Here is a 90,877-nt window from a genome sequence, read left to right on the forward strand (position 1 = left end):
TCGTGACGGGCAGATCATCGGGGATTTCGCTACCAAAATCGAAGTTGCTCATAGTGCTTCTCCTTCTGCTGATGATGTTGGCGAACACAGCGTAGGAGGCAAACAGGTTACGAGGGGTGCCGACGCGCCTTCCGTGACCGACGCCCGGGACGGCTGCGGCTCGTGACCCGCCTCCCGACGGCCCTCACCGCCTGGGTGCTCATCATCGCCATCGCAGCACTCAGCCTCGCCGCCATTTGAACCCCGGCCCGCACCGACTACTCCCGGTGCGGGCCGGAACCATCCCCACCCACCGCGAGAAAGGCCCCAGCGCATGCCCGCCGCCTACACCAACCTCGACCAGGCCAACGCCCGCATCGACGCACTCGAAGCCGAACTCGCCGCCACCGCCGAAGCCGCCCGCTTCGCCAGCAAGGCCGCCGAGAAAGCCCGCGCCGAAGTCATGGAACTCAAAATGACCGCCAACGCACCCTCCGGCACCGACTACCCACCCGCCGTCGCCGAAACAGTCGCCAAGAACCTAACTCCCGAAGTCCGCGACGCACTCCGCGACATCCTCAACCGGGCCGACGCATGAACGGATACCTCACCCGCGCCGAGATCGCCAAGCTCGACGCCATTCTCCGCACCGTCCCTTGGCTCGCACGCCAACTCAACATCACCACGCTGCGGCAGGATCGCATCAGCGGCGCACCCATCCCCACCATCGTCGCTGGCCCCCCTGGAGTACAACCGCTCCCATACAACGCGCACGCCCGTTCTGTCGCTGACCACCTTCACGCCACCCTGGTCGTCTGGGTGCGACACGTGCTTGAGCAGCGCGGCATGGACTACCACGGCGACTCGACCACGGCCGGCATCGCCCGCTGGCTTCGCACCCACATTGATGCCCTCGCGCTGACCGAGGACTCCGCGCGCGCCCTCACTGACATCCACGGGGCCACCCAGTCGGCCTGGGATGCGATCGACCGGCCCGACGAGAATATCCGTCCAGTTGACCCTGATGCCCTTGAGCGCGCGCGGAACCGGGAACTTCATGCCTCAGCCATCGAGAAGCTCGCCAGAGAACTAGGTGATGAATACCGCGGTCTGACGTACCGGCGTGTGATAACCCTCCGCAACGCCGGGCACTTTCATGCACAGCGCTGCGTAGTACTGACACGCGCCGAGGTCTATCGAGTCGGTGATGTGCTGGATGCGCACCTGGCGCACCCACAGCGTCGGCGTCGTGCTCGGGTTAGTACTCCTTACCGCTGACGACAGCGCCCTCGTGGATTGTAGTGTCGGCTGAATCATCCTCGTGCAAGGCGCCATTAATGATGCCGTGGACGTCCAATTGGCCACCCTTGTTGACTACGTCGCGGTTGCAGATTCCCCGCAGAACGACTCGTCCGCCGGGTGCAATCTCAATACCATCGGCAATGCCGCCGAGGAGAAGAGTTCCGCCGTCTTCAACACGGACAGTCCCGGCGAGGATCCCGGCCAGCGTGTATGTACCCCCAGCGGCGACCACTACATCGCCTTTCGCGACGCCGGACTCTGTCTGATGATCTGAAATCACGCTCATGCGGTGCACACTACTAGGTAGACCGCGTTTGATACGCTCAGCGCGTTGGCGCGAGATGACCCCACCGACAGGGTCACTCGCGCTTCGTCGTTTCCAGACGTCCATCCTCGAAGCGCCACCCCTCGCGAGTGCTCGGATGGACCGCCCACGCCCCGGAATCTCACGCCGGACGAGCGTGGGCGTCAACTTCCCGAGGAGGGCCGAATGAACCACAGGATGGAACGTTCCACCCGCCTCCCATGCGCGCGCGTAGTGGCCCATGGCCGCGTGGACCGATGAGGAGAGCCGGCGCCTTCGCGAACTGCATGAGCAGGGGATGTCGCTGCGGGCGATCGCAGAGGAGATGGGCCGGCCGCAGAGCACGGTGTCTCGGTGGGCGGATCGGCTGGACCTGAGTTTCGACCGGTCGAAGACGAAGAAGGCCACGGAAGCCCGTGTCATCGACACCAAGGCTGCCCGCGTCGAGCTCGAGCAACGGTTGATCGCAGAGGCGAACAAGGTGCTGGACCAGATGTGGGAACCCACGCTGGTGTTCAGCTTCGGCGGTAAGGACAACACATACGAGGAGCACCTGCTTGATCGGCCGACATTCGGCGATCAGAAGGCAATCGTGCAGACCGCGGCCACCGCGCTGAACGCGGCGAACAAGCTCCATGAGATGAACGCCGGCGCCGACGCGGAAGGCGTTGTCAGCGTTCTCGCCGAGGTGCACGCCGCGATCACCGCCATGGCCGACGAAAACCCGGACGAGCCACCCACACCCACAGACGAGGAGCTCGACGCCGAAGAAGAGGGACAGTGACCACCAAGCTCGCCCGACTCGGCCGTCTCACCCCGAAACAGGCATGGTCGATCGGTCGAGCCACCGCAAAGATCTGCATCTGGAATGGCGCAGTCTCAGCCGGCAAGACCATCACCTCACTGTTCAAGTGGATGATGCTCATCCCGACCGCGCCGCAAACCGGCGAGATCGTGATGATCGGCCGGACACGAGACACCGTGTACCGCAACCTGATGACCCAGTTGCAGAACCGGGAGATCTTCGGGGACCTCGCCGACCACGTGCACTACAACCGTGGCGCCCCCACAGCGACGATCCTCGGCCGCACCGTGCACATCCTCGGATCCTCCGACGTGCGCGCCGAAGCCACGATCCGAGGCATGACCATCTCCCTGGCCTACCTCGACGAGGCCACGCTGGTCACCAAGGAATTCTTCGCGATGCTGGTCTCCCGCCTGCGCGTGAAGGGCTTCCGCTGCCAGCTGCTGTGCACCACGAACCCGGATGCACCGAAGCACTGGCTCAAGACCGACTACATGGACCGGGCCCACGATCCCGAGCTGAGCATCGTGGTGTTCAACTTCCGGTTACGGGACAACGCACGCAACCTTGAACGCCCGTACATCCATGGTCTCGAGGCGCAGTACACGGGGCTATGGAAGGCCCGCTTCATCGACGGCGAATGGACGATGGCGGACGGTGTCATCTACGAGATGTTCGACCCGGCCGTGCATGTCGTCGACCAGCTCCCGACGATGCAGCAGCTCCTCGCGATCGGCATCGACGACGGCGTCAACCACCCCGCCGCCGGCATCCTCCTCGGCCTCGGCGCAGACAACCGCCTCTACGCCATGGCCGAGTTCGCGCCACCGGCCGGCACACCCGCCGACCGCGCACGACTGCTACGGCGCTTCGAGAACGAGCACGGCACACCCGACTTCCACTTTGTGGACCCATCGGCGGCCGCGCTGAAGCTGCAGATGAACCGCGAAGGGTTCGTCAACGTCGCGAACGCCGCGAACAGCCACAAGCTGGGCATCGGTGTCGTCGCGTCACTGTTGTCCACGCAGCAGCTCATGATCCACAGCAGCTGCACGAACCTGCTCAACGAGATCCCCGGCTACGTGTGGGATTCGAAGGCTGTCGAGCGTGGCGAGGACGCGCCCGTCAAGGAAAACGACGACTTCTGCGACGCACTGCGCTACGCGGTCGCCACCTCCCAGTTCCAGTGGCGCCACGCCGTGCCGCTACCCGACGACCACCGATTCGACACCGAGGAGACCGCAGCATGACCAGCATCCGCGCGAACATGGCCTGGCCGCCGCCCGAACTGGGCAAGGTCACCGCCCGTGTCGCCGAATGCCGCGTCTGGTGGGGAGGCGACCCCGCCAAGCTCGACGACTTCTACGGAGCCGGCGGCCGCACCTCACCCACCGGCGCCACCCTCAAACGCCGCGCACAAGACGCGTGGGACGCATTCTGGGGCCGCACCCAGCACAACCCCAGCCAGTCCGGGAAACGCCTCCACGCCCCGATCGGCAAGGATATCGCGCAACTCTCGGCCACCTCACTGTTCTCGAAGCCGCCGGTGATCCTCGCCGCCGACGACGAACTCGACACGGTGCAGGCCCGCGTCGACGACCTGTTCAACACCCCCCGATTCCACTCCAGCCTGTACACCGCGGGGGAAACCTCGTCTGCGCTCACTGGTGTGTTCGGCAGGGTGGTGTGGGACGACCAGGTGCAGCAAGGCACGTGGATCGAATGGGTCGACCCCGATCATGCAATCCCCGAATGGTCCAGGGGCCGGCTCAAGTCCGTCACGTTCTTCACCGAACTCGAATCCGATGACCCTCGGGACGTGTGGCGGCACCTCGAACGGTACGAGCGCGGCCGGATCGTGCACGAGCTGTACAAGGGCACCCCACACAACCTCGGCACGCTGCAGGAGCTTGGCGCGCACGAAGCGACCGCGGACATCCGCGTGGAACTTGCTGGGGACGGATACTCGATCGTCGACCTCGGCGTGGACGAGCTTGCTGTCGAGTACGTGCCGAATCAGCTTCCGAACCCTGAGTGGGCGGAGGATCCGCAGCTGCGGAACCTCGGCGCCTCCGACGTCGGCGCGGTCGATCTCGTGCCGCTCTATCACCAGATCGACCGCACCTACAGCTCGCTCATGCGGGACGTGCGCGTCGCTCAGGCACGCATGTTCGCCTCCTCCGAGGTGCTGCAGCACCGCGGCGCCGGCCAGGGCATGTTCTTGCCCGAGGATCAGGAACTGTTCACGCAGGTCGGTACTGGCATCGGTAAAGAGGGCGGCGCTGAGTCCATCTTCCAGTTCCATCAGCCCGCCATCCGGGTGCTCGAGCACGACCAGGTGGGGGAGATGCTGCTGCGTGAGGTGCTGCGCCGCACCGGGTATTCGCCGGTGTCGTTCGGCATGTCCGATGAGGTCGCGCAGACGGCGACCGAGGCCGCGGGCAAGAAGGAATCCACGGTCACCACGACCGAGGGGAAGGCCCGCTACTTCGGTGTCGCCATCCAGCATTTGACCACGGTTGCGCTGCGGATCGACCAGAAGAAGTTCCCGCACCTCGGCGTGGATTTGCACGAGCCGCTCGATGTCGATTGGCCGCCGTTCGCGCAGGAATCCGACCTGTCCCGTGCTCAGACGGTGCAGGCGTGGTCGGTCGCTTCGGCTGCGTCGACGCGCACCAAGGTCCGCTACCTGCATCAGGACTGGACCGAGGAGCAGATCGACGACGAGGTGCAGCTGATCGACGAGGCGAACGTGGTGGAGACGCCGGCGTTCTTCGGCTCGGACACCGGCTTCGGTGGCGACCAGGGCGGCGACGCACAGCCCGAAGGCGAGCAAGCACCCGAGGAGACCGGCGAGGAGGAGTAGCCGATGGCTGAGGCGCACGTCGACCAGGACATGCGAGAGCACGGAACCATCCGATGGTTCAAAGGCGAAGGCCCCATACCCAACCCGCAGCCCTACCTCGGCGACTGTCTGCACATGGGGCAGGGTGTCGTCGGTTGGGGGCCAGACGAACAGCACTACGAGCTGGTGGAGTGCTCCGATTGCGGCGCTCGATCGTGGACGACAACCGAGCGCCAACGCGGCGGCGCTACACCGTGGCTGGTGCCTGGCGAGTAACCCGAGGAGGTAGGCGGTGGCACTCGACCCCGAGGATGCACGCAACATCCCCGCTCACCTCATCGCCCTCTACACCGACGCCGAACTCGCCCTCCTGCGCCTGCTCGCCGAAGCCATCGCCGACGGCATCGACACTGACAACTGGCAACAGGTCCAAGCCTCACGGCAGGTCGAGTTCCGGCAGGCCGCCGAAGCACTCGCCCGGCACCTCCAAGCCGCCATGCCCCAGCTCCTGCAGGACGCCGTGCAGGCCGCAGCCGACCTCGGCGAGCAGGCAGCCGACGAGGACGCCGACCCACAAACACCCGCAGCGGTTAGCGCAGCCGCCGTGGGAACGGCTGCGGCAGTGCCCGGGCGCGCACCGCGTCGCGACCGCGTCCCGGTTCCCCGCACTGTCGCAGCCACACAATCCGCCTGGTCCACCCTCGCCCACGCCACACAGCAGCTCCCCGGAAACGCGGACCGTCTGTACGGGCAGGTGCTCGCACAGATACAGGTCAGATCCCACGAGGCCCCGAAGCTCACCCCGCACACCGGTGGCATCCTCGGCGCACCACGCGCGACCGGCACCCGGCTGGACGCAGCCCAGCAGGCCCTCGACATCCTCACCAAGCGAGGCATCACCGGATTCCGGGACCGCGGCGGCCGAAACTGGTCACTGACCTCGTACGTCGAGATGCTGTCGCGCACAGTGGTGAACGAGGAGCTGCGCGAAGCCCACATCGCCCGGGCCCTCGAGCATGGCCACACGCTGATGGTGGTGTCATCGCATTCGAAGCCGGCACCGCAGTGCCAGCCGTACGAAGGCCAGGTGCTCAGCCTGGACGGCAGCACAGGCACGGTCGAGCTGAAGTCGGCGACGACCGGCCGCCCGGTGCAGGTGCGGATCAAGGCCACGATGCGCGAGGCCATCTCGAAGGGCTTCCGGCATCCGAACTGTGGACATGCCCTCAGCAGGTTTGTGCCGGGTGCGTCACGCACGTTCACGACGAAGCCGGACCCCGAAGGCTATGCGGCGACGCAACAGCAGCGGGCCATGGAACGCGCCATCCGTGACACCCGCCGCCGGCAGGCTGTTGCGGTCACTCCGCAGGCGAAGCGCGAGGCCGCGGCCCGGCTCCGGGCGCAGCGGGAAGCGATCGCCCGGCACGTCGACGAGCATGGCCTGACGCGTCGGCCGCGACGCGAGCAGATCAATCAAGCTCGCTGAGGTTATTCCGGAGCGTCAGGCGGAACGACGTTCCCCATGCAGTTGTGCGATGAGCGGCACTTGTAGAGGCCAGGGCTCTCAGATCTGACCCCACCGTAGTTGTCGGACACCACGTATTCGCGCCACAACAGCTCACCGCACTGGGCACAGGGAACGTTGGTCCGCCGGACTTCCGTTCGAGTAGCCATATCCGCAGCTTACGTGCACTTATGTGCCGCAACACAGACTTCCGCCCTGGGCGGATACCCGACACCGCGACGGTGCGGGGCGACACCGCAGCGCGACGCTGCACACACAAAGGAGCACCATGCGCACCACCACGACACTCACCCTGATCGTCGGCGCCGGATACGGCCTCGACCCGTTCGCCACCTCCGGCCGCTGGCCGAACCGCATGCACCCCCGCCGCGACGATGAGGGACACAGCAACGGCGACGGCGGCCAGACCGGTCATGGCGGCCAGGGCGACGGCACCGGTGGCGACGCAGGTGCCGGCAAGACCAACACCGACGACACCGGCAAGCCCGGCGGCGGTGACGACGAGCAGCTCGGCGAAGGCGGCAAGAAGGCCCTCGACGCCGAACGGGCAGCGCGCAAGGCCGCGGAACAAGAAGTCGCCAAGTACAAGGCGGCAGCCGAGAAGGACCGCCTCGCCAAGCTCGACGACCAGCAACGCGCCGAGGCCGAACGCGACGCCGAGAAGAGCCGCGCCGAGAAGCTCGAAGCCGAGCTCGCCGTCGAACGAGCGGCGCGGAAGCACGGCATCACCGACGACAAGGACCTCGAGCTGTTGGCCGGCGTCCCCGCCGACAAGGTCGAGGCCCTCGCCAAGCGTCTCGCCGCGACCAACGCCAGCGCCAACTCCGCCGGGCGATCCGGCAACGGCGTCGGCGGAAGTAAGTCCACAGCAAGCCCGCTCGACGACCCGAAGAAGTTCGCCGAGAGCCTCGGCAACCGGAAGTCCGGCGTCACCATCTACTAATCCAGGAGAAATTCCGTGACCAACACCATTCTCAAGGCTGCGCAGATCGTGCAGGCCGGGCTCGTCGTGCTCGAACGCGATGTCGTCCTGCCTGGGATCGTCGAGTCCAGCGCCTCGCAGCACTTCTCGGGCCGCAGTCCCGCAAACGACACCGTGTCCATCCGCATCAACGGACGTACGGTCGCCAAGGACTACGCGTGGCGTGACCACACCGCGGCGATCGAGAACTCGGATCTGAACGAGTTCAAGGTCGACGTGAAGCTCGACACCCACCCGTACAACGCGATCGGACTGTCGGACGAGGAACTGTCTCTCGACATCTACGACTTCACCGAGCAGGTCGTTACCCCGCAGACCCGAGCTGTTGCCGAACGTATCGAGGACAAGATCTCCGCGAAGATCAAGGGTGCGACATACCCGTCCGGGTCGAACATCTCCATCTCGACGGACGGGGCGAGCGGACTGGACTTCCACGCCGGAGCGGTCGACGCGCGCAAGGTCCTGAACGACTACCACGTGCCGCAGCAGGGCCGCGTGTTCCTCGTCGGTACCGGTATCGAGGCAATGATCCTCAAGTCCGACCAGTTCCGGAAGTTCGACCAGTCCGGAGACTCGAACGCTCTGCGCAGCGCCACCATCGGAAACATCGCTGGAATGCCGGTCATCGTGTCGCATTCCATCGGTGCATACGAGTCGTACGTGTTCCATCGGTCCGCATTCCAGACGGTGTACCGGGTTCCGGCGTCCCCGCTCGGTGGCGTCGACAGTGCATCCGGGTCGTACGCCGGTATCGCGCTGCGCTGGCTGCGGGACTACGACTCGAGCCACCTGGTGAACCGGTCGATCTTCGACACGTTCTTCGGCATCAGTGTCGTGGAGGACCCGGACGACTACACCGATCCGGATTCGACGTTCTCGCTCAAGCGTGCAGTGAAGATCGTCCTGGGCACCAACGCGTTCACCGTGGACGTCGGCGGCGCGACCGGTGGCACCTTCACACTCACTTTTAACGGCCGCACCACCGGTGCGCTGAACTACAACGCGACCGCAGCGACCATCAAGACCGCGCTGGTTGGCCTCGACGACGGTTTCGGCGCCGACGACATCACCGTCACCGGATCGGCGGGCGAATACACGATCGCGGTCCCGGGCGCACTTTCGGGTAGCGGTGCTTCCCTGACTGGCGGAACCGGCCTCACCGTCACCGCAGTCTGACTGAGCTTGGTGGTTGGTGCGTCAACCGCGTGCCCCGGCAACTCTCGGCACTCACCGCGCGCGAAGGACGACTGGGGGCTTCCACGCCGGGTTCCTTTCGGCCCTTGCAGCGGCGTACCTGCGCACCAACCACCAACCCCCGAGGAGGCTCCATGGCACCCGTCTACGCCACCACCGGTGACCTCGAAACCTGGACCGGCAACCCAGCACCCGACAACGCCGCGGCGCTCCTGCGCGAGGCATCAACGCTCGTCGCGTCCGCGATCATCGCCGATGTCTACCCGACGACAGCGACAGGCCTGCCATCCGAAACGGGCAAGCGCACCGCGGTACGCGAAGCGACCTGCCAACAGGCTGGCTACTGGGCACGGCACAACATCGACCCGACGGCCGGCACTGCCGGGCTCGACGAGGTTGTCACCGCCTCGAGCATCGACGGCGCCTCCGTCTCCACGAACGCTGGAGAGCTCGCCGCGGAGAAGGCGGCCAGCGTCGAGGGTCTCACCTCGTCGGCGCTGCGGATTCTCCGCCTGGCCGGGCTCGGTTCGTCGTGGGTGGACTCGTGGTGACCGACCCGCTGGCGTCGTGGTGGACGTGGCCTGTGCTCGTCGCACGCAAGATCGGCGACGGCCCGTACGGTCCCGCACACGCCGCCCCGGTGGAGGTGCGCGGGAAGGTCACAGCGAAGCGGAAAAAGGTGCTGGCACCGGACGGTTCGGAGGTCATCTCCGAGGCCCGTGTCTCGATGCCCGCCACCACGCCGCTGATCCCGCCCGGGTCGTTGGTGACCCTGCCTCCCGAGTTCGGGGGCCGGACTGCCGAGGTGTTGGCGGAGCAGCTGCACCACGACGGGGCCAGCCGAACCCCGAACTTCTACAGCGTCGACCTCACCTGAGGAGGTGCCGTGAGTCTGAACTTCGATATGGCCCCGATCCGGGCCGCCGCGCAACGCGGCCTCGACGATGCCGCCGAAGTCGTCAAGCAGGAGTCGATCGAGCGCACACCGAAGGAAACCGGCGAGCTGCGCAACGACTGCAAGACAGCGTCGGGGGATCTCGAGGCGGCCGTGTACTACGACCTCGAATACGCGCCCCGCCAGCACGAGGAAGTGGGCTGGCATCACGAGCACGGTGAGGCGAAGTTCCTCGAGAACGCCGTGATCGCGAAGCGGCAGGAGGTGGGGCAGGTCATCGCCCAGGCCATCAGGAGCGCACTGTGAGCGACACGTGGCACCGGCCAGCGCCGGGACCTGACTACTGGAGCTTCCGATGCCTGCGATGCGGGCAACCGGTAGACGCTCACCCGAGTTGGTGGTCCCGACTGTGGCGGAGGTCCCGATGACGACCGCGCGCGCACCCGACACCACCGCCGTAGAAGACGCGCTCGCGGAGCACCTCGCCGCCCTCGGGCTCGTGCGATACGAACCCAACGGCATCTACGGCGCCGGCACGCTCCCCGCGGTGTTCTTCGGCGCGATGCCAGACACCCCGAACGACGCCATCGTCATCAACACCTACAACGACGACCGATCCCGCGACGACGACAACCCGGACTACTACCTGCAGATCCGGGGACGCCGCGCCGGCCGAGATCCTCGCGCCGTCGACCAGCTCATGGACGCCATCTACCGGGCGATCCACGACACCTCCCACCAGATGTGGGGGAGTGTCCGGGTCCTGCTCTGCCGCCGCGTCGTGCGTGCACCACGCGACCCCGACGCGAACGGGCGTTGGACCCGCCCTGATTCGTACTGCATCACTGCCAACCCGTCCTAGGAGGACGACCCCATGACTGCACCCACCCAGGCCCTCGCGTCGACCCTCGCACGCGACTGGATTCTCGAAGCCGAAACCGCTCCCGATGTTTGGACGCGTGTCCGCGGCCTCTCCTCGGTCGCCCCCATCTTCGAGGGCGCCGAGCAGGACGACTCCGACATCGACTCGGAGGGCTTCGCGTCCCAGATCGTCACCGGCCTCGCGTTCCGCATCGAAGGTGGCGGCAAGCGCAAGGGCGAGAACACGTCCGGATTCGTCGACGACCCGGGCCAGAACTTCCTGCGCCAGAAGGGCCGCAAGACTGGCTACGACAACGTCGTGACGGTCCGCATCTACCGGCGCGACGCGCTGCCCGACGCCTACGAAGCCGAGACCACGGTGAAGTGGACCGACTCGCCGGCGTCCGACCCGAACGCGCTGCAGGAGTTCAGCTTCACGCTGTCGGGCCGCGGCAAGCCCCGCGACATCGTCAAGCCGCTCGTTCCGTCCGGTGACCAGAACTTCACCGTCACGATCGGCGGAGCCACTGCGGGCACCTTCACCCTGACGTGGAACACCAAGACCACCGCGCCGATCGCCTTCGATGCAACGTCCGCGGCGATCAAGTCGGCGCTGGCTGCGCTCGACGACGGCTATGTCGCCAGCGATTTCACGGTCACCGGATCGGCGGGTGGCCCGTTCGCCGTCACCGTCCCCGGCGGCGTGCTGACCGGTGACGGCTCCGGCCTGACCGGCGGAGCATTCGCCGTCGCCGCGGCCTGACCGCCCCATGACCACCCGCTGGGAGTGGAGCTGCGCTGCTCCCGGCGGGTGTTTCACCCAACGGAAGGAGTCCGGTGGAGGACCTCGCCACCTTCATGGACCCCGCGCTGCACCTACCGATCGCCGGCCGCGACTACGCGATCCACTGCACTGCCTGGCAGGGGCTACGCGCGCACCAGCTCATCGCCACCCGCCCACGCCTGGACGACGCGCAGGAACGCGCCGAGATCCTCGCGATCCTCGGCGACACCTACCAGCAGATGGTCGACGACGGAATCGGCTGGCCCACCATCGCCCACGCCGGCCGCACCGCCATGCTGTGGTTCGGGCACTCCGAAGCCGCCGGTCAGGCCCACTGGGAGAGCACAGGTGTGCCGGGAAATCCGATACCCCCATCCCCGAAGCAGGCAGGGATGGGGGAGAAGCTCCGCTCGATCTTTCAGCGCCCGGCACCTACGGACCGGATGATCCTGGCGGCGGCCCGTACGACCCCGTAACCGGGGTGCGCGAGTGGTACAACGACGAGCCTGACCGGCCGAAACCTGGCCAGGTCGCACGCACAATCGTCGACTGCCTACATCACTGGACCGACATCGAACTCGACCTGCAAGACAACGGGATCGACCTCGAATCCGGTGTCCTGCACACCCACTCGTGGCGATGGCTGCGCCTGCGCATCACCGCCCTCGCCGCAGATCCAACCTCCCGCCTGCACAAGGCGCTGACGAAAGGCGTGTAGTGGCGCTCAAGGACCTCACCGAAACCGGCTTCGACCCGGACCTCCACCTGCCGATCCGAGGCAAGCGCTACACCGTCCCGGCGCCGGACTACGAGGCAGCGAAGGCCATGCGGGAGATGGTGACAAAGGACGGGATGCCCCCGGTCGAACAGACCCAGCAAGCCATCGACGCCCTCGGGACTGCGTTCGGCGAAATGGTCGCCGACGGCCTGCCCTGGCCGATGATCCTGCACGCCGGCCGCACCGCGATCTTGTGGTTCGGGTTCTCCCCGGACTGGGGCGAAATCCACTGGGCCATGTCGCATCTGCCCCGACAAGCCGACCTCGAGAAGATCCTCGGCCAGCACGCCGAGCTGCTCAAGGCCAGAAAGCAACTGCGCAAGAAGGAGTAGCCCGTGGCACTCGACGTCGGCGAACTCGTAGCCCGCCTCACCCTCGACGACTCCCGCTTCGTCCAAGGCACCGAGCGGGCCCAGCAACAGAGCCAGCGAGCCACCCAGCAGATCTCCAACGGCTTCCAGCAAATCAGCCAGGCAGCGCAGCGCGCCGGCCAAGCCGCCCAGGCCGTCGAGATCAACCGCCGGCTCGAGCAGCAGGCCCGCGACGCAGCCCAGCGCATTCAGGACCTGGAGCGCAACGCACAGCGCGCCGACCAGTCCGTCGACGACATCGTCATGAACACCCAGCTGCTGAACGACGCCCGCCGTGCCGCGCAGCAGATCGAGGAGATCCAGGCTGCCGCACGTCAGGCGGCAGGCGCGGTCGACACCATCGAGCTCGGCAACCGGCTACAGCAGGACCTGCAGGCCGCGCAGCAGGAACTTGAGGACCTGTACCAACAGGCGAGTCAGGGCGGAGGGCCGGCGGGCAGCCGGTCCGGCGGGAACTTCCTGTCCGGGTTCGCTGACGCGGTCGGCAATCTCGGCTCGAAGACCGGCCCGATCGGTGCATCCCTCCTTGGTGTCGCCGCGATCGGCCTCACTGCGGGTGCGGCGCTCGCCGCTGCGATCAAGGACGGCATGTCCGCCGAACTGAACCGGGACCTGTTCCAGGCGCAGACGGGCGTGACGGAAGCGCAGGCCCGGAAATTCGCACAGGCCGCGGGCGAAGCGTACGCCGACACGTTCGGCGAGTCGCTCGAGGCGAACCTCGGCACCGCAAAGGCGGCACTCGGGAGTGGCCTGCTCGATCCGGGCGCGACGCAACGCGATGCGGAGCAGATGATCCGCTCCCTCGACGGTGTCTCCCGCGTCATCGGCGAGGAGATCCCGAGGGTGTCCCGCTCGGCCGCGCAGGCCGTCAAGACCGGGTTCGCCGCCGACGTCAACGACGCATTCGACCTCATCGTCAAGGGCTCTCAGATGGGCCTGAACGTGTCCGAGGACTGGCTCGACACAATCGACGAGTACGGCACCCAGTTCCGGCAACTCGGCCTCACCGGCGCCGAAGCGATGGGACTGATGGGCCAGGCCGTGAAGGCCGGCGCGCGCGACACCGACACCGCAGCGGATGCGCTGAAGGAGTTCGCGATCCGCGCACAGGACGGATCGAAGGCCAGCGCCGAAGGCTACGAACTCCTCGGATTATCGGCAGAGGAGATGACCGCGAAGATCGCGGAGGGCGGCGAGTCTGCCCGTGACGGTCTCGAACTGGTGCTCACGAAGCTGCGCGAGATCGAAGACCCAGTCGAACGGAACGCGGCCGCCGTCGCACTGTTCGGCACCAAGGCCGAGGACCTCGGGCAGGCCATGTACGCCATGGACCTGACAACCGCTGTCCAGTCGATGAACGACTACGAAGGCGCCGCCCGACGCGCCATCGACGTCATGAACGGCAACTCGGCCACCTCTGTAGAGGGCGCAACCCGGGCTGTCAGCATGGCGGCAGATGGACTGAAAGCAGCTCTGGCTGAAGCCTTCGGGCCCCACATCCAGAAGTTCGCAGACACCATCAGCAACAACCGGGCCGGCGTCATCCAGTTCTTCATCGACATCGGCAACAAGGCGTTCGACGGAGCTGAAGCGATCCTGCAGTTCGTAGCGAACGGTATGCGCGGATTCGGAGAATTCGCCAAGTCTGGGTCCGACATGGCGGCGTCCATGCTCGACACGTTCTCTGTGATCGTTGCCGGACTGGATGGCCTGCTCGGGCCGCTCGGTGACCTCATCCCCGGAATGCCCGACTTCGGCGATGTCGCGAAGGATCTGCAGAGCTTCGCCGACAAGGCCCGCGATGGCGGTGTGGCGATCCAGAACGGCATGAACGCTGGGGCTGACGGCATCGAGAACCGCCTGATCCCCGCGGTCGGCGCCGCCCAGGACCGGTTCAACGATTTCGCTGGCGATCTCAAGCTGTCGGCTGCATTCAACGACGAGATCCAGAAGGTCAACGACTCGATTTCCGAAGTCGGAATCGCCATAGACGGCTCGACCGTCAAGATCGAGAACTTCAATGGGGCTCTCGACAAGTCGATTCCGACGCAGGCTCGCCTCGATCAGCAGTTGGCCGGCCTCAAGGAACAGTTCGAGGCGCAGACCCGTACTGGTCTCGAGGCGGGTGCCACGATCGAGGAGCTGACCGGGCAGTACGCCGCAAACCGTGGCGAGCTGATTCAGCAAGCGATGCAGATGGGGCTGACAAATCGGCAGGCCCTCGATCTGATCAACAGCTACGGGCTCGTGCCGAACCTCGTTCAGACGCAGATCCGGCAGCCGGGCATGCCCGAAGCGCACTCAGCGCTCGATGTCCTCCAGGGCAAGATCGAGGAAACGCCCGACGAGAAAGTCATCCTCACCGAAGCGTTGACCCAGGACGCGATCGACGAGCTGAAGCATCTCGGGATCACGGTCAAGGAACTCCCCGACGGGACCGTCGAGGTAGTTGCCGAGACGGACGAGGCCGACCTGACGATGCGGCAGTGGCTTGCCCAGCAGCGCTTCGCTGACGTCCAAGTGCGTGTGCACTACCAGAACCTCCAGGCGCAGAACGATGCGATCGTGTCATCGGCGGCCGCAGCCGCTCAGCGCCAGGCGGAGACTGGGCAATACCAGCGGGTCCATTACGCCGACGGCGGTGTCCGCACGCGCGCCAATGGCATGCTCGACACCGCGCACATCGCTAACGGCCAGGGAAACGGCATCCTCGCCCGCACCCCATTCGGACCGGTCCGATACGCGGAGGGTGAGACCGGGTGGGAGGCCTACATCCCTGGCGCTCTGTCGAAGCGGCCACGCTCCGAACGCATCCTGCAGGAGGTCGCCAAACGCTTCGGATTCGGGCTCATCCGCACCGTGCGCAGCGAGGCCGGGAAGATCTTCAAGGGCGACCCGAAGTCTCTCGACGCCCAGTCCGATCCGACCGGGTGGCGGGCGCTGCTCGGCGGAGACTACTCAGGTCGCACCGCCTCGCTCCTCGGCATCCAGGAGGATCACCCGCTCGTCGACGTCATCCTCAGCGCGCGCAAGGCCATCGCCGAGGGCGACTACGACGGCGCCCTCGCGAACTACGGCATCCACGAGGACAGCCCCATCACGGATCTGCTCCTGCGGCTGAACGAGGGACTGTTCCCGAAGATGGCCGACGGCGGGATCGTCGGGCCATCCGGATTCGACGCTCAGGCGGCGATCGACCGCGCGAAGTCGAAGGCCGGCCGCCCGTACGGGTACGCCACCCTCGACGACTGCTCCGGGCACCTGTCTGACGTGTTCAACGCTGGCACCGGGCAGTCTGTTCGGTTCACGACTGCCTCGGACTTCGCGTCGATGGGCTGGGCTCCCGGCTACGACCCGAATGGATTCTCGATCGGCACCAATGGCGGTGTGGAGATGGACGGCCACATGGCGGGCACTCTGTACGGCGTCAACATCGAGTCCGACGGCAGCAACGGTGTGCAATACGGCGGTGGCGCGGACGGGGCTCTCGACTTCCCGCAGGTGTGGCATTGGCCCGGCGCCACGATGGGCGACGACCCGTCGACCGAGCGTCGCGGCATGACCGGCGAGGACTCGTCGGCGGGGCGCGCTGTCGGCGTCACTGACTCGGGTGCGGTGATGTCCACCGATGGGCAGCGGGTGTTCGTCACGAACTGGCCCGACACCCTCGGCGGCAGCAGCAAGGCCGAGGAGAAGCCTGCCGACGAGCGCAAGCCGATCCTGACCGCCGGACTCAAGGTGTTCGAGAACGGTGGGCTGCGGGCCCCTCAGGACGCGTTCATCGCCGGCGACGGCGCCGAGCTCGTGCACTTCGCCGAGAAGGGCACCGGCGGCGAGGGATACATCCCGCTCGCACCGTCGAAACGCCCCCGGTCGGTGGCGATCACCCGCGAGATCGCCAACCGCTTCGGGTTCGAGCTGGTGCCGATGGCCGACGGTGGCCTCACTGGCTTCGGCGGATATGGCGGCCGCAGCCCCGCATCGTTCGACGTGCCACTCACCCCGGACGGCTGGGCCGGAATGTCCGCGAACAAACGCCGGGCCACGATGTACAACCTCGCCGCCCTCGGGATCGGCGGAGCGTTCGCGCTCGCATCCGGGTTCGACGCAGACGGCCGGTTCACCGGACAGTTCGACACCGGCGCCAACTCGCATCCGGCGCTGGAGAAGGGCTTCCAGATGCTCGTCGAGAAGCTCGAGGAAATCCGGGCCGCTGCCGCCAACCCGGACCCCGTGGACGTGCAGGTCGACGTGGACCGCGGCGCCGGGACCGCCAACCTCTCGATCATGAAGGCAGGGATGTAGATGGCGAGGCGGTACGTCCTCGAATGCGAAAACGGGCAGGTGTGGGACTTCACGTCCCCCACCTGCCCGCTCTCGTTGCGCACCGATCCGACCGGCCTCGAAGGCGCGGAATTCGCGTTCGACGACCAGAAGAACGTCGACCAGGCCGGCGTCACATGGCGGGCGCGCATGGACGAGCCGAACCTGATCGGCCTGGACGTGAAGATCGCCGTACCTGACCCGGCGACCCGGGTACGGACCGCGCAGCAGTGGCGGCATTCCCTGGGCCGCGGCAAGCAGATCCACCGGTTCTGGACGATCACCGACGAGGCCGGACGCCGTTTCCAGGATGTGCGCCTGGCGTCGAAGCTCGGGCCGCTGAACTACACGCTGCTCCGCAACGCCGGGATCGTGCTGTCCGACCCAGTGATGCTGCGCTCGGACGAATCGTGGTGGCGGCGAATCCCGGTCGTGAAGACCTTCACCCCGGCCAACTTCGCGACCGCCGCGGTGCGCACCCACTCCGACGAGCCGGTATGGCCACACCTGCGGATCACCGGCCCGATCACCCTCCCCACGATCGGCTGGATGGGGGAGACCGTGCCGCTGCCGACGATCGCCGCCGGGGACTACCTCGACATCGAGACAGACCCGGACTGGTTCCAGATCAACGACAGCACCGGCGCCGACCGGTCGTGGGTCGGCCGCCGCTGGTACAAGCAGATCCCCGCCGGCCGACTCACCGTGCCGATCGCCATCACCGGCACCGGCACTACCTCAGCAACGAAGGTGGAACTCACCGTGCCCCAGCTGCACTGGACGGCCCTGTGACGGCCGCGTACACGCCCGGCTATCCCCGCCCCACCCGCGACGACGTCACCGGATTCGACATCGAGATCGGCCAGCCGGACGCCCTGTCGTGGAGGCCGCTCGGTGGGTACATGACCGCCGAATTCGAATGGCACTGGTACCTGCCCACTTCGGCGGTGATCCAGATCAAGCCGGATCATCCGATGGCCGCGTACCTGGTGAACTGCCGGCGCCGCGTCATCCACGTGCGCACGTACCGGAACGGCATCCCGTGGGATGGCCGGATCATGCGCGCGAACATCAAGGGCAAGCCCGGGCGTGAGGTCATCACCCTCTACTGCATCAGCAACCTGATGTGGATCCTGCGGGGCCTGGCGTGGGTCAACAACATCACGCCGCCAGAGTTCCAGCTGTCGCTGACCGGGAAGCAGAACGTGAAGTGGGGGCCGCCGGACTTCGTGTTCAAGGCGTACCTCGCCGAGACCATGACCCGGCTGCGAAAGCCCGTGTGCGCGGCACTTCCACTGCGCTACACCGTGCCGACGCTGCCGGATCTCGACGACATCGACACACTCGACGACCTGCTCGACATCGTCGCCGACGCCCTCGATGACTTGTGTGTCCTGCAGGCCCGGTTCACGCAGCTCGATGAGCTGTTCAAGCAGACCGTTGAGACGCAGGAGATGGGTCTGTCGTGTCATCTGTGGACGCCGCTGGACGGGCCATCGCCGCATGTCTTCAACACGACCAGCCTGTCTCAGCTCCAGTCGGTGTTCGACTACACGTCGGACAACTTCCTGAATTTCACCAACCCCGGGAACATTCTGGGGCTGGCTAATCCGGACGACTGGGGAAAGATGACCCGCTCCGGGTATGTGTTCGATACCCACGTCAAGCGGGACATGCGCAAGATCCAGTTCCGGCTGGACTCCACCCAGGTCGAGTACTACGAGCGGGACGTCGAGCACGCCGACGCGCACAAGGTCGCGGTCGGTGGCAAGGCCCCGGAAATCATGAACCAGGCCATCGAGTGGGGCGCCAACTTCGCACTTCAGCTCATCCTCAACGCCCTGTTCCCCGGCCTGAACCTCGGCACGATCCTCGTCGGCGACCTCTTCGACAACGTGTTCTTCGCCTACCAGCAGTTCTGGGATCCGGACCTCGAGGACGACCTCGGGGAGCACGGGTTCGGTGAGGTGTTCGGCGACAACACCGCCGCGTGGTCGCTCGACAGCTTCGCGGTCGGGCAGGCCGAGCTCAAGAAGCACTCCGGCTCCGACGCAGTGAAGATCCAGCTCTCGTCCGGTGCTGCCGGCCGCGGCTACTGCATGGGCGTCGACGACGGCACCGGCCGCCGGTACCGGGTCGGGGACATCGTGACCCTGTGGGATCGCGGCGTCGAGATCGAACAGTGGATCTCGGCGGTGAAGATCACCGACCGCGGTGACGGCCGGATGGTCGAGACCGTCACATTGGGCGAGGACAAGGCCCTGAAGGACGGCTGGGAGCGCGTGATCGCGCATCTGCAGAACTTCGCAGGTACCGCCCGCGGTATCGCCAACAGCGTCTAGGAGGACGCCATGTCATTCCGAAAAGCCTACGGCTACAGCCACAGCGAGAACGGGTGGCGGATGTGCAACCGCGACGAGTGCGTCGTGGCGAACCCGCTGCCGTACACCAACACCGCACCGATCCGAGCCGGTGACGCCGCGACGATCCTCAACGCGTGGATCATCTGGTACCACCGCAACGTCGAACCGCTGACGTCCCCGGTGTGGGGCTGGTCCAACGAGAACGCGGTCGGCAACTCGAACCACCTGTCCGGCACCGCGGTCGACATCAACGCCCCGAAGTACCCGTGGGGTCTGCGGTCGATGCCGGCCGCTCGCATCGCGAAGGTCCGCGAAGGTCTGCGCCTGTTCGAAGGCTCTGTGTTCTGGGGCGCCGACTGGGGCCGTGCAGATGAGATGCACTACCAGATCGGCTGGCGTGAGGGCGATCCCCGCGTTGCGGCGTTCGCTGCCAAACTGAACGCCGGGCACCTCGGGATCTACAGCCCAGGCCCGGCCGCGCCCGCACCGGCGCCCGCACCGACAGTGTCGCGACCGACGATCTCCCGCGGCTCCACCGGCGACCACGTGCGCTACCTGCAGACGCTGCTCAATCGCGCGTACCCGCTGTACTCGCGCCTCGTCGTCGACGGCGACTTCGGCCCCGCAACCGAGAGCGTTGTGCGGGAATTCCAGCGACGCGCAGGCCTGGCCGTCGACGGTGTTGTCGGCCCGGCCACCTGGCGCCGGCTCGGTGTCTCGTGACACGGCTCGCCATCGTGGCCGCCGTCGTTCTGTCCTTCACCCGTTGGGGCCGGTTGCATGCGCGGATCCTGCGCGCTGACCGGTCCGAGCGTTACCCCTCGTAGGAGGCACCCATGTCGGACGGAAACGTCATCGACATCATCACCAGGCAGGTCGTCGAGAAGGTCGCCGCCGAGGTCGACGCCCGGATCGATGCGGGCGTGAAGATCGTCACCGACGAAGCGCACCGCCGGATCGACGGATACCTCGCCGAACTGCCGCGGCCGGTCGAGGCGGAGCTGGTCGCGCAGGAGCCCGCACCCGCCAAGGTGGACGCCCGGAATCGGGCCTGGCGCACCACCGTCCAGGGTGCGGTCGCTACCGTGCTGGTCGCGGTGCTGCTCGCGCTCGCCGAACTGCTCGGCACCGGCACTCTCGACCTCACCACCGGCGGCGCATGGAAGGCCATCGCGGGCACTGTCGGCGGCGCGGCCCTCATGGCCGTTCTTGCGTACGTCCAGCGGCTCGTCAGCCCGCCGAGGGACCGCTGATGGGGGAGTGGCTGCTTGCGTTGTTCTCGCCTGAGCGGATCCAGGCGTTGGGCATCGCGGCGACAAGCCTGTTGACGGCATGGATGACTCGGCAGGCGGCAGTCATCAAGCGGCTCCAAGCCGAGGTCGCCGAACTCAAAGCAGGACGCGCAGAGGACCAGCGGAAGTTCCGTCGAGCGATCTGGCTCATCCGCGACTTGCTGTCGTACGCCACTGCTCTCGAACTGTTGATGGAGCGGCACATCCCGCATGTGACCCCGCCGCAGCGCCCCGAGATCCCCGCCGAGCTGCTCGAGGAGGTGTGACGTGGAGAAGCTCCCACGCAAACGCCCGTCCGGTCACACGGACCCGATGGCGCTGATCGCTCAACACCTGCCAGGGCTCGTAGTCGATCGGATCAATCTGTTCATCCACGATCTCTTGGATCAGATGGACGGCGCGACCGGCGGCATATTCAATCTCGACGATCTCGCCGATCGCCTGTACGGCACCGAGCGTGGCCTGCAGACGAACGTGCCGCGACTCGACAACAGGATTGACCAGATCGTCCTCGAGAACATGCAGGCCCAGCTTGCCACCTACAGCTCAACGGACTGGTGGTACAAGCCCACAGACGCGAAGTTCATCAGGGTCGTAGCGATCGGCGGGGCGTCCGGTGGAGGCCGCGGAAACAACGGTGGAAACGGCGGATACGGCCGCGGCGGACGGGGCGGCTATTCGGGCGGCTGGGCGGTGTGGGAGTTCGACGCGGCAGACGTACCAGCGTCGGTGCTGTGCACGGTCGGCCCGGGCGGCGCCGGCGCCACAACGGACGGCGGGCATGGTGCAGACGGTGGCCTGTCCAGCTTCGGTGACCTGATCGCCGCTACCGGTGGATCGTCTATCAATCAAACGTACGGCGCGGCCGTCAACCCGCTGCACGACTTCACATTCCACATTCGCGGAGGCAACGGTGCATCCCTCGCCATTGCTGGCGGTAACGGCGTGCCCACACCCGGTGGGGACGGTCCGTTCGCACCCGGTGCTCCCATCGCGAACATTCTGGCGACCGGTGACCACGGCCTGCCCGGCGTGTCGGCCCTCGTCGGGCAGCTCGGCCTAGGGTCCGCAGGTTCAGGCGGAAACGGAAAGAACGGGGCAGGCAACGGAGGCAATGGGGGCCCCGGTGGTTGGCCCGGCGCCCCGGGTGGCGGTGGCGGCCACTACGAAATCGGCTTCGCGGGCAACGGCGGCAACGGTGCCGGCGGCGCCATCTTCGTGACCACCCGCTTCTACTGACAGGAGAATCCCATGGGCACAGCAACACTCGTCGACGGGGACCTCGGTGGGCATCCGGGCCCGGCGCGCCTGTACCGCATCGACCCACCGATGGCGGGCGCCGACCACATCGTGATCTACACCCGCCCACCCGCCTACGGGCAGCAGGGCCAGGTCGTGGTCGTCCTCGCCGATGACACCGGCGCGGTCCTCGGTCGTGACGTGCGTCCGCAGGCGGGCACACACGTGTCGCCGAATCCGTCGCACACGCTGGCGCTGCAACTCGCCGGATACGAGGTGGCGGCGTGAGCGGATATACCCCGATCGTCGAGCCGCTGATCCTGACCCGCGGCGCCGACTACGTGCACCGCTACAACCGGCACCCGAACGACCCGCCGTTCCCCGACGGCACGACCGCCGAGATCGTCATCACCGACGGCTCGGAGGTCGGCGCCCCCGTGATCGCGACGTGGCCGGCACTCGAGGTCACCGCGGACTACATCGAGTTCTGGGTGCAGTCCGAGGATGCCGACCTGATCGACGAGGGCCTGACCTACCAGGTGTACCCGCACTATCCGGTCGAACCGCCGGCCACCGACACCCTCGACTTCTGTTGGTACGAGGGCCAGATCGAACGCACACCCCGCTAGGAGACACCCCGTGAAAATGAGCACCGCTGTTCGCGAATCTCTCGCCGTCGAACTGTCCACCCTGGGTGCGACGTTCTCGGCGCACACCGCCGACCCCGGAACGACCGGTGACTCCGAGGTCACCGGCGGCAGCTACGCCCGCAAGACCCTGACGTGGACCGCGGGAGCGTCCGATGGTGACGTGGTCGGGTCCGAACTCGAGTTCGACATTCCCGCGTCGACGACCGTGACGCACCTGTCGTGCTGGAACGGCTCGACGTTTCAGTGGTCGCATCCGCTTGACAGCTCGGCGGTGTTCACCACGGCCGGGAAGCTGCGCGTTCCGGTGACGCTGCGGGTCCCGCAGGGCACGTAGCGTGGGCGCCTCGATCGCGCTGCGCCCGGCGCTGCCGGAGTCGACCGCCTCGGCGCCGGCCGCGAGCACGACGGTGGCCCCGCGCCCGGTCGTCGGCGTCACGATCGCGGCGCGCCCGCAGCTGGCCTCCTCGCAGTCCCCACGACCGCGGCTGCCGGAGACGACCGCGCCCGCCGGGCACATCCAGCCGGCCATCGTCGGTGTGGTCGTGCGCGCGCTGACCGTCGAGATCGACGCCGCGGTGCTGGTGGCGGCGTGGCCGATCCGCTACGCGGTGCTGACCGCGAACGTCGTGGTCGACGCGCAGATGCCGACGACGGTGGTGCCGATCCTCGAGCGCACCCTCATCGTCGAGGCTGCACCTGCCGCGCTGCTGCCGGCCTGGCCGATCCGGTACGCAGCATTGACCGCGCAGGTGCCGGTCGGTGCGCTGCTGCCCGTGCTCGGCGACGAACTCACCCGCCACCTCCTGGCCGAGGTCGCGGTCGAGGTGAGCATCCCCGCCGTGGTGGTCCACACCCGGTCGCTCGTCGTCGAGATCGACGTCGACGTCGACGCCGCGGGGACGGTGGTCCTGGCCCGGGAGCTGGTCGCCGCGGCGGCTGTGACCGCAGTGGCGCCACCTGCCGCAGTGCACACCCGCGCCCTGGTCGCCGAGGTCATACCCGCAGCGCTGGCCCCGGCCGTCCCGGTCCTCGCACGAGTCCTGGTTGCCGAGATTCCCGCCGCCGCACTCATGCCGCCGGTGCCGGTGCACACCCGCGCTGTGGTCGCCGAGGTCGCACCGACCGCGCTCGCACCCGCCACGGTGGTCACGTTCGCGGCGATGGGCGTCGACAAGGTCGGCACCCAGGACCCAGGCCGCAACACCTGGACGCGAGTCACCGGCTGGACCGTGCGCTCCGGCTACCCGGACACCGTCGAATCCGGCGGTGCCCTCATCGCCGAAGGCACCGGCGCGACCACGATCACAGCTCGCGTCACGTTCAACACCGGGGCGATCTTCGTCGAGCGACGAGCCCGTCTGATGGTCAACGGCAGCCAGGTTGCCATCAACACGCAATCGGGTCTCAGCACGGTGAAGGATGTGGGCCTGTCGTTCTCGACGACGCTGTACGACGGCGACCAGGTGTGGGTCGAGGCGTATCACGCGGCGACGACCGCGAACGAGCGGAACGTGCTCGCCGGCGCGACGAACACCTTCCTGTATTGGGACTAGGACGTCGACCCGGCGATTCCGTAACGCTCGGTCTGTTCTGTCCGATATGCCCGGTGGCCGTAGAGACCCACCCCCGATCGGTCTCTACGGCTGCTTAAGCGCCCCGCCTCCCCCCGACGCTGGAGGCGGGGCGCGCTTTCGGCGGTTAAGCAGCGGCTAGCCGACAACCTCAATCATCCGCAGGCCTACCTTCGGGACCACGGTGGAACCACCTATCTGGGTGTCATATGAGTAGGTGCCGGCGACCTCGACGTACATCTTGACGATGTCGCCCTCGACGACGTTGGCGAGAATGGCTGGATCGTAGGCGACTACCAGCGTGTTCTGGTCGTAGGAGTACTTGCTGTCCTGCCACGCGGGGGATGTGTTGGCGAGAAACTTGTCGGTTCCGGTGATGGAATCGAACTGGAAGATGTTGCCGTACAGGACAATCCTTCGGCCTGTCGCAGCGGAGGGGTTCTTCGCGATTAAGGCGAAGTCACGGTCGGTCAGCGTCTCGTAAGACGCGGGATTTCTGCGCGCTTCCTCTTCTGCACGAGCGGCGGCTGCCGCAGCCTCTTGCTCCTGCCGCCGAGCGGCAGCGGCAGCTTCAGCCGCCTGGCGTTCGGCTTCTGCCTCCTCCGGAGTCTGCGTTCTTGGCGCCGCACTGCTCGTGGTCGTGGTCCCACCAGAGGCGCTGCGAGTCGAGGATGAGCTGTCATTGCCGCCGCCAACGAGTCCAATGACAACGAACACCACGACGACTGCACCGACGATCCAGGGCCACTTCGGCTTCTTCTTGGGTGCTTGCGGATCCCCTGCCAGCGGAGCCACGTGCGGCGTGACTGCCACCGGGTTCGATGGCAGCGGATTCTCCGGAAGGGGTCGGGTGACGCCGGTCCATTGCTGTCCGTCCCAGAAGCGCAACTGGGTGGCGTCGGCGGGATCGGGATGCCAGCCGGGGGGAGGGTTCATGCGACTTTCCATTCTGCGAGGTTTGACCGAGTCGCATTTCGTACGTAATGGTTGGTTCGTTACAGTGTTACCGCAGGTCACGGCTATCTTGTGCGGTGCGGGTTCGGTGATGATTCGGCAGAATCCTGCAGCTGGCTGGAGCATCGAATTGCGAACGCCCGTAGGAGGCCGGAGCGTTCGCTCGCGACCTACGCGACTCTCATCGCCAGCCAGCGAAGCGCTCATCACTTGCGCAGCTGCGGCCCCGCTGGTGAGGGGAGGGCGCGTTATCCGCCCAGGGCCAGCAGGACTACCAGGATGATCGTGACCCTGAGCGCAACGGCGACTACCGGGTCGCCGCGCCGTGAGTTCGTGTCACCGAATAGGGGTTCGTCGCGGAGTCGCCGCTTCGGGGTCATTCGGCTCCTGCCGCAATGAAACCTCACTGGTCGGTTTGTCAGCGATGTGTTCCTCGACCACTCGGCGGTCGCTGGCGTGGCGGGGGGTGAGGGGAGGGTCCATGTGCCGCCCAGGCATGCCCCTGTCACTGCCCGGGAGGTACTGGACCCATGTCCAATCATGGCAGGGCAGCCCGCATCTGCGGTAGATCTTCGGGGAAGAAAGACCCCGTCGACGGATGCGGGGGGCGCCGACGGGGTCTGAATCGCCGCGCAGGGGATGGGCGGCGATAGTGTGGAGTCAATCACATCGCTGAGGGGGTCGGGAAATTGCTTTTGCCTAACGAAACTCCCGTTTTCACCCCATGCCGCCGCATGCCGTGAGGGCTCTATAGGGCATCCCGGGCCGTTCGGATAGAACCGCCTGGCCCGCGATCTCGTCCAATCCGGTATGGATGAGCGGCAGCAACGGGTGCGGTATTTGCTTCGCGCGATGGGAATACTCAAGCGCGCCGAGATGCTGGATGCGGGCCGGCGCTTCCCGAGCTCGGAGCTCCACCGGCCCGCGGATCAAACTCTACCGAGCGTCGAACATCTGTGCGAATGTATCGGCATGCAGTCCGTCGAGCGCAGCCCGCGCACCTGCCCGAACGGGCACCCGCTCGGTGCGCACCGGGTGCTTGTCGGATGGGTGCCATGCGACTGCACAACCGGTGCCGGCGGACACCGAACCTACGAGTGTCGGAGGTGCGGCGTCACGATCGTCCGGCCGCCGCACATCGGCCCGCCGCGGCCCGGCGTGAAGTGGTTGTAAGCAGGTGCACGACGCAACCGGTTAGACGCTTGCTTCTGCCGCTTTCGCGACCCGTTCGCCAAGTTCGATCCTTGCGCCGCGGAAATAGTCGATGGGCAGCGTTAGCACGGGGAGCTCCATCGTCCGTGCTTGTTGGTCGATCGCCGGCCGAATATAGGAGACCAGGTAAGGCAGACCGACTTCCTGAACAAACAGCGTGCCGACGTCGTTGATCTGATCCTCAATAAATGGTCCGAGTTCGGCGGGACGTTTGCCGTCTTTCCAGGTGAATTGCGCTGCGCAGTCGACCCTGATGATTGAGTCTTGTCGGACTACCTCGATCTTCAAGCGGACCGCGAACCGGCTTCCCGTGTCTTCGGCCTGCAGATCCGCTTTGACCTCGACGTGCACGGTCGTGTCGTCGTCATCCGTGCTGTCGGTGTCGGGATCGAGCTGGTCATCATCGGATTCGATTCTCTGAGCCGACAGCTCATAGAATCGCATAGCGACGGCGCCAACCCAGTCTTCCATGTCTGCAACGGCGAGCTGTGCTAGCTGGTCAGGCATGTTCGGTGTCCTCCACGATGTATCCCTCGATCACGATGTGCCGCGGGGGTGCTACGACGGTGATCCCGTTTAGATGCGGGGCCATAAATGTTGCGTCAATGTGCCGAACCCGCCGTTTTGCGCCGGATTCAACAAACGCACTCGAGCGCGGCACGACGGAGGGTTTAGTGGCCACCTCGATCCACTTACCATCATGAATGACTCGCTCGCCAGAGGCATCCTCGACGATGTGCCGCACACGCGCACCGACAGCCGCCGCGTATCGACGAATAGTCGACAGATGCGGGTCCGCACCCAGACGTTCGAAGTTCGAAACGGCTGACTTGTTTCGGCCGAGAGTCTTCGCAATGTCGTCCTGCGTGAGGTCCTTGGCGATTCGCAAGGATATGAGGATCTCGATCATGTCGCGATCGGCGCGCACCAGCTCCGCGGAGAGAACCGCGAACGTGCTGGACACATCGATGCCTAACTCAGCTTCCAGCTCCTCGAACATGCCCATGGGTTGAGGTTAACCGCAACTGGGGATCTGTGTCACATCTACGGCAACTCAGCACGTAGACTGTCGCGCCAGTCACCATATCGACGGTCTGCCTCGTCAATGTGATCGTTCTGCGCAGCTTTCCAGTCAGGGTCGTCGCGTCGCTTCGGTCCGTACAGCAAGGCGAGGAGAACGGTCGCTTTTTCCGCTGGCGCGCCGAAGTAGAGTCGGTGCTGTTCGTTTCCCTCGTCCATCTTCAGGTGGCCTAGCTGGTTGGCTGCGCGACGCATCGGCCACTTGAAGCCTCGACCGTCGGGGCCTTTGTCGTATGGCAAGCCTTCTCTGGCTGCCCGCTCCATCAGGTCCCTGAGTTCTGCCCACAATGCGGGATCTTCCCGGACAACGTCGCGAAGTTCGTCGAGGAAGTTCCTCACCCGTTGCCACTCGGTGCGGCCACGGAACAGCTGAAACCACTCATCGTCTTCGCACACACCAACTGTCGCAGTCGTCATCGCACCCCTTCAGACATGAGTCTGAATCATCGCATGATCGCGTGTGAAACTGCAGGATCGGAGGCAGTGTTGCGGTCAAGTCGTCGCGTTACGTGACGAACGCCCCCGTAGGAGCCGGGGGCGTTCGCTCGCGACCTTACGCGACACTCATCGCGAGCCAGCGACGCACTGTCGCCTCCGAGCGACCGATCTCATCGGCGATCGCATAGTTGCTCAACCCTGCCTCGTGGAGCTGGCGCGCGCGATGACGCAGTGCGTCACGCTCATCGACCGGTGCGTCATCGTGGCCGTTGATGGGCGCGGGTTCGGCCGCTGGCACGACTGTGAGCTGCGCTGATGCGGGCGACGCGGGTGCGTCATCACTGTCTATCGGCTCGGCAATAATATTTTCCGGCCGATTCTTGTCATCGGATATCGCAGCACCGGCGAGTGCCCTGGCGCGTACGATCGCCAGGTGCGTCAACGCGAGCGCCGCGACTGGCGGAACGACCGCGACGGCTGCGGCAACCCCGGGATGCACCGGCCCTGGCGGCAGCAGCAGGTGTGCGACGTTCCCGGCGATCGATACCCCGACTGCCGCCCACAGCAGGAACCAGGCGTACCGCCGCGCCGGTCCCGCGTCGAGCGTCACCGCTGCCCGCGTCGCCGCGATGATCAGCCCGTCGACGACGAGCGGCCACACCGCGGCCTGCCAGTCGCCGAGCCCGGACCGCGCCGCGATGTCCGCGAGCGCCGAGTAGGACAGGCACAGTGCCGCGGCGCCGAGCGCATAGATGAGTGCTGCGTCGTCGCGGGACACCCGAACCATCTTCACGTCATCCCCTCCAGTCGATCGAATCCAAGGCCCTCGCAGGGTAGGTCGGGAATCGGACAGATTCCGGACAGTCGGAGAGGGGGAAACCGATGGAACCGGATGGTTGCCGTCATATGAGGACATATCGAGTTCCCAGGCCACCCCGGGTGCGACTCACCTACCTGCGAGAACCGCTGGGGCACGAGTGGTTTCGAAACCCTCCGCGCCCACCATGTAATTGGCGGTGAAAGTCCTGGTCAGGGCTTTCTTGATTGCCGGCCGATGCACGCTGTGCCCACATTTTGCCCACACTCGCTTTCGCTCGGGCTTCCGACGGGACGCTCGCTACCGTCCGGTCGGCGGACCGAGACAGGCTATTCGTCACTGGTGGACGTCCTATTCTTGGACGTGGGGGTCCGGATTCTCGGATCGGTGGTGCTGGATGGCAGCGGAACTGTCGTGTGGATCGTGCGGCGCCGAACTGCCGACCAGTTCGAAATTCTGCAGCGAGTGCGGTGCGGCAGTTGTGACTGCCACGACACCTGCGGAGTACAAGCAGGTGACGGTGCTGTTCGCCGATGTGGTGCGGTCGATGGGCATCGCCGCCTCGTTGGATATGGAGCGGTTGCGCGAGATCATCACCGATCTGGTGGAGCGCTCGGCAGCGGTGGTGCGCCGCTACGGCGGGACCGTGGAGTTCACCGGAGACGGCGTGATGGCGACCTTCGGCGCTCCGGTTGCGTTGGAGGATCACGCCTTTCGGGCATGCCTTGCGGCGCTCGCCATCCAGGAGGAAGCGAACCGGTTGGCCTCGGAGGTGCTGCGTCGCGATGAGGTGGACCTGCAGCTGAGGGTCGGGCTGAACTCCGGTCGAGTGATTGCCGGCGAGATCGGCTCGGGCGCGTTGGGGTATGCGGCGATAGGTGAGCAGGTGGGGATGGCTCAACGCATGGAATCGGTGGCGCCGCCGGGCGGGGTGATGCTCTCGGAGGCGACCGCGCGGCTGGTCGAGCAGGCCGCGGTGCTGGGAGACATCGAGCTGATGTCGATCAAGGGGAAGACCGAACCTGTGCCGGTGCGCCGGCTGGTGGGGATCGGCCCGCGGCGGGCCCTGGTCGGACGCGCGGAGGCCGGCCTGGTCGGTCGGTGCCGGGAGATGGCGGCGGTCGAGGAGATCGTGGACCGCGCCATCGGTGGCCGGGGTGGTGTGGTGAATGTGGTGGGAGCGCCGGGCATCGGCAAGTCGCGGATGGCGCGGGAGGCGACCGCGATCGCGGCCGCTCGGGGGGTCGAGGTGATATGGACGTTCTGCGAATCCCACGCCCGTGACATTCCGTTCCATGCGGTGACCGCCATGCTGCGTGAAGGTCTCGGCGTTGCCGACCTGGACGCGCCCCTGGCCCGCGCGCGGGTGAGGGAACGAGTGCCCGACGGCGACCAGCAGGATCTGCTGCTGCTCGATGATCTACTCGGCATCGCCGACCCCGAGGTGTCGCTGCCCCGATTCGACCCGGAGGCGCGGCGTCGGCGGGTGATCACGCTGATCAACGCCGTGTCGCTGGCCCGTACCGAACCGGTGCTGTTCGTCGTCGAGGATGCCCAGTGGATCGACGAGGTGAGTGAATCCATGCTGGCCGACTTGCTCGAAATCATCCCGCAAACCCTGTCGGTGGTGCTGATCACCGCCCGCCCCGAATATCGGGGAGCGTTGACGCAGGTGCCCGGCGTTCGGACGATAGCGCTTGCCCCGCTGAGTGATTCGGAGACCATGGAGCTCCTGAACGAGCTTCTGGGAACCGACGGCTCAATCGCGCCGGTCGGGACCCTCATCGCCGAGCGAGCCGCCGGGAACCCGTTTTTCGCCGAGGAAATGGTGCGCGAGTTGGCCGAGCGCGGCGTGCTGGTCGGCCGGCGCGGCAGCTATGTGTGTGGCGCCGATGTCGCCGATGTCGCCGATGTCTCGGTGCCCGCCACGGTGCAGGCCGCCATCGAGGCACGTCTCGACCGGCTGAGCCCGCAGGCGAAGCAGACGATAAGCGCAGCGTCGGTGATCGGCGCCCGCTTCGACGCCGGGCTGCTGGCCGCGCTGGGCATCGATGCGCTGCCCGACGAGTTGCTGGGCGCGGAGCTGATCGACCAGGTGCGTTTCAGCCCCGATGCCGAATACGCCTTCCGCCACCCGCTGATCCGGTCGGTGGCCTACGAATCACAGCTCAAGTCCGACCGCGCCCGATGGCACCGGCTCCTGGCCACCGCGATCGAGTCGGGCAACCCGGACTCGGCCGACCAGAATGCCGGGTTGATCGCCGAACACCTCGACGCAGCAGGCGAACTGCACGCCGCGTATGGCTGGCACATGCGGGCCGCCGATTGGGCGACGACCCGCGATGTCTTCGCTGCACGGTTCAGTTGGGAACGTGCCCGAAAAGTCGCCGACGCTCTGCCCGGCGACGACCCCGGCCGATTGTCGATGCGCACCGCCCCCCGCACCATGCTGTGCGCCACCGACACTTACAGCCCCGCACTCCAGGAATCTCGCGACCGCTTCGCGGAGCTGCGGGAGCTGTGCGAGGCGTCCGGGGACAAGCTCTCGCTGGCCATCGGCATGAGCGCGCCGGCAGTCGAGCTTTTGTACGCCGGGCGGGTGCGAGAGGGCTCGCGGCTGGTATCCGAACAGACGGAGTTGCTCGAATCGATCGGCGATCCCACCGCGACTGTGGGATTGGCGACCGTCGCGTTCGCCAACTGGTTGGAGGCCGGCGAATTCGGCAAGATCTTGCGTTGGTCGCAAACCGTCATCGACCTGGCCGCCGGCGAGCCCGCCATGGGCGCCGGCTTCGGCTTCGGATCACCACTCGCGGTCGCGGTGGCATTCCGTGGCACTGCTCGGTGGTGGCTGGGTCTTCCCGGGTGGCGTCAAGACCTGGACGACGCCGTCGCGATGGCCCGACACAGCACTCCGACAGCTCATTGCGTTGTCGTCATGTGGACCTACGGCTTCGCGTTCCTCTTCGGGGTGTTGCGGGCCGACGACACCGTGATGCGCGTGATCGAAGAGGCGGTGCAGACCGGCGAAAGCGATGGCAACGACGTCGTGAGCCTGGCCGAGTTCGCGCTGGGTGTCGGGCTGCTGAGCCGGGACACCGCGAGCGACCGCCGCCGGGGGCTGGAGGCGATGATGCAGGCCCGTGACGTATGGCGGCGCAGGCAGGTTGCTCGTCAAATGGCCCCGCTCGTCGAGATCCTGGCGGCCGGTGAGAGTGCCGGGCGCGGTGACCGCGATGCTGCGATACCGGTGCTGCGCCGAACTGTGAACGAGATGTTCGAGGCAGGACGGCCCTTCGTCGGCCTCGTCGGCACCGGCGTTCTGGTGGAGACGTTGCTCGAGCGAGGCACCGAGGACGACCTGGCCGAAGCCCGAGCCGCGATCGCCCGGTTGTCGAAGGTGCCGGCAACAGAACGCTGGGCGATCCGCGAGATCACCCAATTGCGGCTGCGTGCACTGCTGGCCCGGGCCCAGGGCGACGACGCCTACCGAGACCTGGTCGGCCGGTATCGCGCGCTCGCGGAATCACTCGGCTTCGAAGGACACCTCGCGTGGGCCCGGGCGATGTAGGCCCGACTCTGCCGGCCCGCAGCACCTCGACCGTCTCCCCGACGGTCCCCTCACAGCACTGGCTGTGGCGGATACATGCTGCGGTCACAGCCGATACATCTCGCGTGCCATGGCGGAGTGCTCTTCTGCGTCGGTCAGCAGCGGTGGATAGTGACGCCGTGCGGGCCGTGCATCCGTGGACGAACTCACGAAGATTGCGCGCAGAGCGCCGATCATCCTGCCGATCGGATTCGTATGTGGGAACGCCAGAGCCGACGGATCGGCGGATGCGGCCACGAATTCAGACATTGTGCGCCTCCTGTCTCCCACGCTGTGATCGATCGTCACTCCCGAGCGCTGGACAGAGCGCAGTAGCGAGCCACTGCAATTTCACGTGGTCCGGGCGGGGCACTACTCGACCGGCGGCGCCGTACTCTCCACCCTCAGGGGGCGGTGTTCACTTGGTTCGCGCCCTTCGGCGCGGCAACAGGGCGGCGAGTTCGTCGCGGCTGGTGGTTCCGGTCTTCGTCATGGCCCGGTAGATGTGGCTCTCGACAGTGCGTACGGAGAGGGTCAGTCGACCGGCGATTGCTCGATTCGACAATCCCTCACCGATCAGCATCACGATCTCTCGTTCGCGATCGGTCAGCGGCAACGACGTGGTGGCCAGACGGAGGGCCGGGGTATCGGCGCCGCCACATTGTTCGGCGAGGGCATCTGCGCGCGCCGAGCATCCCAAGGCCGATCCACGTCGTTCTTGGATGCGGTACGCGAGGGCGGCATGGGCGGCCGCATCGACAGCGGCAACCATATCGCCCATGTGCTCGAAGTCCGTTGACACCGACTCCAATTCAGCACCGTCGCCGCGCCGGAGGGCGGACGCGAACCGGGCTGCCAGACCGACACGTGGACCCTCGACGATCGACTCCAGTCTGTGCAATCGGGGTGCCCCGGTGTGGTCCCCGAACTGGACGGCCGTCTGCAGACAGATCACTTCGGCCCCGAATTGTCCTTTGGCTGCCGCAGTTTCGGCCGCCGACAACAAGACGGTGATCGCCTCGCTGACGGCGCCCTGGCATGCGGTTGCCCACGCCCGGGCAAGGCTGCGCTCGTAGTCCAGAGTCCGAAAGGAACGTCGTAGTTTGTCGAGCGCGGTGAGCGCCTCGCTCGACGAACCGCGCATCGCGAGTGCAGTTGCGAGCGGGACCCGATAGCGGTACCCCCAGCCGATGGCATGGCCCGAGGCGGACAACGATACGGCTGTCGGGTCCAGCGTCGAACATGCGGTGTCGAGGTGACCCGCCCCGAGGGCTGCCCTCGCCGCGATCGCAGCGCCGAGTAGATGAGCCGCCCCCGGAAGATCGGCCGCTTGTCTGCGTACCCGCTCGGCCACCTCGACGGCTTCGCTCACTCGGCCGGATAGCAGCAAGGCGCTGACGTGTGCGTCGGCGATGTTGAATCGCATATGCGGAGCGTCGAAAGAGCGAGCCGCAACGTCGTAGCCGTCCTCTGCGACCGCCACGGCGTCGCCGGTGCGCCCGGCGTCGGCATATATGGAAGCAAGCACCCAGGCAACCTCGGCGCCGACGACCGGAGGCAGGTCGTCCGGCGCCAGCCTCTCCGCAGCTTGCATTGCCCTGTCCGGCTGGTCCATCGCAAACCGGTACACCGTGAGGAACGCGTCGATGAAGTGGCGGGCCTGCGGTGGTGTCGTGCACGACGCATCGTCGATGACTTGCTTCGCGCGCGCCGGGTCGCCGAGCGTCCACAGAAGGTTGCTCGCCCGCAGGAATGCGAATCTGGCCTTCTCGCTGTCCGTCAACCGGCCGGTGTGAATTGCGGTGAGTACGGAATCGGCTTCCTCGCCGCGACCCGACCAGGAAAGTGCATGCGCCCGGACGAAGGCGGGTTCCGGTCCGGCCCCGGCACGAATCGCTGCCTCCGCGAGTCGATCGGCGAGGGGCAGGTCTCCCAACCAGACAGCGCCCCGGGCGGCCCTGACGAGCAGTTCGGCGTCCGATGCGACGTCGGAGTCGAGGCTCAATGTGCCGCGGCGCACAACCACTCGCATGTCGTCCCGGTCATCGGATTCGGCGAGTTCTGCGGCGACCAGTCCGCGTAGCCGTCGAAGCCGAGTGGGTGCCGTGCGCCTGCGCCGTACCTCGGCGTAAAGCGGGTGCGCCACCCGTACCGCCATACCACCACCGACGGGTTCGAGTGTGATGAGACCGCGGGTGTCGGCCTCCTCGACCGCCGCTGGGTCGGCGATCCGGTTCAGGGCCGCCAGTTCGATCGGCTCCCCGACAGCCAGCGCGTCGATCACGTCGCCAACCTTCGCGGGAAGGGTGCCGATCCGGGTTTCGATCAGCTGGATCAGGCCCGACGGCATGGTCGGTTCGCCGATCCACCGCCAGCATCCGTGTTGCTGCACAATTCGGTGGTCGGCGACCTCCTGCTCGACGATGTTACGTAGATACAGAACGTTGCCACGAGTAAGGTTCCACAGCCGTCGGACCGCATCCGGATCCACCGATCCGTCGAGGGCAGCCGACAGCAGCGTGCCGGTCTCGTCGAGTGTCAGCGGCTGCAGGTCGAGGTGGTCGAACCGGCCGACCTTCCATATGTCCTGTGCCGCGGCAGGAATCGGTTCACCGTCGAGAACGGTGAGCAATACTTTCGCTGCACCGCGGTGCACGATCTGATGTATCACGAATGTCGACAGATCGTCGAGAAGTTGCACATCGTCGACGGCCACTACCACCGTGGCGCCGAACGATGTGGCGGTCAGCGCTTCGATGACCCCCCGGAGCAACTGAACGGTGTCGGTGACGCCCGACTGCGCCCACGCCGTGACTGCGCCCAGCGGAATTGCCCGCCCCGAAGACGTGCCGACCACCAGACGGCTGATGCAACCCTTCGACTCAGCAGCCGACAAGGCTTCGCGGGCGAGCCGACTCTTGCCCACACCGGCCCCACCGTGGACGACGATCCCGGAAACATCCGACGCCTCGATGACGGCCTCGATGGTTCGCATCTGCTCCGAGCGGCCGATCAACGGCCACGACGCACGCACCCGAGAAGCCTATCCCGACCTCTGGCTTTCACGTCCGGAAACCTCCTCGATGATCCAGGGTGGCGAGACGGTGGCGTGGTCGGCAGGTGCGGATGAGGTCCCGACGGGGTGGAGGGTCCGCGGCTCAGCTCAGGGTGACGGTGCACCCGGGCTGCAGGGTGACGACCGTATCGCGGCACATGATCTCGATCGATTCCTGATTCCCGGGCTCGGCAGCGACTTCGACCGTGCGTCCGCTGACCGTCAACCACAGCTTGCGGCCGCGGTAGTAGATCGGAAACTCGAGGGCGCCCAGGGTATCCGGCCATTGCGGACCGAGGACGAGACGGTCGCCGCGGACTTCGAGTCCGGTGAAGCACCGCTGCAGCAGGTCGATGCTGCCGGCCATGGCCGCGAGGTGGATGCCTTCCGACGTCGTCCCGCCCTGGATGTCGGTGATGTCGGAGGCGAGGACCTGCTCGAAGTACTCCAACGCCCGCTCGCGGTGGCTACGGGCGAGCACCCACGAATGCACCACGGCGCTCAGCGTCGAACCGTGGGAGGTCCGGGCCAGGTAGTAGTCGATCGTTCGGTGGATGGTTTCGGATTCGAGGCGATACCCGAGTTGTTCGAACAGTTCCCGTAGTTCGTCGGCGGAGAGGAGATAGAACAGCATCACGACGTCGGCCTGTTTCGACGCCTGGTAGCGGTTGACGTCGTCGCCTTCCGCTTCGAGGATCCGGTCGAGGCGCCGGATGTCCGGGTACTTCGCGCGGTACCGGTCCCAGTCGAGTTCGGCCAGTTCGCCGTAGCCTTCGAACTGGCTGATGACCTCGTCGTGGAACGGCACGAACATGCGGTGCCCGAGATCCGACCACAGCGTCATCTCCTGGGCGTCCAGGTGGAGACGATCGACGAGTTCGGCGCGATTGTGCTGGGGGATGGCGGCGAGCGCCTCGATGGCCCGCCGGATCACCCAGACGGCCATGACGTTGGTGTACGCGTTGTTGTCGATGCCCGAGTACGGCGCGTCGGGGTAGCCGGAATGGAACTCGTCCGGTCCCATCGCCCCGCGGATCACGTAGCGGGACTTCGCCCGGTCGTACGACGCCAGACTGGCGAAGAACCGCGCGATCTCCACCAGCATCTCCGCTCCGAAATCGCCGAGGAACTCCACGTCCCCGGTGACCTGGTAGTACTGCCACACGTTGTAGGCGATGGCGATGCCGATGTGGTACTGGCGCCAACTCGGATCGGGCAGCCATCTTCCGGAATCCGGGTTCAGGTGCAGTTGCTGGCTCTCCTCGCGGCCGTCGCTGCCGGACTGCCACGGGAACATCGCGCCCCGGTATCCGGCGGCGGTCGCGGCGCGGCGCGCCTCGGGGAGGCGACGGTATCGGTACTGCAGCAGCGACCGGGTCAGGGCCGGTTCGCGCAGGTTCAGCACCGGGAAGACGAACACCTCGTCCCAGAAGATGTGGCCGCGGTAGGCCTCTCCGTGGAGTCCGCGCGCCGGAACCCCTACGTCGAGGTCGGCGGTGTTGCGCGAGACGGTCTGCAGCAGGTGCAGCAGGTGGAAACGCACGATCCGGGACGCTTCCTCGTGACCGGCGAGGTCGATGCCGACCCGGTCCCACAGGTGTTCCCACGCCAGGACGTGGCCGTCCAGGATCTCGTCGAATCGCCCGAGCCCCTCGAGCAGCCGGGTTGCCGCCTCGGCGGGGCCGGAGACCGCGTGGTCTCGGCCGGTGAACACGGTCACCGCCTTCTCCGCCGTGACCGAGGAGCCTGCCTCCACATCGACGGTGAGATGATGGCCGACGCTGCCGTCCTCGTCGAAGAATCGGTAGCTGCAGGTGTTGCGGTTCCCGTCGGACCAGACGGTGGTCCGGGCCGCCACCGAGACCGGGATGCGCGACTGGTTCGTCTGCACCGTCAGAACCACCGAGTCGTGTGCCGCCTCCCGCGCCTCGACGAGTTCGAGGTGGTCACTGGCCAGATCGCGATACCGCTCGACGAGCGTGTTGCGGACCGCGCCGTCGATCGCCGTGCGGAACTCCACGCTGCCGCTCCAGTCGTGGGCCACGATCGTGGTCTGCAGCGCCCCCACGTGGGGCAGGTGCATCGCGACGAACCGGCGCTGGATCACGGTCGTCGTCCGGCCCTGCGGGTCGCGGTACCGCACCCGACGGGTGAGAACGGCGCGGCGCAGATTCAGGTACTGGCGGTAGTCCATCAGTTCGACGGAGTCGATGTCGAACCAGGGCCCGCCGTCGATGCGGAAGGTCATCGGCAGCCAGTTCGGGGCGTTCACCAGGCTTTCGTTCGTGATCGCCGTACCCGCGCAGTCGTCGTGCAGCCGGTTGTACAGACCCGCGATGTAGGTGCCGGGGTAGTGCCACCGTCCGGCCACGGATTCCGGTGAGCACCCACGGGTGGCGAAGAATCCGTTGCCCACCGTGCACAGTGCCTCGCGCAGCTTTTCGCTCGGCGGATCGTAATCGTCGTAGTACAGCATCCATCCACCCGCGCGGGACGGGCTCGCGGGGTCGCGGTCGACCAGATCGGCCAGGCGCTGGAGCAATTCGCGAACCTGCACCGGATCGTTCACGGCGAACCGCGCGGCCGACCGGCGATTACCGGGCTCCTCGCTGCGGACCACGATCCCGATCCCCTCGGGAGACAACGCGTCGAACGCGTCCTCGTCCGAGGGATCGTCGCCGATGTACAGCGGCAGCAGCCCTTCCGCGCCGGTGACACGCCCGAGCACCCATCGCAGAGCCTCACCCTTGCCCCAGTCCGCGATGGGAAGAACCTCGAGCACCTTCCGGCCGCCGATGATCCGGAGAGAATCCTCGGCACCCGCGATCTCGTGCACGACGGCCGCGACCTCGTCGACGCGGTCGGCAGGCACGGCGCGATGGTGCACGGCGACCGAGAATCGTTTCCGTTCGATCACCACGCCCGGCACGGTGCGCAGACGCTCTTCGAGCAGCCCGGACACCCGGTCGAGGGCCGATCCGGCGGCCGGAGGCTCCGAATGCTCGTAGTGTCCGCCCGCCGGTCCGGCGACTTCGAATCCGTGGCTGCCCACATACCAGATACCCGGTATCCCGACCCGCGCCTGCAGGTCCGGCAGGTCGCGCCCGCTGACCACGACGACCGGGCATGCGTACGCGAGCCGGCGGAGAACCTCGGCGGTGCCGTCGGTGAGCACCGCCGCTGCGGGGTCCGGCTCGAGGTCCGCCAGCGTGCCGTCGAAGTCGAGGAACAGCACCGGTGTGCGCACCCGCAGCAGCGTCGCCAGTTCGTGCCGGGAGGTCAGTGCATCGGGTATCTCCGAGAGCCGGTGGTCGCCCGCCCGGATGTCGATCTCGCCCGGATTCCGGATCACCAGGGCGAACCCGGCGCGCTGCGCCGCGGCCGCGATGTCCTCGTCGGCGGTGATCACCACGGTCGCCGTGAGCGGTGACCGGAGCCGGGCGGCGACCTCCGAGGGGGTGGTGTCGGTGGCCACGATCGGAAGCGAATTGTCGTCTCCTGCTGTGTCGCCGGCCGCTGTGTCGACTCCTGCTGTGTCGAGCACCGACCGGGCGTCCCCGGTGGACGAGAACACCGCGACGTCGACGCCGAGATCGCGCAACCGGTGCAGCAGCGCAACCGTCGAGTCGACGGACCGGCCGTCTTTCAACACGCCCACGTCGACGACGACGGCGGCGTGATGGCGCAGGTCGATCAGGGGCAGGGGGCCGGTCTCCTGTTCCGACTGCACAGCGCCTCCCGGACGAACGAGCTCTACCCCTGGTGTTCTGATCATGGCACCGGAGAAGCCCGAAGAGTGGATACTTCGCGCAACACCGGCCTTCTGAGCAGCAGATCTCCGATCCGGGCCCTGTGGCGCGCCAATTCGGTTTACCGTGCACAGGGGGTGAGCCGTTCGCGGGGAACACCGTTCGCGGGGAGCACAGGGAGCCACCGATGGGTGAACACAAGGTCTGGGTACGACCGATCGAATCGGTGAGCGCGGACGACGCGCCCACCGTCGGCGGAAAATCCGCCAACCTGGGCGAGCTCACGCGGGCGGGTTTTCCGGTTCCCGCCGCGTTCGCCGTCACCACCGACGCCTACCTCGACGCGATGCAGGCGGCCGGTGTGCGCGAAAGGCTGGCGGCCGAGGCGGTCCCGCCCCCCGACATCGACGACGCCACGCTCATCCGCACCTCCGCCGAACTCGCCGCGCTGGTGACCGAGTCGACGATCCCGGACGAGATGCGCGCGGATATCGTCTCGTCGTACGAGGCCCTCGGAACGAACATGCCGGTGGCCGTGCGATCGTCGGCGCCTGCCGAGGACGCGGCAGACACCTCGTTCGCCGGCATCCACGAGTCCTACACCAACATCATCGGCGCCGACGCGCTGGTGCGCGCAGTGCAGGCGTGCTGGGCGTCGTTGTGGTCCGAGCGGGCTCGCACCTACCGCGGGCTGCGCGGGGTGGCCGACGAGCCGTCCATCGCCGTCGTCGTGCAGGTGATGGTCAAATCCGAGTCGTCCGGGGTGGCATTCACCGCCGACCCCCGCACCGGCGAACGCGATCGCATCGTGATCGAGGCGGCGCTCGGCCTCGGCGAGGTCGTCGTCGGCGGGCAGGTCGAGCCGGACACCTACGTCGTCGCCAAGGACAGCTTCGAGGTGCTCGACGTCCACCTCGGGCATCAGGAGTTCCGGATCGCCTCGACCGACACCGGCGACAGCCGGGTCGCGGTCGATCCGGCCCGCGGCACCCGCGTGCTCGACGAGGACCAACTCGAGCGGGTCGCGCGTCTCGCCGCCGGTGTTGAGCAGCACTACGGTTCCCCGCAGGATCTCGAGTTCGCGTTCGCGGACAACGAATTGTGGATCGTGCAGACTCGCCCGATCACCACGCTCGACACGTCCTCGTCCGGTGGGCCGTCCGGAAACGGTGACGCGACACCGTTGTTGACCGGCCTCGGTGCCGGCCCCGGCGTGGCCACCGGGCGGGTGCGGGTGCTCCACGAACTGGTCGACGGCAAACGCCTGACCGACGGCGAGATCATCGTCGCACCCATGACCCGGCCGGACTGGCTGCCCATCCTGCGCCGCGCGGGCGGCATCGTCACCGACGGTGGCGGCATCACCTGCCATGCCGCGATCGTCGGGCGGGAACTCGGCAAACCGGTGGTGGTCGGGGCCCGCACCGCGACCACGGACCTGCGCGACGGGCAGCTGATCACCGTCGACGGCGATGCGGGCGCAGTGTTCGACGGGAAGGTCCAACCCGAGACCCGTCCGGCCGCGGCGGCGCCGGCGGTCCCGACGGCCATGGGTGCCGCGCCGACCGTCACCGCGACCTCGGTGTACGTCAATCTCGCGACGCCGGATGCCGCGGAGGCGGTCGCTGCCACCGACGTCGACGGGGTCGGATTGCTGCGGGCCGAGTTCATGATCACCGAGGCCCTCGCGGGGGAGCATCCGGCGCGCTTGATCGGGCAGGGGCGGCGCGACGAGTACGTGGCGAAGATGTCCGAGGGGGTCGCTCGGATCGCGGCGGCGTTCGCGCCGCGGCCGGTCGTGTACCGGGCGATCGACTTGCGCAGCAACGAATTCGCGGATCTCGAGGGCGGCGAGATCGAGCCGGACGAGGAAAACCCGATGATCGGCTATCGCGGCTGCTTCCGCTACGTCCGCGATCCGGAGCTGTTCTCATTGGATCTCGATGTGCTGCACCGGGTTCGGGAACAGCATCCCAACGTGCACCTGATGATTCCGTTCGTGCGCACCCGGTGGGAGCTGAAGGAGTGCCTGGCGCAGCTCGATGCGCATCCGCTCGGCTCGGATCGCCGGATGCTGCGCTGGATCATGGCCGAGGTGCCGTCGGTGGTGTACTGGCTGCCCGAATACGCGAAGCTCGGCATCGACGGGGTGTCGATCGGCACCAACGACCTGACCCAGCTGATGCTCGGCGTGGATCGCGACTCGGAGGTGTGCCGCGACCTGTTCGACACCATGGATCCGGCCGTCCTCGACGCGATCGACCACATCATCGAGCGGGCTTCGGCGGCGGGGCTGACCACCTCGCTGTGCGGCCAGGCCGTGTCGACGAGCACCGCACTCGCCGAGCACCTGGTCCGGCGCGGCATCACCTCGGTGTCGGTGACGCCCGACGCGGCGCCGCAGACCAGGCGGACGGTGGCGCAGGCCGAACAGCGGATCCTGCTCGACCGCGCCCGCGGAGCCGGAGCGTGACGTCGTGACCGGCACCGCCCCGGCGGATCTGCTCGATACTCACCTGCCGGTGTACGACGTCGCCCTCACCGAACAACTGGTGGTGGATGCGGAGGTTCCCGCCGTCTTCCGCGCTGCGCACGATCTCGACTTCCTCACCGTGCGAACACCTTTGCTGACCGCGGCGTTCTTCGTGCGTGGCCTGCCGGCACGCCTGTCCGGCAAACCGTCTCCGGAACTGCCCGCACTGCGACTGTTCGCCGATCCGGCGTCGAGTGGTCTGCCGGGCTGGCTGGTACTCGGGGAGGTACCCGATCGAGAGATCGCCTTCGGTGCGGTCGGCAAGTTCTGGAAGCCCGACATCGAATGGCGTGATGTTCCGCTCGACCGTTTCCGCGGGTTCGACGAGCCCGGCTGGGGGAAGATCGGATGTCACTTCTCGGTTCGAGCGAACGGGCCGGGGCGCAGCGTCGTCTGCTACGAATGCCGGACGCAGACCACCGATCCGGATTCGCGGAAGAAGATGATGCGCTACTGGTGGATCATCCGGCCGTTCGTCGGGCACATCATGCGCGCGACGTTGCGCACCATCGCAGCCGACGCGTATTGACGTGAGTGACTGCACTTCACGGAGCCGACGAGAGAACCCGAGAACGCAATGGGGACACCAGCAGAGGGGACACCGGCGGAGTCGATGCCGGACCGTCGCACCCTCGAGTCCGCGGTCGCGCTGGCCTGCCGCGCACCGTCGCTCCACAACAGTCAGCCCTGGCGGTGGGTTCTCGGCGCGCACGCGCTGACGCTCTACAGCGACAACGACCGCATCCTGCCGGCCACGGACCCCTCCGGTCGTCAGATGGTGCTTTCGTGTGGGACTGCGTTGGACCACCTGCGGACCGCGCTCGCCGCGCAGCGGTGGTCCTCGGCGATCGAGCGGATGCCGCGCTCGCCGGACCGGCAGTGCCTCGCGGCACTGCGGTTCCGTCGGCTGGACGAATCGTCCGACGCAGAATCGTCCGACACCGGGGCCCGCCTGGCGGCGGCGATCGCCCTTCGACGCACCGAGCGGTTGCCGATGGCCGCACCGCCGGAGTGGCCCTCCGCCGTCACGCTCCTGCAGGAACTCGCCGAGGACGCCGGTGTGCACCTCGACGTGATCGGCGAGGACGAAAGAGCCGCCCTCGACGACGTGTCCCGCCGAATCAGCGGGGAGAAGCGCGCCGACCCCGCCTACCTGTCGGAACTGAACTGGTGGACCGGGCACGCGATGTTCCCCGAGGGCGTTCCCGCCGACACCCTGCCGGCCGCCGGGAGCGCGGTGGCGGTCGAGCGGGAGTTCCCGCCCGGTCGCGCGACGAGCGAGACCTCCGGCGAACAGGACCACGCGGCGATCCTGCTGCTCTCCACCGCCACGGACCGGCGGCTCGACTGGCTGCGGTGCGGCGAGGCCCTGTCGGCTGTGCTCCTCGCCTGCACCGACCGCGGACTGGCGACCTGCACGGTCACCCACCTGACCGAGTCCGAGGATTCGCGGGCGTTCCTCCGGGGGCTGACCGGGGACGGCGTCCCCCAGGTGCTGATCAGGGCCGGCGTCCGCACGCCACCCGGTCCGGAGACCCCGACGCCGCGCCGACCGCTCTCCGAGGTTCTGTTCCGGGAACACCCGAAAGCGGACTCGCGATAGCGGCGGCAGGGGTGGGCTACCGGCGATCGAAGCTCGCGTGCATCTCCCAGATCAGGATCTCGGCGTCGGTGACCGCAGTGACCCGCGGGCCGCCGGATCCGGTCAGCCGCAGCGCATCTCCGTGCTCGCGTGGTCCCGAGCCTTCGACGTCGACGGTGCCGCGTGCGACGAACAGGTGTCCGAACGGCGCGTCGGGGATCGTCACCGTCTGCCCCGGCTGCAATCGGGCGGCGTGCCGTCCGGCGTACCTGTTGTGCAATCCGATGGCGGCGTCGTTGCGGTGGCGGGGCAGGCCGGACGCGACGACGACGAGTGCGCCCGCGTCGAGTTCGGCATCGATGGGCAGTTCCTGGTAGCTCGGCTCGATGCCGGGTTCGTCCGGCGGAATCCACATCTGGATCACGTGGACGGGTTCGGTGACCGACGATCCGTCCGCGCGGCTGTGGTCGTTGCGTTCGGAGTGCAGGATGCCGCGGCCCGCGCTCATCCGCGAGTCCCGTCAGCGACGGTGCGCCCGCTTCTTCTTCCTCTTGTTCTTCTTCCGGGTGCGGGATTTCGGCTCGGGCGGTGGTGTCGACACCGCCGCTTCCGCGGACGCCGCGGGCTCGGAGTCCGCGGAGTCGTCACCCGGCGCCGGCGGGGACAGCGACCGGGCGGCCTCCCGGCGCAGGCTGTCCATGAGTTCGGGGGAGCGCAGCAGGAACGTCGCCTCCCGCAACGCGGTGTACCGGGCCAGCGAGATCAGCACCGCATTGCCCTGGTCACCCACGATCTCGACTGCGACCGTGTCACGGTTGACCTCGCGGACCAGGCTTTTCAGATTCTTGCGTGCGGATTTCACCGTGGTAGCCGGCACCGGCATCGACTCCCTTCGCTTCGTGTCCGAATTCGCATCCTCGCATCGACGGGTCCGTTTCGGGCGGGGACACGACAATCGGATCAGGAGTCGGTGGTCCAGTTGACCCCGGTGCGCTCGATGTAGGCGGCGACAGCCTCCTCGACCGTGCCGAAGAAGTGCGCCGGTTCGATGGCCTCGGCCAGGCCGTAGCGGTCGATCTTCATCCGGACCGGGTGCTTGAGCTCGGCGAACACCAGTGACGTGCCCTGGGCGTCGAGCTCCCGATCGAGTTCGAACAGCACGTCCGCCGCGGTGGTGTCGACGTCCGTGATCGGTTCGGCGGCGATGAGGATCCACCGCGGTTTCGGGTCGCTGCGGGCCAGGCGTCGCACGTTGTCGCGGAACGTCTTGACGTTGGCGAAGAACAGGGGCGCGTCGAACCGGTAGATCTCGAGGCCGGAGAGGTGCCGGGCGCCGGGATGCACGGTGACGTCGTGGAATCCCTCGAGGCCGGGCACGCGGCCTAGGACCGTCTGATACGGCCACCATGCCCGCCGGAAGATGTTGAAGACCGACAGCAGCACCGCGACCGCGATGCCCGGCAGCACGCCCAGAATCGCGACACCCAGAAACGCGACGATCGACAAGGTGAACTCGGTCCGGCGCTGATGCCACAACCGGACGGTCCCGGGAATGTCGGCGAGCGACAACGAGGCGGTGATGACGATCGCGGCCAACGCCGGCTGGGGGAGATTGCGGAACAGGCCGGGCAGCAACACGATCATCACGAGGATCAGCACCGCACCGGTGACGCCGGTGAGCTGCGTCTTCGACCCCGAACGTTCGGCGACCGCGGTCCGGGAACCGCTCGTACTCACCGGGAAGCCCTGGAACAGCCCGGCGGCCACGTTCGCGGCACCGATCCCGATCATCTCCTGGTTGCCGCGGATCTCCTGTCCGGTGCGCGCCGCGAACGACGACGCGGTGGAGATCGTGTCGGTCAGCGACACCAGCGCGATCCCCACCGCACCGGCGAACAGCAACGCCAGGTCGTCCACTTCCACGTGCGGAATCGTCAGCGGCGGGAAACCCTGCGGCAGTTCCCCGACGAGCGACACGCCGCGGTCGGCCAGCCCGAATGCCGAGGCCGCCGCGATCGCCAACACCACCATCACCAGCACCGCCGGGATCTTCGGAACCCACCGCTGCATCGCGAGGATCAGGGCGATCCCGCCGATCCCCACCGCGACCGCCGCTCCGTTGGTCTCCCCGTTCGCCACACCCCGCACGAATCCGGTGACGTCCCCGAAGAAGTTCTCCGAGTCCACCGAGAACCCGAACAGCTTCGGCAACTGGCCGACCAGAATGGTCAGGGCCAGGCCGTTCATGTAGCCGATCATGGTGGGCTTCGAGATCAGGTCGGCGATGAAACCGAGCTTGGCGATCGACGCGAGGATCATGACGACACCCACCATGATCGCGAGCATCGACGCGAGCGCGACCGCCCGCGCCGGGTCGCCTCCGGCCGCGACGAGCGGCAGGATGGTCGCCGCGATCATCGGGCCCAGCGACGAATCCGGGCCGAGCACGAGAATGCGGGACGGGCCGAACACCGCGTACCCGAGCAGGCACAGGATGCTCGTGTAGAGGCCGGTGATCGGGGGCAGCCCGGCCAGTTCGGCGTACGCCATGCCCTGCGGGACGAGCAGAGTCGACAGCACGATGCCGGCGACGATGTCCTTCGCGAGCCAGTTCCTGCGGTAGGTTGCAACGGCCTCGAGTCCGGGCATCACACCGAACAGGGACGTCGCCGTACGCCGGTGCGTCATCGCTACATTGTGCGGTCGGCTGGGCGACAACTCATGCCGAATTGCCCGTACCGCCTTCGAACTGCTCGACCACCCACGAAGACGCTGCGCGCCCGTCGGATTCGAAAACGATTTGACGGCCGTCTCCGAACGGCAGGAGACTGGCACCTTCCGAATCGGCGGCGACAGTGGCGGTCGACCAACCATCCAGAAAGTTCCTCGACATGCAGACATCACAGGCGCAAGAGCACCTGGACGCCGACGCCGAGGAAAGGATGGCACCCGGAAGCGGACTGCTGATCGGTGTGCTGGTCGTCGCGACGTTCGTGATGATCCTCAACGAGACGATCATGAGCGTCGCCCTGCCGCGGCTCATGGTGGACCTCGACATCTCCGCGAGCACCGCCCAGTGGCTCACCACCGGGTTCCTGCTGACGATGGCCGTCGTCATCCCGACCACCGGCTATCTGTTCCAGCGCTTCCCGCTGCGGCCGATGTTCATGGCCTCGATGGGTGTGTTCAGCCTGGGCACGCTGTTCGCGGCGTCCGCGCCCGGATTCGGGCTGCTGCTGGCGGGCCGGATCACCCAGGCGGTGGGCACGGCCATCATGCTGCCGCTGCTGATGACCACCGTGCTGCGTGTCGTGCCGGCCGCCCGGCGCGGACGCATGATGGGCATCATCTCCATCGTCATCGCGGTCGCACCCGCGATCGGCCCCACCATTTCCGGCATCGTCCTCGACGCGTTCGACTGGCGCTGGATGTTCTGGATCGTCCTGCCGATCTCGCTCGTCGCGTTCGTCGTCGGATCGGTCCTGGTCAAGAATGTCACCACCACCGGCAAGGCGCCGCTCGACGTGATCTCGGTCGTGTTGTCGGCACTCGCGTTCGGCGGCATCGTGTACGGGCTGAGCAGCATCGGCCACTCCGCGGAGGACTCGCAGGTCCCGGCGTGGGTGCCGCTCGCCGTCGGCGTCGTCGCGCTGGCCGTGTTCGTGCTGCGGCAGATCTCCCGGCAATCCGACGGCCGCGCCCTGCTCGACCTGCGCCCGTTCTCGACGCCGGCGTTCAGCCTCGGTCTCGGCATGCTCGTGATCAGCATGATGGCGCTGTTCGGCGCCCTGATCCTGCTGCCGCTCTACCTGCAGAACGTCCGCGGCATCGACATCCTCACCACGGGTCTGCTGTTGCTGCCCGGTGGCCTCGTCATGGGCGTGCTGTCGCCGTTCGTCGGCCGGATCTACGACCGCACCGGCCCGCGCGTGCTCGTCATCTCGGGCGCAGCCGTCGTCGCCGCGGCGCTGTGGCTGATGGCGATGCTCGACACCGAGTCACCACTGCCGATGGTCGTGCTGATCCACTCGCTGCTGATGGGTGGACTCGCGTCGGTCATGACACCGCTGATGACCTCGTCGCTGGGGGCGCTTCCGGACGAGCTGTACTCGCACGGAAGTGCGATCTTCAGCACGATCCAGCAGCTGGCCGGCGCCGCCGGCACGGCACTGTTCGTCACGGTCATGACCTACACGGCGACGTCCCGCCTCGCCGAGGGGGCCACCGGGATCGACGCCGCCCAGGCCGGTATCCACACCGCGTTCCTGTACGGCGGGGTCGTCTCGCTCCTCGCGCTGGCCGTGTCGTTCTTCATCGGGCGGCCGGATCGCAGCCGGCCGGAGCGCAGCTAAGGGGACCGCACGCACGAGCGAACCCGGCGCCGCCGCGTCAGCGGATAGCACGCGAAACCGATCAGGACGGCGCTGAAATGCCCGACATCGGTGAATGTCAGAGCCCCGAACAACGGGATCGCGTACACGATCACGACAACACCGGCATAGGCAAACCGCCACGGTGCCGGGATCCGGTACACCAGCACCGCGACGACCCCCGCCAACGCATAACTGACGCCCACATCGAGGGTGTTCACGGCGGAGGCGGGAGCGTCGCCGTGCCGGATCGCCAGATAGAGAAGGCCCTCGCTCAGATACGTCGCTCCGACGTGGGCGAGTACGCACACGCCCAGCCAGCGCGCGGTGCCGAGCCACCGTTCGGCCGCCACGTGGAAGAGGTTGTAGAGCGCGAAATACCAGATCCAGCTGCCTCCGGCGAGCCACAAGGCGCTGACGATCAGCACCCGGATCGGGTCCTCGGCCAGGTGATGCAGGTTCGTGGACCGGTCGCCGAGCACCTCCGTCAGCGCGGCCGGCGACAGCTGCCGCGCGATCGTGGAGGTGACGAGCAGGATCCCGAGCCACACGAACGTTCCCGGCGCGCGGCGAACGTATCGCCAGGCGCGGACACCGAACCCGGACAGGGCCCGGGAACCGATCTCGGGCACCTGATCATTGTGCCGGACGCGGTGGTGCGGCCGTGCCGACCGCGGGTGGGACGGAGCCGGCGGCGATCAGTCGCCGTCGGTGCCGGCGGTCTTGTACGCCTCGGCCAGCAGCGTCGCGACGTGGTCGTCGAGTTGGTCCGGCGAGGTGATGCTCAGCCGGTGGGTGGTCACCGTGTCCGTCGTCGGGAATGCCTCCCGCAGTTGCGGGTGATGGATGCGCCGCTGCAGATCGATCGCGACCTCGAGTCGCGTCGAGTACACGAACGCCGCCGCGAACACCCGGTCGCGGGCCCACGCGACATCCGACCGGCGCACGCGCTCGTCGACATCGGCGCCGAGTGCCAGCACCATGTCCCGGAACCGGAGGAACCCCTCGACGCCGGCGGGGTCCTTGTCGGCCAGATAGTCGTCGACGGACGCGTACATCGGATGCTCCTCGGGCGTTTCGCGGTTGTCGTGCGGTGCGCTCACCGCGACCGGCCGTAGCGGTCGGCCAGTTTCTCTTCTGTGGTGCGCGGCGCCGGCGGGGTCTCCGGGTCCGGTACCTCGGCGGTCTGCGCCTTCTCCTTGCGTCGTTCGCGCAGCTCCGCCCACACGACGTAGCCGAGCCCCAGCGGCGCCATGATGCCGAACGCCAGCCACTGCAGGCCGTACGACAGGTACGGTCCGGCGTCGAGCTGCGGCAGCGGGATGGTGCCGAGACCCCCGGGCTGCCCCTCGGCGAGCTGCAGGTAGCCGCCGGCCAGGTCGATGCCCGTGGCCGCCGCGACCTGCGGGGTGTCGATGTAGTACACCTGCAGGAACCCGGCGTCCCGGAACGGTTCCTTGCCGGGCACGGTGCCTTCCGACATGCGGATGCGCGCCTCGAGGGTCACCTGCCCGGTCGGGGCCGGCTCGATCGCCGGAACCTCGGTGCCGAGTGCGGGACGGACGTAGCCGCGGTTGACCAGCACCGCGCGCCCGTCGTCCAGGGTGAACGGGGTGAGCACCTCGTACGCGGGCTGGGACTCGACGCTGCGCAACCGGACCAGCACGTCGGAGTCCGGAAGGTAGCTGCCGGTCGCGGTGACCCGTCGCCACTCGTCGTCCTGCGCGGGTTCCCCGTCGCCGACCAGCTCACCGACGGGAACCGGATCCTGCGAGAGCGATTCGGCGATCCGGTCGTTGCGTTCACTCGTGCTGGTGTTCTTGCCGAGCTGCCACGGCGCGAGGACCGTGAAGCATGCGTAGGCGAAGCCGACGACCACCACGGCCAGCAAGAACCAGCTCGGGCGCAGCAGAAACTTCAGACGTCGCACGTGTCCACGGTAGCCCGTGAGCTGTGCCTCACCGTTCCCGCACCCATGCGAGCAGCCCCGGAATCGCCGCCTCGATCTGCTCGCGCACCAGCTCGAACTCCGGCAGACCGCCGTAGTAGGGGTCCGGTACCGAATCGGTGTCGGCGTCCGGATCGAAGCTGCGGAGCAGGGCACGGCGCTCGGTGGGCACCCCCAGATGCGCGAGTGCGCGGTCGTGCCCGGTGGCCAGGGCCACCACGAGGTCGGCTTCGAGATGCTCGGCGCCGAGCTGCGCAGCCTGGTGACCCGTCGGGTAGCCGTGGCGTTGCAGCACCGCGTTGGTGCGCGGATCGGCCTCGGCGCCGATGTGCCAGCCGTGCGTGCCGGCGCTGCTCACCCGCACCCGTCCGTCGAGCCCCTCCTTCTGCAGATGGTGGGCGAAGATCTTCTCGGCCATCGGGGACCGGCAGATGTTGCCGGTGCACACGAACGTCACATGCAGAGCGTCAGCACTCACCGGTGAGGATCCTCCCCAGTTCGGCGACGCTGCCGACGGCCGTGTGCGCTTGTTCGGATTCGTCGGCGGCGCCGTAGCCGTACTCGACGAACACCGTCGGGATCCCGAACCGGCCGGCGCCGTGCACGTCGTGTTCGCGGTCGCCGACCATCACGACCCCGGCGGTGCCGCCGGCGTGGGCCTCGACCGGTTCGATGCCCAGTGCGGCGAGACTGTGCGCGACCACGTCGTCCTTTGCGCGGCGGCTGCCGTCGGGGCTGGCCCCGCCGATGAACTCGAACGCGTCCGCCACCCTGAAGTGCCGCAGGATCCGCTCGGCGAACACCTCGTTCTTCGACGTCGCGATCGCGAGCCGGCTCCCGGCGCCGCGCACCGCGTTCAGCATCGTCTCGACCCCGTCGAACAGGGCGTTCTCCGCCCAGCCGGTTGCCGCGTAGTACTCGCGGTAGGCGGCGGTGCCCCGATCCACCTGGTCGTCGTCGAGACCGAGCGCGCGCAGCGAATCGGTCATCGGCGGACCCAGCAGCCGCACGAGATTGCCGGTCGGTACCTCGACGCCGAGGGTCGCCAGCGCGTGCCGGAACCCGTTGATCACACCGGTCGCGGAATCGGTGAGGGTGCCGTCGAGATCGAACAGCACCACCGGCGACGGCAGCACCGGAGGGCGGGTGTCGACGAGGAGAGTCACCGGCCCATTGTCGCTGCTGCCCGCCGCGGGCGCCGCGTAGGGTCGTCTCGGAACGACGGACGACGGGCGAGGAGGGCACGTGTCGGCGGCGACTTTGCGTGAGGTGCGGCTGCGTGAGGTGATCGGGGTGCTGGAGGCGGCCTACCCGCCGTCGCTGGCCGAGTCGTGGGATTCGGTCGGCCTCGTCGCCGGTGACCCCGACGAACCGGCGAGCAAGGTGCTGCTGGCCGTCGACGCGACCGCCGCGGTCGTCGACGAAGCCCTCGCGTGGGGAGCGCAGCTGCTGCTTGTGCACCATCCGCTGCTGCTGCGCGGTGTCGACACCGTCGGTGCCCACACCCCGAAGGGCGCACTGATCCACAAGCTGATCCGCGGCGGCTGCGCCCTGTTCACCGCCCACACCAACGCGGACCGTGCCGACCCCGGCGTGTCCGACGCGCTCGCGCAGGCGCTCGGCCTGACCGGGCTGCGACCCCTGGAACCGAAGCCGGAACCGGCCACCGACAAGTGGGTGGTGATGGTTCCGTCCGAGGCCGCCGACACCGTGCGCGACGCCCTGTTCGCCGCGGGGGCGGGAGCGATCGGCAACTACCGGGAATGCTGCTGGACCGCCTCGGGCACCGGACAGTTCCGGCCGCTCACCGGCGCGGACCCGGCGATCGGCAGCGTCGGCGAACTCGAACGGGTCGCCGAGGATCGCATCGAGGTGATCGCGCCGCGCCGCGCCCGCTCGGCGGTCCTCGCCGCCCTGCGCTCGGCGCACCCCTACGAGGAACCCGCCTTCGACGTGTTCGAACTGGCCGAACTGCCCAGCTCCCGGGGCCTCGGCCGCGTCGGCGAACTATCCGAACCGCAGACCTTCCGCGCATTCACCGAGACGGTCGCGGCCGCGCTGCCCACCACCGAATGGGGTGTGCGCGGCGCCGGCGACCCGGACCGGCAGATCCGCACCGTGGCCGTGTGCGGCGGATCCGGCGACTCGTTCCTCGGGACCGTCGCGAAACTCGGCGTCGACGCCTACGTCACCGCCGATCTGCGGCACCACCCCGCCGACGAGCACCTGCGCGCCGGCGGCCCGGCGCTGGTCGACGTCGCGCACTGGGCCAGCGAATACCCGTGGTGCGAGCAGGCCCGCGGTGTACTCGATGCCGCGTTCGGGGATCGCCCGGGGTGGGCCGCGCGGGTCAGTGAGCTGCGCACCGACCCGTGGACGACCGCCGCCCGGTGACGCACCCGCGCGCGGTACCGTAATCAGCTACGACCGTCCCCTCCGAAGCCCCTACTCCGAGTTCTCGAAAGCAGGAACCACCCGCGTGAACGTCGAACCCGCCGTGCAGTCCAAGCTTCTGTCCCTCGCCGCCGTGGACGCCGAGCTGAACCGTCTCGCACACCGGCGTCGCACCCTGCCCGAGCAGCAGGAGGTCGAACGTCTCGAAGCCGAGCGCACCAGCCGCAAGGACGCGGCCGTCGCCGTCGAGATCGTCCTCGACGACCTCGACCGGGACATCCGTAAACTCGAGACCGAGGTCGATGCGGTCCGCCAGCGTGGTGATCGCGACCGCAAGCTCCTCGAGAGCGGAACGGTCGGCGCGAAGCAGCTCACCGAACTGCAGCACGAGCTGAGCAGCCTCGAACGTCGTCAGGCGGCACTCGAGGACGAACTCCTCGAGGTCATGGAACGGCGCGAGGCCACCAAGGCCGATCACGATCACGCGGGCGCGCAGGTCTCGAAGATCGACGAGGAGATCGCCGCGGCCGAGAGGCTGCGCGACGAAGCGCTCGCCGACATCGAGGTCGCCGAGCAGCGCTGCCGCACCGACCGTGCCACCCTCGTCGACTCGTTCCCCGCCGACCTCGTCGCCGCCTACGACAAGCAGCGCGAACGCGCCGGCATCGGCGCAGCGCTGCTGCAGGGCCGCCGCTGCGGCGCGTGCCGCCTCGAACTGGACCGCGGCGAGATCGCCCGGATCACCGCCGCGGCACCCGACGTGCTGGTGCGCTGCCCAGAATGCAACGCGATCCTGGTCCGCAAGGAAGCCGGGCAGTGACGACCGTCGTCGTCGAAGCCGACGGCGGCTCGCGCGGTAATCCGGGTCCGGCCGGCTACGGCGCGGTCGTGTTCGACGCCGACCGCCGCACGGTGCTGGCCGAACGCAGCGAGAGCATCGGCATCGCCACCAACAACGTCGCCGAGTACCGGGGACTGATCGCCGGTCTGACCGCGGCCCGTGAACTCGGCGCCGACGCCGTCGACGTGCGCATGGATTCGAAGCTCGTCGTCGAACAGATGTCGGGACGCTGGAAGATCAAGCACCCGGACATGATTCCGCTCGCTGCGCGGGCCCGGGAGCTCGCGGCCGGCTTCGACCGCGTCGACTTCACGTGGATCCCGCGCATGCAGAACGCGTACGCGGACCGGCTCGCCAACGAGGCGATGGACGCCGCGGCCGCCGGGGTGGTCGGAGCGGTCGACCCGGTGACGGTGGAGGCTCCCACGGCCGCACCGGCCGCGAACACCGCACCGGCCGAGAACACCGCACCCGGCTGGACCGGAGCGGTCGGCTCACCCACCCGGTTCCTGCTGCTGCGGCACGGCCAGACCCCGCTGTCGGTCGAACGGCGCTATTCCGGGCGGGGCAACCCGCAGCTCACCGATCTCGGTCGTGCGCAGGCCGAGGCTGCGGCGACCCGGATCGGGAAGCGGGGCGGCGTCGCGGCGATCGTCTCGTCGCCGCTGGACCGGGCACGCGCCACCGCCGCGGCGGCAGGCCGGGCCCTGGACCTGCCCGTGGCAGTGCACGACGGTCTCACCGAAACCGATTTCGGCGCCTGGGAGGGCCTGACGTTCCGCGAAGCCGCCGACCGGGACCCGGACCTGCACCGCGCGTGGCTCGGCGACACCTCCGTGCGGCCACCGCAGGGGGAGAGCTTCGACGAGGTCAACGCGCGCATCGCGAAGGTCCGCGACGAGCTGATCCGGGAATATCCGGGACAGACCGTGCTGCTGGTCTCGCACGTCACGCCGATCAAGACGATGCTGCAGTTCGCGCTCGACGCCGGGCCCTCGCTGCTCTACCGGCTGCACCTGGATCTGGCGTCGCTGTCGATCGCAGAGTTCTTCGCCGACGGCGGATCCTCGGTGCGGCTGGTCAACGACACCTCGCACCTGTGACGGTGCGGAGGTGACGTCGAACCGGTGGTGACGGGCGACTGAGACTCAGGCGCCGCAGTTGTTGCCGGTCGGTCCGCCGGCGAACTGCGCGTCGAGCCACTCCAGGCCTTGCGCGGCCGCGGGCAGCAACCCGACCCCGTGCCCGACGACGGTCTTCTCCAGGACCGGGGGTATGGGATACCGCTGATAGTCGACGGATACCCCTGCGGCGCACCATTTCCCGACCATCGTGTCGACGCCTGTCACGAGCACGAGATCGTCGGCGGCGTTCTGCCCGACGAACATCGGGACCGACGGAGGGGTGTTGCCCAGTTCCTGCCGTTTCACCGCGCTCGCCCACGGCTCCGCCGACAGATAGTCGGCGATGGGCCGCCCGTCGAGCGTGTACCGGGTGGTGGGCGCCAACGGATTCATCAGCGGGAAGTCGTACACGCAGGAGTCCGCGGCCCGGTCCAGGACCGCGCGACCCTCGGGATTGAACACCGCGAGCATCTCCTCGGCGTCGTCCGGGTAGGCCGCGACGAAGCCGTTGACGACCCAGCCGATCCCACCGGACAGGATGGAGCCGTCGCCGGCGACGGCGAGATCGGCCAGGGACGCGGGCGGGGATCCGGCGACCGCCCCGACCACCGGCAACTCGGGTGCGTAGCTGTCCTTCAATTCCGCGGCGGCCGCCGAGCTCATTCCGCCCTGCGAATATCCCCAGAACGCGAACCGGGTGTCCTCGGCGATGCCCAGCTCGGTCAGCGACCGTGCGGCCCGCGCCAGATCGAGCATCGCGTGACCCTGCGATTCCCGATTCAGGTACGGATGGATCCCCGGCGTGCCCAGACCCTCGTAGTCGGTGACGGCCACGGCGTAGCCGCGCGCGAGCAGCGGCGCGATCTGCAGGTACTCGTACTCCTGGCCGAAGACCATGAGCTTCGACGGCGCGCACTGGTCGCCCATGCCCTGCGTGCCCGGGCCGACGATCACCGTCGGGCGCGGTCCGGTCCCGGCCCACGGCAGGGTGGGGACCAGCACGGTGCCGGTGACCGCCACGGGGTCCCCGGCCGCGCCCACGCTCCGGTACATCACCCGGGTGACGGTGGCATCGATCGCGAGTGGGGTGCCGGGCACGATCGCCGCCACCGACGGCTCGACGCGCAGCACGTCCCCCGGGGAGCCCGCAGGCAGCGGATCGGGCGGCAGGTAGAAGTCGGTGTACTCGCCGGAGCGACCGGCCGGGTCGGCGGCGGCCACCGGCGCGGCGAGCGGCGCCGCGACGGTGATTCCCGCGACCGCGATCATCGCGAGATTCCTGAGCTTGCGGGGCATTCGGGTTCCTGTCTGTCTTCAGCGGTGCTGCCTCAGCGGCCGGAGACCGCGGGATGTGCCTGGTGCACGGACACGTCGACACGGTCCTGGTAGAACGCGACGTGCCCGCGCAGACGAGCGACCTGCTCGTACGGATCGTCGTAACTCCAGCACAGCGGTTCCCCGCCGTCGCCCTCGACGCTCCAGTAGGTGGCTTCCCCCTTGTACGGGCAGCGGGTCGACGGGGCGTCGGACGTTGCGAGATCGACGAGGACGTCGGCGCGGGGGAAGTAGAAGACCAGCCCGTGGTCCTGTTCGTCGACGAGCAGCGACCCGCTCGTCTCCGCGAGGCGCACGCCGTTCAGGGTTGCGCGCACCACGTTGCGGCGCGCGTGGATGTCGACGCGGTAGTCGGGCCGGGCCGCGAAGCCGGGGGAACGGGTGCTGTCGGTTCCTGTGCTCATGGGTGTCCTCGTTCGGATCGGTCGGGCACGGTTCGGGGTGTGCTCACAGCCGTGACGCGGCCGGAATCACCGCGTCCTCGGGCCGGATCGGCCGGATCATCGCCTCCTGCGTGAACGACGCGAGCAGGTCACCGGACTCGGTGTGCACCTGACCGCGCACGTACGACATGCCGGAGCCGACCTGCGTGCTCTCGTGCGAGTACAGCAGCCATCCGTCCCAGCGGACCGGTTCGTGGAAGGCGACCGTGACCGTCACGACCCCGGTCGAGATCGTCCGGTGCGCCTGGCTCGTGCCCACCCCCGCGTGCGCGCGCAGCGTCGCCGACACCGACAGGTGGTTCGTGAAGTGCGCGAGCAGCGCCTTGGCGAGGTCGGCGCGCTCGGGGACGGGGTCGTAGCGCAACCACGCGTGCAGTTCCGGGGGCCCGACCTCCTCCGGGCTGCGGACGTCCACCACGTCGACGACCCGCAGATCGCGGCCGGTCATGGGCATGTGTACCGGATGAGCGGTTTCGGGACCGGCGACCTGCGGCCGGGGAGCGTGGTGTCGGACGACGTCGCCGGTGGGCACGTCGGCGAGCACCGAGACCATCGCGTGCCGGCGGCCGTTCTGGCAGACGGCGACCTCCGCGTCGGCCATCGTGCGGCCCTCGTGCAGCACCTCGACCTCGAAGTCGACCGGAATCTCCGAGTCGACGGCGCGCACGAACACTGCCCGCGCGGACCGGATCTCCTTGTCGGGGAAACGCTTCGCGGTTGCGACGATCGCCTGGGCGAGCAACTGGGTTGCATCGGCGACGCGCCGGCCGCCGCCGTCGCTCTCACCGGTGAACCGATTCTCGCCGCTGGGTGTGACGTCGAAGATGCGGAGCATGCGCTCCACCGACGATCCCTCGACGGTCCTCACCGAATCCGGAGGTGTCGTCACGCCCGCCCCTTCGCCGAACCTCGTGAGAGCAGAGTTCTCCGAGGGCAGGAGCCGGATTACCCCTGCAACTTGCGGATCGTACGCATGTTCCGGGTCGTAGTCACGGACTTGTACCGGGCACGGCCCGCGACCTTCCCGAACGCACTGCTGAGTGTCGACCCCTTGACGACATGCCAGTAGACGACGCCCTCACCCGGCGCGACCTGCTCGATCTGCGGGTCCACGGCAATACCGAGCAATTCCTCGCGCACGACCGGGTCGGCCACGAAGACGACGTAGGTGTGCCAGCCGTCCCGGTTCTCCTCGAACGGGCAGGCATCGGCGAGACCGGCGAATCGGGCCTGCTCGAGCACGAACACGAACGCCTCGTAACCGAAGCGGGCACCCAGAGTCGCCTCGATCTCCGCCTTCAACGAGGCCGGGTCGGTCTTCTCCGAGCCGAACACGACGTTGCCGGAGGCGAGCACCGTACGCACGTCGCCGTAGCCGAGTCGGGTGAACACATCCTTCAGGTCGGCCATCTTGATGGTGATGCCGCCGACATTGATCCCTCGCAGCAGAGCCACGTAACGCGTCATGGACGGCACCGTAGTTCGCGTCACCGACAGGCGGGGCAGTATGGTGGTCGACGCGGACGAGTTGGCCGGGCGGCCGCGGATCGAGGAACCGGCACCGAATGGTGTCAGGCCCCGAGCCGAGGAAAGTCCGGACTCCACAGAGCAGGGCGGTTGCTAACGGCAACCCGAGGTGACTCGCGGGACAGTGCCACAGAAAACAGACCGCCTGCCCTTCGGGGCAGGTGAGGGTGAAACGGTGCGGTAAGAGCGCACCAGCACCCCGGGTGACCGGGGTGGCTCGGTAAACCCCGCCCGGAGCAAGGTCGAAGGCCGCACCACCACCCCCTCGGGGCGGCGGTGCGGCTGCGCAGGTGTTCGAGGGCTGCTCGCCCGAGCCTGCGGGTGGACCGCTCGAGGTACCCGGTGACGGTGTGCCCAGATGGATGGTCGCCACCCCGCCTCGGCGGGGGACAGGATCCGGCTTACAGGCCGACTCGTCCGCCCTTCACGGGCACCGCCGGGTGACCGGAGCGGGTCCGGTCAGAGCGGGCCGACCACCAGCAGCTGCGCCCAGTAGGTAGCCGCGTCGGCACCCAGGTAGGGCAGCAGGTTGTCGAAGATCAGGTAGGACATGTGGTTCTCCTCGGCTCTCGTATCGGGTTCGGGGGACCGGACGCGACGGTACCAGCCACGCCCGACCGGCGGGTTCGGCCCGTTCTCGCCCACCGTTGCGGCAGACTGTCGATATGAGTGACGACGGTTGGTACTACGACGTGAGCACCGGCAAGGTCTCCCAGGGCAAGGATCCCAACGCACTGAATCGGATGGGTCCCTATCCGGACCGAGCCACCGCCGAGCGCGCGCTCGAGATCGCGGCCGAACGCAACAAGGCCGCGGACGCCGCCGACGAAGAGTGGAACAACTGAGGAGCCTCACGCGCCCGTGGTGAACACACGCATTGTCGTCGCGCCCGCGATCGACTTCGGTGCCGTCCGCGCCGAATTCGCGCTCGACGACCGCTACCCCGCGTCCGCGATCGCGGAAGCGGAGAAGACCGTCGACCGTTTCGCGGCCGAGCGCGAGGACCGCACGGACCTGCCGCTCGTGACGATCGATCCGCCCGGGTCGATGGACCTCGATCAGGCGCTGCATCTCGAACGCACCGCCGACGGCGGGTTCGTCCTGCACTACGCGATCGCCGATGTGCACGCCGTCGTCGAACCGGGTGGTGCGATCGACAAGGAGAGCCACAAACGCGGCCAGACCTACTACCTGCCGGACGGTTCGGTCCCGCTGCATCCGCGGGAGCTGGCGGAGGGCTCGGCGAGTCTGCTGCCCGGTGAGATCCGGCCCGCGGCGCTGTGGCGGATGGAACTCGACGCGGCCGCCGAACCCGTCTCCGTGACGGTGAGGCGGGCGCTGGTGCGTTCGGCGGCGCGGTTGGACTACGCCGGGGTGCAGGCCGACGCGGTGGCCGGGACGCTGCATCCGTCGATCGCGGCGCTGCCCGAGTTCGGTCGCCTGCGTCAGGCCGCGGCGCGGGCGCGCGGCGCGATCGAGTTGCGGTTGCCGGAGCAGGACGTCGTCGCCGACGGTAAGGGCTGGACGCTGCAGATCGAACCGCGCACCGCGGCCGACGACTGGAACTCTCAGGTGTCGCTGCTGACCGGCATGTGCGCGGCGTCGATGATGATCGAGGCGAAGGTCGGGCTGCTGCGCACGCTGCCGCCCGCCGACCCGGAAGCGGTTGCCGCGTTGCGGCACACCGCCGCCGCGCTGAACGTTCCGTGGCCGGCGGAGGTGTCCGTCGGCAACTTCCTGGCGGGCCTGGACGCGAACCTGCCCACCACGCTGGTGCTCATGAGCGAGGCACCGGCACTGCTGCGCGGCGCATCGTATCGACCGCTCGACGGGTCGCTGCCGGATCTTCTCGTGCACGGCGCGATCGGCGCACCCTACGCGCACGTCACCGCGCCGCTGCGCCGGTTGTCGGACCGCTACGCCACCGAGGTGTGCCTGGCCGTCAGCGCGGGCGAGCCGGTGCCGCAGCAAATCCGGGACGAGCTGGCCGCGATGCCCGACATCATGTCGGCGTCGGATTCGATCGCCGGGAAGATCGCCCGCACCTGCATCGACCTGACCGAGGCGACGGTGCTGGCGCCGCGGGTGGGCGAACAGTTCGACGCGACCGTCATCCGGGGCGCGAACGGCCGGCGCGACGCGCAGGTGTTCGTCCCGTCCGAGACCGTCATCGCCCCGTGCAGCGGCGAGCCGGACGACGGCACCCACGTGCGGGTCACGCTCGACGTGGCCGACCCGGTGACGCGGAAGGTGCAGTTCGCGTACTCGAGGTGACGGTACCGTCGACGGCGTGACCGACACCCGATCCGACACCCCGACCGGTTCCGGCCGATCCCGGAACCGCCGTCTCGCCGCCGTTTTCGTCGCCGTCGTCGCGGTGCTCGCGGCCGCGGCCGGGTTCGTGCTGTGGCTCGCGCCGAGCCGCTATCTGCCGTGGGACACCGAACCGTTCCCGAAGATCGACACGACCGCGTTGTCGCCGCAGCAGGCCCGCGTCGTCGAGCTGCTCGAGCAGGAACACGACGCGCAGCGGCCCGGCACCTTCTATTCCGAGGGCGTGAAGGAACCGTGGTGCGCCGACTTCGTCAGCTGGATCATGCGCGAAGCCGGAATGCCGCTGTCCAACCCGAATTCGGGGCACTGGCGGATCCCCGGCGTGTACACGCTGCAGGAGTACTACGAGCAGGAGGGCCGATTCGTGCCCGCCGGCTCCGGCCGTGGTCCCGAGGTCGGTGACGTGGTGCTCTACGACAACACCAGCTGGGTCGGTCAGCACACCAACATCGTCGTCGCGGTCGACGGCACCACCGCGATCACGGTCGGCGGCAACGAGATGGGCCGGATCCGGGTGCACAGCCTGGACTGGGCATCGGACCCGGCCGTCGTCGGATTCGGTCTCCTCGCCGGCTGAGGAGACCGAACGGGGCTCACCGGAACCGGTCGGTGGCCTCGACGAGGTGGTGGGTGATGCCGGGCTCGTTCGCGGCGTGTCCGGCGTCGTCGACGATCTGCAGCGTCGACTCCGGCCACGCCCGGTGCAGTGCCCACGCGCTCGTCGCCGGGCACACCACGTCGTAGCGTCCCTGCACGATGACCCCGGGAATGCCGTTCAGCAGGTGCGCATCCCGCAGCAACTGACCCTCGTCGAGGAATCCGCGATGGCGGAAGTAGTGGTTCTCGATGCGGGCGAACGCCAACGCGAAACGCGGCTCCCCGGTTTCGGCGACGTGTTCCGGCCGCGGCAGCAGCGAACTCGTCGCGCCCTCCCAGGTCGACCACGCGACCGCCGCCTCGAGCGCGACCTCGGGATCGGGGGAGTGCAGCAGCCGATGGTAGGTGTCGACCGGATGCTCGCCGGGCTCCGCACCCGCCAGCGGGGCGCAGAACTTCTCCCACAGGTCCGGGAAGATCTGCCCGGCCCCGCCGTTGTAGTACCAGTCGATCTCGCTGCGCCGCAGCAGGAACACCCCGCGCAGGACGAGTTCGGTGACCCGGTCGGGATGTTTCTGCGCGTACGCCAGCGCGAGCGTCGATCCCCACGATCCGCCGAAGACCTGCCAGCGATCGATCCCGAGCCGGGTGCGCAGCAGTTCGATGTCCCCCAACAGATGGCCGGTGGTGTTCGTCGAGAGGTCCGCGCCGTCCGCCACGTGCGGAAGGGACCGGCCGCAGCCCCGCTGGTCGAACAGCACGATGCGGTATGCGCCGGGATCGAAGAACTGCCGATGCAGCGGGGACGTGCCGCCACCCGGGCCGCCGTGCAGGAACACCACGGGCTTGCCGTCCGGGTTTCCGCTGATCTCCCAGTACACCTGCTGGCCGTCGCCGACGTCGAGCATGCCCTGCTCGTACGGCTCGATCGGCGGATAGGGCTTGCGCAACTCGGTCATCAGTAACCCACGAGCGCCGACGCGAAGTCGGGGATCTCGAGCGCCCTCAGCGCCTCGTCGCGAACGTCCGGGCACTGCGCGGTGGTGATCTCGTCGATGCGGGCGCGGTCCCCGGCCAGGGCGATCAGATCGATGCCGTTGTTGGCGGCCCACTCGCCGACGAGCAGGTTCAGGCCGGGCTTGCTCATCGACGGGGTGTAGGTGCGCCAGCTCTGCAGCTCCCCCTCCATCCGGGTGCACAGATCCGCCGCCTGCGTCTCGGTGACCCCACCCGGCAGCGCCGCCGGGGCAGTGGTCTCGGCGGTCGGCGGCGCGGGGTTGGTCGAACCACTCGGCGCGGGTTCGGATCCCGGGGCGCAGGCACCGAGCACGGTGATCGTGGCAGCAGCGACGACGGCCGCGGTCAGCGTGCGTCGGAGTCCGGTCATGGAGTCACCTCGGAGGTCGAGCGGTCGATGTCGACACCGAGTCTGCCACCCGCGGACCGCACGACGGCGGTGCCGTTCGTCACCACTGCGATGGTGCCGTCCGTCACCCGTCAGCCGCGCTCGGCGATGATCCGCGCGATGTTGCGTTCGGCGAGCGCGGCGATCGTCAGCGACGGATTCACCGTGCCGGTGCTGCCCGGGATCAGAGCGCCGTCGACGACGTACAGGCCCGGATGACCGTGCACGCGACCGTAGCCGTCGGTGACCTCGCCGAGGACGGCACCGCCCAGCGGATGGGCGGTGAAGGACGCATTGACATCCGGAGCCATCGGCCGCGCGCCCGGCACGGTGCCGCCGGCCTCGGCCATCGCGTCGTGGACGGCGCGCAGGGCTTCCACGCTCTCCCGTTCCCCGCCCGCCGGCCAGTTCACGACGGCGCGGCCGGCGCCGGCGTCGTAGGTGACCTCGGCGCGGCGCGGGTCGAGGGTCATGCCGAGCGAGGCCAGCATGCCCACGTCCTTCGCGGTGCCCGCGACGAACCAGTTCTCGAGGCTCAGCGGCATGCCCGACTCGTCGACGATCCGGGAGGCGGACGGGGCGCCCTGGTCGCCGGCGAATCCGTCGGTGAGCGCGAAGGAGCGGACCAGCACGGCGTCGCCGTTGGTGCCCCAGCCACGACCGACGCGGTCGTCGAGGTTCGCCAGTGCGCCGGTGTGGCGGGCGCGCAGCAGCAGTTCGGTGGTGCCGATCGAGCCGGCGCCGAGCACCAGCCTGTCGCAGGTCAGCGTCCGCGTCCGCAGCACGGTGCCGAAGGGGTCGACGATCTCGACGTCGACGCGGTAGCGGCCGTCGGGTTCCTGACCGACGGCGAGCACGCGATGCGCGTGGCACACGAGTGCGCGCCCGGTGGCCTCGGCGGCCGGAATGTAGTTCTGTGTGAGGTCGAACTTGGCGCCGTTGGAATTGCCGAGGTTGCTCTCGCCGGCGATCGCCGAGCGCCGCACCCGCCCGGCGAGTTCGTCGCGCACGACGTCCCAGTTCCAGATCCCGTCGATGCGATGCGGGGTGTAGCCGGCCGCGCGGGCGTCCGCGTCCCACCGGCGCGAGTGCGTGAACTCGGGGGCGCCGTAGATGTCGTCGGGCATCGCATCGAGGCGCAGCATGGAGCGCACCTTCGGATACCAGGTGGAGGTCATCTCCCGGTAGTCGAGCCGCGAGCCGAACACGTGCTCGAAGAAGCGCTGCTCGGGCGCGATCATCACGCCGGTGAACACGACGGAGCCGCCGCCGACCGCGGCGCCGCGCCACACCGACAGGTTGGGGTAGTCGACCACGTCGAGGACCCCGGCGAAGTCGTCGCAGGTCACCGGGACACCGGTGGGGCCGATGAACGCCACACGGTGATACAGGCCGCGGCCGTCGGCGAGCAGGTCGGTGGTGAAGATCTCCCGCTGCGGATCGCGCGGCCAGCGCAGGCCGCGCTCGAGGACGGTGACGCGGCTGCCGGACTCGGCCAGGCGCAGCGCCGCGGCGCTGGCCCCGAAACCGGATCCGACGACGATGACCTCGGAGTGGTCGGGTGCGGTCGGGGGAGCGGCGAACAGTTCGGGCACCAGGCGCAGGTAGGTGTCGGTCCCCACGGGCAGCGCGGACGCGGACCGCGATCCTGCGAGCCCCGGCCCGAACGCGACGGCAGCAGCCGCCAGGGTCGATGCCTGCAGGAAACGACGCCGCTTCATCCCAGAGCCCCCAAGGATGTCCGTGATACCCCCCGGACGTGACCGACCGGCCCGCCCGCTACCGGCGGTTACTGTAACCGGAGGACGCGTCCGGAGGCCATCCCGGGTGAATTGCCGGCCCCGAATGCCGACGACGGGTGCCACGGCATGGCCGTGACACCCGTCGGGACCGGGATCAGGGAAGTGGGATCAGAAGGAGTGCTCGGGGCCCGGGAAGGTACCCGCGGCAACCTCGGCGGCGTAGTCGGCCGCGGCGCGGCGCAGTTCGTCGCCGACGTTGCCGAACTTCTTGACGAACTTGGCGGTCTTGCCGCTGGTGTAGCCGGCCATGTCCTGCCACACGAGCACCTGCGCGTCGCACTCGTTGCCCGCGCCGATGCCGACGGTGGGGATGGTCAGCTTGCGGGTGACCTGACCGGCCAGCTCGGCCGGAACCATCTCCATCACGACGGAGAACGCACCGGCTTCCTGGACCGCGATCGCGTCGAGGATCAGCTGCTCGGCGCCGTCGCCACGGCCCTGCACCCGGAACCCGCCGAGGGTGTTGACGGACTGCGGGGTGAAGCCGATGTGGGCCTGCACCGGGATGCCGGCCGCAGTGATCGCCGCGATCTGCGGGGCGACCCGTTCGCCACCCTCGAGCTTCACCGCGTGGGCGCCGCCCTCCTTCATGAACCGGATCGCGGTCGCGAGCGCCTGCTCGGGGGACGCCTCGTACGTGCCGAACGGCAGGTCGGCGATCACCAGCGCGTGCGGTGCGCCACGGACGACGCCGCGTACCAGCGGCAGCATCTCGTCGACGGTGACCGGGACGGTGGTGTCGTAGCCGTAGACGACGTTCGCGGCGGAATCGCCGACGAGCAGCACCGGAATGCCCGCATCCTCGAAGATGCGTGCGGACGAGTAGTCGTAGGCGGTCAGCTCGGCCCAGCGTCGGCCCTCGGCCTTCATCGCCTGCAGGTGATGCACGCGAGTCTTGCGCTTGGGGGCATCGGACGCGGCAGCGCCGCCGTACACGGAAGTCATGTTGTCGGACATCGCTGTCCCTTTCTGCCTCGAGGCCCGTGCGGGGTCCCCGGGTTGGTGATGACGATCTCGAGTCTGCCACCGCACGCTCCGCGCGTGTACCGGGCGCGTCGTGCGATTGGTCACATTCCCGCTCGTCGCAGCCGCCCGGCCGCGGTCGCTCGCGGCGGCGCCGGACCGCGCGTCGCTAGCATCGCTGGAGTGCCGATCCTCACCCCCGGACTGCGATCCCGTGTCCTCACCGGCCTGGCAGTCGCCGGTCTCGCGCTGGCCACCGCCTGCGGCTCCCCGTCGGACACCACGAGGGCGGTCCCGGCCGAACCGGTCGGAGTTCCGGACGGATTGGAGCAGTTCTACACCCAGCCCGTGACCTGGGAGTCCTGCGCGGGCTACGGCACGGACGGTCCCCGCCTCGGGCGCGAGGGCGCGGAATGTGCCCGCATCACCGTTCCCCTCGACTACGACGACCCGGACGGTGCGACCGCGAAGATCGCGATCTCGCGTGTGCGCGCGGGCGGGGACAGGATCGGATCCCTGCTGGTCAACCCGGGCGGACCGGGGGCATCCGGTCTGGGCATGGCCACCGTCGCCGCGTCCACCGAACTCGCGGAACGATTCGACGTCGTCGGTTTCGATCCGCGCGGGGTCGGTGCGTCCGAGCCCGCGGTGCGCTGCCTGACCGACGCGGAGGCCGACGCGGAACGGGCCCGCGACGACGGCGACATGTCCCCCGAGGGCATCGCCGCGAGCGAGAAACACAGCCAGGAGTACGCGGACGCGTGCGTCGAGCGGTCCGGACTCGATCTGCTCGCCCACGTCGGTACCCGCGAGGTGGTCCGCGACATGGACGTCATCCGCGGCGTGCTCCGCGACGAGAAGCTCAACTACCTGGGTTTCTCGTACGGAACCCGGCTCGGCACGGTCTACGCCGAGACGTTCCCCGACCGGGTCCGCGCCCTCGTCCTCGACGGCGCGCTCGACCCCGAGCAGGAACCCGTCGAGGAGGTGGTGCTACAGGCCGCCGGTTTCCAGCGGGCGTTCGATGCGTTCGCCGCGGACTGTGCCCGCTACGACACCTGCGCGCTCGGCACCGATCCGACGCAGGCCGTCGCGCGGTTCCGGGCGCTGGTCGACCCGCTGATCACCGCCCCGGCCCGGACCACCGACCCGCGCGGACTCAGCCACCGCGACGCGATCACCGGTGTGCAGCAGGCCCTGTACTCGCCGAGTCTGTGGGGGTCGCTGCGCGGCGGCCTGCGGTCGCTGGCCGACGGCAACGGCGACACGCTGCTGTTGCTGGCGGATATGTACGAGGGGCGGGGCGAGGACGGCACCTACAACAACGTCAACGACGCGTTCAACGCGATCCGGTGCGTCGACGACCCGCGGATCACCGACCGGGCCCTGGCCGGCGAGGCCGACACCCGGTTCCGGGAGGCGGCGCCGTTCCTCGACGACGGCCGCGGAACCGGGCAGGCCCCGCTGGATCTGTGTGCGTTCTGGCCGGTGCCGAACACCGGCGAGCCGCACACTCCGGAGGTTCCGGGATTGCCTCCGGTGCTGGTGGTCTCGACCACCGAGGATCCCGCGACCCCCTATCAGGCCGGCGTGGATCTGGCCCGTCAGCTCGGCGGCGCGCTCATCAGTTTCACCGGGACCCAGCACACCGTGGTGCTCGACGGGCAGCGGTGCGTCGACGACCCGGTGATCCGGTATCTGGTGTCCCTCGAGGTGCCGGAATCCGACCCGCACTGCTGACCCGTAGCGGTTGTGAGCGACACGCCGCATCGATAACTCACCGATGTAACACGGAGTTAACTCCCAGTGCCTAGTCTCGCCACTATGGATCGCCAGAAGGAGTTCGTGCTCCGCACCCTCGAAGAGCGCGACATTCGGTTCGTGCGCCTGTGGTTCACCGATGTCGTCGGGACGCTCAAATCCGTGGCGATCGCCCCGGCCGAACTCGAAGGAGCCTTCGAGGAGGGCATCGGTTTCGACGGCTCGGCCATCGAGGGTTTCTCCCGCATCTCCGAGGCCGACATGGTCGCGCGGCCGGACGCCACGACCTTCCAGGTGCTGCCGTGGATGGACGATCGCGGACACCAGTACTCGGCGCGGATGTTCTGCGACATCACCATGCCGGACGGCACCCCCAGCTGGGCGGACCCGCGGCACGTGCTGCGCCGCCAGCTGAACAAGGCGTCGGATCTGGGTTTCAGCTGCTACGTGCACCCCGAGATCGAGTTCTTCCTCGTCGAGAACGGTGAGCCCGGCCAGCCCCCGGTCCCGGCCGACGACGGTGGCTACTTCGACCAGTCCGTGCACCGCTCGGCCCCGAACTTCCGCCGGCACGCGATCGACGCGCTCGAGTCGATGGGTATCTCGGTCGAGTTCAGCCATCACGAGACCGCCCCCGGCCAGCAGGAGATCGATCTGCGCTACGCCGACGCGCTGTCGATGGCCGACAACGTGATGACCTTCCGCTACGTGGTCAAGGAGATCGCGATGGCGGAGGGTGTGCGCGCGACCTTCATGCCCAAGCCGTTCCGTGAGCACGCCGGTTCGGCGATGCACACGCACATGAGCCTGTTCGAGGGCGAGAACAACGCCTTCCACGATCCGGACGATCCGCTGCAGCTCTCCGCGACCGGCAAGGCGTTCATCGCCGGCATCCTCGAGCACGCCAACGAGATCAGCGCCGTCACCAACCAGTGGGTGAACTCCTACAAGCGCATCGTGCACGGCGGAGAAGCCCCCACGGCCGCGTGCTGGGGTCCGTCGAACCGTTCGGCGCTCGTGCGCGTGCCGATGTACACGCCGAACAAGGCGTCGTCGCGCCGCGTGGAGATCCGCACCCCGGACTCGGCGTGCAACCCCTACCTGACGTTCGCGGTGCTGCTGGCCGCCGGTCTGCGCGGCATCGAGAAGGGCTACGAGCTCGCCCCCGAGGCCGAGGACGACGTGTGGTCGCTGACCTCCGCCGAGCGGCGCGCGATGGGCTACCGCGAGCTGCCCACCGATCTCGACATCGCGCTGCGCGAGATGGAGAAGTCCGAGCTGGTCGCCGAGGCGCTCGGCGAGCACGTGTTCGACTACTTCCTGCGCAACAAGTGGCGTGAATGGGAGAACTACCGCAGCCAGGTCACCCCGTACGAGCTGGAGCAGTACCTGGGTCTGTAGTCGGCGATAGGGTGAATGGCGTGCGGACGCGGACAGAGGAGATCGCGGCAGATCCGACCGGCGTGGGACCGGGGGTGGGTGCGTGGTGAAACCGCCACCCGCCCGGTCCGCGATTCCCGGACCGGGCCGGCTCGGGCTCGTCGAGCCCACGGCCGCAGCCCACCTCGAACAGCTCGCCTGGAACGACACCGACAGCATCGAACTGCTGTGGTCGTTGTCGCGCGCCCCGAACGCCGATCTGGCGTTGCGGAACCTGGTTCGGCTGCAGGAGGCACTCGACGAGGCCGGGTGGGCCGAACTCGACGGCGCGCTGCGTTTCGACAAGGGACTGCGGGGACGGCTGTTCGGGTTGTTCGGGGCCTCCGCGGCGTTCGGCGACCATGTCGTCGCCCACCCGGACCGCTGGCGCATGCTCGCCGGGAAACTCGAGCTGCCGGACCGGCACACGTTCACCGCGCGCATGCTCGACTGCGTCGGAGCGGTCGCCGAGCCGGGGGGCCGCACCGACACGCTCGTCTACCGGGCGCAGCTCACCGGCCCCGCGGCGATACCGGCGCTGCGCACCTCCTATCGCGATCAGCTGATGCTCATCGCCGCCGTGGATCTCGCGGCGACCGTCGAGAACGAGCCGGTGCTGCCGTACATCGAGGTGGGACACAAGCTCGCGGATCTCGCCGACGCGGCCTTGACCGCCGCGCTGGCCGTCGCGGTCGCGACGATCGTCCCCGAGGGACCGTGCCCCGTCGATCTCGCGGTCATCGCGATGGGCAAATGCGGTGCGCGCGAACTGAACTACGTCAGCGACGTCGACGTCGTGTTCGTGGCGGAGCCCGCCGACGCGCGCGCGAGCCGCATCGCCGGGGAGATGATGCGAATCGGCACGTCGGCGTTCTTCGACGTCGATGCCGCGCTGCGTCCGGAAGGTAAACGCGGCGAACTGGTCCGAACCCTCGACTCGCACATCGCCTACTACACCCGGTGGGCCAAGACGTGGGAGTTCCAGGCGCTGCTCAAGGCCCGGCCGATGGCCGGCGATCTCGAACTGGGCCGCCGCTACATCGAGGCGTTGAGCCCGATGGTGTGGACCGCGTCCGAGCGTGAGGCGTTCGTTCCGGAAGTGCAGGCGATGCGCCGGCGCGTCGAGGAACTCGTCCCCGCGGAATTGCGCGAACGCGAACTGAAACTCGGACGCGGGAGCCTGCGCGACGTCGAATTCGCGGTCCAGCTGCTGCAACTCGTGCACGGCCGCGCCGACGAATCGCTGCGGGTACCCAACACGGTGGAAGCGTTGTCGGCGCTCGCGGAAGGCGGGTATGTCGGCCGCGACGACGCCGCGAACCTGCGGGCGTCGTACGAGTTCCTGCGATTGCTCGAACACCGGCTGCAACTGCAGAAGCTCAAACGCACCCATACCCTGCCGCCCGCCGAGGACCGGGAGGCACTGCGCTGGCTGGCCCGTGCCGCGCACATGCGGCCGGACGGCCGCAACGACGCGCTCGGGGTGCTCGAGGCCGAGATCAAGCGGAACTCGGCCCGGGTCCGCAAGCTGCACGCCAAGCTGTTCTACCGTCCGCTGCTCGAATCGGTGGCCCGCCTCGACGCGGAGGCGGTGCGGCTGTCCCCGGAAGGTGCGGTGCGTCAGCTCGCGGCGCTCGGCTACAGCGCACCGGAACACGCGCTCGGACACCTGACCGCGCTGTCCGGTGGTGCCTCGCGCAAGGCGCGGATCCAGGCACTGATTCTTCCGCAGCTGCTCGAATCGCTGAGCGACACAGTCGATCCCGACGCGGGCCTGCTGGCGTACCGGCGGCTGTCCGACGCGATGTACAACGCGGTGTGGTTCCTGCGGACACTGCGCGACGAACCCTCGGTCGCCGAACGGCTGATGACGGTGCTCGGATCGTCGGCGTTCGTGCCGGACCTGCTCATCAACGCCCCCGACGTGGTGCGCCTGTTCGCGGACGGCCCCAACGGTCCGCGCCTGCTCGAACCGCAACCCGAGGAGGTCGCGAAGGCGATCGTCACGTCGTCGGCGCGGTACGACGATCCGGTGCGCGCGATCGGGGCGGCCCGATCGCTGCGGCGCGCCGAACTCGCCCGTGTCGCCAGCGCCGACATCCTCGGCATGCTCGACGTGCCCCAGGTGTGCCGGGCCCTGTCGAGCGTGTGGTCCGCGGTGCTCGAGGCGGCGCTGGGCGCCGTGATCCGCGCATCCGAACAGAAGCAGGGCCCTGCGCCGGCGCGCATCGCGGTGATCGGCATGGGCAGGCTCGGCGGCGCCGAACTGGGCTACGGGTCCGATGCCGACGTGCTGTTCGTGTGCGAGCCGCTACCGGACGCCGACGAAACGGTGGCCGTCAAGTGGGCCAACCAGATCGCCGAACAGGTCCGCAAGCTGCTCGGCGCGCCGAGCACCGATCCGCCGCTGGAGGTGGACGCGGGTCTGCGGCCCGAGGGTCGCAGTGGGCCGTTGGTGCGCACACTCGCCTCGTACCAGGCGTACTACGCGCAGTGGGCGCAGGCGTGGGAGGTGCAGGCGCTGCTGCGTGCGCACCCCGCCGCCGGCGACCCCGATCTCGCTGAACGGTTCCTGCGCATGATCGACGCGGTCCGTTACCCGGAGGGTGGGGTGTCGCAGGAGGCGGTGCGCGAGATCCGGCGGATCAAGGCGCGCGTCGACTCGGAGCGGCTGCCGCGCGGTGCGGATCCGGCGACCCACACCAAGCTCGGCCGCGGTGGCCTGGCAGACATCGAATGGACCGTGCAGTTGCTGCAATTGCAGCACGCCCACCGGATTCCGGCGCTGCACAACACCTCGACGCTCGAGGCGCTCGATGCGATCGGTGCCGCGGAACTGGTCAGCCAGGAGGATGTCGCGCTGCTGCGGGAGTCCTGGCTCCTGGCGACGCGGGCCCGCAACGCGCTCGTGCTGGTGCGGGGCAAACCGACCGATCAGCTGCCCGGGCCGGGTAAGACGCTGACCGCCGTCGCGCGGGTCGCGGGATGGGAGGGGGACGCCTCCGAGTTCCTGGACCACTACCTGCGGGTCACGCGGCGAGCCCGGGCCGTCGTCGAGCGGGTCTTCGGGGGAACCGACAACGGTTACGGAAGCGCGCACGGATACGACGGGCACGGGTAGTGGCCACGGGGTAAGGCGACCCCGGTAGGGGAGCGGTCAGCTCTGCGCGAAGAGGCGGATGCGTTGTTCGCGGCTGCGCTCGAGATGTGTGCGCATGTGCTCGCGGGCGGCGCTTTCGTCGCGGGCCCGCAGGGCGGCCAGGATCTGCTCGTGCTCGGCGTTGAGGAGGTCGGGTTCGCCGTAGTTGGACGGCGGCCCCGAGTCGTAGATGCGCAGCTGGGTGGTAAGGCGCACCAGCAGCGCGGTGATGGTCGAGTTGTGCGCGGCCTGCCACAGGGCCTCGTGGAACCGGAAGTTTCCGCTGCGTACCTCGGCGTCATCGGTTGCGGCGCAACAGAATCCGTGGAGCTGTTCGAGGCGTGCCATGTCGAGTTCGGTGTGCCGGACGGCGGCGGCCCCGGCGGCTTCGGATTCGAGCGCGACACGTGCCGCGTAGATCTCGATGACGTCCTCGGCGGTGCCCGAGCGCACCCGGAAGCCGCGGGTGGCGCGTTCGAGCAGCCCGTCGTGGGCGAGCCAGTTGAGCGCTTCGCGGATCGGGGTGCGGGAGGCCCCGTAGGTCTCGCTGAGCTGAGTCTCGTGCAGGGCGGCGCCGCGGGGGAACTTGCCGGCGAGGATGTCCGCGCGCAGACGCAGGTACTGCTTCGACGTCTGGTCGTCGCGTCCGGTCGGGGGCTCGGAGAGCAGGGAACCGGTCAGGTCCGCGGTGGTGTCGCCGTGGGTCATGGGTCAGATTATGCCATCGACGACATCCGGATACTTGCGTATACGTTATTCGTCGTTTAGCGTCGCTGCGGTGAGCGACGACAGGCGAGACGTACTGATCAGGGCCGAGGACCTGGCCCGGAATCCGGGTACCTACACGATCCTCGACGCGACCGTCTCGTTCCCCAAGCCCCGCTTCGACGGCGACTACCGGCCCGAATCCGGTCTCGCCGATTGGGAGCGCGCCCACATTCCCGGCTCGCTGCACGCGAACCTGCTCGGCGATTTCAGTGCCGTCGACGCGAACCTGCACTTCACCCGTCCGGCACCCGCCCGGCTCGCGCACGCTCTCGGGAACCTCGGTATCGCACCCGACGCCGAGATCGTGGTGTACGACCAGGGCACGAACACCTGGTCCGCGAGACTGTGGTGGATGCTGCGCAACATCGGGATCGCCGCGCGGGTCCTCGACGGCGGACTCGCCCGCTGGACTGCACTCGGACTGCCCGTCGAGACCGGTGCGGCGGAGCCGCGCCCGGCGACCGAACGGTGGGCACAGCCGACCGATCACGGCCTGTGGCGCGACCGCGACGCCGTACTGTCCATCAGCGCGGGCGATGCCCCCGGCACGCTGGTCTGCGCGCTCGACCCGGAACAGTTCGCGGGCACCGCGACGACTCGCTACTCGCGGCGCGGCCACATCCCGCGCAGTCTCAACCTGCCGGCGAAGGGTCTGCTCGACGACGGGCTGCTGCGGCCGGACGAGGAGGTGTCCGCGGAGGCCGAGGCGGTGCTCGCCGATTCCGAGCGCCCGGTGGTCCTCTACTGCGGCGGCGGTGTCTCGGCCTGCCTGGTCGCCCTCGCGCTGGTGCGCGTGGGGTTCGACGACCTGGCCGTGTACGACGGATCGCTCGAGGAATGGACGGCGGATCCCGCACTGCCCATGGTCACGGCCGCGCCTTCCGAGGACCGGGAGGGTGACACATGACGCGATGTCGCCGCTCCTGATCGTCCCGAAACCGACTTCCCCTCTCCGACAGGAACTTCTGTGACTACCACGACGAACGCCCCCACCGTCGACGATGTGGCCGCCGCGCTCGAGGCGCTGCGTGCCCAGGTGCCGCTGGTGCAGTCGCTGACGAACATCGTCTCCGCCAACTTCCTGACCAACGTGCTGCTCGCGGCCGGTGCCAGCAACGCCCACATCGACAATGCCCACGAGGCCGGTGGATTCGCCCGGATCGCCGGCGGTGTGCTGGTCAATCTCGGCACCCCGGACGACGGCACCGCCGCCGCGTTCACCGAGGCCGCCGGTGCCGCCCGCGAGGCCGGAACCCCGTGGGTCCTCGACCCGGTCGGCGTCGGCGGGTTGCCGTGGCGCACCGGTCTGGCCGCCGATCTGCTTGCCCTGCACCCGACTGCGATCCGGGGCAACGCCTCGGAGATCATCGCGCTCGCCGGGTTGGGCGGCGACACCCGCGGCGTCGACAGCGCCGACGAGGCTGCCGCCGCGGTCCCAGCGGCGCTGGCGCTGCTCGAGCACGCCGACGCCGTCTCGGCCTCCGGACCCGTCGACTACCTGGTCGGACGTGACCGCGAGGGTGGGATCACCGGGGTGCGCATCGCCGGAGGCAGCGCGATGCTTCCGCGCGTGACCTCCACCGGCTGCTCGCTCGGCGGCCTGGTCGCGGCCTACCTGGCGGTGGCGCCGACCCCGTTGATCGGTCTGGCCGCCGCGCACGCCCATGTCGCGGTCGCCGCCGAGATCGCCGAGGAGAACTCCACGGGCCCGGGATCGTTCGCCGTTGCCTATCTCGACGCGCTGTACGCGGTCGATGCCGACACGCTGCGGGCCCGCGCCCGCATCGAGGCGCTCGAACTTTCGAACTGAGGACGAAAACCGATGGGCATCAAGACTTTCTGGTATCTCACCCAGGCCGACGGGGACTACCCGTGGAGCCCGGGCGGGCTGTATCCGGTCGACGGGCAGCGGCAGATCGAACTGGCGAAGACGATCGACAACGGCGGGTTCGACGGCGCGCTCGTCGCGACGTGGCCGAACGATCCGTTCATCTCGGCGACCTGGGCGGCCGCGCACACCACGCGCATGAAGTTCCTCGTCGCGATCTACGCGAACATGACGCCGGCGCGTCTGCTCGCGGAGAAGGCGCTGACGTTCGACGCGTTCAGCGGTGGCCGCCTGATGATCAACTCCGTCAACGGCCGCGAGAACATCCTCACCAAGTACGACATGAACGTCGAGCACGACCGGCGGTACGAACTGGGGGAGAAGTACTGGGCGGACTTCCGGCGGATCTACGCCGAGGGCACCGAGTCGAACTTCCCGAACACGCCGCTGCGGATCGACGCGCCGAGCGAGGACCACAGCGTTCCGCTGTGGGGGACCGGGGATTCGCCTGCGGGACTGCAGAATTCCGGCAAGGTGCTCGACGCGTACCTGGTCATGCTGCGTGAGACGGCGTTCGTCGAGTCCAAGTTCACCGCGGCACGAGAGTCCGCGGCCGCCGAGGGGAGGGAGTTCACCGACTTCGGTGCCCTCTCCGGCGTCATCGTCCGGCCGACGCAGGCCGAGGCCCTGGACCGGTTCCGGTCCCTGTTCGAGAAGGCCGGGATCGATCGGATCACCGACGTCCTGGACAAGGCGGTACGCCGTCGCACGGGCGGCAAGCAGGACCTCAAGACGTTCACCGCGCGCGACGCGCAGCGGCAGGGCTGGGTCGACACCATCAACGCCGGCCGCCTGCCCGAGCCGAAGGACCTGTATCTCGGTGACGGCCTGTACGCCGGCATCACGGCGTGGTCGCCGCTCGACATCTTCGCGACCGGGTCGTCGGCGGTGTACTACGCCGGAACGCCGGACGAGATCACGGGGCACGTGCGGGCGCTGCACGACCGAACGGGTCTGACGACGCTGATCCTCGCCGGCTGGCCTCTGATCGACGAGGCGAAGAACGTTGCCGAGCATCTGATTCCGCGCTTCCGCGAACTCTGAGTCGCGCTGCGACGAGGCCACCACGGCTGGGACCCCGGTCCCGGTAGTGGTGGCCTTTTGGGTTGCGGAAATTCGGACTGGTCAGTAATTGATTGTTAATGTAGGTTGCCCAAAGTAAGGTAAGCCAGACCTCAGTCCGAATCAGAGAAGAGTGACATTCAGTTGACGCGCACCGTTCGGCGCTCTCACGCCTTACCCCTCGTTCTTGCGCCCGCGCTCCTCGTGGCCGCCTGCGGCTCCGGCGACACCACGGACGCCGCGTCCGGTCCGGCAACCGCGGACTCGCTCACCGTCGCCGTCGCCAAGGACAGCGGTCCGCTGAACATCTTCGTCGGCCAGACCGACCAGATGACCGAGCTGGTCTACGACAAGCTCCTCTCGCCGTCGCCGTACGTCGCGGAACCGCAGCCGTGGCTCGCCACCGACGTGCGCCAAGTGAACCCCACGACTTGGGACGTCGACCTGCGCGACGACGTGACCTGGCACGACGGTGAGGCGTTCACACCCGACGACGTCGTGTTCAGCTTCCACTTCATGCACGCCGCGCCCACCGGGCGGTTCACCCACCACGTCAACGATGTTCCGTCGATCTCGACGATCGACGTCACCGGAGAGCACTCGGTGCGGTTCGTCTGCGACTACTCGTGCCCGGAACTCGGCACCGTGACGCTCGCCGACCTGCCGATCCTGCCCGAACATGTGTGGGCGAACGTCGACCCGGCCAAGGTCAAGGAAGTCACCGATCTGCCGGTCGGCACGGGCCCCTTCAAGCTCGTCGACTACAACCCCACGACCGGATACCGCTTCGAGGCGAACGCCGACTACTTCGCGGGCGCACCGACCGTCGACGAACTGATCATGCCGGTGATCGCCGACTCCTCCGCCGCATTCACCGCGCTTCGCTCCGGGCAGGTCGACGCCGTCGACCGGGCGCTGCCTCCCGAGCTGGTCGATCAGTTCAGCGCGTCGAACGACATCGGCACCATCGACGTGGATCCGCTGGGTTTCACCGAGTTGCGAATCAACTTCACCCGTGAACCCTTCGCCCAGGCCGATTTCCGCACGGCTCTGAGCTTCGCGTTCGACCGCGACAAGATGCTCGACATCGTCGCGCTGGGGAAGGGGCGACCCAGCACCCAGGGCTACGTGCACCCGGATGCACCGTTCGCCGATCCCGACGCCGACACCCCGTACGACCCTGCGCAGGCCGCCGCCTTGTTCGACTCCCTCGGATGGAAGGACGTCGACGGAGACGGCCTCCGCGAGAACCCGGCCGGTGAGAAGCCTGCTCCGTTCAAGTTGGTCGTCAACGGCGGCAATCCGCAGCATGTCCGTGCCGCCGAACTGTTCGTCGAGGACTTCGGCGAGGCCGGATTCGCCGTCGTCGTCGAGCCCCTCGAGGCGGGTTCGCTGTCGAGTGCGTCGTCCAACAAGGAATACGACTTCCTGATCAACGACATCGTCCCGCACGGGACCGCCGACCCGACGCAGCTGATCATGTCGCACCGCTCCGGCTACCTGTGGGATTCCCCGAAGATCGCCTACCCGGAATACGACGCTCTGTACGAGAAGTGGCGTGCCACCGACAACTACGACGACCGTGTTGTGGTCCTGAAGGAGATCCAGAAGCTGATCAACAGTCAGCCCACGACCCTTCCCCTGTACTACGCAGAGGAGACCTGGGCCTACGACGCCGAAAGCTTCTCGGGCTGGGTCGAGACCCCCGGTTACGGCATCGTCCACAAGTGGTCGTTCCTGCCGGCGGACGTCGTCGCCGCCGCGAACGCGGAAGCGCCGCAGGACTGATCGATGGTTATTCTGCGCCGAGCAGGGCAGTACGCCCTCGTGCTGTGGGCGGCGGTGACGCTGAACTTCGCACTGCCGCACCTCGCACCGGGTGATCCGGTCGGCTACCTCTACGTCGGCGAACTGCAGGGCCTCGGCGAGAAGTACCTCGCGGAACTCCGCGCCGGCTACGGCCTGGACAGGCCGATCCTCGAGCAGTACCTCTCGTTCTGGTCGGGGCTGCTGCGGGGAGATCTCGGGATGTCCGTGCAGTACAACAGGCCTGTTCTCGACGTGTTGGGGGAGAAGCTGTCCTGGACGGTCGCGTTGGTCGGCATCTCGATGGTGCTGGCCTTCGTGATCGGCACCCTGCTCGGCGCGTGGGCCGCGTGGCGACGCGGCACCGCGAAGGAGACCGGCACGGTTGTCGGTGTCCTCGTGGTGGATTCGATGCCCGCATTCTGGGTGGGCATGATCCTCATCGCCGTGTTCTCGGTGACGCTCGGCTGGTTCCCGTCCTACGGGGCCGCGACGATCACCGCGACCGGCGGGCAATGGCTCGCAGAAGTCGCCTCGCGGATGGTCCTTCCCGTCGCGACGCTGACCATCGCGAACATCGGCGGATTCTTCCTCATGACCCGGGCCTCGATGATCGGCGTGCTCGACGAACCGTTCATCCGGCTCGCCCGGGCCAAGGGACTCAGGGAGTTCCGGGTGGCGATCCGGCACGCGCTGCGCAACGCGGTGCTGCCCGTCTACACGACCCTGACCCTGACGGTCGGTGTGCTGCTGTCCGGCGCGGTCGTCGTCGAGTCGGTGTTCGCGTATCCGGGGCTGGGCAAACTCACCTACGACGCGGTGACCGCCCGCGATTATCCGTTGCTGCAGGGTGCGTTCCTGCTCGCGACCGTCGGCATCGTCGCGGCGAACCTGCTGGCCGATCTGACCTATCCGCTGCTCGATCCGCGGGTGCGCCGCGACCGGACCGCGGCCGAAGGACGCACCGAGGTAGCCGTATGAACGTCAACCGCTTGACCATCGTCGGAACCCGAACCCGGTCCCAGCGCCTCGCGCTCGTCGGCGCGGTACTGCTCGGTGCGCTGCTGCTGTGCGCGATTTCCGCACCGTGGCTCGCGCCGTTCGACCCCACCGAACGGGTGACGCGCCCGTTCGCGGCGCCGTCCGCCGAGCACTGGCTCGGCGCCGACGACGTCGGCCACGACCTGCTGTCGATGCTGATCCACGGCGCCCGCATCTCGCTGTTCGTCGGGATCGTCGCGGCCGTGATCGCCACCGCCGTCGGCACGATCGTCGGGGTCGTCGCAGGATATGCGCGCGGCGTCGTCGACACCGTGCTGATGCGCATCGTCGACGTCGTGCTGGCGCTGCCGGTGCTGCCGCTGACCATCGTCATCGGCGTCTTCGCCGGACCCGGTCTGCGCACTCAGATCATGGTCATCTCGGCGGTGTTGTGGGCGGGTTTGGCCCGCGAATTGCGCGCACAGGTCCTCACACTGCGCGAACGCGATCACATCCAGGCCGAACGCGCCATGGGCGCCGGTCCCGGGTACGTGCTGTGGCGTCATATCGCCCCGTCGGTCGTGCCGCTGGTGGTCCCGCAGTTCGTGCTCACCATCAAGACTGCGGTGCTGCTCGAAGCATCGCTCGCGTTCCTGGGACTCGGCGACATCTCCGCCGCGAGCTGGGGATCGATGCTGTCGATGGCGCACGCGCGCAGTGCCTTCCTGACCGACGCCTGGATCTGGTGGGTGATCCCGCCGGGTGTGGCCATCGCCGTCACCGTGCTCGCATTCGCGTTGCTCGGCAATGCCATCGAGGAGCGATCCCACCCGATCCTCCTGCCGGCGAAGCGATCCCGGAAGAAGGCCGCCACCGCACCGGCTCCGGTCGATCCGGATGTCGATGCGGGAGCACCGCTGGTGATCGACGACCTCACCGTCGTCTACGGCGAGGACGGGCGCGGCGCCACGGGAGTCGGATTCACCGTCGGCGCAGGAGAACTCGTCGCCCTCGTCGGGGAATCCGGCAGCGGCAAGTCGACGGTCGCGGCGGCCACGATGGGGTTGCTGCCCCCGGCCGCGCAGATCGTTTCCGGGGCGGTGCGGGTCGACGGCCGCGACGTGGCCGGGATGAGCCCCGCGGAACTCCGGGGCCTGCGCGGCAACCGCATCGCCCTGATTCCGCAGGAGGCGCTGAGCGCCCTCGACCCCGTCTACACGATCGGCTCCCAGATCGACGAAGCCGTCCTCGCCCACCGCTCGTGCACGAGAGCCCAGGCGCGGGAACGCACCCTCGAGCTCCTGGCCGACGTGGGTCTCGAGGCCGACAGGGTCGACGCCTACCCGCACCAGCTCTCAGGCGGTATGCGTCAGCGCGTCGTGATCGCGATGGCGCTCGCCAACGAACCGGACGTGCTCGTGGCCGACGAACCGACCAGCGGACTGGACGTGCTGCGCGAGGCCGAGGTTCTTGCGCTGCTCGACGAGCTGCGGGTGCGCCGATCCCTCGCGTTGCTGATCGTCACCCACAATCTGCCGGTTGTCGAGCGAATCGCCGACCGTATCGCGGTGATGAAGGACGGCGAACTCGTCGAGATCGGTACCGCCGAGCAGGTCGTCGGGTCGCCCACGCACCCGTACACCCGCAAACTCGTCGAATCGGCGCCCCGGCTGCGTCCGTCACTTCAGGAGGTCTTCTCGTGAGTGGACTGCTCGACATCGCATCGCTTTCGGTCGCATTCGACGGCAAGCCCGCGATCACGGACGTGACCCTGCAGGTCGCCGCCGGTGATTCCGTCGCGCTGGTGGGTGGCTCCGGAGCCGGGAAATCCACCGTCGCACGGGCGGTCGCCGGCCTGGTGACCCCGACCGCGGGACGGATCGTCTTCGACGGAGTCGACCTGACCGCGGTGCCGCAGCGCCGGCGCCGCGCGGCGCGCAAGGGGATGCACCTGGTTTTCCAGGACCCGTACGCGTCGCTGCCGCCGACCCTGCGGGTGGGGGACATCGTCGCCGAGCCGATGGTGATCCACCGTATCGGTGACCGGGACAGCCGCCGGCAGGCCGCGGTCGCGGCGCTCGAATCCGTGCACCTGCGTCCCGCCGAGAGCTTCCTGCAGCGCTACCCGCACGAGCTGTCCGGTGGGCAGCGTCAGCGGGTGGCGTTCGCACGGGCGCTGGTGACCAGGCCGAAACTGCTGCTCGCCGACGAACCGACCAGTGGTCTCGACGCGTCGCTGCGACTCGAGATCGTCGACCTCATGGGCGAACTCGCCGTCTCCGAGAACATGGCCGTCGTCCACATCACCCACGATCTGGCGCTGGCCGCCCGTAGTTGCCGCGACATCGTCGTGATGCAGGGCGGGCGCATCGTCGAAGCCGGCCGCGCCGACACCGTTCTCGCCGACCCGGCACACGAATACACCGCCGCCCTCGTCGGTGCCGTGTCCGGTGTCTGAACCCGATTCCGCTGCAACCCGACTCACACCAGGAGATGTCCCGATGTCCGAAACCATCGCCGTCGCCGAGAACGGCACCGTCATCGATTTCACCGTCGACGACGTCATGAAGTACCACGGCCCGGGATTCCCGGGCGGAGTTGCACACGCGGTGAAAGTCCTCGAACGCGCGCTGCCGGTGCTGAGTCCCGACGCGCCCGCGGAGCGCCGCGAGATCAGCGTCGCCACCGCGCACCGCGGTCCCGGCGTGCGCGACACGTTCGAGGCGGTGACCCGGGCTGTGACCGCCGGGCGGTTCACCGTCGACGCGGAACTCGAGCGCCGCGATCGCGGGCAGACGCTGGAGCGGTACGTGTTCGTGCTGACCTACCGCGACCGGACCGTGCGGCTCGAGATCCGCGACGGCTTCGTCACCGACGAGTTCATCACCCTCGGGCGCAAGGCCGACCGCACCGACGACGAGGAAGCACGCCTGACGGTGCTCAAGCAGGAGATGGCCGATCGGCTGCTCGCTGCACCCGCGGACGAGGTCTACGACATCGTGAACTGACGTGCACCGCGGTGGATTTCACCGATCGGGCCGACGATGTCCGACGGTCCCGTTAATCTTCGCCCATGACCGAGAAGGCGAAAGGCCCGGAGTCGTACTTTCCGTCGATCGAGAAGAAATACGGTCGCCCGATCGAGGAGTGGAAGACGATGATCCGCGAGTCGGATCTGACCAAGCACATGGAATTGGTGAACTGGCTCAAGGTCGACCACGGCATGGGCCACGGACACGCCAACGCCCTCGTCGCCCACACCCTGAAAGAGAACGCGGGCTGAACCGACCGGGCCCGCCACCGCAGTGCGGTGGCGGGCCCGATCGTGCGCGGAGCGTCAGGTGTTGTCGACCCAGCGCAACAGCGAGTACAGGAACCGCGTCGCGCCCGGCATGAAGTTGCTGCCGTGGTGGTACGTCGGATCGAGGGTCGTGACGATGAGACGGCCCGCAGTCGAAGTGGTGTCCTCGTAGAGCATCATGCCCGCGTCGTGCGGATTGCCCTCGGCATCGGGTTCCTCGGAGACCACGAGCGGGACCACGTCCGCTTCGGTGCGGAGCAACCCGTGGTGATGCCAGATGACGGATTTGGTGCTCAGGTACGCCCATGCCCCGTGGTCGTGGCTGCGGGTGCGGATCAGCGGGTCCTCACCGTGGAGCCACCACCAGAAGTTCGTCGGCCGCGGTTCCCATTCCACGCCGGGAAGCCAGGTGTGGACGCCGTTCTCGCCGAGGACGACGAGCGTGTCGCCGCGCTCGGCGACCGCGCGGAACCGATCGGCGTGGCGGGCGACGAGTCCGGGATGCAACCGGTCGGCGACGATCACCGTCGAGTAGCCGTCGAGATCGCCGTCGGCGAGGTCGGCCAGGTAGTGGAAGTCCGGCTGGTAGGCAAGCACCGCCGGGTCCTTCATCGTCTGCAGATGGGGGTAGGACCCGCCGTGGACGATGGCCAGGCGCCGGCTCCGCAGGGGTGCGATGTCGGTGCGGGAGAAGGGTTCGGCGGTGGTCATCGCTGCGTCAGCCAATCGATCAGTTGCGGTGTCATCCGCGCGGACGTGTTCGGGTCGTTCTTCCAGCCGGTCAGGTCGTTCCCGCCGTGGACGAGCACCTGGCCGTCGCCGAGCGGGTAGACGAAGTCGAGGGGCAGCGCGTGTCGGCCGATGCGGGTCGTGACGATCGCATCGTCGGGGATCTTGTCGACGTAGCCGCGCGCGTAGAAGCCGGTGACGCCCTTGCGAAAACTCAGGTCGGCAGGGTCGACACCGTCCCACACCGGGTGCGGATCGCCGAGCGTGATCGCGAGGTCCTTCGGGCCGGTGTAGGCGAGCTTGCGCCACACCCCGAGGCCGGGAAGGAAATCCGTCAACGCGTGACCCATGACGGCGACGCGGCCGCCGCGGGTGACGAATCCGGTGAGCAGATCTCGGTTGCGCTCGAGGAAGATCTGGTCGACACCGCCGCCGATGATCAGGCCCCGCACTGTCGTGAGGTCGACGTAGGGGAGGTTGTAGACGTCGACCTGACCGACGCGGGGTCCGGTTCCGGGTTCGCCGGCGAGGTTTTCGGTGCCCATCGTCACGTGCAGGACAGCGGCGATCGCGGTGGGCTCGTCGGTGGTGGAGGGCGGCCGGTTCGATTGGGGCACTGTTGCTTCCTGGTGTTGGCTTCCGGGGCACGGGTCCGGTCTCCGCGACGGTGTCGCGGGCCGGGCTCGCCGGGTTCGTCCGAATAAGGTGAACCTTAAGTAGTAAAGGTAAACCTAACCCGCTCACCCAGGCAAGCTGCCCACGCCGAAAGGCGCCGGCAGCCGTGTGCTGCCGACGCTGCAAACGTGGCGTGCGCCCGTCAGTTACAGACGACGGTGAGACCGAGACCCCGCCAGATCTTGTACTCGACGTAGTCCCATTCCTGGTCCGTCGAATCCCATTCGGGACGGATCTCGGTGTAAAACCCCTTGTCCCGCTGCTCGGTGACGTTGCACACGGTCAGCGCGCTGCCGGACTTGTTGGTGATGGTGTACGGGATGTCCTGTGATTCGAGGGTGGCGACGGCGTCCTGCTCGCTCATGCCTACGACGTTGGGGATTCCGACGACGAGGATGTCCTCGTACAACCACTCGGCGGATGCAACTCCGGTGCCGAGGGTGAGTGCGGCGGTGGCCGCGAGAACCGCGGCGGTCAGGGTTCTGCGCATGACAACGTCCTTCCGGAGACGATGCCGGTTCGAAATGCGGACCCGGCAAGGAAAGCCGGGCGACGGGGCGGGTCGCCGCAGTGCCCCGCGCTGTGCGGCGAACCGGATGCGCACCGAAGGATCGGGTCACGCCTGTCGACGTGGCCGCCGAGGTGTGGACGCGATCCGGTGCTCATCGGGGTGTATTCGTCGCGGGCCGTTGCGACGAATGTGCGTTACGTCACAAATCGTACCTCCGGGTCTGTGGAGGTGGCGGGGACTTCGGCAACTTGTTATTGACAGCACCCTGTCTAATTGACAGGATGCTGACATATCGATGAACGACATCGGAGGTTGCCATGACACCCACGCTCGGCACAGTGTTCCTCGCCGTCTACGACACCCTGGCCGACTGGGAACCCGGCCATGCCGTCGCTCACCTGGCCCGGGCCGGCTACACGATCCGGGCCGTCGGGCCGAGTCGTGAGCCGGTCACGACCATGGCCGGCATCCGCATCGTCCCGGATCTGGCCCTCGACGAGGTCACCCCCGACGACGCCGCCCTGCTCGTGCTTCCCGGCGCCGACCTGTGGGACACCGGCGACGAACTGGCCCCGTACGCACGCCTCGCCCGCGAATTCCTCGACACCGGCGTGCCCGTCGCCGCGATCTGCGGCGCCACCGCCGGACTCGCCAGCGAAGGCCTGCTCGACGACCGCGATCACACCAGCAACGTGTCCTTCTACCTCGCCGCCACCGGCTACGGGGGCGCGGGTCGCTATGTCGAGGCCGATGCCGTCACCGACGGCATCCTCGTCACCGCCGGTGGGACCGAACCGGTGGCGTTCGCCCGCGAGATCCTCGGCCTTCTCGGCGTGTACGAGGGTGAGGTGCTCGACGCGTGGTACCGCCTGTTCCACGACTCCGACGCGTCCGCCTTCCCGATCCTCGAGGCGGCCGAAGAGGCGGCGGGCGGCGACCGGTGAGCCGTGCCGAACAGGATCTGCTCAGCCGGGCCGCGCTGAGCGCCTTCCGTCTCAACGGCCAGTTCCTCTCGGCCGCCGAGGAACTCGCGAAACCGGCCGGTTTGACCGCGGCCCGCTGGCAGGTGCTCGGCGCCGTCCTGCACGAGCCGCTTCCGGTCGCCGGAATCGCCCGCGCGATGGGCATCACGCGGCAGTCGGTACAGCGCATCGCGGATCTGCTCGTCGATCAGGGGCTCGCGGAGTACACCCCGAACCCGGCGCACCGCCGGGCCAAGCTGGTCGCACCCACGGCGACGGGCCGCGCGGCGATCGAACGTATCGGTCCGGCACACGCCGAACTCGCGGCGCGGCTGGCCGGCGCGCTCGGTGCCGAGGGCTTCGCCGAGACGGTGCGAGTCCTCGAACGGCTCTCCTCGACACTCGACGCGATCGGCGTCGCCCGGTAGCGCTCTGAGCACCGTGACCACCACGGAGGTGTGGTACGCGTCACAATCGATCAAAATGCTCAGTTGTTCTCGATGCTGTTGACGGATTGAATCAGGAATGGAGATTATTGCTGCACCAATTGATGTGACTCGAGCGACACTGCACAACGGATGTCGCAAAGGAACGGTGGTGTGCGATGACCGAGATCGCGGTCCGTGAAAGCGACAGCCTTCCCTACGATCTGAACGACCGATACCGCTCCGGCTCCGGAACGGTCCTGCTCACGGGTGTGCAGGCCATTGCCCGGCAGCTCGTCGAACAGCACGTGCGGGACATCCGCGAGGGCCGTCGCGTGGCGACCTTCGTCTCCGGGTATCCCGGAAGCCCGCTCGGCGGCCTGGACAAGTTGCTGCACGGCATGCCGAAGGTGCTCGCCGAACACGACATCACGTTCACCCCGGGGTTCAACGAGGAACTCGCCGCGACGGCGGTGTGGGGCAGCCAGGCGGACCTCGGAGCGGGCACGCCGACGCACGACGGCGTCGTCGGCGTCTGGTACGGCAAGGGCCCCGGCCTCGACCGCGCCACCGACGCGCTGCGGCACGCCAACATGTACGGCGTCTCACCGACCGGCGGTGTGCTGCTGATGGTCGGTGACGACCCCGCGTCCAAGTCCTCGACCGTGCCCGCCGTCAGCGAGCGGTCCCTGGCCGCCCTCGGCATCCCGGTGCTCTTCCCGCGCAACGCCGCCGAGATCGTCACGATGGGCCTGCACGGCGTCGCCCTCTCGCGGGCCTCGGGGTGCGTCGTCGCACTCAAGATCGTCGCGGATGTCGCCGACGGCGCCTGGAGCGTCGACGGGTCGGTCGCGGACACCGAGATCACCGTTCCCGAGATCTCCTGGGAAGGGAAGCCGTTCGTCTACAAGCAGCGCCCGATGGCCGCGCCGGTCGACAGTGTGATCGCCGAAGCCGACCTGTACGGGCCGCGCTGGGCGATGATCCAGGCCTACGGCAAGGCCAACGCGCTCGACGTCGTCGAGGTCGATCCCGCCCACGCCCGCATCGGCCTCGTCGCGACCGGCACCACCTTCGACGCGCTGCGGCAGGCCCTGCTCGACCTGTCCGTCACCGACGCCGACCTGCACAAGGCCGGCATCCGGCTGATGCGCATCGGCATGCCGTACCCGATCGGACCCGACATGGTCCGTGAGTTCGCCGACGGGCTCGAGCGCATCGTCGTCGTCGAGGACAAGACCGCCTTCGTCGAAACCCAGATCCGCGAGATCCTCTACGGAACCGAATCGGCGCCGGTCATCGTCGGCAAGAAGGACGCCGACGGACGGCGACTCGTCCCGGTGGACGGCGAACTCACCGCCGGCCGGATCCGCGGGCCGCTGCGCCGCGTCCTGAAGGGGCATGTGGACCTCGGCCCCGCGCCGCTGCCGCAGCTCCCGCTCGAGGTGCTCTCGGCCACCCGCACTCCCTACTTCTGCAGCGGCTGCCCGCACAACCGTTCCACCGCGCTGCCGGAAGGATCGATCGGCGGCGGCGGCATCGGCTGCCACGCGCTCGTCACGATGTCCGGCCGCGCCGACAGTGCGGTCACCGGGCTGACCCAGATGGGCGGTGAGGGCACCCAGTGGATCGGTCAGGCCCCGTTCACCGACGTCGGTCACATGTTCCAGAACCTCGGTGACGGAACGTATTTCCACTCCGGTCAGCTCGCCGTCCAGGCGTGCGTCGCGGCCGGCGTGAACATCACCTTCAAGCTGCTCTACAACGACGTCGTCGCCATGACCGGCGCGCAGGACGCCGAGGGTGCGCTGACCATTCCCGCGCTCACCCACAAGCTCACCACCGAAGGCGTCAAGCAGATCATCATCTGCTCCGACGAACCGAAGCGGCATCGCAAGCGCAAGCTCGCCCGCGGCGTCACGGTCTGGCACCGCGACCGCCTCGACGAAGCACAGCGCGTGCTGCGCGAGGTTCCCGGCGTCACCGTGCTCATCTACGACCAGCACTGCGCCGCCGACGCACGACGTCAGCGCAAGCGCGGCACCCTGCCGACCCGCACGACCCGCGTCGTGATCAACGAGGCGGTGTGCGAGGGCTGCGGCGACTGCGGCGTCAAGAGCAACTGCCTGTCGGTGCAGCCCGTCGACACCGAGTTCGGTTCGAAGACCCGCATCGACCAGACCTCCTGCAACACCGACTACTCGTGCCTCGACGGCGACTGCCCGTCGTTCGTCACCGTCGAGATCGACCCCACCCGCAAGACCGAGAAGCGCACCGCACCGACACCGCCCGCCGTGCCCGACGTCGAGACGGCGGTCGCCGGCACCCGCAACGTGTTCCTCGCCGGAATCGGCGGAACCGGCATCGTCACCGTCAACCAGGTTCTCGCGACCGCGGCGATGCGCGCAGGATTCGAGGTCGAATCCCTCGACCAGATCGGTATGAGCCAGAAGGCCGGACCGGTGGTCTCGCACCTGCGGTTCGCCCCCGACGAGCTCGAACCGGGCAACCGCGTCGGCACCGGCGGTGCGTCCTGCCTGCTGGCCCTCGACCTGCTCACCGCGGCCGACGCGAAGAACCTGGCCTACGCCGATGCGGCCACCACCGTCGCGGTCGCGTCGACGAGCCGCACCCCCACCGGGGACATGGTGTACGACCGGTCGATCCGCCACCCGGACGAGGAACAACTGCTGTCGCGGCTCGAGGCCGCCACCGCCCGGCTCGCGTCCTTCGACGCCCTCGCCGCCGCACAGGCCCTGTTCGGGAACACCGCCGCGGCGAACTTCCTCGTCGTCGGTGCCGCGCATCAGCTCGGCGGCCTGCCGATCCCCGCGGAGGCCATCGAGGAGGCCATCGAGCTCAACGGTGTCGCGGTCGCGGCGAACATCGCGGCGTTCCGCTGGGGACGCGCGGCGGTTGCCGACCCCGACGCGTTCGCCGCGGCGACCGAGCCGGTCCGCGCGCAGCGCTCCGGGACCGTCGTCCCGGAGGAGCTGCTGGCCGGCACCACGTTCGACGGTGAGGTGCTGCCCCTGGTCCGGATCCGTGCCGCCGCGCTGATCGACTACCAGGGCCGCCGCCTGGCCGCCCGGTACATCGAGCAGGTGCAGTCCGTCTGGGAAGCCGAGCGTCGCGTCACCGACCGCACCGAGTTCTCCGAGGCCGTCGCCCGCGGGCTGTTCAAGTTCACCGCCTACAAGGACGAATACGAGGTCGCGCGGATGCTCGTCGATCCGGCCTTCCTCGACGAGGTGAACGCGCAGGTGCCCGACGGAGCGGACCTGACCTACCGCCTGCACCCGCCGGTCCTCCGGGCACTCGGCCGCAAGAAGAAGGTCGGCTTCGGACCCAGAACCCATGTGGCACTGCGGCTTCTGGCGAAGGGCAAGCGACTGCGCGGAACCCGGCTCGATCCCTTCGGCTACGCCCACGTGCGCAAGGTCGAACGCGAGCTGCTCGCGCACTACACCGACACCGTCCTGGGTCTCGCCACAGACCTGAACGAGGACACCTACGACCGCGCGGTCCGCATCGCGGACCTGGCCGACACCGTCCGCGGCTACGAGGACGTCAAGCTGCGCTCGATCGAGCGCTACCGCGCCCAGCTCGCCGAACTCGGCATCGACATCCCGTCGGCGCAGACCCCCGAAACCTCCCAGATCTCCACCGCCCGAAAGGAATCCGTCGCGTGAGCACCCCCACCGTCATCCGCCCCCTCGAGGACACCGCAGCAGGAGTCTTCGGCCGGTCCCGCAACCTGTCGGATCGCCCGCACGAACAGGTCGTGTTCTGTGAGGACGCCGCGACCGGGCTCCGCGCGATCATCGCGATCCATTCCACCGCACTCGGACCCGCGCTCGGTGGCACCCGCTTCTACCCGTACGCCGACGAGCGGCAGGCGCTCGACGACGTGCTGCGCCTCTCGCGGGGAATGACCTACAAGGCGGCGGTCTCCGGCGTCAACCTCGGTGGCGGCAAGGCCGTGATCATCGGCGATCCGACCACCGACAAGACCGAGGCGCTGCTCGCCGCATACGGCCGGTTCGTCGACTCCCTCGGCGGCCGTTACATCACCGCCGCCGACGTGGGAACATTCGCCTCCGACCTCGACGTCGTCGGCCGCAGCACCGCCCACGCGGTCGGCCGGACCGTTGCGGCCGGTGGATCCGGGGACAGCTCCCCGCTCACCGCGCTCGGCGTGTTCCAGGCGATGCGTGCCGGCGCCGAGAATGTCTGGGGCGCACCGAATCTCGACGGACGAGTCGTCGGCGTCGAGGGTCTCGGTAAGGTCGGCTACTCGCTTGTCGGCCTGCTCGCCGCGGACGGCGCCCACGTGGTGGTCTCCGACGTGAATCCGGCCGCGATCGAACGCGTCGTCGCGGACTTCCCGAACGTGCGGGTCGCCGACAGCGTCGTCGAGGCGCCGCTGGACGTCTACGCGCCGTGTGCGCTGGGCGGCACGCTCTCGCCGGTCACCGCCCGGTCCCTGGACGCGCGGCTCGTGTGCGGCGCGGCGAACAACCAGCTCGCGTCCCCCGAGATCGAAAACCTGCTGGGGGAGCGGGGGATCACGTGGGTGCCCGACTACGTGGCCAACGCCGGCGGCCTGATCCAGGTGGCGGGCGAGGTCGACGGTTTCGACGCGGCGGCCGTGCGTTCCGACGTCGAGGCGATCTTCGACCGCACCTCCGAGATCTTCGAGATGGCACGGGTTCTGGGCACCGGGCTCGGCGCCGCCGCGAACCGGATCGCGGAGCAGCGCATCGACGCAGCGTGACATCGATGCAGTAGTACGAAAGATGCAGTAGTACGAAACAGAGGCAGGGGAGTCGCTACGGCGGCTCCCCTGCCTCGTTGTGTCCGTCCGTGTCGCCGTCAGGGAAGGTCCGCGACGGGCGTCGAACGGCCGTGCCCGGCACCGCGGGTGAGCTGATCGAGCAGAGGCTGCGTCCGGTACGCCACAGGCGTCGTCAGGGCCAGCGTCGTGGTGGTGTGTGCGACGCCTTCGATCGAGTGGATGCGTTCGAGCACCTGCAGCAGGTTCTCCTGCGACTGGGCGGCCATGCGGATCAGCAGGTCCTCCCGGCCCGTGGTCGCGTGCACCTCGAGCACCTCGGGGAACCGTTCCAGTTCGGCGATCACGTGGCCCATGCGGGCCTGGACGAGCTCGGCGCCGATGAACGCCTGCAGTGGCAGGCCCAGCTTCGGTAGGTCGACGACCGGCCGGTATCCCGTCACGGCTCCCGACTCCTCGAGCTTCCGGATGCGCGACTGGACGGTGTTGCGTGCGACGCCGAGCTTCGCCGACAGGTCGACGATCCCGGCGCGAGGGTTGTCGGTGAGCTCGGCGAGCAGGGCCGCGTCGAGACGGTCGAGACTGAGCACGGTGACATCCTTTCCACTGTGATGCGTGTCACTAGTTGAGCATAGTGCATAGCTGTTGAAGAAGATATTGACACCATTCTCGCTAGTGCCATGATTGCTGCATAGAAATGCTCACAGAATCTCTCATCGACGCAGCATGAAGCGCCATCTGTGAGCGAACGCCCCCGGCTACCCACGAGGTCCGGTGGGGCAATACAACCCACACCGAGGAGCACAACATGCCCGGAGTCGGCATCTGGCGCACCAAATCTGTAGAGCAATCGATCGCGGACACCGATGAACCCGGTTCGAGGCTCAAGCGTGAACTCACCGCGAAAGATCTGACCGTATTCGGTGTCGCCGTCGTGGTCGGCGCCGGCATCTTCACCCTCACCGCCCGCACCGCCGGGAACGTGGCCGGCCCCTCGATCTCGCTGGCCTTCGTTCTCGCCGCCATCACCTGTGGCCTCGCCGCCCTCTGCTACGCGGAGTTCGCCTCGACGGTTCCCGTCGCCGGCAGCGCCTACACCTTCTCGTACGCGACGTTCGGCGAGTTCGTCGCCTGGATCATCGGCTGGGACCTGATCCTCGAATTCGCCCTGGCATCCGCCGTGGTCGCGAAGGGGTGGTCCATGTATCTCGGCGGATTGTTCGGCGGCAGTGAACACACGACGATGCATCTCGGGCCCGTCGCATTCGACTGGGGTGCGCTGCTCATCGTCGGTGCGATCACCGTCATCCTCGCCGTCGGTACCAAGGTGTCCTCGCGGGTGTCCGCGGTCGTCACCGCCATCAAGGTCGCGGTCGTGCTGCTCGTGATCGCCGTCGGCGTCTTCTACATCAAGGCGAGCAACTACGCGCCGTACATTCCGCAGGCCGAGGAAACACAGACCACCGCGACCGGCGTCCACCAGTCCCTGTTCTCGGCGCTGACCGGCGCCGGTGGCAGCACCTACGGCTGGTACGGGCTCCTCGCCGCGGCGAGCCTGGTGTTCTTCGCCTTCATCGGATTCGACGTCGTCGCCACCACCGCCGAGGAAACGAAGAACCCGCAGAAGTCGCTTCCGCGCGGCATCCTCGGCTCGCTGGCCATCGTCACCGTCCTCTACGTCGGCGTCACCCTGGTGCTCACCGGCATGGTCAAGTACACCGATCTGCGGACCGGCAGCGCCCTCGTGGGTGACGGCAGCGCCACCCTCGCCACCGCGTTCGAGGCACACGGCATCACGTGGGCGCAGATGGCCATCAACATCGGCGGCCTCGCCGGCCTCACCACGGTCGTGATGGTGATGATGCTGGGCCAGACCCGCGTGCTGTTCGCGATGTCCCGTGACGGCCTCATGCCGAAGAAGCTCGCCACCACGAACCACAAGGGCGTCCCGGTGCGCATCACCCTGGTCGTCGGCGCCGTCGTCGCCGTCCTCGCCGCGGTGTTCCCGATGGGTGTGCTCGAGGAAATGGTCAACATCGGCACGCTGTTCGCGTTCGTGCTCGTGTGCATCGGTGTCATGGTTCTCCGCCGGATCCGTCCGGACCTGCCGCGCGGTTTCCGCGTCCCGATGGTGCCGCTGGTGCCGATCCTCGCGGTGCTCGCCTGCGGCTGGCTGATGCTGAACCTGTCCGTCGAGACCTGGATCCGGTTCGTCGCCTGGATGGCCATCGGTGTGGTGGTGTACTTCGCCTACGGTCGCCGCAAGTCGGTCCTCGGACAGCGACTGCGAGCAGAGCAGCAGCGGGTCGACGAGGTCGAGCAGGTCTCCGAACCGCGCGAGGTCCCGCAACCCGAACCGGTGTAACCGCCCGTACCCGTGCGCGTTTCCGGTAGCACCAGCTACCGGAAACGCGCACGAGCCTTGTTCGGGTAGCTGCGCAAAAACGAGATCGGTAGATCACAACTCATAACACCACTCAAAAATCTTTTAATATCGTTT

85 protein-coding genes, 1 other RNA gene and 1 pseudogene (1 of these 87 running past the window's edge) are annotated in these 90,877 nt (G+C 68.2%); 56 read left to right on the plus strand and 31 right to left on the minus strand.

Annotated elements, in window-relative coordinates; genetic code table 11:
• Positions 1–52, minus strand: the 5' end (the start) of a protein-coding gene (locus tag ACWDUD_RS01500; RefSeq protein ID WP_450108097.1) for a hypothetical protein. Its footprint begins 158 nt before the window's first position; only the first 52 of its 210 coding nucleotides appear in the window; it begins with the start codon at positions 50–52; the stop codon falls past the left edge of the window.
• 261 nt (positions 53–313) lie between these two features.
• On the opposite strand from ACWDUD_RS01500, the gene ACWDUD_RS01505 reads away from it, so the two are divergent.
• Positions 314–577 carry a hypothetical protein gene (locus ACWDUD_RS01505; protein WP_450108098.1) on the plus strand — a complete coding sequence of 88 codons (264 nt, stop codon included), beginning with the start codon at positions 314–316 and terminating at the stop codon, positions 575–577.
• Entirely contained in the window at positions 574–1,257 is a 684-nt protein-coding gene (locus ACWDUD_RS01510) for a hypothetical protein (RefSeq protein ID WP_450108099.1), read from the plus strand. Before ACWDUD_RS01505 ends, ACWDUD_RS01510 begins: the two co-directional genes overlap by 4 nt.
• Here ACWDUD_RS01510 and ACWDUD_RS01515 read toward each other — a convergent pair.
• Positions 1,238–1,567: a hypothetical protein gene (locus ACWDUD_RS01515; RefSeq protein ID WP_450108100.1), complete on the minus strand. Its 330-nt coding sequence runs from the start codon at positions 1,565–1,567 to the stop codon at positions 1,238–1,240. The genes ACWDUD_RS01510 and ACWDUD_RS01515 overlap by 20 nt on opposite strands.
• A 259-nt stretch (positions 1,568–1,826) precedes the next feature.
• On the opposite strand from ACWDUD_RS01515, the gene ACWDUD_RS01520 reads away from it, so the two are divergent.
• The 25 genes from ACWDUD_RS01520 to ACWDUD_RS01640 all read left to right on the plus strand — a co-directional run bounded on the left by ACWDUD_RS01520 (position 1,827) and on the right by ACWDUD_RS01640 (position 24,045).
• Positions 1,827–2,369 (plus strand): helix-turn-helix domain-containing protein, encoded by a 543-nt coding sequence (locus ACWDUD_RS01520; protein ID WP_450108101.1) that lies wholly within the window; start codon positions 1,827–1,829, stop codon positions 2,367–2,369.
• Positions 2,366–3,640, plus strand: a complete 1,275-nt coding sequence (locus ACWDUD_RS01525) for a phage terminase large subunit (RefSeq protein ID WP_450108102.1) — start codon at positions 2,366–2,368, stop codon at positions 3,638–3,640. The genes ACWDUD_RS01520 and ACWDUD_RS01525 overlap by 4 nt, the downstream gene beginning before the upstream one ends.
• Positions 3,637–5,256, plus strand: coding sequence for a hypothetical protein (locus ACWDUD_RS01530; protein ID WP_450108103.1), 1,620 nt, complete (start codon positions 3,637–3,639; stop codon positions 5,254–5,256). Before ACWDUD_RS01525 ends, ACWDUD_RS01530 begins: the two co-directional genes overlap by 4 nt.
• 271 nt (positions 5,257–5,527) lie before the next feature.
• Positions 5,528–6,721 carry a phage minor capsid protein gene (locus ACWDUD_RS01535; RefSeq protein ID WP_450108104.1) on the plus strand — a complete coding sequence of 398 codons (1,194 nt, stop codon included), beginning with the start codon at positions 5,528–5,530 and terminating at the stop codon, positions 6,719–6,721.
• Positions 6,722–7,028: 307 nt separating this feature from the next.
• Positions 7,029–7,703, plus strand: coding sequence for a hypothetical protein (locus ACWDUD_RS01540; protein ID WP_450108105.1), 675 nt, complete (start codon positions 7,029–7,031; stop codon positions 7,701–7,703).
• 15 nt (positions 7,704–7,718) lie between these two features.
• Positions 7,719–8,918, plus strand: a complete 1,200-nt coding sequence (locus ACWDUD_RS01545; RefSeq protein WP_197251788.1) for a P22 phage major capsid protein family protein — start codon at positions 7,719–7,721, stop codon at positions 8,916–8,918.
• Between the two features lie 152 nt (positions 8,919–9,070).
• Positions 9,071–9,487 carry a head-tail connector protein gene (locus ACWDUD_RS01550; RefSeq protein ID WP_248676367.1) on the plus strand — a complete coding sequence of 139 codons (417 nt, stop codon included), beginning with the start codon at positions 9,071–9,073 and terminating at the stop codon, positions 9,485–9,487.
• Positions 9,484–9,813 carry a hypothetical protein gene (locus ACWDUD_RS01555; protein WP_450108106.1) on the plus strand — a complete coding sequence of 110 codons (330 nt, stop codon included), beginning with the start codon at positions 9,484–9,486 and terminating at the stop codon, positions 9,811–9,813. Before ACWDUD_RS01550 ends, ACWDUD_RS01555 begins: the two co-directional genes overlap by 4 nt.
• Before the next feature lie 9 nt (positions 9,814–9,822).
• On the plus strand, positions 9,823–10,137 hold the full coding sequence (locus ACWDUD_RS01560) for a hypothetical protein (RefSeq protein WP_450108107.1): 315 nt from the start codon (positions 9,823–9,825) through the stop codon (positions 10,135–10,137).
• 118 nt (positions 10,138–10,255) lie between these two features.
• Complete coding sequence (locus ACWDUD_RS01565; RefSeq protein ID WP_450108108.1) at positions 10,256–10,693, plus strand: minor capsid protein; 438 nt, start codon at positions 10,256–10,258, stop codon at positions 10,691–10,693.
• A gap of 12 nt (positions 10,694–10,705) precedes the next feature.
• Positions 10,706–11,455 (plus strand): phage tail tube protein, encoded by a 750-nt coding sequence (locus ACWDUD_RS01570; protein WP_450108109.1) that lies wholly within the window; start codon positions 10,706–10,708, stop codon positions 11,453–11,455.
• A 74-nt stretch (positions 11,456–11,529) separates the two neighbouring features.
• Positions 11,530–11,952 (plus strand): DUF7426 family protein, encoded by a 423-nt coding sequence (locus tag ACWDUD_RS01575; RefSeq protein ID WP_450108110.1) that lies wholly within the window; start codon positions 11,530–11,532, stop codon positions 11,950–11,952.
• Positions 11,953–11,957: 5 nt separating this feature from the next.
• Positions 11,958–12,194, plus strand: coding sequence for a hypothetical protein (locus ACWDUD_RS01580; RefSeq protein ID WP_197251795.1), 237 nt, complete (start codon positions 11,958–11,960; stop codon positions 12,192–12,194).
• Entirely contained in the window at positions 12,194–12,586 is a 393-nt protein-coding gene (locus ACWDUD_RS01585) for a DUF7426 family protein (protein WP_450108111.1), read from the plus strand. Before ACWDUD_RS01580 ends, ACWDUD_RS01585 begins: the two co-directional genes overlap by 1 nt.
• A 3-nt stretch (positions 12,587–12,589) precedes the next feature.
• Positions 12,590–16,930 (plus strand): phage tail tape measure protein, encoded by a 4,341-nt coding sequence (locus ACWDUD_RS01590; RefSeq protein WP_450108112.1) that lies wholly within the window; start codon positions 12,590–12,592, stop codon positions 16,928–16,930.
• The gene (locus ACWDUD_RS01595) at positions 16,931–17,740 is read left to right on the plus strand and encodes a hypothetical protein (RefSeq protein WP_450108113.1); all 810 of its coding nucleotides are present in this window, start codon (positions 16,931–16,933) and stop codon (positions 17,738–17,740) included.
• On the plus strand, positions 17,737–19,290 hold the full coding sequence (locus ACWDUD_RS01600; protein WP_450108114.1) for a Gp37-like protein: 1,554 nt from the start codon (positions 17,737–17,739) through the stop codon (positions 19,288–19,290). Before ACWDUD_RS01595 ends, ACWDUD_RS01600 begins: the two co-directional genes overlap by 4 nt.
• A gap of 9 nt (positions 19,291–19,299) precedes the next feature.
• A complete protein-coding gene (locus tag ACWDUD_RS01605; RefSeq protein WP_450108115.1) occupies positions 19,300–20,034 on the plus strand; it encodes a peptidoglycan-binding protein in 735 nt (244 codons plus the stop codon).
• 113 nt (positions 20,035–20,147) lie between these two features.
• Entirely contained in the window at positions 20,148–20,564 is a 417-nt protein-coding gene (locus ACWDUD_RS01610) for a hypothetical protein (RefSeq protein WP_450108116.1), read from the plus strand.
• Positions 20,564–20,869, plus strand: a complete 306-nt coding sequence (locus ACWDUD_RS01615) for a hypothetical protein (RefSeq protein WP_248676378.1) — start codon at positions 20,564–20,566, stop codon at positions 20,867–20,869. The genes ACWDUD_RS01610 and ACWDUD_RS01615 overlap by 1 nt, the downstream gene beginning before the upstream one ends.
• A gap of 1 nt (position 20,870) precedes the next feature.
• Positions 20,871–21,842 carry a glycine-rich domain-containing protein gene (locus ACWDUD_RS01620; protein ID WP_450108117.1) on the plus strand — a complete coding sequence of 324 codons (972 nt, stop codon included), beginning with the start codon at positions 20,871–20,873 and terminating at the stop codon, positions 21,840–21,842.
• A 12-nt stretch (positions 21,843–21,854) separates the two neighbouring features.
• Entirely contained in the window at positions 21,855–22,130 is a 276-nt protein-coding gene (locus ACWDUD_RS01625; RefSeq protein ID WP_248676777.1) for a hypothetical protein, read from the plus strand.
• Complete coding sequence (locus ACWDUD_RS01630) at positions 22,127–22,471, plus strand: LtfC-like domain-containing protein (RefSeq protein WP_450108118.1); 345 nt, start codon at positions 22,127–22,129, stop codon at positions 22,469–22,471. The genes ACWDUD_RS01625 and ACWDUD_RS01630 overlap by 4 nt, the downstream gene beginning before the upstream one ends.
• Before the next feature lie 16 nt (positions 22,472–22,487).
• The gene (locus ACWDUD_RS01635) at positions 22,488–22,826 is read left to right on the plus strand and encodes a phage tail fiber protein (protein WP_248676760.1); all 339 of its coding nucleotides are present in this window, start codon (positions 22,488–22,490) and stop codon (positions 22,824–22,826) included.
• 1 nt (position 22,827) lies between these two features.
• A complete protein-coding gene (locus ACWDUD_RS01640) occupies positions 22,828–24,045 on the plus strand; it encodes a hypothetical protein (RefSeq protein WP_450108119.1) in 1,218 nt (405 codons plus the stop codon).
• Positions 24,046–24,201: 156 nt separating this feature from the next.
• On the opposite strand, the gene ACWDUD_RS01645 is transcribed toward ACWDUD_RS01640, so the two are convergent.
• From ACWDUD_RS01645 to ACWDUD_RS01665, 5 genes are all read right to left on the minus strand, one after another.
• Positions 24,202–24,999 carry a DUF2510 domain-containing protein gene (locus tag ACWDUD_RS01645; RefSeq protein ID WP_450108120.1) on the minus strand — a complete coding sequence of 266 codons (798 nt, stop codon included), beginning with the start codon at positions 24,997–24,999 and terminating at the stop codon, positions 24,202–24,204.
• A 1,212-nt stretch (positions 25,000–26,211) separates the two neighbouring features.
• Complete coding sequence (locus ACWDUD_RS01650; RefSeq protein ID WP_450108121.1) at positions 26,212–26,736, minus strand: hypothetical protein; 525 nt, start codon at positions 26,734–26,736, stop codon at positions 26,212–26,214.
• Entirely contained in the window at positions 26,729–27,235 is a 507-nt protein-coding gene (locus tag ACWDUD_RS01655; protein WP_450108122.1) for a helix-turn-helix domain-containing protein, read from the minus strand. Before ACWDUD_RS01655 ends, ACWDUD_RS01650 begins: the two co-directional genes overlap by 8 nt.
• 38 nt (positions 27,236–27,273) lie before the next feature.
• Positions 27,274–27,726 (minus strand): hypothetical protein, encoded by a 453-nt coding sequence (locus tag ACWDUD_RS01660; protein ID WP_450108123.1) that lies wholly within the window; start codon positions 27,724–27,726, stop codon positions 27,274–27,276.
• Positions 27,727–27,862: 136 nt separating this feature from the next.
• Positions 27,863–28,534, minus strand: a complete 672-nt coding sequence (locus tag ACWDUD_RS01665; protein WP_450108149.1) for a DUF2637 domain-containing protein — start codon at positions 28,532–28,534, stop codon at positions 27,863–27,865.
• A gap of 427 nt (positions 28,535–28,961) precedes the next feature.
• On the opposite strand from ACWDUD_RS01665, the gene ACWDUD_RS01670 reads away from it, so the two are divergent.
• On the plus strand, positions 28,962–32,135 hold the full coding sequence (locus ACWDUD_RS01670; protein ID WP_450108150.1) for an AAA family ATPase: 3,174 nt from the start codon (positions 28,962–28,964) through the stop codon (positions 32,133–32,135).
• 84 nt (positions 32,136–32,219) lie between these two features.
• On the opposite strand, the gene ACWDUD_RS01675 is transcribed toward ACWDUD_RS01670, so the two are convergent.
• From ACWDUD_RS01675 to otsB, 3 genes are all read right to left on the minus strand, one after another.
• The gene (locus tag ACWDUD_RS01675) at positions 32,220–32,423 is read right to left on the minus strand and encodes a hypothetical protein (RefSeq protein ID WP_197250970.1); all 204 of its coding nucleotides are present in this window, start codon (positions 32,421–32,423) and stop codon (positions 32,220–32,222) included.
• Between the two features lie 148 nt (positions 32,424–32,571).
• Positions 32,572–35,187 carry a helix-turn-helix transcriptional regulator gene (locus ACWDUD_RS01680; RefSeq protein WP_368862569.1) on the minus strand — a complete coding sequence of 872 codons (2,616 nt, stop codon included), beginning with the start codon at positions 35,185–35,187 and terminating at the stop codon, positions 32,572–32,574.
• 124 nt (positions 35,188–35,311) lie between these two features.
• Positions 35,312–38,938: a trehalose-phosphatase gene (gene otsB / locus ACWDUD_RS01685; RefSeq protein WP_450108124.1), complete on the minus strand. Its 3,627-nt coding sequence runs from the start codon at positions 38,936–38,938 to the stop codon at positions 35,312–35,314.
• 206 nt (positions 38,939–39,144) lie between these two features.
• Between otsB and ppsA the strand changes: the two genes are divergently transcribed.
• From ppsA to ACWDUD_RS01700, 3 genes are all read left to right on the plus strand, one after another.
• A complete protein-coding gene (gene ppsA, locus ACWDUD_RS01690) occupies positions 39,145–41,430 on the plus strand; it encodes a phosphoenolpyruvate synthase (RefSeq protein WP_450108125.1) in 2,286 nt (761 codons plus the stop codon).
• Positions 41,431–41,434: 4 nt separating this feature from the next.
• Positions 41,435–42,019 (plus strand): hypothetical protein, encoded by a 585-nt coding sequence (locus ACWDUD_RS01695; protein ID WP_248675316.1) that lies wholly within the window; start codon positions 41,435–41,437, stop codon positions 42,017–42,019.
• 84 nt (positions 42,020–42,103) lie between these two features.
• Entirely contained in the window at positions 42,104–43,093 is a 990-nt protein-coding gene (locus ACWDUD_RS01700) for an Acg family FMN-binding oxidoreductase (RefSeq protein WP_248675315.1), read from the plus strand.
• A 16-nt stretch (positions 43,094–43,109) separates the two neighbouring features.
• On the opposite strand, the pseudogene ACWDUD_RS01705 reads toward ACWDUD_RS01700, so the two are convergent.
• The 3 genes and pseudogenes from ACWDUD_RS01705 to ACWDUD_RS01715 all read right to left on the minus strand — a co-directional run.
• Positions 43,110–43,583 (minus strand): annotated as a pseudogene (locus tag ACWDUD_RS01705) (pirin family protein); the annotation flags it as partial.
• Positions 43,584–43,592: 9 nt separating this feature from the next.
• The gene (locus ACWDUD_RS01710; RefSeq protein ID WP_248675314.1) at positions 43,593–43,949 is read right to left on the minus strand and encodes a type II toxin-antitoxin system Phd/YefM family antitoxin; all 357 of its coding nucleotides are present in this window, start codon (positions 43,947–43,949) and stop codon (positions 43,593–43,595) included.
• Positions 43,950–44,032: 83 nt separating this feature from the next.
• Positions 44,033–45,760 (minus strand): SulP family inorganic anion transporter, encoded by a 1,728-nt coding sequence (locus ACWDUD_RS01715; protein ID WP_231610065.1) that lies wholly within the window; start codon positions 45,758–45,760, stop codon positions 44,033–44,035.
• 203 nt (positions 45,761–45,963) lie between these two features.
• Here ACWDUD_RS01715 and ACWDUD_RS01720 point away from each other — a divergent pair, with 203 nt between their 5' ends.
• On the plus strand, positions 45,964–47,424 hold the full coding sequence (locus ACWDUD_RS01720) for a DHA2 family efflux MFS transporter permease subunit (RefSeq protein WP_197250976.1): 1,461 nt from the start codon (positions 45,964–45,966) through the stop codon (positions 47,422–47,424).
• On the opposite strand, the gene ACWDUD_RS01725 is transcribed toward ACWDUD_RS01720, so the two are convergent.
• From ACWDUD_RS01725 to ACWDUD_RS01745, 5 genes are all read right to left on the minus strand, one after another.
• A complete protein-coding gene (locus ACWDUD_RS01725) occupies positions 47,421–48,074 on the minus strand; it encodes a rhomboid-like protein (RefSeq protein WP_248675312.1) in 654 nt (217 codons plus the stop codon). The two genes, ACWDUD_RS01720 and ACWDUD_RS01725, sit on opposite strands and share 4 nt — an antisense overlap.
• A gap of 66 nt (positions 48,075–48,140) precedes the next feature.
• Entirely contained in the window at positions 48,141–48,500 is a 360-nt protein-coding gene (locus ACWDUD_RS01730) for a DUF5655 domain-containing protein (RefSeq protein WP_197251015.1), read from the minus strand.
• A gap of 41 nt (positions 48,501–48,541) precedes the next feature.
• The gene (locus tag ACWDUD_RS01735) at positions 48,542–49,372 is read right to left on the minus strand and encodes an SURF1 family cytochrome oxidase biogenesis protein (protein ID WP_197250977.1); all 831 of its coding nucleotides are present in this window, start codon (positions 49,370–49,372) and stop codon (positions 48,542–48,544) included.
• A 28-nt stretch (positions 49,373–49,400) separates the two neighbouring features.
• A complete protein-coding gene (locus ACWDUD_RS01740) occupies positions 49,401–49,868 on the minus strand; it encodes a low molecular weight protein-tyrosine-phosphatase (RefSeq protein ID WP_197250978.1) in 468 nt (155 codons plus the stop codon).
• Entirely contained in the window at positions 49,858–50,556 is a 699-nt protein-coding gene (locus ACWDUD_RS01745; RefSeq protein ID WP_450108126.1) for an HAD hydrolase-like protein, read from the minus strand. The genes ACWDUD_RS01740 and ACWDUD_RS01745 overlap by 11 nt, the downstream gene beginning before the upstream one ends.
• Before the next feature lie 94 nt (positions 50,557–50,650).
• On the opposite strand from ACWDUD_RS01745, the gene ACWDUD_RS01750 reads away from it, so the two are divergent.
• The 3 genes from ACWDUD_RS01750 to ACWDUD_RS01760 all read left to right on the plus strand — a co-directional run bounded on the left by ACWDUD_RS01750 (position 50,651) and on the right by ACWDUD_RS01760 (position 53,728).
• Entirely contained in the window at positions 50,651–51,784 is a 1,134-nt protein-coding gene (locus ACWDUD_RS01750) for a Nif3-like dinuclear metal center hexameric protein (protein WP_197251016.1), read from the plus strand.
• A gap of 85 nt (positions 51,785–51,869) precedes the next feature.
• Positions 51,870–52,604: a zinc ribbon domain-containing protein gene (locus ACWDUD_RS01755; protein WP_197250980.1), complete on the plus strand. Its 735-nt coding sequence runs from the start codon at positions 51,870–51,872 to the stop codon at positions 52,602–52,604.
• The gene (locus ACWDUD_RS01760) at positions 52,565–53,728 is read left to right on the plus strand and encodes a bifunctional RNase H/acid phosphatase (RefSeq protein ID WP_248675310.1); all 1,164 of its coding nucleotides are present in this window, start codon (positions 52,565–52,567) and stop codon (positions 53,726–53,728) included. The genes ACWDUD_RS01755 and ACWDUD_RS01760 overlap by 40 nt, the downstream gene beginning before the upstream one ends.
• A gap of 45 nt (positions 53,729–53,773) precedes the next feature.
• Here the strand turns inward: ACWDUD_RS01760 and ACWDUD_RS01765 are convergent, their stop codons facing one another.
• From ACWDUD_RS01765 to ACWDUD_RS01780, 4 genes are all read right to left on the minus strand, one after another.
• Positions 53,774–55,045 (minus strand): lipase family protein, encoded by a 1,272-nt coding sequence (locus ACWDUD_RS01765; RefSeq protein WP_248675309.1) that lies wholly within the window; start codon positions 55,043–55,045, stop codon positions 53,774–53,776.
• 32 nt (positions 55,046–55,077) lie between these two features.
• Positions 55,078–55,488 (minus strand): DUF427 domain-containing protein, encoded by a 411-nt coding sequence (locus ACWDUD_RS01770; RefSeq protein WP_197250982.1) that lies wholly within the window; start codon positions 55,486–55,488, stop codon positions 55,078–55,080.
• Between the two features lie 43 nt (positions 55,489–55,531).
• Positions 55,532–56,362 (minus strand): acyl-CoA thioesterase, encoded by an 831-nt coding sequence (locus ACWDUD_RS01775; protein WP_197251017.1) that lies wholly within the window; start codon positions 56,360–56,362, stop codon positions 55,532–55,534.
• A gap of 110 nt (positions 56,363–56,472) precedes the next feature.
• Positions 56,473–56,994 carry a DUF1697 domain-containing protein gene (locus tag ACWDUD_RS01780; RefSeq protein ID WP_197250983.1) on the minus strand — a complete coding sequence of 174 codons (522 nt, stop codon included), beginning with the start codon at positions 56,992–56,994 and terminating at the stop codon, positions 56,473–56,475.
• Between the two features lie 57 nt (positions 56,995–57,051).
• Here ACWDUD_RS01780 and rnpB point away from each other — a divergent pair.
• The 4 genes from rnpB to ACWDUD_RS01800 all read left to right on the plus strand — a co-directional run bounded on the left by rnpB (position 57,052) and on the right by ACWDUD_RS01800 (position 59,965).
• Positions 57,052–57,474, plus strand: an RNA gene (gene rnpB / locus ACWDUD_RS01785) — RNase P RNA component class A.
• A 245-nt stretch (positions 57,475–57,719) separates the two neighbouring features.
• On the plus strand, positions 57,720–57,899 hold the full coding sequence (locus ACWDUD_RS01790) for a hypothetical protein (protein WP_197250984.1): 180 nt from the start codon (positions 57,720–57,722) through the stop codon (positions 57,897–57,899).
• A 16-nt stretch (positions 57,900–57,915) separates the two neighbouring features.
• Positions 57,916–59,328 (plus strand): RNB domain-containing ribonuclease, encoded by a 1,413-nt coding sequence (locus ACWDUD_RS01795; RefSeq protein WP_197250985.1) that lies wholly within the window; start codon positions 57,916–57,918, stop codon positions 59,326–59,328.
• 16 nt (positions 59,329–59,344) lie between these two features.
• The gene (locus tag ACWDUD_RS01800; protein WP_450108127.1) at positions 59,345–59,965 is read left to right on the plus strand and encodes a CHAP domain-containing protein; all 621 of its coding nucleotides are present in this window, start codon (positions 59,345–59,347) and stop codon (positions 59,963–59,965) included.
• A 16-nt stretch (positions 59,966–59,981) separates the two neighbouring features.
• On the opposite strand, the gene pip is transcribed toward ACWDUD_RS01800, so the two are convergent.
• From pip to panB, 4 genes are all read right to left on the minus strand, one after another.
• The gene (pip, locus tag ACWDUD_RS01805) at positions 59,982–60,944 is read right to left on the minus strand and encodes a prolyl aminopeptidase (protein ID WP_450108128.1); all 963 of its coding nucleotides are present in this window, start codon (positions 60,942–60,944) and stop codon (positions 59,982–59,984) included.
• The gene (locus ACWDUD_RS01810) at positions 60,944–61,372 is read right to left on the minus strand and encodes a hypothetical protein (protein ID WP_197250988.1); all 429 of its coding nucleotides are present in this window, start codon (positions 61,370–61,372) and stop codon (positions 60,944–60,946) included. The genes pip and ACWDUD_RS01810 overlap by 1 nt, the downstream gene beginning before the upstream one ends.
• 110 nt (positions 61,373–61,482) lie before the next feature.
• Positions 61,483–63,111, minus strand: coding sequence for a GMC oxidoreductase (locus ACWDUD_RS01815; RefSeq protein ID WP_248675308.1), 1,629 nt, complete (start codon positions 63,109–63,111; stop codon positions 61,483–61,485).
• Between the two features lie 189 nt (positions 63,112–63,300).
• Positions 63,301–64,149, minus strand: coding sequence for a 3-methyl-2-oxobutanoate hydroxymethyltransferase (gene panB / locus ACWDUD_RS01820; RefSeq protein ID WP_197250990.1), 849 nt, complete (start codon positions 64,147–64,149; stop codon positions 63,301–63,303).
• A gap of 195 nt (positions 64,150–64,344) precedes the next feature.
• Here panB and ACWDUD_RS01825 point away from each other — a divergent pair, with 195 nt between their 5' ends.
• The 3 genes from ACWDUD_RS01825 to ACWDUD_RS01835 all read left to right on the plus strand — a co-directional run bounded on the left by ACWDUD_RS01825 (position 64,345) and on the right by ACWDUD_RS01835 (position 70,456).
• Complete coding sequence (locus tag ACWDUD_RS01825) at positions 64,345–65,895, plus strand: alpha/beta hydrolase (protein WP_450108151.1); 1,551 nt, start codon at positions 64,345–64,347, stop codon at positions 65,893–65,895.
• 84 nt (positions 65,896–65,979) lie between these two features.
• The gene (locus tag ACWDUD_RS01830; protein ID WP_197250991.1) at positions 65,980–67,317 is read left to right on the plus strand and encodes a glutamine synthetase family protein; all 1,338 of its coding nucleotides are present in this window, start codon (positions 65,980–65,982) and stop codon (positions 67,315–67,317) included.
• Positions 67,318–67,399: 82 nt separating this feature from the next.
• Positions 67,400–70,456, plus strand: a complete 3,057-nt coding sequence (locus tag ACWDUD_RS01835) for a bifunctional [glutamine synthetase] adenylyltransferase/[glutamine synthetase]-adenylyl-L-tyrosine phosphorylase (protein WP_197250992.1) — start codon at positions 67,400–67,402, stop codon at positions 70,454–70,456.
• 36 nt (positions 70,457–70,492) lie between these two features.
• Here ACWDUD_RS01835 and ACWDUD_RS01840 read toward each other — a convergent pair whose 3' ends face one another.
• On the minus strand, positions 70,493–71,182 hold the full coding sequence (locus ACWDUD_RS01840; RefSeq protein ID WP_197250993.1) for a GntR family transcriptional regulator: 690 nt from the start codon (positions 71,180–71,182) through the stop codon (positions 70,493–70,495).
• 70 nt (positions 71,183–71,252) lie between these two features.
• On the opposite strand from ACWDUD_RS01840, the gene ACWDUD_RS01845 reads away from it, so the two are divergent.
• The 9 genes from ACWDUD_RS01845 to ACWDUD_RS01885 all read left to right on the plus strand — a co-directional run bounded on the left by ACWDUD_RS01845 (position 71,253) and on the right by ACWDUD_RS01885 (position 80,262).
• The gene (locus tag ACWDUD_RS01845; protein ID WP_248675306.1) at positions 71,253–72,149 is read left to right on the plus strand and encodes a sulfurtransferase; all 897 of its coding nucleotides are present in this window, start codon (positions 71,253–71,255) and stop codon (positions 72,147–72,149) included.
• Between the two features lie 60 nt (positions 72,150–72,209).
• On the plus strand, positions 72,210–73,052 hold the full coding sequence (gene thiM / locus ACWDUD_RS01850) for a hydroxyethylthiazole kinase (RefSeq protein ID WP_197250995.1): 843 nt from the start codon (positions 72,210–72,212) through the stop codon (positions 73,050–73,052).
• A gap of 12 nt (positions 73,053–73,064) precedes the next feature.
• Positions 73,065–74,174: an LLM class flavin-dependent oxidoreductase gene (locus tag ACWDUD_RS01855; protein WP_197250996.1), complete on the plus strand. Its 1,110-nt coding sequence runs from the start codon at positions 73,065–73,067 to the stop codon at positions 74,172–74,174.
• Between the two features lie 222 nt (positions 74,175–74,396).
• Positions 74,397–75,980 carry an ABC transporter substrate-binding protein gene (locus ACWDUD_RS01860; protein WP_450108129.1) on the plus strand — a complete coding sequence of 528 codons (1,584 nt, stop codon included), beginning with the start codon at positions 74,397–74,399 and terminating at the stop codon, positions 75,978–75,980.
• A 3-nt stretch (positions 75,981–75,983) separates the two neighbouring features.
• Positions 75,984–76,979, plus strand: a complete 996-nt coding sequence (locus ACWDUD_RS01865; protein WP_248675304.1) for an ABC transporter permease — start codon at positions 75,984–75,986, stop codon at positions 76,977–76,979.
• Positions 76,976–78,682 carry a dipeptide/oligopeptide/nickel ABC transporter permease/ATP-binding protein gene (locus ACWDUD_RS01870; RefSeq protein ID WP_248675303.1) on the plus strand — a complete coding sequence of 569 codons (1,707 nt, stop codon included), beginning with the start codon at positions 76,976–76,978 and terminating at the stop codon, positions 78,680–78,682. Before ACWDUD_RS01865 ends, ACWDUD_RS01870 begins: the two co-directional genes overlap by 4 nt.
• Complete coding sequence (locus tag ACWDUD_RS01875) at positions 78,679–79,437, plus strand: ABC transporter ATP-binding protein (protein ID WP_248675302.1); 759 nt, start codon at positions 78,679–78,681, stop codon at positions 79,435–79,437. Before ACWDUD_RS01870 ends, ACWDUD_RS01875 begins: the two co-directional genes overlap by 4 nt.
• Positions 79,438–79,480: 43 nt before the next feature.
• Positions 79,481–79,987: a hypothetical protein gene (locus ACWDUD_RS01880; RefSeq protein ID WP_450108130.1), complete on the plus strand. Its 507-nt coding sequence runs from the start codon at positions 79,481–79,483 to the stop codon at positions 79,985–79,987.
• 65 nt (positions 79,988–80,052) lie between these two features.
• Complete coding sequence (locus ACWDUD_RS01885) at positions 80,053–80,262, plus strand: DUF4287 domain-containing protein (protein ID WP_248675301.1); 210 nt, start codon at positions 80,053–80,055, stop codon at positions 80,260–80,262.
• A gap of 54 nt (positions 80,263–80,316) precedes the next feature.
• Here ACWDUD_RS01885 and ACWDUD_RS01890 read toward each other — a convergent pair whose 3' ends face one another.
• From ACWDUD_RS01890 to ACWDUD_RS01900, 3 genes are all read right to left on the minus strand, one after another.
• A complete protein-coding gene (locus ACWDUD_RS01890) occupies positions 80,317–80,991 on the minus strand; it encodes a hypothetical protein (protein ID WP_197251001.1) in 675 nt (224 codons plus the stop codon).
• A complete protein-coding gene (locus ACWDUD_RS01895) occupies positions 80,988–81,626 on the minus strand; it encodes a hypothetical protein (protein WP_307846041.1) in 639 nt (212 codons plus the stop codon). Before ACWDUD_RS01895 ends, ACWDUD_RS01890 begins: the two co-directional genes overlap by 4 nt.
• A 200-nt stretch (positions 81,627–81,826) precedes the next feature.
• Positions 81,827–82,174 carry a PASTA domain-containing protein gene (locus tag ACWDUD_RS01900; RefSeq protein WP_197251002.1) on the minus strand — a complete coding sequence of 116 codons (348 nt, stop codon included), beginning with the start codon at positions 82,172–82,174 and terminating at the stop codon, positions 81,827–81,829.
• A gap of 338 nt (positions 82,175–82,512) precedes the next feature.
• Between ACWDUD_RS01900 and ACWDUD_RS01905 the strand changes: the two genes are divergently transcribed.
• The 4 genes from ACWDUD_RS01905 to ACWDUD_RS01920 all read left to right on the plus strand — a co-directional run bounded on the left by ACWDUD_RS01905 (position 82,513) and on the right by ACWDUD_RS01920 (position 88,359).
• Positions 82,513–83,139: a DJ-1/PfpI family protein gene (locus ACWDUD_RS01905; RefSeq protein ID WP_450108131.1), complete on the plus strand. Its 627-nt coding sequence runs from the start codon at positions 82,513–82,515 to the stop codon at positions 83,137–83,139.
• Entirely contained in the window at positions 83,136–83,585 is a 450-nt protein-coding gene (locus tag ACWDUD_RS01910; protein WP_450108132.1) for a MarR family winged helix-turn-helix transcriptional regulator, read from the plus strand. The genes ACWDUD_RS01905 and ACWDUD_RS01910 overlap by 4 nt, the downstream gene beginning before the upstream one ends.
• Positions 83,586–83,761: 176 nt before the next feature.
• Complete coding sequence (locus ACWDUD_RS01915) at positions 83,762–87,274, plus strand: indolepyruvate ferredoxin oxidoreductase family protein (protein WP_450108133.1); 3,513 nt, start codon at positions 83,762–83,764, stop codon at positions 87,272–87,274.
• A complete protein-coding gene (locus ACWDUD_RS01920; RefSeq protein ID WP_450108134.1) occupies positions 87,271–88,359 on the plus strand; it encodes a Glu/Leu/Phe/Val family dehydrogenase in 1,089 nt (362 codons plus the stop codon). Before ACWDUD_RS01915 ends, ACWDUD_RS01920 begins: the two co-directional genes overlap by 4 nt.
• Positions 88,360–88,457: 98 nt before the next feature.
• On the opposite strand, the gene ACWDUD_RS01925 is transcribed toward ACWDUD_RS01920, so the two are convergent.
• Positions 88,458–88,967, minus strand: a complete 510-nt coding sequence (locus tag ACWDUD_RS01925) for an Lrp/AsnC family transcriptional regulator (protein ID WP_248673618.1) — start codon at positions 88,965–88,967, stop codon at positions 88,458–88,460.
• Between the two features lie 218 nt (positions 88,968–89,185).
• On the opposite strand from ACWDUD_RS01925, the gene ACWDUD_RS01930 reads away from it, so the two are divergent.
• On the plus strand, positions 89,186–90,742 hold the full coding sequence (locus ACWDUD_RS01930; RefSeq protein ID WP_450108135.1) for an amino acid permease: 1,557 nt from the start codon (positions 89,186–89,188) through the stop codon (positions 90,740–90,742).
• The last annotated feature ends 135 nt before the right edge of the window (positions 90,743–90,877 follow it).

The sequence above is a fragment of the Rhodococcus sp. NPDC003382 genome (genome assembly GCF_053589135.1).

Excerpts from the sequence above, each read along its gene's own strand:
- ACWDUD_RS01915 (WP_450108133.1), top strand. The coding sequence starts at position 83,762 with ATGACCGAGATCGCGGTCCGTGAAAGCGACAGCCTTCCCTACGATCTG.
- panB (WP_197250990.1), bottom strand. The coding sequence starts at position 64,149 with ATGTCCGACAACATGACTTCCGTGTACGGCGGCGCTGCCGCGTCCGAT.
- ACWDUD_RS01675 (WP_197250970.1), bottom strand. The coding sequence starts at position 32,423 with ATGTCTGAATTCGTGGCCGCATCCGCCGATCCGTCGGCTCTGGCGTTC.
- ACWDUD_RS01530 (WP_450108103.1), top strand. The coding sequence starts at position 3,637 with ATGACCAGCATCCGCGCGAACATGGCCTGGCCGCCGCCCGAACTGGGC.
- ACWDUD_RS01900 (WP_197251002.1), bottom strand. The coding sequence starts at position 82,174 with ATGCGCAGAACCCTGACCGCCGCGGTTCTCGCGGCCACCGCCGCACTC.
- ppsA (WP_450108125.1), top strand. The coding sequence starts at position 39,145 with ATGGGTGAACACAAGGTCTGGGTACGACCGATCGAATCGGTGAGCGCG.
- ACWDUD_RS01870 (WP_248675303.1), top strand. The coding sequence starts at position 76,976 with ATGAACGTCAACCGCTTGACCATCGTCGGAACCCGAACCCGGTCCCAG.
- pip (WP_450108128.1), bottom strand. The coding sequence starts at position 60,944 with ATGACCGAGTTGCGCAAGCCCTATCCGCCGATCGAGCCGTACGAGCAG.
- ACWDUD_RS01615 (WP_248676378.1), top strand. The coding sequence starts at position 20,564 with ATGGGGGAGTGGCTGCTTGCGTTGTTCTCGCCTGAGCGGATCCAGGCG.
- ACWDUD_RS01565 (WP_450108108.1), top strand. The coding sequence starts at position 10,256 with ATGACGACCGCGCGCGCACCCGACACCACCGCCGTAGAAGACGCGCTC.
- ACWDUD_RS01780 (WP_197250983.1), bottom strand. The coding sequence starts at position 56,994 with ATGACGCGTTACGTGGCTCTGCTGCGAGGGATCAATGTCGGCGGCATC.
- ACWDUD_RS01885 (WP_248675301.1), top strand. The coding sequence starts at position 80,053 with ATGACCGAGAAGGCGAAAGGCCCGGAGTCGTACTTTCCGTCGATCGAG.
- ACWDUD_RS01890 (WP_197251001.1), bottom strand. The coding sequence starts at position 80,991 with ATGACCACCGCCGAACCCTTCTCCCGCACCGACATCGCACCCCTGCGG.
- ACWDUD_RS01610 (WP_450108116.1), top strand. The coding sequence starts at position 20,148 with ATGTCGGACGGAAACGTCATCGACATCATCACCAGGCAGGTCGTCGAG.
- ACWDUD_RS01635 (WP_248676760.1), top strand. The coding sequence starts at position 22,488 with ATGAGCACCGCTGTTCGCGAATCTCTCGCCGTCGAACTGTCCACCCTG.
- ACWDUD_RS01760 (WP_248675310.1), top strand. The coding sequence starts at position 52,565 with ATGCAACGCGATCCTGGTCCGCAAGGAAGCCGGGCAGTGACGACCGTC.
- ACWDUD_RS01765 (WP_248675309.1), bottom strand. The coding sequence starts at position 55,045 with ATGCCCCGCAAGCTCAGGAATCTCGCGATGATCGCGGTCGCGGGAATC.
- ACWDUD_RS01930 (WP_450108135.1), top strand. The coding sequence starts at position 89,186 with ATGCCCGGAGTCGGCATCTGGCGCACCAAATCTGTAGAGCAATCGATC.
- ACWDUD_RS01520 (WP_450108101.1), top strand. The coding sequence starts at position 1,827 with ATGGCCGCGTGGACCGATGAGGAGAGCCGGCGCCTTCGCGAACTGCAT.
- ACWDUD_RS01840 (WP_197250993.1), bottom strand. The coding sequence starts at position 71,182 with ATGACCCACGGCGACACCACCGCGGACCTGACCGGTTCCCTGCTCTCC.
- ACWDUD_RS01510 (WP_450108099.1), top strand. The coding sequence starts at position 574 with ATGAACGGATACCTCACCCGCGCCGAGATCGCCAAGCTCGACGCCATT.
- ACWDUD_RS01880 (WP_450108130.1), top strand. The coding sequence starts at position 79,481 with ATGTCCGAAACCATCGCCGTCGCCGAGAACGGCACCGTCATCGATTTC.
- ACWDUD_RS01655 (WP_450108122.1), bottom strand. The coding sequence starts at position 27,235 with ATGGGCATGTTCGAGGAGCTGGAAGCTGAGTTAGGCATCGATGTGTCC.
- ACWDUD_RS01660 (WP_450108123.1), bottom strand. The coding sequence starts at position 27,726 with ATGACGACTGCGACAGTTGGTGTGTGCGAAGACGATGAGTGGTTTCAG.
- ACWDUD_RS01625 (WP_248676777.1), top strand. The coding sequence starts at position 21,855 with ATGGGCACAGCAACACTCGTCGACGGGGACCTCGGTGGGCATCCGGGC.
- ACWDUD_RS01515 (WP_450108100.1), bottom strand. The coding sequence starts at position 1,567 with ATGAGCGTGATTTCAGATCATCAGACAGAGTCCGGCGTCGCGAAAGGC.
- ACWDUD_RS01650 (WP_450108121.1), bottom strand. The coding sequence starts at position 26,736 with ATGCCTGACCAGCTAGCACAGCTCGCCGTTGCAGACATGGAAGACTGG.
- ACWDUD_RS01665 (WP_450108149.1), bottom strand. The coding sequence starts at position 28,534 with ATGGTTCGGGTGTCCCGCGACGACGCAGCACTCATCTATGCGCTCGGC.
- ACWDUD_RS01905 (WP_450108131.1), top strand. The coding sequence starts at position 82,513 with ATGACACCCACGCTCGGCACAGTGTTCCTCGCCGTCTACGACACCCTG.
- ACWDUD_RS01700 (WP_248675315.1), top strand. The coding sequence starts at position 42,104 with ATGCCGGACCGTCGCACCCTCGAGTCCGCGGTCGCGCTGGCCTGCCGC.
- ACWDUD_RS01830 (WP_197250991.1), top strand. The coding sequence starts at position 65,980 with ATGGATCGCCAGAAGGAGTTCGTGCTCCGCACCCTCGAAGAGCGCGAC.
- ACWDUD_RS01810 (WP_197250988.1), bottom strand. The coding sequence starts at position 61,372 with ATGACCGGACTCCGACGCACGCTGACCGCGGCCGTCGTCGCTGCTGCC.
- ACWDUD_RS01865 (WP_248675304.1), top strand. The coding sequence starts at position 75,984 with ATGGTTATTCTGCGCCGAGCAGGGCAGTACGCCCTCGTGCTGTGGGCG.
- ACWDUD_RS01790 (WP_197250984.1), top strand. The coding sequence starts at position 57,720 with ATGAGTGACGACGGTTGGTACTACGACGTGAGCACCGGCAAGGTCTCC.
- ACWDUD_RS01540 (WP_450108105.1), top strand. The coding sequence starts at position 7,029 with ATGCGCACCACCACGACACTCACCCTGATCGTCGGCGCCGGATACGGC.
- ACWDUD_RS01550 (WP_248676367.1), top strand. The coding sequence starts at position 9,071 with ATGGCACCCGTCTACGCCACCACCGGTGACCTCGAAACCTGGACCGGC.
- ACWDUD_RS01570 (WP_450108109.1), top strand. The coding sequence starts at position 10,706 with ATGACTGCACCCACCCAGGCCCTCGCGTCGACCCTCGCACGCGACTGG.
- ACWDUD_RS01595 (WP_450108113.1), top strand. The coding sequence starts at position 16,931 with ATGGCGAGGCGGTACGTCCTCGAATGCGAAAACGGGCAGGTGTGGGAC.
- ACWDUD_RS01815 (WP_248675308.1), bottom strand. The coding sequence starts at position 63,111 with ATGAAGCGGCGTCGTTTCCTGCAGGCATCGACCCTGGCGGCTGCTGCC.
- ACWDUD_RS01775 (WP_197251017.1), bottom strand. The coding sequence starts at position 56,362 with ATGCTCCGCATCTTCGACGTCACACCCAGCGGCGAGAATCGGTTCACC.
- ACWDUD_RS01855 (WP_197250996.1), top strand. The coding sequence starts at position 73,065 with ATGGGCATCAAGACTTTCTGGTATCTCACCCAGGCCGACGGGGACTAC.
- ACWDUD_RS01715 (WP_231610065.1), bottom strand. The coding sequence starts at position 45,760 with ATGACGCACCGGCGTACGGCGACGTCCCTGTTCGGTGTGATGCCCGGA.
- ACWDUD_RS01730 (WP_197251015.1), bottom strand. The coding sequence starts at position 48,500 with ATGTACGCGTCCGTCGACGACTATCTGGCCGACAAGGACCCCGCCGGC.
- ACWDUD_RS01605 (WP_450108115.1), top strand. The coding sequence starts at position 19,300 with ATGTCATTCCGAAAAGCCTACGGCTACAGCCACAGCGAGAACGGGTGG.
- ACWDUD_RS01770 (WP_197250982.1), bottom strand. The coding sequence starts at position 55,488 with ATGAGCACAGGAACCGACAGCACCCGTTCCCCCGGCTTCGCGGCCCGG.
- ACWDUD_RS01670 (WP_450108150.1), top strand. The coding sequence starts at position 28,962 with ATGGCAGCGGAACTGTCGTGTGGATCGTGCGGCGCCGAACTGCCGACC.
- ACWDUD_RS01505 (WP_450108098.1), top strand. The coding sequence starts at position 314 with ATGCCCGCCGCCTACACCAACCTCGACCAGGCCAACGCCCGCATCGAC.
- ACWDUD_RS01720 (WP_197250976.1), top strand. The coding sequence starts at position 45,964 with ATGCAGACATCACAGGCGCAAGAGCACCTGGACGCCGACGCCGAGGAA.
- ACWDUD_RS01645 (WP_450108120.1), bottom strand. The coding sequence starts at position 24,999 with ATGAACCCTCCCCCCGGCTGGCATCCCGATCCCGCCGACGCCACCCAG.